Origin of the sequence: Streptomyces sp. NPDC046197, assembly GCF_040646295.1 — a bacterium.
Taxonomy (GTDB): Bacteria; Actinomycetota; Actinomycetes; order Streptomycetales; family Streptomycetaceae; genus Streptomyces.
In genome coordinates this window covers 1-111610 of sequence record NZ_JBEYZY010000021.1, presented here as the reverse complement: position 1 = coordinate 111610, position 111610 = coordinate 1, and the positions used below count along the sequence as shown (strand labels likewise).

Sequence of the window (111610 nt, the reverse complement as noted above, 5' to 3'; positions counted from 1 at the left end):
GCAAGGAGTACCTCGGCGGACTGTGCCTGATCAAGGCGGCCGACCTCGACGCGGCCCTCGACTGGGGCCGGAAGGCGAGCCTGGCCACCACCCTCCCCATCGAGGTGCGCCCCTTCCTGCACACGGCCGAGGACTGATGCCCGACGCCCACGACGTCGAGGCCGTCTTCCGCGACGAGTACGGCCGGGCGGTCTCCGTCCTCGTCCGCTTCCTCGGCGACATCGACCTCGCCGAGGAAGCGGTGCAGGACGCCTTCACCACGGCGCTGCAGAAGTGGCCGGAGAGCGGGGTGCCGCCGAGCCCGGCCGGCTGGATCATCACCACCGCCCGCAACCGGGCGATCGACCGGCTGCGCCGCGAGTCCTCGCGGGACGCCCGCCACGCCGAGGCGGCCCGGCTCCAAGCGCCCGGGCCACCGGCCGAGGAGGGACCCGTGCGCGACGACCGGCTCCGCCTGATCTTCACCTGCTGCCACCCGGCGCTCGCCCCGCAGGCCAGGGTCGCCCTCACCCTTCGCCTGCTCGGCGGCCTGACCACGGCCCAGATCGCCCGCGCCTTCCTGGTGCCCGAGCCCACGCTGGCCCAGCGCCTGGTCCGTGCCAAGGCGAAGATCCGCGACGCGGGGATCCCCTACCGGGTGCCCCGCGACGCCGACCTGCCCGACCGGCTGAACGGTGTGCTGGCCGTCCTCTACCTGATCTTCAACGAGGGCTACACGGGCTCGCCCGCCCTGTGCACCGAGGCCCTGCGCCTGGGGCGGCTGCTGTCCGAGCTCATGCCGGACGAGCCCGAGGTCGTCGGACTGCTCGCGCTGATGCTGCTCGTCGAGGCGCGGCGCCCCGCCCGCGAGGGGGCCGGGGGAGAGCTGGTGCCGCTGCCCGATCAGGACCGTACCCGGTGGGAGCACGTCCTGATCGCCGAGGGCCAGGAGCTCGTCCGCCGCTGCCTGCGCCGCAACCGGCCGGGGCCCTATCAGATCCAGGCCGCGATCAACGCAGTGCACAGTGACGCCCCGACGGCCGACGCCACCGACTGGGGGCAGATCCTGCGCCTGTACGACCAGTTGACGGCGCTCGCGCCGAGTCCGGTCGTCGCCCTCAACCGTGCGGTCGCGGTGGCCGAGGTCGAGGGACCGCGATCCGCCCTTGACCTGGTGGACGCGCTGGACCTTCCCGGCTACCGCGTCTTCCACGCGGTGCGCGCCGACCTGCTGCGCCGTCTGGGCCGCGACGGCGAGGCCGTACAGGCCTACGACGTGGCCATCGCGCTGGCGCAGAGCGGCGCGGAGCGCGCCTACCTCGAACGGCGGCGCGGCGACCTCCTGGGTGATTGCCCCGGAGTGCCTTTCTCCCGACCGGAGTTGCACCGCTCCAAGTCGCCTTTCGGCAGGGGCGGTTGACTGATCTACGCCCTTGACTGGTACATACCAATACGGTTGAGTGTGGCTCGACACCCCCCACCACGGCCGCCCCCACGCCATGTCCGGTGCCACCGGCGCGTGCGCAGAGGGCACGACTCCGTTCGCCCTGCCCGGGTGCGGCCGTGGACCGCAAAGGAGTTGATTCCGTGTCGAGGCGACACATCTCCGCCGCGCTGACCGCGCTCGTCATCGCCGCTGCGGCCCCTGTGCTGCTGCCGGCCCCGGCCGCGTCGGCCGCCTCCTGTTCGAGCTATCCGAACTGGGTGGCCGGCAAGGCGTACCGGGCCGGCGACATCGTGCGCTACACCGACGGCAAGGCGTACATCGCCGAACATGACAACCCGGGTTACGACCCCGTCATCAGCACCTGGTACTGGGACCCCTACGCCTGCGACAGCGGCCCCGGCACGCCCGCCTCCAAGTTCGTGGTGAGCGAGGCGCAGTTCAACCAGATGTTCCCCAACCGGAACTCGTTCTACACGTACAGCGGGCTCACCGCCGCCCTCGATGCGTACCCCGGCTTCGCGAACACCGGCAGCGACACCGTGAAGAAGCAGGAGGCCGCGGCCTTTCTCGCCAACGTCAGCCACGAGACCGGCGGCCTGGTGTACGTGGTCGAGCAGAACACCGCCAACTACCCGCACTACTGCGACTGGAGCCAGCCCTACGGCTGTCCGGCGGGCCAGGCGGCGTACTACGGGCGCGGCCCGATCCAGCTCAGCTGGAACTTCAACTACAAGGCTGCCGGTGACGCGCTCGGCATCGACCTGCTCAACAACCCCTGGCTGGTGCAGAACGACGCGGCGGTCGCCTGGAAGACCGGCCTGTGGTACTGGAACACCCAGTCCGGCCCCGGCACCATGACTCCGCACAACGCCATGGTGAACCAGGCCGGCTTCGGCCAGACCATCCGGAGCATCAACGGCTCCCTGGAGTGCGACGGCAGGAACCCCGCACAGGTCCAGAGCCGCGTCGACGCGTACCAGCGGTTCACTCAGATCCTCGGAGTTTCACCGGGCGGCAACCTCTACTGCTGACGTCCGACCGTGGGGCATGGTGTCATGCACCTGACCAGACGACCCAGTGAAGGGCATACCGTCATGCGCACCCCCCACGCCCTGCTCGCCACGACCGCGGCCCTGGCCGCCGCGGTCGTGGCACCCCCTCCCACCAGTGCCGCGGCCGCGGATCCGGCCGCCGGGACGTACTACGTCCAGAGCGCCACCACCGGGCTCAACGCGGCCGACCGCTCCGGCGCCGTCGAACAGCACAACCCCAAGGGCAACGAGGACCACCAGCAGTGGACGCTGAGACCGAGCGGATCCTCGTACGTCCTGGAGAGCGCCGACGCGGCGGGCAGCTGTCTCGGCCGCTCCGGTGACCAGGCGCGCACCGCCGCCTGCGCGAGTGCCGACGCGCTGTGGGACATCGCTCCGGCAGCAGCCGGCCAGTACACCCTCAAAGCCCCTGGATCCGACCGGTACCTGACGGTCGCGGCCAAGCCGTCCGGCGCGAACTACCCCGCCCAGCTGGCCATCGGCTCCGCGGGCGACCTCGCCTCCTGGTACCTCACCCCGGTCACGCCGCCCACGCACCCCATGCCGCCGGCCGGCCTGCGCACCCTGGACCAGGTCACCTTCCTCACCGCACACAACGCCTACGCCAACGGAGTCGACGGCGGCTTCGCGCCGCCCTTCGTCAACCTCGTCCCCAACCAGGTCCGCGGCATCGACCGGCAACTCGCCGACGGGGTCCGGGGATTCATGCTGGACATCCACCAGACGCCGGACGGCGCGATCCTCTGTCACAACAGCTGCACCCTGGTCAGCAAGCCGGTCGCGCTGTGGGTGGACCTCCAGCGGATGGTCGACTTCCTCAAGGCCCATCCGGACCAGTTCGTCACCGTCTTCCTGGAGGACTACGTCGACCCCGGGGTGCTGCGCGGTGAACTCGCCCGCGTCAGCGGCCTGTCGGACGTGCTCTACCGGCCCGACCGGACCGGTGTACGGCAGAACGGGTGGCCGAAACTGGCCGATCTGATCTCCGCCAACCACCGGCTGCTGATCTTCACCGACCACAGCCGCTCCGCCGACGAGGCGGCCGGCCTGACCCGCGACAGCTTCGGCGTGATGTACCAGCGCGAGTGGACGGTGGAGAACTACTGGTCGATGGGCTCGGGGCTCGGCTCATCCGACTGGTCCTGCTACAGCCGTTGGTACGACGCCAACACCACCATTCCGCTGACGCACACCGAGCCCGGCTTCCGGCCACTGTTCGTGATGAACCACTTCCGCGACGCCACCATCGCCCCGACGGCCCGGACCGACAACACCAAGCTCGCCGACCGGGCCCAGCGGTTCTGTCAGCCCGCCGCCCGCGCCAAGCCCACCTTCCTCGCGGTGGACCGCTACGACCTCGGCGACCCCGCGTCCGCCGTGGACACCCTGAACTCGTACACGTATCCGTAGCGACTGGGTGTGCCCGGCCGGGCCTGTGTGAGACCCCGCCGATGAGTCCTCGGAAGGATCACTGCGGACGGCGCGGGCACCTGGAAGCACGGCGACCTGCCCGTCAACCGGATCGGCCTCGGCGTGATGCGGCTGACGGGCGGCGCCCGTGGGGAGATGACCCGGTGCACGGGTGTACGAACACCCGGCCGTCGTCACGCACCGTCCCTTTCATAATGGGCATGCGGGTGCCGTCCTGGAGACGGCACCCGACTGACTACAATGATGTAGACGGTCTATCGAACGGTGGACGATGACGGGGTGAGGAACGTTCCCATGACCGACCCGAAGGACGAACGCCGGCCGGCCGGTGAACTCGAAGCCGGCGTCATGGGCGTGCTGTGGGCCGCCGACGGTCCGCAGACCCCTGGCCAGGTTCAGCTCGGCCTCGGCTCCGAACTCGCCCGCACCACTGTCACGACCATCCTGACCCGGCTGCACGAAAAAGGGGTGGTCGGCCGCCGTCGTCAGGGACGCGGCTACGCCTACTACCCCGTGCAGGACGCGCACGGACTCACCGCCCGCCGCATGCACTCCGAACTCGACCGGGACACCGACCGTGAGCGGGTCCTCGCCCGCTTCGTCGCGCAGCTCAGCCCCGACGACGAGCGCATCCTGCGCGACCTGCTCGAATCCGACGCGCAATGACCGCGCTCCTCCTCGTGCCCCTCCTGCTGCCGTTCGCCATGCCGGCGCTGGCCAGGCGCGCCCTGCCGCGCCTGGCACCCGTGACCGCACTGTGGGTGATCACCGTCTCCACGGCCGTACTCGCCGGCTGCGCCCTGGCCGCGCTCGGCGCCTTCATGCTCATCGGGCTGCTCAAGCTGCCCTTCGTCGCGGGGCTCGAAGAACTCGTGCGCCCCTTGCCCACCGCGTCCGACCTGGTGGTCGTACCCGCGGCGGCCCTGTCCGTCGGCGCACTCGCCGTGTGCCTGGCCACCCTGGCCCGAGCGGCCCTGCGGGAGTTCCAGGCCTTCCGCAACGCGCACACGGAGGCCGGCCGCAGGCCCGCCGCGGGCGACCTGTGCGTGGTCGACTCCCCGCACCCCGACGCGTACGCCCTGCCCGGCCGCCCGCATCGCATCGTCGTCACCACCGCCATGCTGCGCAGCCTCGACGCCGCCGAGCGTGAGGTGCTCTTCGCCCACGAGCGCGCCCACAACCACGGCGGCCACCACTACTTCCTGGCCGTGGCCGAGCTCGCCGCCCACTGTCATCCCGCGCTCCGCCCGGTACGCGGATCCATCCGGCTCGCGGCCGAGCGCGCCGCGGACGAGGCCGCGGCCACCGCGGTCGGCGACCGGCGGCTGACCGCCCGCGCCATCGCCCGCGCCGCGCTCGCCGGGCAGGAGGCCCGATCCGGGCGCCCGGAGCTGGCCGCCGCGGCCACCTCCGGTCCGGTCCCGCAGCGCGTCAAGGCGCTTCTGGCGGCCCCGCCCGTGCCGCGCCGCGCCGCTGCCTGGATCGCCGCGTTGCTGGTGGCATGCACCGTCACGTCCTGCGCCTCGTCCGCCACCGGCATGATCGACTTCCATCACCGGGTGGAGATCGCCCAGGGCGAGGAGACCCACTGAGCCGCGCACGTCGCACCGCCGACGTGAGTACGAGGTGCCCGTCGTGGTCGCCGACCGCGACGATCTCCCCCAGGTGCTCCGCACCGGCCGACGCACCGCAGAGGGCCCTCGCCCCGCCGCCCGCCGGGATCCCCAGGGACGCCGGGGCGCCAGGTCCGTCCGGGGCGTGATGGCCCGGCGTCGACGTCGTCCGGTCCCGCGTCACGCACCATCACAGCCTCGAACCACGTGGCACAGCCGCGGCCGCCCCGTCCGCCGGGGCTGACTGGCGCGCATCAGGTTTTACGTATAACCTCACCCGTCAATCGCACGTCCCGAAAGGCCCCGATGAGACGCATCGCCCTGGTCACCCTCGTCGTCGACGACTACGACGAGGCGATCCGCTTCTACACCGATGCCCTCGGCTTCCGCCTCACCGAGGACGCCCCGCGTCCGGACGGCTCCCGGTGGGTCGTCGTCGCACCCGGCGACCCGGATGCCCCCGGCACGGCTCTGCTGCTCGCCCGGGCCAAGGGCGAGGCCCAGAGCGACCGGGTCGGCGATCAGACCGGCGGGCGTGTCGGATTCTTCCTGCACACCGACGACTTCGCCCGCGACCACGCCCGTATGCGCGCCGCGGGCGTGACCTTCCTCGAAGAGCCGCGCCATGAGCCGTACGGCACGGTCGCCGTCTTCGAGGACCTGTACGGCAACCGCTGGGACCTGCTCCAGCCCGCCACCGACTGACACCCCGCCCGCCCCCCATCACCGCACCGCCTGCCGAGGAAAGCACTCCCATGACCGCGTCCGCGCCCCACATCGACACCGACACCCTCCGCCGGCTTCCCAAGGCCGTGCTGCACGACCACCTCGACGGCGGTCTGCGCCCCACCACCGTCGTCGAACTCGCGGACGCGGTCGGCCACACGCTGCCCACCACCGACCCCGACGAGCTCGCCGCCTGGTACTACGAGGCCGCCAACTCCGGCGACCTGGTCCGCTACATAGCCACCTTCGAGCACACCCTCGCCGTGATGCAGACCCGGCACGGCCTGCTGCGCACCGCCGAGGAGTACGTCCTCGACCTCGCCGCGGACGGTGTCGTCTACGGCGAGGTGCGCTACGCCCCCGAGCTGATGGTCAACGGCGGGCTGACCCTGAACGAGGTCGTCGAGACCGTCCAGGAGGGCCTCGCGGTGGGCATGGCCAAGGCGGCGGCCGCCGGCACCCCCGTGCGGGTCGGCACCCTGTTGTGCGGCATGCGGATGTTCGACCGGTCCCGTGAGATCGCCGGGCTCGCCGTGGCCTACCGTGACGCGGGCGTCGTCGGCTTCGACATCGCCGGCGCCGAGGACGGCTTCCCGCCCGCCGACCACCTGGCCGCCTTCGAGCACCTGCGCAACGAGAGCGTGCCGTTCACCATCCACGCCGGCGAGGCCCACGGACTCCCCAGCATCCACCAGGCGCTGCAGGTGTGCGGTGCCCGGCGCATCGGGCACGGCGTGCGCATCACCGACGACATCGTCGACGGCAAGCTCGGCCGCCTGGCCGGCTGGGTGCGCGACCGCCGTATCGCCCTGGAGATGTGCCCGACCTCCAACCTCCAGACGGGTGCCGCCACCTCCATCGCCGAGCATCCCATCACCGCGCTGAAGGACCTCGGCTTCCGGGTCACCCTCAACACCGACAACCGGCTGGTGTCCGGGACGACCATGACCCGCGAGATGTCCCTGCTGGTCGAGCAGGCGGGCTGGACGGTCGAGGACCTGCGCACCGTCACGGTGAACGCCCTCAAGAGCGCGTTCATCCCCTTCGACGAGCGCGCAGCCCTCATCCGGGACGTCGTCCTGCCCGGCTACGAGGCCGCGCTCTGAACCAGCCCCCTGACATAGGCGGCCTGTCCGACGTGTTGCAGAGCGTCGGACAGGACGCTGACCAGGCGCACGCCCAGCGTGACGGGTGGGTCCCAGCGCTCGTCGACGATGCGCTCCAGGTCCTTGGCGGGCAGTGACCGCAGCACCTGGAGGGTCTGTTCGTGCACGGCGTCGTAATAGCCGGTGAGCAGGTCAGCCGAGTCGACCCGCACCTTGGCGACCTCGGTGGAGCTGTGCCCGTAGCCGGTGTCGCGAGGGCTCAGGTCGAGTCCGAAGCGCTTCCCCCAGCCCTGTGCAAGCCACACCTGGTCGAGGTCGAAGGCGTCGGCCACGTGGTCGTCCTGGACTCGGGTGAGGTGCCAGACCAGCCAGGCAATGGAGTTGGCGTCGGCGGCGGGGCGGGTGCTGAGCTGCTTCGCCGGCAGGCCCTCGACGGCGGCATGGACTTCTTCCTGGATGCGGCCGAAGCCGTCGATGAGGATGTCCTTCGCATGCATACGTCCACCATCGCCCATCGCAGTCCCTCACGCGTCCGGAGTCCAGCTTCCGTGGAAGCCCAGCGGCACCCGCCCGGGCAGACGGACCCGCGCGAGGGGCTCGCCGCCGGGTGCGCGGTGTTCCGGTCCGCCGCCGCGGCACCGCGCAGCACGCTCCGCCGCGTGTGTTCCGCCATCTGCCTTGCTCCCGACCGCAGTTGTCGTGGGGACGGTCACGAGTCCGCGGTGACGCGGACGGCCGGGTCAGGAGGGCTGTGGCCCGTCCGCGGGTGGTGCCAGGCTCCCTGTCTCAAGCGGTGTCGGGGTTCTCCGCCTCCAGCAGGGTGATCAGCGCGCGGGCCGCCGGACTCGTGGCCTGGAGCGGCGGCAGCAGGGCGATGGTCTCGTACTCCACCTCATCGGTGCCCTTGAGGGGAAGCGCGGTCAGCGACGGGCGCTTGTGCCGGAAGTGGCGGGGCACGACCGCGACCCCGAGGTTCTCGTCGACCAGGTCGAGGAGGCTGTGCACGTCGTTGACCTCCAGTGCGACCGTGCGCCGGACGCCGGCAGCGGCGAAGGCGGCGTCGGTCGTGCGGCGCGGGCCCCAGTCCGGGTGGAAGTCGACGAAGACCTCGCCGCTCAGGTCCTCCGGGGTGAGCGCCGCTCCGGGTGCCGCGAGCCGGTGGTCGGGGTGGCACAGCACCGTCATCGGTTCACTGGTCAGCCCCACCGAGCGCAGCTGGTCGGTGTCCGCCTGCGTCCGGTACGCGAAGGCCAGGTCGAGCCGCCCGGCCGCGACCTCCTCCGCCAGCGCGCCCGATCCCGCCTGCCTGAGCCGGATCTCCACATCCGGATGGCGGCGGCGGAACGCGGCGAGCAGCCGTGCCACGTGCACACCCGCGATGCACTGCTCGGTCCCCAGGGCGAGCGTGCCGCGCACCACGCCCTGCACCGCGGCGACCGCTTCGTGCGCCGACCGCACCTGCGCCAGGATCCGCTCGGCCTCGCCGAGCAGTGCGCGTCCGGCCTCGGTCAGCGTGACCCGGCGGGTGGTGCGTACGAACAGCGGTGCCCGCAGTTCCCGCTCCAGTGCCCTGATCGACGCCGACAGGCCCGACTGGGAGACCATCAGCCGTTCCGCTGCCCGGGTGAAGTGCTGGTCCTCGGCGACCGCGACGAAGTGCTGGAGGTGGCGCAGTTCCATGATTGAGAAGCATATCCGCTGAATTCCATCGGATTCTTCTGTTGGACCGCTGTTCGCGGCTCGCGCGAGAGTGGGTACCGGTTCCCCGAACCGGTCACTCGTGTGCCAACCCTCTGGAGTCGCGTTGTACACCGCCCACCCCGACCGCTACGCGGACATGCCCTACCGGCGCTCCGGACGCAGCGGTCTGCAGCTCCCCGCGCTGTCGCTCGGACTGTGGCACAACTTCGGCCCCGACCGCCCGGTCGCGACCCAGCGCGCCATCCTGCGCCGCGCGTTCGACCTCGGCGTCACCCACTTCGACCTGGCCAACAACTACGGCCCGCCACCCGGTGCCGCCGAGTCCGCCCTCGGGGAGGCACTGCGGGCCGACTTCGGGCCCTACCGCGACGAGCTGGTCATCTCCACCAAGGCGGGCTACCTGATGTGGCCCGGCCCCTACGGCGAATGGGGCTCGCGCAAGTACCTGCTGTCCTCGCTGGACCAGAGCCTGCGGCGGATGGGGCTCGACCACGTCGACATCTTCTACTCGCACCGCCCCGACCCGGAGACTCCCCTGGAGGAGACGATGGGCGCCCTGCACTCGGCCGTCCAGCAGGGCAAGGCCCTCTACGTCGGCGTCTCCAACTACTCACCGGAGCAGACCCGCGAGGCCGCCCGCATCCTGGGCGAGCTGGGTACCCCGCTGCTGATCCACCAGCCGCGTTACTCCCTGCTCGACCGCCGGCCCGAGGAGCAGGGCCTCCTGGACACCCTCGACGAACTGGGGGCCGGCTCCATCGCCTACTCCCCGCTGGAGCAGGGTCTGCTCACCGCCCGCTACCTCGACGGCATCCCCGAGGACTCGCGGGCGGCGAGCGACAGCCCCTTCCTCACCTCCGACGCGGTCACCGAGGAACTGGTCGGGAAACTGCGCACCCTCGACGACGTCGCGAAGTCCCGAGGCCAGTCACTGGCCCAGATGGCGCTGGCCTGGGTCCTGCGCGGCGGCCGGGTGACCTCCGCCCTCGTCGGCGCCAGCAGCCCGCAGCAACTGGAGGACAGCGTGGCGGCGACCCGCAACCTGGACTTCGGCGCCGACGAACTGGCCCGGATCGACGCGGTCGTGCAGTCGTAGGACGTCGCACGAGGCCGCAGGAGGAGACGGCGGGGGAGCAGCGGTGGCCCCGCGAGGACACGGCCGCGACTCGCGGCCCGTGGTTCGCGCGGGCGCACCGCACCCGTCAACCGAGCCGTTCGCGCAGCCGCACGGTCACGGTGTCGCCCTCGCTCTTGCCGATCGCCCTGCGCACGTCGGCCTTGACGGGCAACTTGTGGGTGCCGTCGCCGAGGGCCATGAACGAGCTCTGAAAGGGGTGCCCGTCGACCGTTCCGCGGATCTTGACCAGCCCGCGGGTACCGAAGAACGCGGCCGACTCCGGCCAGACGACATAGGTCCAGCCGCCCTTGGCGGGGCTTGTGCGCAGTACCGCGGTGAATTCCACGTCCACTTTCCCGGCCGTACTCATGATTGCTCCTCCGCTTGCGGTGGTCTCGGCGAAACCGTCCCTGAAAGAGACCACCGCGCGCGAAGAAACTCATCGCGGGACCGGGCGTCAGGCGCCGGCGGGTACCCGGTCGAGGAACCCGAGCACGGCGCGTATCCGCCCCTCGCCGTCCAGGGTGATCACATCGGACCCGGCCACCGGTGCGGAGCCGTCCGCCTCGCTCACCAGTTCCCAGGAGAATCGGGCCACCTCGTGGTGCCCGTCCACGCGCCCGGTGAGCCGGAAGGAGAACCCCGGGAACTGCTCGTGGGCCGCGCTGATCACGGCGGCGATCCCGTCGTGGCCGCTGACCGCGGCGAGTGGGTCGGTGTAGCCGCCGTCCGGGGCCCAGGCGGCGGCCACCGCCTTCGCCAGGGCCTCCGGCTCGGTCGCGTTCCAGGCCTCGAAGTAGCGGGCGACGGCACTCTCGTAACGGTCGGTGTGCGCGGACATGGTGAATCAGCCTCCATCGAGTTGGTAGGTGCTGGTCGGAACCGGGGCCCTGGCGCTCGGCGACCCGATGCGACAACCATGCCGGGGCGCGCGGGACGGGGCGATTACCGCACGGGTAAAGCCGTACGGCAGCGGACCCGCGCGAATTCGGCCACGGCGCGCCCGGAATATGCCAGGAGAGTGGCCGGAAAGTCATGGTGACACTGTTTCAGCGGTGAACATACTCGAAAGTCAGGGGCACTTCACCGCACAGGAGCCGCACGGAGAGCGAGTCAGAGCGGCAGCCGGACGACGCGACGGGGGAGGAGCAGTGCACGACGAATTCCTGTGCCACGTCACCGCGTACGGCACGTGCGACGGCCGCCGCATCGGCGTACCGCTCGGCACCTACCGGGCGCCGACCCTGGCCCTGGCCCTGTGGTGGCTGCGCGACCGCGCCTCCTGGATCGCCGAGCGGCTCGACCCCAGTCCGGACAGCCTGCACGTCCCGTCGCACGCGCTCGTCCCGGTGCCGGAGACCGTCCCCGACGTGCCCGGTCTGCTGCGTGCCTGGTGCGCCGACGCCGCCCAACAGGAACAGGTCGCCGATGAATTGGCCGGGGGCCGGCTGGTCCGTGTGGCGGCCAGCGACGACACCACGGAGTACGAGCTCCTCGCGGAGTCCGTGGACGCCCTGCGCATGCAGCGGACCATCCCGGCGCTGGTCCTGCCGGTGGGCTGACAACCCGGACAGCGGGGCGTACGGACAGCGGGGCGTACGGACAGCGGGGTGTACGGACGGGGCAGGACAACGGGGCGCACATCTGGACGAATCGCTAGAATTCTGGCATGGCTGAGCGGCCGGTCGCGCCGACTGCACCCGAGCTCGTCCTCGAAACGGAGACGGGCTCCACGGTGATGAGCCCGAGCCGCGACTACCACCTCGGACGCGACCCGCTGAGCGACATCGTCCTCGACGACGCCCGGGTCTCCTGGCATCATGCGGTCCTGCGCCCGGAGGAGGGCCACTGGACACTCCGCGACGACGGCAGCACCAACGGCACCTACGCCGACGGCCGCCGCATCCGCGAATGGGGCGTCGGGCCGGGCAGCGTGATCCGCTTCGGCAATCCCGCCGACGGTCCGCGGGCCGTCCTCGTCGGCCCCGCCGAACCGTCCCCGGAGCGCCCCTCCGCGGTGTCCCGCCCAGGCCTGACCGGCACCTTCAGACAGCCCACCACGGTCCGTCCGCTGCCCACCCGGGCCGTCCGGGTCGGCCGCGCCGAGGACAACGACCTGGTCGTGGACGACCTCGTCGTCTCCCGCCACCACGCCGAGCTGCGGGCCCACCCGGACGGCACGTACGAGATCGTCGACCTGGGCAGCCACAACGGCACGTTCCTCGACGGACAGCCGGTCACCCGGGCCCGGATCGGCCCCGGCGACATCGTGGGCATCGGCCATTCGGCGTTCTGCCTCGTCGGCGACCAGCTGCAGGAGTACGTCGACACCGGCGAGGTCTCGCTCGACGTCCAGGACCTCACGGTCGCCGTCGACCAGGGCCGCAGGACGCTCCTGGACCACGTGTCCTTCCCGGTGGGGGAGAAGTGCCTGCTCGCCGTGGTCGGACCCAGCGGGGCCGGGAAGTCCACCCTGCTGAACGCGCTGACCGGGCAGCGGCCGGCCGACCACGGCACCGTGCTGTGCGACGGGCGCGACCTCTACCACGACTACGCGGAGCTGCGGCAGCGGATCGGCCTGGTCCCGCAGGACGACATCCTGCATGCCCAGCTGACCGTCCGCAGCGCCCTGTGCTACGCCGCCGAGCTGCGCTTCCCCGAGGACACCGCCAGGGCCGAGCGCCTGGCCCGGGTGGAGGAGGTGATGCGCGAACTCGGCCTGGAGGAGCGCGCCGAGCAGCCCGTGCACACCCTCTCGGGCGGGCAGCGCAAGCGGGTCAGCGTGGCACTGGAGTTGCTGACCAAACCGTCGCTGCTCTTCCTCGACGAGCCGACCTCAGGGCTCGACCCCGGCATGGACCGCTCCGTGATGCACATGCTGCGCGGCCTCGCCGACGACGGCCGCACCGTCGTCGTGGTCACCCACAGCGTCCTCAGCCTCGACGTCTGCGACCGGCTCCTGGTGCTCGCGCCGGGCGGCAGAATCGCCTACTACGGCCCGCCCGGGGACGCCCTCGCCTTCTTCGGCTTCACCCAGTGGCCGGAGGCGTTCGAAGCCTTCGAACGGGACGGGGAGCGGGACTGGGCGGCGGAGTACCGCGCCTCGCCGCTCCACCGGCGGTACGTCGCCGACGCGTCCGTGCAGCCCCGGTTGGCCGGGGCCGGGCCGGCCGCCCGGAGCGCGCCGCCCCGGCCCCGCAGCTGGGGCGCCCAGCTCGGCACGCTCGTCCGCCGGTACACGGCCGTGCTGAGCGCGGACCGGACCTTCCTGGCCATCATGATCGCGCTGCCGTTCGTGATGGGCGCCATGGCCCGCGCGCTGGTCGGCCCCGCACTGACCGCCGGCACCGCGATGGCCGCGCTGCTCATCCTGTGCGTCGGCGCGGTGCTGACGGGTGCTGCGAACGCGGTGCGCGAACTGGTCAAGGAGCGGGTGATCTACCAGCGGGAGCGGGCCGTGGGCCTGCCCCGGACGGCGTATCTGATGTCCAAGGTCGTCGTGCTCGGCACGATCACCGTGCTGCAGGCGGTCGTGCTGACGCTGGTCGCCCTGCTCGGCGTGAACCTCGGCGCGCCCGGCGGCCAAGGGGTTTTCCTGCCGCCCCTGGCCGAGATCACCGTCACCGTCGCCCTGCTGGCCTTCACGGCGATGACGCTCGGCCTGCTGGTGTCCGCGCTGGTGCGCAAGGAAGAGGTGACGATGCCCCTGCTGGTGCTGCTGGCCATCGTCCAGGTCGTCTTCGGCGGGGCCCTGCTGCCCCTGCACGGCGTGCCCGGCCTGGAGCAGCTGTCGTGGCTGGTGCCCTCGCGATGGGCGCTCGGTGCGATGGCGGGCACCGTGGGGCTGGCCCGGATCCTGCCCGGGAACCTCACCGCGGACCCGCTGTTCCGGCACTCGGCCGGGGTGTGGCTGACCGACATCGCCATGCTGCTGGTGCTGTCGGCCCTGTTCGGCTCTCTGGTGGCCCGGCTGCTGCGCCGGCACGAACCCGTGGTGATGAGGACGTAGGGGTGGCGCCACGATGACGAATCCCGGCTTCCGGCCCAGCCATGTCGTCCCGCCGCACGGGATGCCGGCCTGGGAGTCCCCGGACCCCAGCCGGCCCACCGCCTCGCTCGACGCCTTCCTGCCCGTCGAACTCGCGGACCGGCGCGGCGAGTGGGCACGTGTCGTGTGCGCCAACGGCTGGTCCGCCTGGGTCGACGGCCGCCGCCTGGTCGCCGTACCGCAGGACCCGCCCGCCGCCGACGGCCCGGTCGCCGCGACCACCGACCCGCGCCCGCTGATCGCCCGCGCCGAGCAGGCCCTGGCCGGGTACCGGTCCGCGGTGGAGGAACTGGCCGCCGGCGGTCTCGACGGCGAATCCTTCCGCAACCGCACTCGGGGCCTGCGGATCGGCGTCGTTCTCGACGGGGAGTCGATGTGGCTGTACGACCCCGAGCGGGGGCAGTGGGTCTACACGGACGGAACCCGGCTGACCACGTACACGGTCGACGGGGCACCCGATGCCGACGAGGCGCGTCCGTCCGGGGCGACCGGGTCCCTCGACCCGAGGAGCACCGGAGCCGTGGAGCCGAACCGCCCCGGTGCCGTTGGGGCCGCCGGGTCCGCAGCCGTGGAGCCGGGCGGCCCTGAGGGTGCCCGAGTGGCCGATCGCGGTCACGATGCCACCCGTGCCATCACGGGAAGCGGTGAGCCGTGATGTCGTACGACGCCGGTGTGGGCGAGGGGCGGCCCTCCGAGCCGGTCGGACGGCGGATCGCGGACTACCGGATCGAGCAGGAGATCGGCCGCGGCGGCATGGCCGTCGTCTTCCGTGCCCGGGACCTGCGCCTGGAGCGCACCGTGGCCCTGAAACTGCTCGCCCCGGAGCTCGCCCGCAACGACACCTTCCGCAAGCGGTTCACCCACGAGTCCCGGGTGGCCGCCGCGATCGACCACCCGCACATCGTGCCGATCTACGAAGCGGGTGAGACCGACGGCGTGCTCTACATCGCCATGCGCTACGTCGACGGCAGCGATCTGCGGCGGCTCCTCGACCAGCGGGGGCCCCTGACCGCGCCGACGACCATCAGGATCGCCGTGCAGGTCGCCTCCGCCCTCGACGCCGCGCACGACCACGGACTGGTCCACCGGGACGTGAAACCCGGCAACATCCTGGTGTCCCGGGGCACCGACAGCGACCACCCGGAGCACGTGTACCTCACCGACTTCGGCCTGACCAAGAAGTCGTTGTCCCTGACCGGCTTCACCACCGTGGGCCAACTGGTCGGCACGCTCGACTACGTGGCCCCCGAGCAGATCACCGGCCGCCCCGTCGACGCACGCTGCGACGTGTACGGCTTCGCCTGCGTCGTGTACGAGACCCTGGCGGGCCATCCGCCCTTCCGGCGCGACACGGACCTGGCCCTGCTGTGGGCCCACCAGAACGCCGAACCACCACCGCTGACCGCGGAGCGCCCCGACCTCCCCGCACCCGTCGACGAGGTGTTCGCCAGGGCGCTGGCCAAGAGCCCGGACGACCGCCACGACTCCTGCCGCGCCTTCGTCGCCGACCTGCGCCTCGCCGTCGCGGGCGGCGCGGCGGCCGAGCATCCGCCGACCCGGGTCGACCTGCGGGTCGTCACGGCAGCGGGGCCCCCGCCCGATCCGCCCGACTGGGCGGGGCCGGTGCTCGGGCCGCACCCCTGACCGGCGGTGGTGCACACGCCGTGACGGCCGGCGACGCATCGGCCGGGAGCTCTCGAACGCGGCGCCCGCAGCGAGGTCTCCGACTCGCCCGCTAGGAGGTCTCGACCTCGCCGCGCCGGTGCACACGCCGGGCCGACAACGCACCGAGGAAACCGGTGACCAGGCCCCACAGCACCGCGAGGCCCAGCGCACCCCACACCTCGGGCCGCAGCAGCAGTTCCCCGGACAGGCCGCCCCCCACGTCGCCGATGCCGAGCAGGGACAGCCCGTAGTGCGCGGAGATCCGGCCGACCAGGCAGATCATCAGCACCGTCAGCGCCAGGGCGACGGCCATGCGTACGGCGTGCTGCCAACTGCGCACGCCGGCCGGTGAGCGAGCCGCCATCAGGAACGCGACCCCGAGCAGCAGCACCGCGTCCACGACCACGAGCCACCACACCTTGCCGTCGTGCTCCGCGAGCGTGCCCAGGTTGAGTGTGGAGACGTCCGGCGTGCGCAGCACCTCGTCGAGCAGATGCGGCATGGGCAGCCCGAACGGGCCGTCGACCCGGCCGTGCCAGGTGGCGCCGAGACCGATGGTGAGGGCCGGCCAGGCCACATTCGGCATACCGAGCAGGATCACGGCGAAGGAGTCCGCCGGATGTCCGCGCGTCGCCGCCGTGACAAGGGCGACGAGGACCCCCACGACGACGCACGCGAGCAGGAGCACGACCATGGCGTACGCCGCCGGACGCACCGACTCCTGGAAGCGCAGCAACGGCGCGGGCAGCGGGGCCCCGGGTGCCACCAGCAGGGCCAGTACCAGCACACCCGCCAGCCACAGCACGCCGAAGACCACGGTCAATGGCACCTGCGTGGTGAAGCCGACCTGCGGTGCGGCGCCGAAGAGTTCTCCGATGTCGCCCAGGACGCCGTTTCCGAGATCGATGGCGAAGGTCTGGTGGGCCCCGAGGGCCAGGCCGACCAGCCCGAGCAGCCACAGCACGGCGATCCGGGCGGCCCACCCGGCCAGCTCCCGCGCACCGGCCACCGCCCGGTGCCGCAGTGGCCGCAGGAAGCCGGCGGCGACGACGAGCGCCCCGACGAGGGTGACCGACAGCGGCATGACCGTGATTCCCGCGTGCGTCTCGGCGAGGGCGCCCGCGTTCCCGGACAGCTCGACACTCCCGCCGACCGCCGTCACCACGGTCGCCGCCACCACCCGGGGAAAGGCCTGGCCCGGAAGGTCAGCGGCGCCGGCCGCCCACAGCCCCAGCGCGGCGACGACGGCCATGGCGAGCAGCCCGGCCAGTGCCGTGGCGAGAGCCTGCACCCAGCCATGGCGGGAGCCGGTCGGTGGGGAGGGGGGTGGCGCGCTCACGCTGCCACGCTAAGCAGCGCGGCAGCCGGGCGCCCGCCGGGAGGGCCGTCCGCGCCGTGCGTGCCGTCCGTGCCGTCCGTGCCGTCTGCGTCCGCTTGCGGACGGCACGGCACCGGAGCACACAATGGTGATGTTGGGGAAAGCGGCATAAATCAGGTCATATGCCGCCAGGAGCCGACGTCGGGAGAGCTCGTGAGCGTCGAACCGCCGGCCTCCGGCCGTCCCACCGGGCCGCCTTCCGGCCCTCTCTCGGGCCGGTCGTCCCCACCGCCCCCGGGGCCGCCCCCTCCGCCCACCGGCGGCGCGGGCCCGCCGGAGCGCAAAGGCCCCTGGTGGTCGTCGATACCCCGGATATCGGTGCTCGCCGCCGCCGTGGTGGTCGCCGTGGTGCTGGCCGTCGTGCTGACCAACTCCCGCGGAGGCGCCCCGGGAGAGGTCCTGCTGCAACCCGTGGGCCAACCGGGCCCGGATCCCTTCACCGCATCGACCGCGAAGGCCGGCTCCGCCCCGCTGCCCTCGCCCGTACCGAGCGAGCCGTCGCAGCCAGCGAACGCCGTGCGCAGCGTTCAGGGCGGGGAGCCGGGCCTCTACGGCGGCACCCGCAACGTCTCCAGCTGCGACGTGGAGCGGCAGATCAAGGACCTGCAGGCGGAACCGGCCAAGAACAGGGCGTTCGCATCCGTCGCCGGTGTCCGGCCCGCCGACGTTCCCGCGTATCTGCGCTCGCTCACCCCCGTACAGCTGCGGATGGACACCCGCGTCACCAACCACGGCTACCGCGACGGGGCAGCCACCGGTTACCAGGCCGTCCTGCAGGCCGGTACCGCCGTCCTCGTGGACGGCCAGGGCGTGCCCCGGGTCCGCTGTGCCTGCGGCAATCCGCTGACGCCCCCGGTCGCGCAGCGGACCGCGACCCGCTACGCCGGGCAGAAGTGGTCGGGCTACCGGCCGCAGGACGTCATATGGGTCACGCCGGCTCCCCGGGCCGTCCGTGAGTTCGTCGTCTTCGACCCGCACCACGACGACTGGTTCGCCCGGCCGCGCGGAGACACCGGCCACCGGGACCGACCGGCTCCGCCGCCGCCCCGCCCCTGGCCATTCCCCTCCGCCGGCGCGTCCATGCCCACGACGACGCCACCGTCCCGCCCGCAGCCGCCGGGCACGTCACCGACCCGCCCCCAGCCCCCTGGCACGTCGCCGTCCGGCTCGCAGTCCCCAGGTACGTCGCCGTCCGGCTCGTCGCCTCCAGGGTCCTCTCCGTCCTCGTCCTCCCCCGGGCCTTCGTCGTCGTCGGCCGGGCCTTCCCCGGGAGCCTCGTCGTCCCCGCCGGAGTCCTCCTCTTCGTCGCAGTCCTCGTCCTCCTCCCATCCCTCCCATTCGTCCTCGTCGCCCTCCTCGTCGTCCCCGTCTTCGCCGGGATCCCCAGGGTCTGCGACTTCGCCGGGCTCCTCGGCGTCATCGGCGTCATCGGCTTCACCAGCCTCGCCTGGCTCGCCTGGCTCGCCTGGCTCGCCTGGCTCGCCTGGCTCGCCTGGCTCGTCTGGCTCGTCTGGCTCGTCTGGCTCGTCTGGCTCGTCAGTTTCGTCTGCGACGTCAGCCGCACCCCCCTCCTCGGGACCTGTTTCCTCCCAGTCGGTCGGCTCTCAGCCGCCGTCCTCGGAAAGGGCCGGTTCCGGGCCGTCCTCTTCACCACCGTCCTCGGAGGCCGGCAGCGTGGAGTCGCCCGCGACGGAACCGGCGTCCTGACGCGGCCCGAGTGAGAACGGCCGACGGGGACTGCGCGGCGCGGCTCGGGGTACGAGCACAGGTGCAGTAGTGACCGGCCGGACCGGCATCCGAGAGAGAAACGCATGATCGAGCACCTGGACGGGACAGTGATACCGACTGGTTTCGACGTTCCCGTGGAACCCCTTCGGCGGGCGGCGCACTACACCGGGGAACCGGGATGCATCGCCGAGGCACGGCAGTTCGCCGCGCACTTCCTCGACCAGCTCAGGACCGAGTGGTGCGCCGAGGTCGACGGCCGGGCCGGCGAGGCGCTGCTCCTCGTGGTGAGCGAACTGGTCACCAACGCGGACCGGCACAGCAACGGGCCGTACATCCTGGAGCTGGAGGGCACCGACTCCACGGTGGCCGTATGCGTGTACGACAGCAGCGCCGCCCTGCCCCGGCGCTTCCCGCGGGACCCGCAACGCGTCGGCCGGCACGGTCTGGAGATCGTGTACGCGCTGACGGAGGAGATGAGCGTGGAACGCGTGCCGGTGGGCAAGCGGGTACGGGCCGTGGTGCAGCTCAGGCAGGGCTGAGCTCGGGCACCTCAGGGCGTCAGGCGCAGTCAGGCGCAGCCGAGCTCGCCGAGCATGCCCCGCCGAAGTTGCGTGATGATGCGCTTGATCAGGCGGGACACGTGCATCTGCGAGCAGCCGAGCCGTTCACCGATCTCGGCCTGCGTGGCCTCCTCGACGAACCGGAGATGGATGATCTGCCGGTCGCGTTCGTCGAGCTCGGCCAGGAGCGGCGCGAGGGAGTGGAAGTCCTCGACCAGCCTGATGCCGTCCTCCTCCACGCCGATGAAGTCGGCGAGCACCGCTTCGCCGCCCTCGGGGCCGTCGCCGGTGAGTGCGGCGTCCAACGATGAGGAGTTGTACCCGTTGGAGGCGATCTGTGCCTCCACCACCTCGTTCTCAGGGAGGTTCATCAGCGTGGCGAGCTCGGTGACCGTCGGATCCCGGTCCAGACGGCTGGAGAGTTCCTCGCGTGCCCTGGCGAGCTCCACGCGCAGTTCCTGGAGCCGCCGCGGCACGTGGACCGCCCAGGTCGTGTCGCGGAAGAACCGCTTGATCTCACCGACGATGTAGGGGAGCGCGAACGAGGTGAACTCCACCTCGCGCGACAGCTCGAACCGGTCGATGGCCTTGATCAGGCCGATCATCCCGGTCTGGACGATGTCCTCCATGTCGTCGCCGCGGTTGCGGAAGCGGCCGGCCGCGAACCGCACGAGCGACATGTTCATCTCAATAAGGGTGTTGCGTGCGTACTGGTACTCGTGCGTGCCCTCTGCGAGCTCCGTCAGGCGCTGGAAGAAGTGGCGGGACAGCTCCCGTGCGTCGCGCGGAGCAACCGATCGCGGGTCCACGACTCCCGGCAGTGGTTCGACGCCCGTCCGGGTCTCCACGGTCTCCTCGACCTGCGCCTCAGCCCGGATCACGGCGGTGTCCATTACCTCTCCCCACGAAAGTCACGCTTCGAGCCTGCCTCCACGGCATGGGCCCCGACCGGCACGCGCGGGGCCGACCGGGTCCGCGACCCCCAGGTACCCACGACGCGGGAATATATGCATCTCGGGACCGCCGTCCCACGCGAGCGGCGCGCGGATCCCGTCTTCGCTCGGGCAGCTTCACTCAGGGCAGAACGCCGGCCGCTTCCCCCGGCGGGCACGGCTTCTAAGCTGAGCAGGATGAGCGAACAAGCGCCGAACGACGCCCGCGTCATCCCCCTGCGCCCGCCGTCCCGCAGGCTCCAGGCCTCGCCCGCCCAGGAGACATCCCCGCCCAGGCCGTGGACCGCCCGCCCGGCCTCCGCCCGCCCTGCCGCCCCGCCTGCGCGGACCGGTCACGTCACCCCGCGCCCCGTCGCCGCGCCCGGCCGGTCGCCCGTCACTGCGAAGGAACCCCTCTGGCGCGACCTGGTCGGTGACGTCCTGCGCCGCGAACGCCTCGCGCAGGAGCGCACGCTCAAGGAGGTGGCCGAGGCGGCGCGGATCTCCATGCCGTACCTCTCGGAGATCGAGCGCGGCCGCAAGGAGGCCTCGTCGGAGGTCCTCGCGGCCGCCGCGCACGCCCTCGGCCTCGGCCTCGGCGACTTGCTGTCCCTCGCGCAGAGTGAGCTGCTCCGGTCGGCCGGCCGGACCACGAACCGCGGCCGCCGCCCGGCCGGCTCCCCGTACGACGGACTGTGCCTGGCCGCCTGACCACGCCCCGGCCGGCGCCTCAGACCGATGTCAGGCGCCGGCTCAGCACTTGATCGGCCAGCCCGTACCCCACCGCCTCCTCGGCGGTGAACACCTTGTCCCGGTCCATGTCGGCGCGCAGCGCGGCGACGTCGTGGTGGGTGTGCCGGGACAGCACCTCCTCCACCTGGGAACGGATCCGGACCATCTCCTTGGCCTGGAGGGTGAGGTCGGAGACGGTGCCCTGCCGCCCGCCGCTCGCCGGCTGTCCGAGCAGCACGCGCGCGTGCTCCAGCACGAACCGCCGCCCCGGATCCCCGCCGGCCAGCAGCACCGCGGCCGTGGACGCCGCCTGCCCCACGCAGAACGTGGAGATCGGCGACTGCACGAACGTCATCGTGTCGTAGATCGCCATGAGCGAGGTGAACGAGCCGCCGGGCGAGTTGAGGTAGATCGCGATCTCGTGCTCCGGGTTCGCCGACTCCAGATGGAGGAGTTGCGCGATGACGACGTTGGCGACGCCGTCGTCGATCTCGGTGCCGAGGAAGATGATCCGCTCGTTGAGCAGCCGGCTGAACACGTCGTAGGAGCGTTCGCCCTGCGCGGTCCGCTCGATGACGTACGGAACCGTGTACGACCCCATGTCACAGCCCCATCCGTCGGCGCGACGCGGCCGGGCGGACATCGGCGAGCGACTCCACCACCCGGTCCACCATCCCGTACTCCCTGGCCTGTTGGGCCGTGAACCAGCGGTCCCGGTCGCCGTCCCGGGAGATGGTCTCCTCGCTCTGACCGGTGTGCTCGGCGGTGATCCGCTCGATGGTCCGCTTGGTGAACTCCAGGTTCTCGGCCTGGATCTCGATGTCTGCGGTGGTCCCGCCGATCCCCGCCGACGGCTGGTGCATCATGATGCGCGCGTGGGGCAGTGCGAACCGCTTGCCGCGCGTGCCCACGGTCAGCAGGAACTGGCCCATGCTGGCGGCGAAGCCCATGGCCAGGGTCGACACGTCGTTGGGGACGAGCCGGATGGTGTCGTAGATGGCGAGCCCGGCGGTGACCGAACCGCCGGGGCTGTTGATGTACAGGCCGATGTCGGTACGCGGGTCCTCGGCCGACAGCAGGAGCAGTTGCGCGCAGACGCGGTTGGCCGACACCTCGTCGACCTGTGTGCCCAGGAAGACGATCCGCTGGGCGAGCAGCTGCGCGGCGAGATGGTCGTCGAAGCGGCTCGGCGGGGTGTCGCCCTCCTCCGCGCGGGGCGAGAGCCCGGCGAGTGCCGGCAGTGGACTCAGTGGAGTCATCGGGTCTCCTTGTCGTGGCAGGGATGCCGTCGAAACCACTGTTGACCGCGGGCCGTGCCACGATGCGGTTTCTCTGCCCGCGGCAGATTCGCCACGGGCAGAGCACGTCCGCCCAACCGCCGCCGGGGCAGGGCCGGTTCCGGGACTCAGCCCTTCTCGCGCAGTTGCCGGAAGAACGCCCGTACGTCGGCGACCAGCAGGTCCGGCTCCTCCATCGCGGCGAAGTGCCCGCCCCGGTCGAACTCCGTCCAGCGCACGATGTTCTCCGTCCGCTCCGCCCTGTGCCGCAGCGGAACCTGGATCTCGGCCGGGAAGACGGCGACCGCGGTGGGCGCGGTCGACGGCTCGGCCGGGGCGGCCGACCGGCCCGGGGCGTGGGCCCGCTCGTAGTAGAGCCGGGCGGACGAACCGGCGGTCCCGGTCAGCCAGTACAGCATCACGTTGGTCAGCAGCCGGTCGCGGTCGACGGCCTCCTCCGGCACCTCCTCGGAGTCGGTCCACTCCCGGAACTTCTCGACGATCCAGGCGAGTTGACCGACGGGCGAGTCCGTGAGCCCGTAGGCGAGGGTCTGCGGACGCGTCGCGTGCAGGATGGCGTACCCCGTGCCCTCGCGCTGCCAGGCGGCCCAGCGGCGCCAGGAGGCCAGCGTGCGCTCCCGCTCCCCGGGGCCGAGCGCCGCCAGTTCGTCGTCGGTCGGCTCGGTGGCCTGCTGCGCTCCCGGCAGCAGGTTGAGGTGGACGCCGATCACCCGGTCGGGGTGGGCACGGCCCAGTTCGCGGGAGATCACCGCGCCCCAGTCACCACCCTGCGCGCCGAACCGCTCGTAGCCGAGCCGCATCATCAGCTCGGCCCACGCGTCGGCGACCCGGCCCGCCTCCCAGCCCCGGTCCCGGGTGGGCCCGGACAGGCCGTAGCCGGGAATGCTCGGCACCACGACGTGGAACGCGTCGGCCGGGTCGCCGCCGTGCGCGGCCGGATCGGTGAGCGGCCCCACGACATCGAGGAACTCCACGACCGACCCCGGCCACCCGTGGGTGATGACCAGCGCGGTGGCGTCCGGCTCGGGGGAGCGGACATGGGCGAAGTGCACGTTCGCCCCGTCGATCGTGGTCGTGAACTGCGGCCACTCGTTCAGCCGCGCCTCGGCCGCCCGCCAGTCGTAGTCGTGCCGCCAGTACCGGACCAGCTCGCGGAGGTAGTCGCCGGGCACCCCGTAGTCCCATCCCGCGCCGGGCAGCTCGTCGGGCCAGCGGGTGCGGTCGAGGCGGTCGTACAGGTCGTCGAGGTCGCTCTGCGGGATCGTCAGGCGGAAGGGCCGGATGCCGCCGGTGGGCGATGACGTCGTCATGTCCGGGATGCTAGTCCGGGGACGGGGAACCGCTTTGCGGATCGGCCGGCGTCCGACCGATGAGTTTCGCGGCGGGCAGCGGTCGACACAGATGACCGCGTCCCACACTCCAGGAGGTACTCGTGGCCACCGAAGGATTCACCACCTGTCTCTGGTTCGACGGCCAGGCCGAGGAGGCCGCCCACCACTACGTCTCCATCTTCAAGAACTCCAGCATCGGGCGGATCGGCCGCTACACCGAGGCGGGGCCGGGCCCGGCCGGCTCCGTGATCGCCGTCGACTTCGTGGCCAACGGCCACCGGTTCGTGGCGCTCAACGGCGGCCCGCAGTTCTCGTTCAACGAGGCGATCTCCTTCCAGATCTTCTGCGAGAACCAGGAGGAGATCGACTACTACTGGACCAAGCTCACCGAGGGCGGCGGCGAGCCCGGCCCCTGCGGCTGGCTCAAGGACAAGTACGGAGTGTCCTGGCAGGTCATCCCCGACGGACTCATCGACATGATCGGCGACCCCGACGCCGAGAAGGCGGCGCGCACCACCCGGGCGATGCTCTCCATGGGCAAGCTCGACATCACCGCCCTGGAGAAGGCGTACGCGGGCGAGTAGCGGCGGCCGGCCGGGGTCAGCGGGACCGCGCCCCCTCCCGGACGACCCGGGCGATCTCCCGTGCGATGCGCAGGATGCCGGGGGAGCGGACCGGGCACGGCTTCGGGGTGGACGTCGTCGGCGCCAGACAGAAGTGCAGGTAGTCGTCGTCGCGGTGCAGGGCGGTGCGGTTCCGGCTCGGCCGGGTGCAGTCGGCGGGGTGGGCCCGCTCGTACGCCGTGCACGGCAGGTACTGCGCCCAGGTGTAGCGGGTCCCGGCCGGGCTGACCGTCCGGCCCGCGTCGGCGACCAGGTCCCCCGCGGCCGCGGCCCGCTGCGCGTAGAGGGAGTTGACCCGCCGGATCCGGTCGGGCGTGATCGGGTCCGGGCCCTGCAGCACCCAGACGATCCGCGGACGGTGGGACCCGCCGGCCGCGGCGATCTGGTCCGCGAGCCGCTTCGCGTCGGCGGCGTACCGCTGGAGATAGCCGCTGCGCGACCCGTTGTAGGTGATGCCGTCCATGCACGGTGTGAAGCCCCACGCGTTGCCCCAGAACTGCAGCACCACGAAGTCCGGGTGATGGGCCCGGACCAGGGCGGCCGCCTTGTCCGCGGGCGGGACGAGGGACCGCACGGCCGTTCCCTCCAGGTAGTCGCACAGCGTGGTCCCCGAGTACGGGGCGCTCGTGTACGTGGCGTGCAGCTCCGTGCGGAGCTGCACGCCGAGCACGTTCTGGCTCTCCATGGCCAGTGAGTCCCCGAGGTAGAGCACCCCGGGCGCCCGTACCGGGGCCCGGCCGGGCGAGGCGGCGGCCCGCTGCTGCGTGGAGGTGCCCGGCGCGCCCGCCACGGAGGGGGTCGCAGGCGCTCCGGGCCTGTCCACCGGGTCCCCGCACGCGCCGAGCAGCACACCGGCCAGCAGCACACCCACGATCCACGGCTTGCGCATACGGCAACTCCCGCCCCGGCCACCGAAACGGCTCCCCAGGCAAGCACAGCCGGGCACAGGGGGAAAGAGCCGCGTCGGCCACCGGACCCCGGGGCCTGGTCCGCCGGACAGGCCTCAGACGCGGTCGGCCGTGATCAGCAGGTACTGGAAGCTGCCGTTGCGGTAGGCGGACAGGAACGTCTCCTCGATCCCGGTGACCAGGTGGTCGGCCTGTTTGCGCAGCTCCCAGTACGGGATCGTGGCCGCGGTCAGGTCCTCCACGTGGACGGGCACCAGGCGGTGCCGGGCCATCGCCCGGAAGTACGCCGACCTCGGGTGGATGTCGCAGATGTAGTGGGCGTTGATGAGCGAGACCTCCCTGGAGGCTCGCCCGTAGGTGTCGTTGTAACAGCCGGTGATCACCACGTAGCGTCCGCCGCGGCGCAGCAGCCGGGCGTGTTCGGCGAACAGCAGGTCCAGCTCGACGTACATCGTCGACTCGTTGTTCCAGGAGGCCGCGTACGCGCCGGTCGTAAACCCGGTGTCGAGCATGTTGCGGTGGTGGTACCGCACCTTGTCGTCGATGCCCCGCTTGCGGGCCTGCGCGTTCGCGAACTCGGCCTGCTTGGCGGAGATGGTCACGCCGTCCGCGTGACAGCCGTGCATCAGGTGCGCCACGACGCTGCCGCCGCCGCGCCCGCAGCCGGCGTCGAAGACGCGGTCGGCGGGGGACAGGTGGCCGAGATGCGAGGCGAGGAGTTCGGCCTGGGCGTGTTCCAGTCGGTGCAGTTCGGCGGTCACCCGCTCCCGGCGCCGGGTTCGGTCGGGCTCGTCGAGCACGGACCGGTCGACCTCCCCGACGCCGTAGTGGTGGTGGTACAGGTCGTCGATCTTGCCGAGCTCGAGGTTGACCGGGTTCTCCTCGGCGTTCCAGTAGTCCGCGACGCGGGTCTGGTACGTGGACTGGGTCGGGACAACCGGTGCTGCCGTGGTGCGCGCGTGGGCTGTGGTCAACGATGACTCCTCGTTGGTGCGACTGACATGACGTCAGGTGTGCTGTCTCTACCAGTAGTTGGGCAGGTGGTAGCGGTGGGTGTTGGTGGCGTGCCACTCGTGGTTGCCGGCCACCCAGTCGGACAGGCCCCGGGCGTAGCGCTCGACGAGCGGTGACGTGGCGGACAGGAGGGCGGCCTCCTCCTCGAACGACTCCATGATCCGGTTGTGGATCTCGACGGACTTCAGGTAGGCGGCCTTCAGCCCGCACCGCTCGTTGGCCGCGACGACCTGGGGCAGATTGAGGTGGTCGGGGTCGTTGGCCAGTTCCTTGGTGAAGGAGTACAGGTCGTTGACGATCGTCGTGGCATTGCAGGCCAGGGCGGTGATCCGCTGGATCTCGGGGCGGGAGTGGACGATCTCGGGCAGCTCGTAGCCGTCGACGGCGTCGACGATCGACAGACAGGGACGGAAGTTGTTGAACTGCCGCATCACCAGGTACTCCCACACCCGCGGCACGTACCGGGTCTCCGCCCAGGCCGCCTCCGCCAGGTAGCCGAGGTGCAGCCGGGCGATGTCGTGCACGAACCGGCCGGTCTGGCTCGGGGTGGCGAACGCGGCGTAGTCCTTCAGGGCCCAGTGGTACGAGCGCAGCGGCCCGTCGGCCTGCATGCCCTGCCGCCAGTGCTCCTCCAGTTCAGGGGTGCCGTGGTACGGGTCGATCGCCGACTGGGCCATGATCAGCCGTCCGCCGAGGCCGCGCGGCGAGCCGCCCCGGTCCTCGCAGTAGCAGTCGTCGACGATGTTCTCGGCGAGCAGCAGCTTGCCCGCCGCGGTGAGGCGGTCCAGGTCGGCCGCGCCCGGATGCTGGAGCGCCACGGCCCGGCCGAACTGGAACCCGGCGAAGTCCCCCGTCCAGGCCTCGGGGAACAGGTCCAGGTGACGGGCCCAGACTTCCAGCCTGCGGTCGACCTCCGCGGCCTTCTCGGGGTCGGCGGGAACGGCCGGCCGGTACTTCAGGCCGGGTACGGCGCCTTCGCGCCGGGGGTTCCGCATGGTGCGGGCCAGGTTCGGGGGCCCGGGCAGCGCGAACGGGGTCGTGCTCGGCGCAGGAGCGCTCCGAGCGTGCTCGACCGTCACTCGGCGGTCCGTCCGATCTGGACGTTCTCCAGGACGCCGGCCGCGTCGGGAACCAGGACGGCCAGCGAGTAGTAGGCGGTGACCAGGTAACTGATGACCGCGGCCGTGTTGATGCCCATGAAACGCACGTTGAGGCCGGGCTGGTGCTCGTCCGGGATGCCCGTCTGGTGGAGGCCGACCACCCCCTGGTCACCCTCTCCGGTGCGCAGTGCGATGATGCTGCTGGTGTGCTGCGGTGTGACCGGGATCTTGCCGCACGGAAACAGCGGCACCCCCCGCCAGGCGGGTACCTCGTGGCCGTCGACGTTCGCGGTGCCGGGCACCAGGCCGCGCTTGTTGCACTGCCGGAAGAACGCGGCGATCGCCTTCGGGTGGGCGAGAAGGAGCTTGGTCCTGCGGCGCATGGACAGCAGCTCGTCGAGGTCGTCCGGCGTCGGCGGCCCGCTGAAGGTGCTGATGCGCTGGCCGTAGTCGGTGTTGTGCAACAGTCCGAACTCCCGGTTGTTGACCAGTTCCCACTCCTGTCGTTCGCGGATCTCCTCGACGGTCAGGCGAAGCTGCTGCTCGGTCTGGTTCATCGGGTCGTTGTAGAGGTCGGCGACCCGGCTGTGGACCCGCAGCACGGTCTGGGTGAGCGACAGCTCGTACTCGCGGGGCGCGAGTTCGTAGTCGACGAAGCCGCCGGAGAGGGTCGGTTCGCCGACGTGCCCGGCCTGCACGGGGACGTCCGCCTCGCCCTTGCGGTTCATGGGCAGCCGCTGCCGGGCCGCGTACGCCTGAAGATGGGCCGCGAGGGACGGCACGCGGTCGGTGAACTCCGTGACGACGTCCCAGGGCAGGACCAGCACCACACCCGCCGTGTCGGCCCGCACCGAGCTCAGCCAGAGGGGATCGGGCTGACCGATGGCCTCGTCGCCCATCTGGTCGCCGTCCGTGACCACACCGACGACCTCCTCCTCGCCGTACTTTCCGGTGGTGTAGCGGGTGAACCGGCCATGGGCCACCAGGTAGGTCTCCGTGACGGGTTGGCCCGCCTCGAAGAGCACCTGGCCGGCCCGGACCTCCCGCACCCGGAAGCGGGAGGCGATCTCCTTGAGCACCTCGGTGTCGGGATAGCCGCGCAGCACGGGCAGTTCGGTCAGCGTCTGGGGAATCACCCTGATGTCGTCGCCGCCGTTCTGGTCGAACTGCACCCGCCCGCGACCGACACGCAGTGTGAGGCGCCGGTTGACCCGGTAGGCACCGCCCTTGACGTCCACCCACGGCAGCATCTTCAGCAACCACCGCGAGGTGATGGCCTGCATCTGCGGCTCGGACTTCGTGGTGGTGGCGAGTTGCCGCGCCGCCCGGGTGCTGAGACTGGTGAGCTGCCCGTCGGCCGGGGCGTCGGCGGCCGGCTCGGGGGCGGGTTCGTCGGTGGCGGGACCGGTGGCGCTGTCGGGTGCGGACACATTCCCTCCCGGAACGTGAACAGAGTGAGCGGAACGGTCGGTGGGAAAACGCGCAGGTCGTGCGCAGGGACAAGCCAAACAGGCAGGAGTGACGCGAGGTACCGCGTGCGGGGGGCGGTTTCGCGCCCGTACCGGTGCAAACCCACCGAATGAGGCGCGATGTCCGAGGGAAACGAGCGCACGCCTCCGGTCACGCCCGCGTCTCCGGCGCACGGCGGCGCACATGCATCCCACCGTCCCCATACATGCGCCCCACCGGCCGCATACACCGCTCCGGCCGCCTGCCTCCCGTCCGTCGCGCGCCCGCGTCTGTCTCGCGCCGGCGTCTGTCTCGCGCCGGCGCGCGACGGTTCAGGACAGGTCGTTGACCAGTACCGCCGCCCCGTCGAAGCGCCCTGCCTTGAGGTCCTTCAGGGCCTGCTGGGCCTGTGAGAGCGGATAGGCGTGCGTGGTGGCGCGCACGCCGTACCGGGCGGCCCGGGCGAGGAACTCCCGACCGTCCTCACGGGTGTTGGAGGTGACGCTGCGCAGTTCCTTCTCGTAGAACAGGTCGGTCGCGTAGTGCAGGGGCGGGACGTCGCTGAGGTGGATACCGGCGACCGACAGCACACCCCCGCGGTCCAGGGCCCGCAGGGCGACCGGGACCAGATCGCCCACGGGGGCGAACAGGATCGCGGCGTCCAGGGGTTCCGGCGGCAGCCCGTAGGCGTCGCCCGCCGAGGCCGCGCCCAGCTCCAGGGCGAGCCGCTGCGCGGCGGCACCACGGGTCATGACGTGCACGGTGGCCCCTTCGGCCAGCGCCACCTGTGCGCACAGATGGGCGCTGCCCCCGAACCCGTACAGACCGAGCCGCCCGCCCGGTGGCAGCGACGCCCGGCGCAGCGCGCGGTAGCCGATGATGCCCGCGCACAGCAGCGGCGCGAGAGCCACGTCGTCCACCTCGCCGGGCAGCCGGTAGGCGAAGGCGGCGGGGACGGTGGTGTACTCGGCGTAGCCGCCGTCGGCGTCCCAGCCGGTGTAGCGCGAGGCCGGGCACAGGTTCTCCGCACCGCGTCGGCAGTACGCGCAGACGCCGTCGGTGTGGCGCAGCCAGGCCACGCCCACCCGGTCGCCGGGCGCGAAACCGCTCGCCGCCGGGCCGAAACCGGCGACCACGCCGACGACTTCGTGCCCGGGCGTGACGCCGGGCCGGTGCACCGGCAGGTCGCCCTCGGTGACGTGCAGATCGGTACGGCACACCCCGCAGGCCCGTACGTGCACGAGCAGCTCGTCGTCGCCCGGCACCGGGACGGGCTTTTCGAGCAGACGAAGGGGATCCTGCTCGACGGGCCCCGGGGCGGTCACCGCCCACGCCCGCATCGTGCCGTCCGTCATGCCCTGCCCCGTCCGTCCAGGGCCGCCCGGGTCCGCTCGGGTCTGCTCGGGTCCGGCCTTCGGTGTGGCTCCAGTGTGGAACAAAAGAGCCCGTTCGGCGCGCGGTCCGACCGGTGGATGGCTAGCGTGAGGATGCGGACAAGCCACCGAACGGGAGAGGGCCGCGGCCATGGCGGTAAAACCTGAGGGAACCCCCTGTTGGGCCGATGCGATGTTCGGCGACGTAGAGGGAGCCAAGCGCTTCTACTCGGACGTCCTCGGCTGGACCTTCGGCGAGTCGTCGTCGGAGTACGGCAACTACACCCAGGCCTACGCGGACGGCAAGGCGGTGGCCGCGGTCGTCCCGCCGATGCCGGGGCAGGAGGGGCACTCGCAGTGGTGCCTGTACTTCGCGTCCCCGGACGCGGCCGCCACGGCCGGCAGGATCCGCGACAACGGCGGCGAGGTTCTGATGGAGCCGATGCAGGTCGGCGAGTTCGGCACCATGTGCCTGGCCCGCGAACCCAGCGGTGCCGTCTTCGGCGTCTGGCAGGCCGGCACCCACGAGGGCTTCGAGGCCACCGCCGTGCCGGGCGCCTACTGCTGGGCCGAGGTGTTCACCCGCGAGCCGTCGCGGGCGGACGCGTTCTTCACCGCCGTGTTCGGCTACTCCGCGCAGCAGATCGAGGACGACGCGATCGACTTCCGCATCTTCAACGTCGGCGACAACGCGGTCCTCGGCCGGATGCGGATGACGGACGACTTCCCGCCCGAGGTGCCCCCGTACGTCAACGTCTACTTCACCGTCGCCGACTGCGACGAGGCCGTCGCCCGGGCGACCAAGCTCGGTGGGGTCCTGCGGTTCGGGCCGGTGAGCAGCCCCTTCGGCCGGATGGCGGCCCTCAGCGACCCGCAGGGCGCGAACTTCTCCGTGATCGACATCACGACCACCGAGGGCGAGATGCCCAAGACCAAGGACGTCTCCTAGGCGCCGCCCGGGGGCCCCGCAGGGTCGTGGCATGATCGGGGCCATGCGTGAACGTGTGGTGGCCGCGTGCGACGGGGCCTCGAAGGGCAATCCGGGTCCGGCGGGCTGGGCGTGGGTGGTGTCCGACGACTCCCTCGCCCCGGCCCGCTGGGAGGCCGGGCCGTTGGGGACGGCCACCAACAACGTCGCCGAACTCACCGCGCTGGAGCGGCTCCTGGCCGCGACGGACCCGGATGTGCCGCTCGAGGTCCGGATGGACTCGCAGTACGCGATGAAGGCCGTCACCACCTGGCTGCCCGGCTGGAAGCGCAACGGCTGGAAGACGGCCGGCGGCAAGCCGGTCGCCAACCAGGAACTGGTCGTGCGGATCGACGAGCTGCTCGACGGCCGCTCGGTCGAGTTCCGCTACGTGCCCGCTCACCAGGTCGACGGCGACCCGCTCAACGACTTCGCCGACCGCGCCGCCAGCCAGGCGGCGACCGTGCAGCAGCCCGCCGGCAGCGCCGCCGGTTCGCCGGAGCCGCCGCCGGCCCCCGCCCCGGCCGCGCCGCGCCGCCGCGCGAACGGATCGCCCAAGGTGTCGCGGCAGCGCGGCGGCGGATCGCCGTCACGCACCATCAAGGCCAAGTTCCCCGGCCGCTGCGCGTGCGGCCGCTCCTACGCGGCCGGCGAGCCCATCGCCAAGAACGACCAGGGCTGGGGCCATCCGGAGTGCCGCACGGCCGTCGGATAGACCCGAGCGGGCGGCCCGGCCGGTCACACGACCGCGCCGCGCCACCCGCCGCTCTCCAGCCCCCGGTCCTCGATGAACTTCTTGAAGCGCTCCAGGTCGCCCCTGGTCTGCCGCTTCACGAAGCCGAGCTTGTCGCCGACCGTCTCGGCGATGCCGCCCGGATGGAAGTCCATCTGGAGCATCACCTTGGTGTGGCCGTCGTCCAGGCGGTGGAAGGTGACCACCCCCGCCTGTCGTGCCTCGCCGTCGACGGTCGTCCAGGCGACCCGCTCGTCGGGGATCTGCTCGGTGATCTCCGCGTCGAACTCGCGGTGCACCCCGTTCACGTTGGTCACCCAGTGCGTCAGTGTGTCGGTGCGCTGCTCGATCCGTTCCACCCCGCTCATGAACTCGGGGAACGTCTCGAACTGCGTCCACTGGTTGTAGGCGGTGTGCACCGGGACGCCGACCTCAATGGATTCCTCGACCTGCGACACGGCTGTGTCCCTCCTTCGCCTTCGTCGGGAGTACCTCCAGTCGGGTACGCCCGGCGCGGGTACCGCGCGCCCTGGGAGGCAAACCAGGTACCGGCTCCGGATCAGTCGGTGTCGAAGGTGTAGTGGGCCGTGTGGTCGAGCATGTCCGCCGGGGTCACGTCGTTCCACGGCTTCATGGTGTCGTGCAGATCCACCACGTTCGGCGTACCGCCGGCGGGCAGGTAGCCGGAGCCCGGCTGCCGCCGCTGCCACTCGGCCCACAGCTTGTCTATGTAGGCGTGGTGCAGCCAGAACACCGGGTCGTTGGGGGAGACGCCGGTGGCCATCTGACCACCGACCCAGACGTGTACCCGGTTGTGCAGGTTGACGCCGCGCCAGCCCTCCAGGTGGTTGCGGAAGCCGTCCGAGGCGCTGTTCCAGGGAGCCATGTCGTACGTTGCCATCGCCAGCACCGACTCGACCTCCGCCCGGGTGGGCAGCTCGCGGACCCCCTCACCGAGCGAGCGGCGCAGGTAGGTGCGGCTGTCGACGCGCACGGCGATGGGCCAGTTGCCGGTGGCCGCGGCGAACGGACCGTCCATCACCCGGCCGTCCGTGCTCCGTCCCGTCCCGCCGAGGAAGTCGGGGGCCCACAGCGAGGCGCGCGCGGTGCGGTCGGTGCTCCAGTCCCAGTAGGGCAGGGCGACCGAGGAGTCCACCGACTGCAGCGCCTGCTCGAACTGGAGGAGGAATCTGCGGTGCCAGGGCAGGAACGACGGTGAACGGTGGCCCGTGCGCTCGCCGTTGTCGGTGTCGCCCATGATGAAGGCGTTGTGGGTCGTGACGAACGTGTCGTAGCGGCCGCTGCGCTTGAGCTCCAGGAGGGCGGCGACGAACCGCCGCTTCTCGTCGGCGGTCAGGGCGGCCTGGTTCTTGCGTACGGTCATGTGCGGGTGCTCCGGGTGCGCTGGCGGGGGCGGTCAGTTGGCGGGGAACGGGACGAGCTTCGCGCCCTGGAGTTCGTCGACCGCGGCACGGGCGGCGGCCCGCGGGCTCATGACCGGGTCGTAGTGGCTGACGACGCTGATCCAGGTGCCGTCCGCGTTCTGCATCACATGCAGTTCCGCGCCGTCGACGAACACCTCGTAGCTCATGTCCATGCCGTGGTGGTGACCGCTTCCGCTCGCCGGACGGCCCTGTATGCGGCGGCCCTGGTAGACCTCGTCGAACGGCTCGGGGAAACCGTGGTGGTCGTGGTGCCGCGGCTGCTCGGTGGCGGACGCGGGCGGTGCGGCGACGGTGCGGGCACCGGCGGCGGCCGCGAGCGCGGCCGTCACGGCGAGCGCGTGACGGCGGCTGAGTTCCGGCATACGGGTCCTCCGGGATGTGTGAGAGGTGGGACTCCGCATGCCTATCGGTCCGCCGGGAAGCGGGAGAAATCGCCGGGAAGTGGTTGGCTGGGATCCGGACAAGTAAGTACATCTCGTGCAAGCTTGAACGAAGGTGATCTTGCTGTGACGGGCGCGCCGAGGGCTCCGGGGGAGGGAAATCCTGCTGTCCCCCGGGGCGTTCGCGGTGCTCTTTCGCCGGGCCGCGCGTGGCGCGTGGCGCCGCTCACGCCGGGAAGCTGACGCGATCCGCGATCACCGGGGTGAGGCGGTGAGCCCCGGCCCGGTGGTGAATGTCCATTCACCCGCTAAGGTGAACGGACATTCACCACCTCTCGCGCCATCCGCTGGAGTGCCGATGGACCAGCCCGCACCGATATCCGACCCGCCCGACGCGCGTGTCGTGGGGACCCGCGCGCGGGACCGGTTCACCATCCCGGTGCTGGCCTTCTGCGGCATTCTCATGGCCGTCATGCAGACGGTGGTCGTGCCCCTGCTCCCGGACCTGCCGCGCCTGACCGGCGCCTCGCCGGCCACGGTCTCCTGGACGGTCACCGCGACCCTGTTGTCCGGCGCCGTCCTCACCCCCGTGCTCGGCCGCGCCGGTGACATGTACGGCAAGCGCCGGGTGCTGACCGCGGCGCTCGCCCTGATGACGGCGGGCTCGGTGATGTGCGCCCTGTCCTCCGACATCGGCGTGCTCATCGCCGCCCGCGCCCTGCAGGGCGCCGCGGCCTCCGTCGTTCCGCTGTCCATCAGCATCCTGCGGGACGAACTGCCCCGTGAGCGCCGGGGATCCGCGGTCGCGCTGATGAGTTCGACCGTTGGCATCGGCGCCGCACTCGGTCTGCCGCTGGCCGCCCTGGTCGTGCAGTACGCCGACTGGCACACCATGTTCTGGCTGACCAGTGCCCTCGGCGCCACGGGTGTGACGGCGGTGTGGTGGGCGGTCAGGGAGTCCCCGGTGCGGGAACCGGGCCGGTTCGACGTACTGGGCGCGCTCGGTCTGGCCGCCGGTCTGGTGTGCCTGCTGCTGGCGGTGTCCCAGGGCGGCCAGTGGGGGTGGGCCGGTCCGCGGATCGTGGGCCTGTTCCTCGCCGCGGTCGTCGTCCTGTCCCTGTGGTGGTGGCAGCAGCTGCGGGCCCGGAGGCCGCTGGTCGACCTGCGGCTGGTGTTCCGCCCGCGGGTCGGTCTGTCCCACGTGGCCGCGACTCTGACCGGATTCGCGTTCTATGCCAACTCCCTGGTGACGGCCCAGTTGGTGCAGGCGCCGAAGGCCACCGGCTACGGGCTCGGGCTGTCCATCGTCGCCACCGGTCTGTGCCTGCTGCCCGGCGGCGTCACCATGCTGCTGTTCTCGCCGCTGTCGGCCCGCATCTCGGCGGAGCGCGGACCGCGCGTGACGCTGGCGCTGGGGGCCGCGGTCATCGCGTGCGGATACGCGGTGCGCATCGCCGACAGCCGCGACCTGTGGATGATCATCCTCGGTGCCACGGTCGTGGCGACCGGGACCACGCTTGCCTACTCGGCGCTGCCCACCCTCATCCTGCGCGCCGTCCCGGCCGGGCAGACCGCCTCCGCCAACGGTGTCAACGTCCTGATGCGCACCATCGGGCAGGCCATCTCCAGCGCGGCGGTCGCCGCCGTCCTCGTCCACCACAGCAGCCCCGTCGGCGGCGCCGAGGTGCCCACGCTGCACGGCTACCTGCTGGCGTTCGCGATGGCGGGCGCCGTCGCCCTGGCCGCCTGCGCGGCAGCCCTCTCCATCCCCGGTGACCGCGCCGACGCAAACACGCCGGAGCCGCACGGGCGCACCCCGAGGGCCCGGGACCAGGCCGTGGAGGGAGCATGAGCGCCGTGAGCACTCCATCCGGCATTTCCGCCACCGCGCCCGTCGGTACCTCGGCGTCCGCGCCCGCCGGCACCTCGGCCGGCGCGGACGCCTCCCCGCCGGCACCCGCGAGGCGGGATGCCGAGGCGACCAAGGCGGCCATCCTCAGAGCCGCCCGGTACTTCCTGGCGCGGCAGGCCCACGCCGACATCACGCTCAAGGCGGTCGCCGAGCGTGCCGGAGTCAGCCCGCCGCTGATCCTGAAGTACTTCGGCACCAAGGACGCCCTCTTCGCCCGTGTCATGTCCTTCGACGACGACGCCACCGCCCTGCTGGACGCACCGCTGGACGCCCTCGGCCGCCACATGGTCCGCCACGTCCTGGACAGCCAGCGCGAGCGCGGCGCCGACCCCGTCCTGCGGATCGTGTTCGCCCCCCTGCACGGCGCGCACGGCGACGTCCTGCGCGCCAACTTCCGCGCCCAGGTCACCGAACGCCTCGCCGAGCGCCTCGCCGGAGCGGACGCCGGCCTGCGCGCGGAACTCGCCGTCGGCGCCCTGCTCGGCCTGGGCGTGATGTACGGCATCGCGCACGGCGCCCACCTGCGGGAATGCCGGGTCGACGACCTCGTGGAGCGCTACGCTCCCCTGGTGCAGGCGCAGTTGACGCCCCTGATGCCGTGACCGGAGGCGATGCGGCACCGGCCTGCGCGTTTCCGCGCGGGTGACGTGAGCCGCCCGGGATGCGGAAACGGCCCGGAGTGGTCGGTTCCGCGCCCGGCTGTGACGAGTGCCACACTGATCGCATGGACGAACGTGAATTCGGCAGGTCCGGTCAGCACGCGTCGGTCGTCGGTCTCGGCACCTGGCAACTGGGCGCCGACTGGGGTGACGTGGACGACAAGGAGGCCCTCGCCGTACTGGAGGCGGCCGCCGAGTCGGGGGTCACCTTCTTCGACACCGCCGACGTCTACGGCGACGGGCGCAGCGAGGAGACCATCGCCACCTTCCTCAGCACCCGGCCGGATCTGCACGTGCTGGTCGCCACCAAGATGGGCCGGCGCGTCGAGCAGATCCCGCAGAACTACGTCCTGGACAACTTCCGCGCCTGGAACGACCGCTCCCGGCGCAACCTGGGCGTCGACCGCATCGATCTGGTGCAGCTGCACTGCCCGCCGACCCCCGTGTACTCCTCCGACGAGGTCTTCGACGCGCTGGACACCCTCGTCGCGGAGGAACGGATCGCGGCGTACGGCGTGAGCGTGGAGACCTGCGCCGAGGCACTCACGGCGCTCGCACGGCCGAACGTGGCCTGCGTGCAGATCATCCTCAACCCGTTCCGTATGAAGCCCCTGCGCGAGGTGCTCCCCGCCGCGCGGGAGGCCGGTGTCGGCATCATCGCCCGGGTGCCACTGGCCTCCGGCCTGCTGTCGGGCAAGTACACCAAGGACACGGTCTTCCCCGCCAACGACCACCGCACCTTCAACCGGCACGGTGAGGCGTTCGACCAGGGCGAGACCTTCTCGGGCGTCGACTACGCGGCGGGCGTGGAGGCCGCCGCCGAGTTCGCCGCCCTCGCCCCCGAGGGATGGACCCCGGCCCAGCTGGCGCTGCGCTGGATCATCCAGCAGCCCGGCGTCACCACCGTCATCCCGGGTGCCCGCTCACCCGAGCAGGCCCGCGCCAACGCGGTGGCCGGCAAGCTGCCCCCGCTGGACGAGGAGCACCTCGCGGCGGTCCGGAACCTCTACGACCGCCGGATCAAGGACCAGGTCGAGGCCCGCTGGTAGCGGCCCGGAAAGCGGTGACGCAGGCTCGGGAGCGCCGAAGCCCGGGACTGGTCCGTCGGACCCCCGCCTGCCGCCGGGGCGCTCACGGCTCGAGGCGCAGTTGGCGCTCCTGCTCCTGGTCTCCGGCGGCGGCGCCCTCCTCGTGCGCCGTGAAGGCGTGGGCGAGGGTGTCAGTCGCCGTCTGCACGGCCTCCGGGGTGCCCTGGAAGGTGACGGTGACCGGCGCGGACAGGCGGCCGCCGCCCGGCCGGCTCCCGGACGCCGCACCCCTGGCCGCCTCACCGGAGAACGTGGCCGTGCGGACGGTGGCGTTCTCGTCGCGGGGGCGGTCGTCCGGCGGACCGAAGGCCCCCGCCAGGGCGTCCACGACCGCTCCCGCGTCGGCGACCGCACCGCCCTCGATCGTCACGGTGAGCTGTGTGCCGGGCATCGCCGTTACCTCCTCGACCGGGTGCCTTCCTCACGCGGTCCGTGTAACCGTCGGCCGATCACCCAAACCGCCGCTTGAACGGGCACGATTCCCGCTTCCCGGGGAACTGGTGATGACCAGGGAGCCGAGTCGTGGCACAGGGAGGGCGGCGTGACGGGCAAAGGCGACGGCGTGGACAGGCGCCGGGGACGCGACGAGTCCGAGGAGGAACGCGCGGACCGCATGTGGACCGAGCTCATCCAGGAGGTCCGGGTGGCGCAGACGGGCGTGCAGATCCTCTTCGGCTTCCTGCTCACCGTGGTGTTCCAGCCGAAGTACGACCGGCTGCCGCACGCTGACCAGGTCCTCTACATCATCACGGTCATCCTGGGAGCCTCGGCGACCGGAGCACTGATCGGCCCGGTGTCCCTGCACCGCCTGGTCGCCGGCCGCCGGGTGAAGCCGCAGACCGTGCGGTGGGCCTCCCGGCTGACCTTCGTCGGGCTCGTCCTGCTGCTCGTCACGACGACCGCCGCGCTGGTCCTGATCCTGCGCGTCGCCACGCACGGCGGCTACGTCCCCTGGCTGGCCGCGGTCGTCGTGGTCTGGTACACGCTGTGCTGGTTCGTGCTGCCCCTGTGGACCCGGCACCGGTACACGTCCCGGTGAGGCCGGGGCAGGCGTACGGCGGCTCGGTCATCGTGCGGCTCGGTCATCGTGGGGTCAGCTCCCCGCGATGACCTCCGCCAGGAAGTCGTCGACCCCGATCTCCTCCTGGCCCGGGGCCACGAGGTCGTGTGTCTCGCGCAGGAAGGCCGCGACCGCGGTGGCCCACACGAACACCACCGCGTGGTGCCGGCCGCCGTCGGGGTGGGCGTCGCCGTAGAACTCCATGCACAGCTCGTCCCACGGGCCGGTCGACACCGGGCGGAAGCGGACGTCGCCGACGCCCACCGGTCGCGACAGTCCGTCGCCGAGCATCTCCCGGTCCAGCGTCCACCGGGCGAGCACCCGGCCGTCGTGGCTGAAGACGACCGTGACGGCGAACGGGTCGTCGGCGTCGTAACTGAGGTGTGCCAGCACGGGAAAGCGGTCCGCGGCACCCGCCTGGAGCTGCACGACGAGGGTCTTGTGGACGAAGGAGTTCACGGCAGGGGCCTCCGGGATCAGGACGTAGAGCCCTCTAGTACCCCGTCCACGCTCAAGATGCTCAGGCGTTCGGGTGATTCTCCGTCCCGAGCGGCCCGGGTCCGGTCGGCGCGCCCGGTCAGTCCAGGGCGTCGTGCAGGGCGGGCAGCAGGGTTTTCACCGACCAGTCCAGGTAGGCGTCCTGCGACTCGCCGCCGATCTGCACGAGGGCGATCTCGGTGAACCCCGCCTCGGCGTAGGGGCGTACGGCCTCCACGAAGGCCTCCGGATCGTCGCCGCACGGAATCGAATCGGCGACGTCGTCCGGCGTGACGAACTGGGTGGCCGACTCGAACGCGTCCGGGTGCGGGAGCTCGGAGTTGACCTTCCAGCCACTGCCGAACCAGCGGAACTGCGCGTGCGCCCGCTTCACCGCCGCGTCGTGGTCGGGGCCGTAGCAGACCGGCAACTGGCCGATGCGCGGTTTGCCCGCGCCGCCGTGCCGGTCGAAGGCCTCCAGCAGGCCGGCCTTGGGTTCGGTGGCGATGACCAGGTCGGCGAGATGGCCCGCGAGCCTGCAGGACTGTTCACCGGAGACGGCGATGCCGATGGGCGGCGGCTCGTCCGGCAGGTCCCACAGCCGCGCCGACTCCACGTCGAAGTGGGCGCCGTGGTGGCTGACATGGCCGCCCTTGAACAGGGCGCGGATGATCCCGACGGCTTCCTCGAGCATGTCGTGGCGTACGTCGACGGCGGGCCAGCCGCCCCCGACGACGTGCTCGTTGAGGTTCTCGCCCGCGCCGAGGCCCAGCCGGAACCTGCCCTGCGACAGCAGCTGCATCGTCGCCGCCTTCTGTGCCACGACCGCCGGGTGGTAGCGGAAGGTCGGACAGGTCACGTACGTCATCAGCGGAATGCGCGAGGTGGCCTGGGCTGCGGCGCCGAGGACGGCCCACGCGTACGGCGAGTGCCCCTGGGAGCGCAGCCACGGAAAGTAGTGGTCGGAGGTCACGGAGAAGTCGAACCCGCTCTCCTCGGCCCGCACCACGTGGTCGACCAGCTCCCGGGGGCCGGCCTGCTCGGTCATCATCGTGTATCCGATTCGCACCATGACGGCCGAGTCCCCGGACGAGCTGCACGAAAACGGCGGATCACCCCGAAGCGGGCCGGAAGGACCGCAGGAAGACGTCGAGGGCCTGCCGGTTGCCGGGTGTGTCGAAGTCCGCGGCCGGGGTCGTCCAGCGCAGCGAGAAGCCGCGGTGGTCACCGAGGAGGAAGCCACGGCCGAAGGTGTGCACGCGGTCGGCCCCCGTGCCGGACAGCCACTCCATGTCGGCGGCCCTGTGTCCCTGGTAGGTCGTCGCCCGGATCTCGCCGATGCGCTGGTACCCGGTGGTCCGCTCGAGGTCCGGCTCGACGTCGTCGCGCCACACGGCGACCGGGTCCGGGCCGACGCGTTCACTGTAGGTGACGGCCAGCGTGCGGGGATCGCCGGTCGCGCCGAAGACGACCCGGTACGCCGGGGCGGCACGCGTGGTGCGCAGCCGCTTCCAGTTCGCGGGAAGGGCGACGGAGAAGCCCTCCGGGGCGTCGAGGCGGCGGAAGCCGGCCGGTAGCCCCGTCGCCGGGGCGGAGGGGGACGGAGGCGGTGTCGTGGGCGGTTTCTTGGGCGGTCGCGATGTGCCCGCACCGGTGCGGCCGGTGGCCGGGGCGGGGGAATGCTCAGCGGTACCGGACGACGGTGCCGCCCTGTCCGTATCGGAGGTCGCGGTGCCGGTGCCGGGGAGTTGGTGGGTCGCCACCAGGATGGCGACCGCGACGGTGACCACCGCGAGGGTCGTGCCCGCGACCAGGGTGCGTCTGCTCCAGGCCCGGCCGGCCCGGCAGGCAGCGGCACAGGCACCGCGCAGCCGGGGCCGGGAGGCGTTCGTCGCGAGGGTGTCCGGGTCCTCGTTGAGGACACGGGTGAGGGCCTCACGGACCACGGGGCGGGTCAGCCGCTCCCGCGAGTCCTTGCGCAGCAGTCCCTGTACGGCCTGGGTGAGCGGTCCGGCGCGCAGCGGGGAGCGCAGGGGCAGCCGGTCCACGGCCTTCATGGTGACCTCGGGCCGGCCCCGCTCGCGGAACGGCGGGCGCCCCTCGACCATGCCGTACAGGATCGCGCCGAGAGCCCACAGATCGGCCGCCGGCCCGATGCGCTCGTTGCGGGCCTGCTCGGGAGAGGCGTACGAGAACGCGGTGATCCGGGGCGCGAGCGTCGTGCCCGCCAGTCCGAAACCGCTCACCACCACACCGCCCTGATCCCGTACGAAGACCTGCCCGGGGCTGAGTTCGCCGTGGGTGACGCCCTCGGTGTGCGCCGCCTCCAGCACGTCGAGCAGGTCGAGCCCGATCCGGGCTGTCCGCACGTAGTTGAACGGGCCTTCCTGGGAGAGGAGTTCGCCGAGCGGCGTACCGTCGATCCACTCGGTGACCGTCCACAGCGTCCCCGCCTCCACGACGGCGTCGACGACCTTGGCGACCCGGCCGGGCCGCAGCAGTCCCATGGTCTCCGTGGTGCGCATGATGCGGGCGGGGATCCGGCGCGCGCCGTCCTCCGCGGCGTCGGCCGGGAGGACGGTCTGCGTCAGCAGGCGGGGGCGCTCCGCCTCGATGTCCTCGCCGTACCAGCAGACGTGGTTGGTTTCGCGGTGCACGACGTCGAGAAGCCGGTACCGCCCGGCGACCAACTCGTGTGTGGAGACGTGCCCCTTGACCATGTCATCCCTCGCTGAACCGCCGGTTCTCACCTTTCCCAGTGGTACGACGGCGAAGAGCGGGTGCGTTCAAAGGATCCGCAATCCGTCGCCTGTTCTTGCCTTTTATTCAACAGTTGCGAGCGCGTGTGCGAAGAAACCCGCTCAATGCGGTGCGGGGGATCGGAGGTCTCGCCTGCGCCCTGCCAAGCGTGCTGCTCGGGCGGCGGAACGACCTGACCGGACGGGAGCTGAGTAGTTCCGAAGTAGTTCCGTTTCCGCCCGAACCCTGCGCACACCCCTTTTCCGCCATGGAATCCGCCGACCGAATGCACCAGCTCCGACCTGTGGTAACCATCGGTAAACCCGAGCGTCGGCCGAATTCGATCCCGGCGGCACCGAAACGGCGCCTTTCCGACGGCGCCTGGGCGCAGCCCGAAGCGCTGCGCCCAGGACGCGATGCCGGCGGTCGTCGCGTCAGAGGTCGCGGCCGAGGAGGAAGTCCGGCAGCGCCCGCAACTCCGCGGCGGCCGTCGCCTCCAGTGGCACGCCGGCCAGCGCCGCCTGCGCGGCGGCGACATGCCGACGGGCCTCGGCCAGTGCCGACGCGCGGCCACCGGCCGCCTCGATCAGCCCGGCCGCCTCGGCCGCGTCACCGTCCGACTCCAGGAGTACGCCAAGGCGCCGGGCCGCCGGACCGGACGCGTCGAGCGCGGCCAGGACCGGGAACGTCTTCTTGCGTTCGCGCAGATCGGCGTGGACCGGCTTGCCCGTGACGGCCGGGTCGCCCCACAGGCCGAGGACGTCGTCCACCACCTGGAAGGCGATCCCCAGATGCCGGCCGGCCCGGTCCAGCGCCTCGGCCGTCACCGGTGGCGCCCCGCCAAGCAGGGCGCCCAGCGCGGCCGCGCAGCCCAGCAGCGCGCCGGTCTTGTGCTCCGCCATCGCCCCGTACTCCTCCGGCCGCACCCGCTCCGGCCCCGTCCAGGGCCGGGAGGAGAACAACAGGTCGTCGGCCTGTCCGCGCACCAGGTCGGCGAGCGCGGCGGAGAGCACACGCAGGCCGCCCGCCCCGCCGGGGGCCGCGGCCAGCGTCTCGACGGCCAGCGCGAACAGGGCGTCGCCCGCGAGGACGGCCGGACCGGTGCCGTACGCCTTCCACACGGTGGGGCGGCGGCGCCGCGTCGCGTCCCCGTCCATGATGTCGTCGTGCAGCAACGAGAAGGTGTGCACGAGCTCGACGGCCACCGCCGCACAGACCCCGGCCCGGCCGGGTGCCCCGGCCGCCTCGGCCCCGAGCACCGCGAGCGCCTGTCGTACGCCCTTGCCGCCCGGTGCGGCGGTGAGTGCCCCGCCGACCTCGCACCAGCCGAAGGCGTATGCGGCCATCTCACCCACCCACGGGTGCAGCCGCCCCACGGCCTCCTCGAGCGCGGGCCGCACCAACGCCCGGCAGCGGTCGAGGACTTCGGGCGTGGCGACCGCCACCGGGAACGCCGGGGGCAGCGCCGTCATCGCACGACCTCCGCGTGGCACGCCGGGCCGGCGTCGCAGGGACCGTCGTGGTCCGTCCTCGCTGCCGCGACGCCGAACTCCTCCTGCGCCCGCGCCACCATCTCCCGCGCGTGCCGCAGGCCGATACGGTCCACCGTACGGGCCAGGTCGGCCAGTTCGGAGGCGGTCTCGGCGCGGTCGCGGCCCAGCCGGGCCAGGGACTTGGCGAGGCCGAGGCGGCAGAGCGCCTCACCGCGCGGCTCGCCGATGGCGCGGAACTCCCCGAGCGCCTGCTCGTACATCTTCCTCGCCTCGGCGTACCGCCCGGCGCGGTAGAGGACGTTGCCGCGCATCTTGTGGTTGTACGCCAGCGCGCTGGAGAGGTTCATGGCCCGGCAGGCCGCCTCCGCCTCGGAGAGCAGGGCGAGGGCCCGCCCGGTGTCCCCGTCACGCACGGACACGATGTCGGCGAGCCCGCGCAGCGCCCAGGCGTGGCCGCGCCGGTCGTCGGCGCGTGCGGCTATCTCGGCGGCCTCCTCGAACATGGCGTACGCGGTGTCGTACGACCCGGTGTTGCGGTGCATCTGCGCGATGCCCTCCAGCGCCCACACCGTGTGCCGTGCCTCGCCGCGCTTGCGGGCCTCGGCCAGCAACTGCTCGTGCAGCCGGCCGACGGCCTCGTAGTCGCCCTGGATGCGACCGGTCTCGGCGAGTCCGGCCAGCGAGTAGCCGCGGACCACGATGTCCCCGCCGCGTTCGCCGAGTTCGGCCGCGAGACCGAGCAGCCGCCAGGCCAGCGCGAAGGCCCCGCGCTGGCGGGCCAGGGTGCCGCCGCTCCACAGCGCCCAGGCCATCGCGGCCGTGTCCCCGGCCTCCCGGGCGGCCCGGTAGCTCGCCTTCCAGGCCCGGTCCGCCTCCCGCACCTGGCCGAGCCGGCGGTGCGCCTCCGCCACCGCCAGGCCGGAACGCGCCGCCTCGCCCTGCCGTCCGGCCCGCTCGGCGGCGGCCAACTGCTCTCTCCCGGCGGCCAGGACGTCGGTCAGGGAGGAGTTCACGGACAGGGAGGTGAGGGCGCCCTGGTACTCCGGGGCGAATGCCTTGCCGTACATGTGCACCTTTCTATACACGGCGTGTATACATATTGTGTATAGTGCGTCGGAAATCAGCCCTGGTCCGAAGGGGTCAGGGCTCAACTGCTGTTGTCGATCAAGACGCGGGTACCGGCGACGGGGTTGCCTGTGCGGCGCACATCACTGTGCGGGGCCCAACTCCTTCAGCGCTGCTGGGATTTCTGCGGTGTCGTCTCGCTGGGCCGTACGACGACATGGCCCTCGCCCTGCAGCATCAGCTGCACGGCCTCGCCGGAGCCGCCGCGCAGCATCGAGCCCAGGGACTGCGAACGGTGCAGCGACGTCTGGAGGTGGGCCGTCCAGCCGACGACCGCGTCCGTGTCGACGTACACCGGTTGCTGCGGTGACACCGGTATCACCAGCGGGTTGCCCTCGCACACCAGGCCCAGCCGGCCGTGCCCGGTGAACACGCTGTTGAACAGGCCGCCGCCCGCGACGCCCGAACCCTTCACCGCCTTGATCCGGTACACCAGCGAAGCGTCGAAGCACAGGACGTTGCGGCCGTTGACGGTGAACTCCTCGCCGGAGTCGACCTCGACGACGAAGCAGTTCTGGGCCTCGTGCGCGAACCAGGCCTCGCCCTGTCCGCGCACGGCCATCAGGGGCAGCCCCTCTCCGGTGACCGCACGTTTGAGCATGCCGCCCACGCCCTGCCCCTTGCGCTCGAACCTCAGGTCGCCGCGGTGGGCGACCATCGAGCCCTGACGGGCGAACATCTCGCCGTTCACCGTGTACTTCAGGCACTTGGCGTTCTCGACGGACATGCCCGGCGCGGTCGCGGGCTGCACCACGTGCTGACTGGAAAAGAGATCACCCTTCATGCGGGCATCCTGGCCCGGAGCGACTCCTTCCGCCAAGATCACAGAGAGAGATCGTTCTCCATGTCGTCGGTGAACGGGATCGCGCTGCGCACCTTCGCCTGCTTGCCGCAGAACGCCGACTCCAGCGCCCGCAGCATCGTCAGGTGCACGTTGGTGTTGTTGGAGGTGTTGGCGAGCGCGGTGAGGCTGCGCCGGCCGTCCTTGCTCGTGAACGCGTAGGTGTAGTAGCCCTGGACGGCGCCCGTGTGCCCGTACACCGACACCCCGCACGACAGGTCGCGGCGGCGCAGGCCGAGGCCGTACGCCTGGGCCGTGCCGGCCGGGATCCAGCGCTCCATCTGGGCCAGCTGCGCGGCCGGCAGCAGCCGTCCGCCGAGGAGCGCGGAGAGGAAGGTGTTCAGGTCGCGCGTGCTGGAGATGAGGGCGCCGGCGCTCTGCGCCCAGGACACCGTCTGGTCGGTCGCGTCCACCAGAGCGGCGCCCGCCTGGTCCGGAGTGAGATAGCCGTGCGCGTGCCGGCCCGGGATCTTCGTGTCCGGATGGACGTAGAAGGTGTCGGCCAGCTTCAGGGGTCTGATGATGCGGTTCTGGTACTCGGTCCGCACCGAGTGGCCCGTCAGCTTCTCGACGAGCATGCCGGCGACCACGAAGTTGGTGTTGGAGTAGGCGTAGACGGCGCCGGGCGCGTGGGTGCGCGGATGCTGCAGGGAGCGGGCCACCAGCTGGCGGTAGGTGAAGACCTTGGTGCGTACGGCCTCGAAGCCGGAGACGGTCTTGGCGAACATGTCGTTGGCGTAGTCGTACAGCCCGCTGCGGTGGCTGAGGATGTGCCGGACCGTGATCCGGTTGTCGGGCAGCAGGCCCGGCAGGTAGTGGTTGACGGAGGTGTCGAGGCTCAGCCTGCCTTCGGCGGCCAGTTGCAGCAGGACGACGGCGGAGAAGGTCTTGGTGACGCTGCCGATGCGGAAGCGGTCGGCCGTGTCCATCGCGTCCGCGGTCCTGCGGTCGGCGACCCCTTCCGTGGCCCGGTAGACCGTGGCGTGGTCGTTGAAGACCGTGCGGTGGTCGTCGATGCGCGCCATCGCGCCCGGGGCCCCCTGGGTCAGTGCCATGCGCAGAACGCGGCTCAGACCCGCCGTGTCCGGCACCGGCAGCGCGGTGGACGCCGCCGGGTCCGGCCGGCGGTCCAGCGCGTGGGCCGGCCCCGCCAGGAGGGCCAGCACCAGCGATCCGAGCACCGCACCCCTGCACACCGTTCGTGAGGCCATACGTTTCCTCTCCCGTCTCCGCCCGCGCGTTGTCCGTGCGAGATCGGTCACATTTGTGCGACGCAACCATCTCGCACTCCGTCACATCTCCACAGGCGACACACAGTTGGTCGCCCTTCGATCACTGAGTGGGGTGGATTGGCAAAGGATTGCCATGAAGTGCATGGAATGCGGCATTCTTGCTTTACATGGACATGACTGATCCATAAGGGTTCCATCCGGGGCCCGACCAGCCCCCATGGCGCCCAGCCGCGCCGTGTCTCGGGGGCGGTCGTGATTCCGGCCCCCCTTTCGAACGAAGGAACCCTCAAGAGTGCGTAGACCCCACATACGCAGCGTGGCGGTCGCCGTCGCGGTGACGACGGCCGCCACGGGCCTGGCCGGCACGGCGCTGGCCGCTCCCCGCGCGGGGGCGGACCACGCCGTGGCGTCCGCCGGCACCTCCGCCACTTCCGTGGTGGATGCCGCCCGCGCCGCCGCCTTCGCCCACGCGTCGGCGACCGGCGTCACCCGGGGAGACGACCTGCGGGCCCAGGACGTGATGCTCGACCCCGAGGGTGCGCGCCACGTCCGCTTCATCCGGACCCACCAGGGCATGCCGGTCCTCGGCGGCGACCTCGTCGTCCACCTCGACCGGAACCTGACGTACACCGGCGTCACCCGTGCCGCCGGCAAGGACGTCGAGCCCGCCACCACGGACGCCAAACTGACGCCCGAGCAGGCGGAGGCCAAGGCCGCCTCCGTCGCCAAGGGTGACGCGAGCGGTGCCCAGCTCGTGGTGGACGCCCGCGACGGCGCCTCCGCCCTCGCCTACCAGGTGCGGGTGACCGGCAGCGCCACCAGCGAGGACGCCGGATCCCGCACCGTCGTCGTCGACGCCGTCACCGGCAAGGTGCGCAGCAACACGCCCGACAGCGACGAGTTCCTCTCGCCCAAGCTGCTCGACACCCTGCGCGAGCGCGGCGAGACGCTCGATCCCGCCACCGGCAACGCCCCGCTGTCCGCCCTCGGCGCGACCCCCGCGGCCGGAGCCGTCAGCTACCCGAGGACCGCCACGGGCACCGGCTCCTCCCTCTTCCTGGGTACGGTCCCGCTGACCACCACTCAGACCGCCCGCGCCGGCTTCCTGCTGAAGGACCCGAGCCGCTACGGCACGGAGACGCGGGACGCCAAGAACCAGCTGCTGGAGAACTTCGCGCGGGGTACGAAGTTCACCAGCACGACGAACAAGTGGGGCAACGGCGCGGTCTCCAGCCGCGTCAGCGCAGCCGTCGACGCGCAGTACGGCGTCACCAAGACCCTGGACTTCTACCAGAAGACCTTCGGGCGCAAGGGCATCGCCAACAACAGCAAGGGTGCCCAGGCGATGGTCCACTTCGGGAAGAAGGTCCCCAACGCGTTCTGGGACCCGACGTGCAACTGCATGCTGTACGGCGACGGTGACGGGCAGCAGTTCAAGAAGCCGCTGGTCGTCCTCGACGTCACCGGCCACGAGCTCACCCACGGCGTGGTGGACGCCACCGCCAAGCTGGAGCCCACCTACGTGGACTCCGACGGCAACCAGTACGGCGAGCCGGGGGCGCTGAACGAGTCGCTGGCCGACATCTTCGGCTCCAACGTCGAGTTCTTCGCCAACAACCCCAAGAACCCGCCGAACTACCTCCTCGGCGAGAAGCTGGGACTGGCACAGAAGTTCCTGCGCCGCCTCGACCACCCGTCGCTCGACAAGCTCGAGCACACGATTGACTACTGGTCGCCCTCGGCGTACTACACCGAGGTCCACGCCGGCTCCGGCGTCTCCTCGCACGCGTACTACCTGCTCGCCGAGGGCAGCGGCCGCAAGACGATCGGCGGCTTCACCTACGACTCGCCCACCTACCACGGGCTGACGGTGAAGGGCATCGGCCGGACCAAGGCCACGGCGATCTTCTACCGGGCGCTGACCCGCTACATGGTCTCCTCGACCGACTTCCACAGCGCGCGCATCGCGACGCTGAAGGCGGCCAAGGACCTGTACGGCGCCGGCAGCACCGAGTACAAGACGGTGGACCGGGCCTGGGCCGCGGTCAACGTCACCGCGGCCAACACCCCGGCCCCCCGGCACTGACCGCAGCCGGCCGACGGTGACCGAAGGTGCCCCGCCCTGTGCGGGGCACCTTTCACGTCCGCCTCCGGCCGCTCGGGCGCTCGGCGCCCCGTGCTCAGCCCAGTGTGTCCGCCCAGTTGGCCGGGACCCGGTCCGCCGGGCCCGGCGCCGGCTGGTCCGCCGGGTGGCTGACCGGCGGGGCGAGCTGGGGCCCGGACCCGTACAGCTCGTTCGTGTCGTAGTTCCAGAACCATTCCTCGCCCGGTTCGAAGCTGCGGATCAGCGGGTGTCCGGTGGCCCGGTAGTGCGCCGTGGCGTGCTTGGCGGGGGAGTCGTCGCAGCAGCCGATGTGGCCGCACTGCGCGCAGCGGCGCAGATGGAACCACCAGCCGCCGGCCGCGTCGCACTCGACGCACCCGGTGCCGCTGGGCGGGACGCTGGGGTCGATTCCGGTGTCGCTGGTCATGCCGGTTCCTCGGAGGTGAGCGGGATGTCGTCGGCGTCCGTGACGGTGAGCGGGAGGAGGACCTGGAAGCGGGTGTCGCCCGGCACCGACTCCACCCGGAGGGTGCCGCGGTGCTTGTTGACGACGATCCGCCAGGAGATGTCCAGCCCGAGCCCGGTGCCCCGGCCGACCGGCTTGGTGGTGAAGAAGGGGTCGAAGATGCGGTCGCGGATCTCCGGCGGCACGCCGGGGCCGGAGTCCCGGAACTCCACCAGCAGCCGGTCGTCGTGCCGTGCCGTGCGCACGGTCAGCGTGCCCTCCCCGCCGGCGCCGTTGATGGCATCGACCGCGTTGTCGATCAGGTTGGTCCACACCTGGTTGAGCTCGGCGGGGTAGGCCGGGATCCGCGGCAGCGTGCGGTCGTACTGCTTGACCACCTTGATGCGCTGCCCGATCTTGCCCGACAGCATCAGCAGCGTGCTGTCCAGGAGTTCGTGGACGTCGGCGACCTGGTAGGGGGCGCGGTCCAGCTGCGAGTACTGCTTGGCGGCCTCGACGAGGTGGGAGATGCGGGTGGTGGAGTCCCCGATCTCGTCCATCAGCAGCTCCGTCTCCACCGTGTAGTTGAGCCACCCCACGGCCCCCGGCAGGATCTCCTCGTCCACGGCCGCCGCCACCTGCTCCAGCCAGTCCACGTCGAGGCCGCCCTGCACGAACGTGGGGGCGAGCTGCCAGCCATGGTCGATGCCGTGGTCCTCCAGCCACCCGGTGAGGGCGTCCTCCCGGTCGGTGGCCTCCAGAGGAGTCAACGCCGGGGCCTTGGCGACCCGTTCGGCCGTGCGCTCCTGGATCTCGATGAGGCCCGCCAGCGCATCACGGGAGAAGGATCCCTCGGTGATGACGGCGAGCTTGTGCCGCATCTTGACCACCCGCTCCCGCAGGGCCGCGGTGGCCCGTACGGCCGCGGCCGCGGGGTTGTTGAGCTCGTGGGTGAGCCCGGCGGACAACGAGCCGAGGGCCAGCAGCCGCTCCCGCTGTCCGATCGTGGCCTGCATGCTCTTCGAGCCGAAGAAGAGCCCCTCCAGCAGGTGCACCGCCATCGGGAACCACTCCTGCATGATGCTCGCGAACGTGTCCGCGGGCAGCACGAAGAACCGCGTGGGCTCGGTGACACGCATCGAGTTGTTGTAGACCTGCCGCACCCGGTCGCCGATGTAGGCCTGCATGGCGCCCGCGTACACCCCGCGCTGGGAGGTCCGGGTGACCTCCACGTCGTCGTTGCCCACGCGCCGGGAGAGCACGACCGTCCCCTCGATCATCACGTAGAAGCAGGTCGCGGGCTCGCCCTCGGCATACACCGGACCGGGCTCGAACCTCTCCACCCGCCCCTCGGCGCACAGCCGCCCCCGCTGCTCCGGCGAGAGTTTCTCGAACAGGAACAGCGAGGCGATCTCCTGCGGGCTGCACGGCACCGGCTGCCCGCTCACGACTGCTCCAGATAACGGTGGACGAGCATCACGGCCATGGCTCCCTCTCCGACGGCGGACGCGACGCGTTTGGCGGACTCGGCGCGCGCGTCGCCCGCCACGAACACGCCGGGCACGTTGGTCTCCAGGTGGTACGGCGGCCGGTCCAGCTCCCAGCCCGCGGGCGGCCGCCCGTCGGGGGTGAGGTCGGGCCCGGCCAGGATGAACCCGCGCTCGTCCCGCAGCACCGTGCCGCCCAGCCAGTCGGTCAGCGGGGCCGCCCCGATGAACACGAACATCCACTGCGCGTCGACGAGTTCTCTCTGCCCGGTCGCCATGTCGCGCAGCGTCAGCTTCTCCAGGTGCCCGGCACCGTGCGCCGCCTCGACGACCGTGCCGGTGCGCACCGAGATGTTGTGGGTCTCGGAGATCTGCTGGATCAGGTAGTACGACATCGACGCCGACAGCGACGGGCCCCGCACCAGCAGCGTGACCGACTTGGCGCCCCGGGACAGGTACATCGCCGCCTGCCCCGCGGAGTTGGCGCCGCCGACGACGTACACGTCGTGGCCCTGGCAGGCGGGCGCCTCCGTGAGAGCCGAGCCGTAGTACACGCCGCAGCCCGTCAGGTCCTCCAGGCCGGGCGCCAGGAGCTGGCGGTAGGACACACCCGTCGCGAGGATCACGCTGTGCGCGGCGACCGCCGAGCCGTCCGAGAACCGCACGGTCCGTGCCGCGCCGTTGATCTCCAGGCCCGTCACCTCGCGCGCGGTGAGGATCTCCGCGCCGAACTTCGCCGCCTGCCGGCGCGCCCGGTCGGTCAGCTGGGCGCCCGAGACGCCGTCCGGGAAGCCGAGGTAGTTCTCGATCCGCGAGCTCTGCCCCGCCTGGCCGCCGGTCGCCGAACGTTCCACGAGTACCGTCCGCAGTCCCTCGGAGGCCCCGTACACGGCCGCGCCGAGTCCGGCCGGACCGCCGCCGATCACGACGAGGTCGTAGAAGTCGGCCGTCGGTGTCGTCGCCAGCCCCACGCGGGCCGCGAGCTCCGGCGCCTCGGGCTCGATCAGGGGAGTGCCGTCCGGCGTGACGACCAGCGGCAGCCGCTGGGCGTCCTGCCCGGCGGCCGCCAGCAGCCGCCTGCCCTCCGGCTCGTCGGCGGAGTACCAGCGGTAGGGCACCTGGTTGCGGGCCAGGAACTCCCGCACCTGCGAGGACCGAGCCGACCAGCGGTGCCCGACCACCTTGGTGCTGGGCACCGGGCGGTAGTCGCTGGTCCGCCAGGCGTCCAGCAGGTCGTCCAGTACCGGGTAGAGCTTCTCCTCGGGCGGATCCCACGGCTTGAGCAGGTAGTGGTCCAGGTCGACGACGTTGATCGCGTCGATCGCCGCGCTGGTGTCCGCGTACGCGGTCAGCAGCACCCGCCGCGCGCCCGGATACACGTCCAGGGCCTGTTCCAGGAACTCGATGCCGTTCATCAGGGGCATGCGGTAGTCGGCCAGGATCACGGCCACCAGGTCGCCGCGCAGCTTCAGCTCGCGCAGCGCGTCCAGGGCCGACTCACCGGACTCCGCGCGTACGATCCGGTACGACTCGCCGTAGCGGCGCCTGAGGTCGCGGGCGACGGCACGGGAGACCCCCGGATCGTCGTCCACGGTCATGATGACGGTCCGCGCTGCCTCCGCGGCCTGTGCCATACGTCTCCCACCCCGAGCGGTCGGATCGGCGCCACGGTGCACGTCGTCACCGCGCCGGCTCCCGCCCATCGTATGTTCGATCGTCCGGCTTCGCCGGGGTAAGCGGCAGACCCCGGGTTCAGTCCGTCCGCCGGGACCGGAGCACGCAGAACTCGTTGTGACCTGCTCCCGCTCAAAGGTCATGTGCCGGCGGCCTACTCGAAGATCGTGGAGGAACTGTGGGGAAGACTGGACGGGACGGCGACACAGGGAGGCACACGGCATGACGCGTCCGATCACGGCAGGGGTGGACGGATCGGAGGAGAGCCTGGCCGCGCTGGCGTGGGCGGGCCGGGAGGCCGTGCGCCGCGGGCTGCCGCTGCGCGTGGTGCACGCCTGGCGGTTCCAGGCGCACGACGCGTTCGACGTGGGCGAGCGGGAAACGCAGGAGCAGTGGGTGCGGGACGCGATCGCCGGCGCCGTGCGCACCCTCGTCGAGCGCCACCCGGACCTGGCCGTGACCACCGACGTCGTGGAGGACGGCGCCGCGGGCGTGCTGGTCGCCGCAGCGGCGGACGCGCAGATGCTGGTGCTCGGCTCGCGTGGCCAGGGACCGCTGGTCGGCTTCCTGCTCGGCTCCGTCGGACAGCAGGTGATCGCCGACAGCGGGCGGCCCGTCGTCCTGGTGCGCGCCGGGGACGAGCCCGCCGCGGAGGCCGGGGGCCGCGAGATCGTCGTGGGCCAGCACGGGGAACCCGAGGACAGCGCGGCGGTGCTCGGCTTCGCGTTCGAGACGGCGGCCGCCCGGGGCGCCACCGTCCGGGCCGTGCGGGCCTGGAGTCTGCCGCCGGTGTTCGCCTACAGTCCCGGCTCGCTCAGGCTGCTGGACGAGGCCGGGGGCCTGGAGCCGTACGAGAAAAAAGCGCTGGCCGCCGCGGTGCAGCCGTGGCGGGAACGCTTCCCGGACGTCCCCGTCGTCGAGCACGTCGAGCTGGGCAGCGCGGGCCAGGTGCTGCTGTCGTCGGCCGGGCACGCCCAGCTCCTGGTCGTGGGGCGCCGCGCCCACCGTACGGCGGTGGGCGCGCGGATCGGCTCGGTGGCGCACGGAATGCTGCACCACGCGACCTGCCCGGTGGCCGTCGTGCCGCACACGTGAGTCAGTCCGGCAGCGGCCGCAGCGGCTCGCGTGCCTTCGGCAGGATGCTCCTGACGTAGTCCTCGACCGCCGTGTCCAGGCCTATGTCGTGCTGCGCCCGCTCGGACAGGTACCAGCGGTGTTCGAGGAGCTGGTGGTACAGCTCGGCGGGGTCCATGGCGCCGCGCAGCTCGCGGGGCACGGCCCGCACGGTCGGCCGGAACACCTCCCGCACCCAGCGGTGGGCGAGCACCTCCGGGCGGGCGGCGAGCTGATCGTCGCCGGGCGCGTAGTCGTCCTGGGTGGCGATCCAGCTCTCCAGGTCGTTGAGCAGCCGCCGCGCCTGGTTCTCCTCCGTGTCCAGGCCGGTCAGACGCAGCAGCTGCCGCTGGTGGTGGCCGGCGTCGACGACCTTGGGCACGAACGTGACCGTGTCGCCGGTCGAGGAGTGCTCGATCTGCATCTCGGCGACGTCGAAGCCGAGGTCGTTCAGCCGCCGTATCCGGCGCTCGATGTAGTGGTACTTGCCGGCCGGGTACACGGACGTGCGGGTGAGTTCCTGCCACAGGCCCCGGTAGCGGGCGCAGATCTCGGTGCCGAACTCGATCGGGTCCACCGAGGGGTGCAGCGCACCGGAGGCCTCCAGGTCCAGCAGTTCGCCGCTGATGTTCACGCGGGCCAGATCGAGGTCGTACTCGCGCTGCCCGTTGCTCAGCCGCGGGTGCAGCTCGCCGGTCTCCGCGTCGACCAGGTATGCCGCGTAGGCGCCCGCGTCGCGCCGGAAGAGTGTGTTGGACAGCGAGCAGTCGCCCCAGGCGAACCCCGTGAGGTGCAGCCGCACCAGCAGTACGGCGAGCGCGTCCATCAGGCGGTGCATGGTGGCCGGGCGCAGCGTCGTCTCGAACATCGAGCGGTACGGCATCGAGCCGCCCAGGTGCCGGGTGATCAGCACCGGCTCCAGGGGTCCGCCGGCCCGGTCGGCGCGCCCGGTCACCACGGCCAGGGCGTCCACCGCGGGAATGCCGAGCCGGTCCAGGTCGCGCAGCAGTTCGTACTCCCGCAGCGCCGGCCGCTCGGCGAGCTCCTTGACGGCGATCACCTCGTCGCCGGCGCGGGCATAGCGCACCACGTGCCGGGAGATGCCGCGGGGGAGCGGCACGAGGTACTCCTCGGGCCACTGCTCCAGCGGCAGGTCCCACGGCAGTTCCAGCAGGAGCGCGGGGTGTTCCGGGTTCGTGGCGCTGATCTGCAAGCCCATGGAGGGAACCCTAGAGCGCGAGTTCCCGCGCCCGCTGCGCGGCCTGCTTGACGGAACCTCGGTGCACGGGCCCGTGACCGGGCAGCAGCACGTCGCCGTCGAGGGCTTCGAGAGCCTCCAGCGAGGTCAGTGCCTGGGCCCGTTCGTGGTGGAACATGTCCGGCAGCAGCTGCGGTCCCTGGATCCGCGAGGTGGGGTGGCCGCTGACCAGGGCGTCGCCGGAGATCACCACTCCGGTGTCCCGCAGGTGGAAGACGGCGTGGCCCAGGGTGTGGCCCGGCGTGTGAACGGGCACGGGCCGTCCGGGCAGATCCAGCGGGCCCTCGGCCGGGAACGGTTCGGGTGCGGCGACCGGGTGCTGCTCGGTGCCGCCGGAGCGGATCGCATGCACCACCCAGGGCAGCACGCCCGGCCGCCAGCCGTTGCGCAGCACCTGCCCGACGGACACCTGGTGCAGGAACTCCCTTCGGGCGTGCGGCACTTCGTCCTCGTGCAGGTGCACCGGAGTGCCGTAGGTGCCGCGCAGGTACTCGGCGGAGCCCAGGTGGTCGTTGTGGGCGTGGGTGATCAGCACGGCCACCACCGCCTCGGGTGAAGTGCCCACCGCGGCCAGCGAGTCCAGCAGTTGCCCGCGGTCCCCGGGATAGCCGGTGTCGATCAGTGTGGCCGCGTCCCCTTCCGTCAGGATCACCCAGTTGGTGTTGCTGCCGTGCACCAGGTAGGTGCCGTCGGCCACTTGCTGAACGTCCGCCCGCATCGATCTCCCCGCATCCACGTGGCTGCCCGACAGGGACAGCCAACCAGACGCGGCCCGGCCCGCGGAGCGCGGGGAGGTGAAGTGGCCATGAAGTCCCCCGCGACGGCCGACGTGCACACCGCTCGCGGGCAGCCGGCGCGCAGGCCGGCCGGACCGCCGCCTCAACGGACCCCGGCCGGACGGAACTGGATGCTGATCCTCGGCCCCGTGGCCCGCGCGGTCTTGGGAACGCAGTGCTCCCAGGTGCGCTGGCAGGAGCCGCCCATCACGATCAGGTCGCCGTGTCCCAGCGGCCGCCGCACCGTCGTCCCGCCGCCCCGGGCCGGCCGAAGCAGCAGGTCGCGTGGTGCGCCCACCGAGAGGATCGCGACCATCGTGTCCTCGCGTGCGCCCCGCCCGATCCGGTCGCCGTGCCAGGCGACGCTGTCCCTGCCGTCGCGGTAGTAGCACAGCCCGGCCGTGGTGAAGGGCTCGCCCAGCTCGCCGGCGTAGTGCGCGGACAGCGCCTCGCGGGCTTCGACGAGCACCGGCTGCGGCAACGGGTCGGCCGCACCGTAGTGGGCGAGCAGGCGCGGCACGGCCACGACGTTGTCGTACATCTTCCGGCGCTCCGCACGCCACGGCACCTCGGCGGCCAGCTGCTCGAACAGGGCGTCGGCACCGCTCAGCCAGCCCGGCAGCACGTCGAGCCAGGCGCCCAGGCCGAGCTCGGTGCGGTGCAGCCCGTCGAGCGGACCGAGCCGGAGTTCGTCGGTCTGGTCGAAGAGGGAGCCCTGGAGATGGTGCGCGGTCATGCGTCCAGCGTACTCCTGAATCGAAAACTTGTTCCTATTAGATATTCGTGGTCCGCAACCCCTGTTGGATACATCTGTGTATCGGATACGTTCGTGTATCGAAAGGGAGGTCGGGCATGACGGCGGAGGGTACGGCGCGGCGCGTCACGAAGCGCCGGGTGCGGACGCGGGCCAGGCTGCTCGACGCCGCGTTCGCGGTGTTCGCCGCCAAGGGATTCGGCCGGGTGTCGATCGAGGAGGTCTGCGAGGCCGCGGGCTACAGCAGGGGCGCCTTCTACTCCAACTTCGCCACCCTCGACGAGCTGTTCTTCGCGCTCTACCAGGAACGGGCGGAGCTGATCGCGGAGCAGGTCTCCGGGGCACTCGCGCTCGACGGACCGGACCTCGACGTGCACGCCGCGGTCGACCGGGTCACCGACGTGCTCCTCCTCGACCTGGAGTGGCTCCTGGTCAAGACCGACTTCCTGGTGCACGCCGCCCGCGATCCGGGCGTGGCAAGGACCCTGCTGGACCACCGGGCGCGGCTGCGCCGGGCCGTCGCGGACCGGCTGTCCCGGGCCCGGGGCCACACCGAACTTCCCGCCGTGCTGGGCGACGTGGAGGATGCCGCCCGCGCGGTCGTCGCCGCGTACGACGGAGTCACCACCCAACTGCTGCTCGACAAGGACGTCGAGGCCGCCCGCGCGTGGCTGAGGCAGCTGCTCACCGCGCTGCTCACCGACGGCGCCGGCCCCGTATGAGGAACCGAGGAAGGAAGAAGTCGCCATGGACGCGGACGTCATCGTCGTCGGAGCGGGCCTCGCGGGCCTGGTCGCCGCGCACGAGCTGACCAGCCGGGGCCGCAGGGTCGCCCTCGTCGACCAGGAGAACGCCGCCAACCTCGGCGGGCAGGCGTACTGGTCCTTCGGCGGGCTGTTCCTCGTGGACTCCCCCGAGCAGCGCCGCCTCGGCATCAAGGACTCCTTCGAACTGGCCTGGAACGACTGGCAGGGCAGCGCCCGGTTCGACCGGCTCGACGACGAGGACTCGTGGGCCGTGCGCTGGGCGCGCGCCTACGTCGAGTTCGCGGCGGGGGAGAAGCGGTCCTGGCTGGAACAGCACGGCATCACGCTGCTGCCCACGGTCGGCTGGGCCGAGCGCGGCGACCTGCGAGCCGACGGCCACGGCAACTCCGTACCGCGCTTCCACATCGCCTGGGGCACCGGCACGGGCGTAGTGGAGCCGTTCGTCGAACGCGCCGGACAGGCCGCGCGGGACGGGCTGCTCACCTTCCACCACCGCCACCGGGTGGACGAGCTCGTCATCGAGGGCGGCGCGGCGCGTGGAGTGCGCGGCACGGTCCTGGCCGCCGACGACTCCCCCCGCGCAGTGGCCTCCAGCCGTGACGCCGTCGGCGAGTTCGAACTGACCGCCCAGGCCGTGATCGTCACCAGCGGCGGCATCGGCGCCAACCACGACATCGTCCGCCGCTACTGGCCCGCGCGTCTCGGCACCCCGCCGGCGCAGATGGTCACGGGCGTCCCCGCGTACGTCGACGGCCGCATGCTCGACATCAGCGCCGAGGCGGGCGTCCGGCTGGTCAACCGCGACCGCATGTGGCACTACACCGAGGGTCTGCAGAACTGGAACCCCATCTGGCCGGGCCACGGCATCCGCATCCTGCCCGGCCCGTCCTCCATCTGGCTCGACGCCCTCGGCCGCCGCCTGCCCGACCCGTGCCTGCCCGGCTACGACACGCTCGGCACCCTCAAACACCTGCGCACCACCGAGGACATCGCGGGCCACGACCACTCCTGGTTCGTGCTGACCCGCAAGATCGTCGAGAAGGAGTTCGCGCTGTCGGGCTCCGAGCAGAACCCCGACATCACCGCCAAGGACCGCAGGGCGGTACTGCGGGACCGGCTGCTGGGCAAGGGCGCGCCCGGCCCCGTGCAGGACTTCCTGCGGCACGGCGCGGACTTCGTGATCGCGGACACCCTGGAGCGGCTCGTCGAGAAGATGAACGGGCTGACCGGCAAACCGCTCTTGGACGCCGCGGCCGTACGCCGCCAGATCGAGGCGCGCGACCTGCAGATCACCAACCCGTACAGCAAGGACACCCAGGTCCAGGGCATCCGCAACGCCCGCCGCTACATCGGCGACCGCCTCGGCCGGGTCGCCGCCCCGCACCGCATCCTCGACCCGGCGGCCGGACCGCTCATCGGCGTCAGACTGCACATCCTCACCCGCAAGACCCTCGGCGGCATCCAGACCGACCTCGACTCCCGCGCCCTCGGCGCCGACGGGCGGCCCGTCGACGGCCTCTACGCGGCCGGGGAGGTGGCCGGCTTCGGGGGCGGTGGCGTCCACGGCTACAACGCGCTGGAGGGCACCTTCCTCGGTGGCTGCCTGTTCTCGGGGCGCGCGGCGGGGCGGGCCGCGGCGGGGCAGACCGGCTGACCCGGTGCGGCATCCCGCCCTGCCCCGAGCAGCCCGCCGTTGAACAGTCCGCCGTTCCCGAAATGGGCAGTCGGATGCGGCCATGCGCAAACCGAAATAGGATGAACCGGGTAGGTAGGGGTCAGCTGTGGCGGGCGCGCCGACGCGCCGCCTCGCCCGACGGGGAAAGGTCTTCGCTCCGGGCAGGAGGGAACTGCCCGACCCGGTCGCGCCGTTCGGCATACGCGTGACACAGGCGCGAGGGCATCCCCGTGACAGCCGGCCGAGTTTCGCCGAGGCGCAGCGCGGGCAACACACGCCTGAGCGGGAGGTGCCGGCCATGCCGCACCAGCTACCAGTCACCATCCGTGCCCCCGTGGCCGCCGACCGGGTCGCGGCCGTGCGGGACGTCCTGGACGAGGCGAACGAGAAGGGGCCCTTCGGAGCGTACTTCTGCTTCCCGGACCTGGAGAACGTCCACTTCGTCCGGCTGCTCCTGGTCCCCGAGGGCCCCGGCGGCGCCGAGGGTGGCATGCCGGCCGCCGTCGTGTACATCGCCGAGGTGGACGCGCCGCAGCGCCGGCACCTCGCCGACCTCGTGCGCACCTGCGGCGACGACCTGGAGAAGGTGTTCCGCCACTGCGAGGGCTACCCCGCGGCGGACGCTCCGGCACGGGCGCGCCTGGCTTGGCTGCGGTCCCACCGCGTGCGCAGCGCGGCCTTCTACGTCAACACCGTCGGCAGGGGCAGTCGGCAGATCCTGCAGGAGGCTCAACTGCGCGAGGCGATCGAGGAGTTCCTCGACCGGCGCGGGCCCGAACTGGCGGGCGCGGCCCCGGAGCGGATCCGTGCCGCCGTCCAGGAACACGTCACAGGACGCGAGGACCTCGCCTGGGCGAGATCGGGACCGCCGGCCCCGGCTCTGTGGTGGCGCATCCGGGAGACGGCGCACCTCGTCGTGGTTCCGCTGCTCGGTCTGCTCCTGCTGCCGGTCCTGCTGATTGCGCTGCCGCTGTGGACGGTGCTGCTGAGATGGCACGAAGCCCGGGACGTGCCCGGTACCGGGTGCCCCGCCCGCGCCCACGAGCGCGAGCTCGCCGGCTACGAGGACTTCGTGGCGCAGAACCCCTTCACCGCCGTCGGCTCCGTCAAACCCGGCCCGTTCCGGCGCATCACCCTCACCGTGATCCTCTTCCTGGTGGACTACGCGGCCCGTCACTTCTTCAACCGGGGCGATCTGGCAGGCGTCAAGACCATCCACTTCGCCCGCTGGCTGTCCATCGAGGGCGGGCGCAGAGTCGTCTTCGCCAGCAACTACGACGGCAGCCTGGAAAGTTACATGGACGACTTCATCGACAAGGTCGCCTGGGGGCTGAACGCCGTCTTCAGCAACGGTCTGGGCTATCCGCGGACCCGGTGGCTCGTCGTCGGAGGCGCCGAGGACGAGCTGGCCTTCAAGCACTACCTGCGCAGCCATCAGCTGCCCACCCAGGTCTGGTACTCGGCCTACGACACCCTCACCACGCACACCGTCGGCACCAACGCCCGTATCCGCGCGGGCCTGTTCGGACCCCTCGGCCCCGCCCAGACCGAGGCCTGGCTCGCCCTGCTCTGACCTCCGAGGCCCAGGGCGGTCCGAAGACGCTCCGAGGAAGGCTCCTGGCAAGAACCCGAGGAACACCCCGAGGAAGACCCGAGGAACGCCCCGAGGAAGACCCGAGGAACACCCCGAGGAACACCCCGAGGAAGAGGTGACGCGATGGCGGCGACCGTGCAACTCGACGACGTCCAGGGCCTGGTCGTCCGCGGCTACAGCGGTCTGAAGTCCGCCTGCTTCCTGCTGCTGACGATCGCCGACCCGACTGCCGCGCGCCTCGCCCTCGGACGGCTGGCGCCACGCGTGACGAACGGCCGCCGTGCTCCCCGGGAGACCGCCGTCCACCTCGCCCTCACCTCGGACGGACTGCGACGGCTGAACCTGGAGACCCCCGACATCGAGGGCTTCTCCGGGGAGTTCGTGACGGGCATGACCGACACCGACCGCAGCCGCTTCCTCGGCGACCTGGGGGAGGAGGCGCCCGGACGCTGGAGATGGGGCGGCCCGGGCACCCCACCCGTGCACGTGCTGCTCCTGCTGTACGCCCTCGACGGCCCGGCCCTGGAGCGGCTGGAGGACGACGTGCGGCGCGACGCCCTTGCCGACGGCGGGCTCGCCGAGACCGCCCGGCTGGACACCGCCGACCTGGGCGACCACGAGCCCTTCGGCTTCCGCGACGGCATCTCGCAACCCCTCGTCGAGGGCCTGCCCAAGGCCCGGGCGGCCAGGGCCCTGCAAGGGGCTCGCGCCGCGGGCCGACAGGACGGGGCGGGCGCGGACGTGGTCAGGGCCGGCGAGTTCGTCCTGGGCTACCCCAACGAGTACGGACTGCTGACGGACCGGCCGCTGCTTCCGGCCTCGTACGACCCCGAACACCTGCTGCCCCGCGGCCCCGACGGCACGGCGGATCTCGGTCGCAACGGCACCTATCTGGTCCTGCGCCAACTCCGTCAGGACGTCGAGGGCTTCTGGAGCTATCTGGAGGACGTGACGCGCCGCCAGGACGGAAGCGGCGATCTTGCCGCCCGCGACGCGCTCGCCGCCCGTCTGGTCGGCCGCTGGCCCAGCGGCGCACCCCTGGTCCACGCCCCACTGAAGGACGACCCCGCCCTCGCCACGGACAACGACTTCGGCTACTTCGCCACGGATCCGGACGGCCTGCGCTGCCCGCTGGGCGCACACATCCGCCGCGCCCACCCCCGGGACTCGCTCGATCCGCAGCCGGGCTCGGCCAGGTCGGTGGCGATCGACCGGCGGCACCGGATCCTGCGCCGTGGCCGCGCCTACGGACCGGGATCGGCCGCAGGCGACGGCGGCGGTGAGCGCGGACTCCACTTCCTGTGCCTGAACGCCAACATCTCCCGGCAGTTCGAGTTCATCCAGCACACCTGGCTGAACAATCCGAGCTTCAACGGGCTCCACGACGGTCCCGACCCGCTCGTCGCCCCGCACCGCGACTCCCGGGCGACGTTCACCGTACAGGCGAGGCCCCTGCGCACCCGCTACCGCGACCTGCCGCAGTTCGTGTCGGTCCGCGGCGGCGCCTACTTCTTCCTTCCCGGCCTCCGGGCGCTGCGCTACCTCTGCTCCACCGGCCGGACCACGGCGGCAGCACCGGCGGGCGGTCGGCGATGAGCGCACGACGGCGGCTCAACGACGGGATCCTGGCCGGCGTCCGCCTGGAACGCCGCATCGACCCCTACGTCCGCCCGCTGCTCGACCGGGCCGTCCTGCCCCCTGTCCAGGCCCTGGTCCAGTGGTGGGTGAACGCCCGCCGCCGGGACGAACACCTCGGCCTCGCCGAAGAGCGGACCCAGCCCGGCGAACGGGCGGTCGCCGAGGCCATCGCGCGGCAGATGGCCCAGTTCGTCGAACGCGAGTACGCGCCGGGACAGGCCCAGCGGGCCGGGAACACCAAGACCTACGGAGTGGTGCATGGCGAGTACACCGTGCACGGCGGTCTGCCCGCCCACCTCCGGCACGGGGTATTCCGCCACCCCGCCACCTTCCGGGCCTGGGTCCGCTTCGCCGGGCCCGGCCCGTTGGCTCCCCCCGACCTCGACGACAACGGTGTCCTGAGCATCGGCGTCAAACTGCTCGGTGTCGACGGCCGGAAACTGCTGGACGAGGAGCCGCACAGCCAGGACTTCACCGGCATCACCACCCCCACGTTCACCACACCGAACGTGGTGGAGAACCTCAGACTCCAGCAGCACGTGTACGACGGCACACCGGTGCTCTACTTCCTCGGCCCCCGGCATCCGCACCTGTCCGACATGGTCATGCAGGCCCTGTACGCCCGAACCCACTCCAGCCCGCTCCTGGCCCGCTACTGGAGCTGTACACCCTGCCTGCTCGGTCCGGGCCAGGCCGTGCAGTACTCGCTGGTTCCCCGCGACCGGTCGCGGGGAAGCGTCCCGTGGCATCCGCCGGACGACTACCTGCGCCGGGCCCTGGTCACGGCACTGCGCGAACGCGACGTCCTCTTCGACTTCCTCGTCCAGCTCCAGACCGACGCGCACCGGATGCCGGTCGAGAACGCCTCCGTCGTCTGGCCGGAAAGGCTGTCGCCCTTCGTGCCCGTGGCCACACTGCGCCTGCCGCGCCAGGAGTTCGACGAGAAGGGCCAGTTCGCCCTCGCCGACCGGCTGTCGTTCAACCCCTGGCACGCGCTGCCCGAACACCGGCCCCTGGGCAACCAGAACCGGGCCCGCCGCACGATCTACCACCAGCTCTCCCGGCTCAGACAGTCCATGAACGGCACCCCGCGCGAGGACCCGGACCAGTACTCCTGACGGCGCAGAGGCGTCGCAGGAACGTGGCAGAAAGGCGCTCACCATGGACGTGCACACACTCGCCCGGCACAGTCTGGCCGCCATCCGGCTGGTCAACGGGACGGCGGCGCTGCTGGCTCCGCAACTGGTGGCACACCGGCTGGGGGCCTACCGCACCCAGCCGGCCCTGGCCTACGTCCTGCGCATGTTCGGCGTCCGTACCGTGGTGCTGGGCGCAGAACTGCTCGTCCTGGAGGGTGAGGAGCTCCGCAGGGCCCTGCGCGTGGGCACCTTCATCCACGCCACCGACGCCCTGTCGGCGGCCTGCGCCGGCCGGGAAGGCACCCTGCCACCAAGAACGGCCCGCGCCACCACGGCGGTGTCGACGATCAATGCCGCCCTGACTCTTCTGGCCCAGTGCCACGACGGCTGCCCGAAGGCCGTCCGACGGCGGCGGCCCTCGTGACCCACCTCTCGACCCTCGCAACCCGCGTCGAACCCTGAGGCTCCCCGCGGACCCCCACAACCGGCTGGCGGAAGGGAAACCACCATGCGCAGAACTCCCCACGGGCGCACCGGCTCCACGCCCGGCCCGCGCGACACGGCCCGGGCGGGCACCCCTGCGTGGTTCGTACGACTGCACACGTCCCTGGCGCTCGCCGCCGACCGCAGGATCGGCTGGCAGAACCTGCCCAAACCTCTCGGCCTGCTCACCCTCATCGGCCTGCGCAACAACCTGCGCCGCAATAACCTCTTCGACACCAGTGGCTACCCGGCCCGGAACCTGCCGCCCGTCGAACCGCCCGACGCCCGGCACCGGACCCAGCGCACGGCCGACGGCACCTACAACGACCTGGCCGATCCCCGCATGGGAATGGCAGGTTCACGCTTCGGCCGCAACACCCCCGAAGAGGCGAACTTCCCCGAGCCCGAGCCGGACATCCTCTCGCCCAGCCCGCGGGAGGTCAGCCGGGCCGTCCTCACCAGGCACACCTTCGTCCCCGCCGAGTCGGTCAACGCCCTCGTCGCCGCCTGGCTGCAGTTCATGATCCGGGACTGGCTGAGCCACGGACAGGGCACCATGGACCGGCCCTGGCGCATCGAGCTGACCGACGACGATCCCTGGCCCAACCCGCCGATGCTCGTCCCTCGCACGATCCCCGATCCGACCCGCCCAAACCAGGCCGACGGCCGTCCGCCGACGTTCGTCAACGTGAACTCGCACTGGTGGGACGCCTCGCAGCTGTACGGCAGCGACCTGGCCACGCAGCGGCAACTGCGCACCGGCAGCGACGGCAAGCTCAAAGTGGCCGACGGCGGCGCACTGTTCGACGACCCCGCACAGGACCCCGCGAGCGTCCCCGGCTTCTGGCTGGGGCTGGCCATGATGCACATCCTGTTCGCCAAGGAGCACAACGCCATCTGCGACCGGCTGCGCGCCGAGTATCCAGGATGGTCGGACGAAGAGCTCTTCCAGCGTGCGCGTCTGATCAACGCGGCCCTCATCGCCAAGATCCACACGGTCGAGTGGACGCCCTCCGTCATCGCGCACCCGACGACCGTCACCGCCATGCACGCCAACTGGTACGGACTGCTCGGCGAACGCGTGCACCGGCTGCTCGGCCGGGTCAGCCGCAGTGAGGTGCTCAGCGGCATCCCCGGCGGCCGCACCGACCACTTCGGCGTCCCCTACTCGCTGACCGAGGAGTTCGTGGCCGTCTACCGGATGCATCCACTGATCCCCGACGACTGGAGCTTCCGCTCCGCGGCCGACGACACGCTGCTGCAGGAGGCGGACTTCCGCGAGCTGACGGGCCGCAGCGCCTACGACGTCCTCAACAAGCACTCGCTCACCGACCTGTTCTACTCCTTCGGCACCTCGCACCCGGGTCTGGTCACCCTGCACAACTACCCCCGCTCGCTACAGCAGTTCCAGCGCCCGGACGGCATGCTGATGGATCTCGGAGCGGTCGACATCCTGCGCAGCCGCGAACTCGGCGTGCCCCGGTACAACGAGTTCCGTCGGCAGCTGCACCTCGCCCCGGCCAGGGACTTCGCCTCGCTGACCGACGACCCGGTCTGGGCGGAGGAGCTGCGCCGGCTCTACGACGACGACATCGAACGGGTCGACCTCACGGTGGGCATGTTCGCCGAGCCGCGCCCCAAGGGCTTCGCCTTCAGCGACACCGCCTTCCGCATCTTCGTCCTCATGGCGTCCCGCCGGCTCAACAGCGACCGGTTCCTGACCCGGGACTACACACCGCAGGTCTACACCCGGACCGGCCTGGACTGGATCGAGAACACCGGCATGACCGACGTGCTGCTGCGCCATCTCCCGCACCTGCGCTCGTCCCTGGGGTCCGTGGACAACGCCTTCGCGCCCTGGCGCGCCGCCGCACCGAACGGAGGGAGTTCCTGAAAGGAGGGCCTTGCTGAGGGGTCACTCCTGGAGCGCGTCGGCCAGGACGGCGGCGTGGCCGCCCTCGGGTGCCTTGGAGGCGGTCACCAGCGTCACCGTGCCCTTGCGCGCCAGTTCCTTGAGGTGATCGAGGAGTTCGGCGGGCTCGGGCTCGGAGAGCTCCTGCTCGTAACGGTGCCGGAACTCCTCGTAGGACCCCTCGCCCGCGTGGTACCAGCGGCGCAGCTCGGTGGACGGGGTGAGCCCCTTGGGCCACTCGTCGACGTGCGCGTCCTCCTTGGACACGCCGCGCGGCCACAGCCGGTCCACCAGGACCCGCACGCCGTCGTCCGGCTCGGGCGGTTCATAGATGCGGCGCACACGGACGCTCAAGGGCCTGCCCTTTCTCGGGTGCGTTCGGGACGTGTCCGGAGCCTACTGCCGCGGATGCGCAGAACTGCCCCACTCGGCCGACGGCACGACGGGACTTGACCCGAAGGAACGTCACTGAACGGTAGTCGGCGCCTACTCTGAGGGAGTTTCAGCCCCGCTCCCGAGGAGATCATGTGACGCCGTCCAGGAAGCAGGCCGTCAGACGCACCGCCGTCCTGCGGCGCGAGGCCGTGGTCACGACCGTTCCCGTCGCCGTCGCGGCCCTGCTGGCCGCCGCGGGTCCCGCGGCGGCCGGAACGACCGGCTCGTCCGGCGCCGGCGACCCCTACTTCCCGCTCGCCGGCAACGGCGGCTACCACGTCGCCCACTACGATCTGACGCTCGGCTACGACCCGCGCACCGGCCACCTCGACGGCAGGGCGGTCCTCACCGCCCGTGCCACCCAGCGGCTGACCCGTTTCGACCTCGACCTCGACGGGCTGAAGGTCACCGCTGTCACGGTCGACCGCATCCCGGCGCAGTACCGGCGCGAAGGCCAGGAACTCGTCGTCACCCCGCGCGCGGCCCTGCCCGCGGGCCGGGAATTCCGCGTCGCCGTCACCTACAACGGCACCCCCGAGCCGGTCACCGACCCCGACGGCTCGGACGACGGCTGGATCCCCACCAGCGACGGAGCCTTCGTCGCCGGGGAGCCGCAGGGCGCCATGACCTGGTTCCCGGCGAACGGCCACCCCGTGGACAAGTCGTCGTACGACTTCACGATCACCGTCCCCGACGGGACCACCGCGGTCGCCAACGGTCTCTACCTCGGCAGGCGCACCGCGGACGGCCGCACCACGTTCCGCTGGCGCCAGCCGGAGCCGATGGCCGCCTACCTGGCCACGGCCACCGTGGGGAAGTTCCAGGTCCAGCAGTACACCACTGCGGACGGCCTGAAGGTCTACAACGCGGTCGACCCCCGAGAGGCGTCCGCCGCCGCTCCCGTGCTGAAGAAGCTGCCGTCCGTGCTCGCGTGGGAGACGAAGCTGTTCGGGCCGTATCCCTTCCGGGCCGCCGGAGCGATCGTGGACCATGCCCCGAAGGTCGGGTACGCGCTGGAGACACAGACCCGTCCGTTGTACGACAAGGCGCCGGATCTGGGCATCCTCGTCCACGAGAGTGCCCACCAGTGGTTCGGCGACTCCGTGTCCCTCACCCGCTGGAAGGACATCTGGCTCAACGAGGGTTTCGCGACCTACGCCGAGTGGCTCTACTCCGAGCAGCACGGCGGCGACAGCGCCCAGGAGACGTTCGACGACCTGTACGCCCGCCCGTCGGGCGACCGGCTGTGGGCCTATCCCCCCGGTGACCCCGGCAACGGCAAGAACATCTTCGGTGCCCCCGTCTACGACCGCGGTGCGATGGCCCTGCACGAGCTGCGTACAGCCGTCGGCGACCGGGTGTTCTTCAGGATCCTGCGCGCCTGGGCCACCGGACACCGGCACGGCCACGGCACCACGGAACGGTTCGCCGCCCTGGCGCAGAAGGAGTCCGGCAAGAACCTGACCGGACTCTTCCACACCTGGCTCTTCGCCCAGGGCAAGCCCGGCAAGCCGGAGGCGCCGACGGCTTCCTGACATGTGTGCGCCATGGTCGGCCACCTGGTCACCGGTACCCCGAGCGCGCCGCTCACCGCGACCCGCCCGCAGGCAACAAAGCGGAGTGATTGATTCCGTTTGGATTCCGATTGCCACGTGCGGGTACCCCGAGCGCCTGGGGCGAGAGGGAGATCAGGACATGAGCGCTTCGGCCGACCTGCCGGTCGTGCACACGCTGGCCGGCCTGGCCGCTCTCGTCGAGCGGCACCGGGGCCTGTACGTCCGCTGGTCGCACGGCCCCGGGACCGACCTCGGCACGACCTCCAGCACCGACGAGCTCACCGGCGTACCCATGCCCGGACTGTCCGCCAACCCCCTCGACGTCGAGGAGTGGTGGGAGGACCGGTCGGTGGAGCTGTGGGTGGCGCGGCGCCTGTACGACTACGCCCATCTGCCGCACGAGAAGGGTCCCGGCGTGCGTCCCTGGGCGCTCGGCGGCCGGGAGCGCGGCCGGGGACCCGACAACGAGCCGTTGGTGGTGGACGTGGAGCCGCTGTGCTGGATCGACTCCGGCGTCATCGAGGAGGCCCGGGCCGAGGTGGCCCGCCAGGAGGCGGAGTGGGGGCCGCTGCGCCGGTCCGGTCGCTGACGGCCCCCACCGCCGCTCACCCGGAGCGGCGCCGGGCTGCGGAGCGCCGCTTCAGTGCGCGGCGCTCGTTCTCGCTCGTGCCTCCCCACACGCCGAGGGACTGCCCCGTGTCCACGGCCCACTGCAGACACTGCTCCTGCACGGGGCAGCGCCGGCAGACCGTCTTGGCCTGCTCGGTCTGCAGCAGCGCCGGACCGGTGGTGCCGATCGGGAAGAAGAGATCGGGGTCCTCGTGGCGGCACGCGGCATGCTCTCGCCAGTTGTCCATCCAAGTCACCTGCGATCGAAAGTAGTCCGAGCCCTTGCCAAAGGCGTACTCGGCATCGGGTGACCGAGGTTTCCGGCAGCGAAACAGCCGAATTGCCTGGGAATGGGAACCTTCGCAGAATCCCCACACGGTCACTGCTCGCGCAGGCCCCAGGGGGAGCCGTACTCCGTCAGCAGATCCAGGAAGGGCGGGGCGGGGAACGCCTCGGGCCCGAGAACGCCCGTGCCGGTCCACGCGCCGGTGGCCAGGAGTTCTAGGGCGACGACGGGGTTGACCGCCGTCTGCCACACCACCGCCTGGCATCCGTACTCCGCCATGGACCACTGGTTGTCGACCACGTGGTACAGGTACACCTCGCGCGGCGCCCCGTTCCGGGTGCCTCGCACCCAGGTGCCCGCGCAGGTCCTGCCGTGCATCCGCTCGCCGAGGGTCGCCGGGTCGGGCAGGCAGGCGGCGACGACGTCCCGGGGCGAGACGGCCACCGGTCCCTGGGGGCCCGGTACGGTGACGGGCTCGGTGCGGTCCAGGCCCAGCAGGTGCAGTGTCTTGAGGGTGTCGATGAACTCCCGGCCCAGCCCGTACTTGAAGGTGACGCGCCGTGCGTCGACCCAGCGCGGGACGAGCAGCACCTCCTCGTGCTCGACGTTCACGCACTCGACCGGACCGATGCCCTCCGGGAAGTCGAAGACCTCCGGCTCACTGAACGGCTCGGTGGTGAACCAGCCTCGTCCGGCCTCGTAGACCACCGGCGGATTCAGGCATTCCTCGATGGTGGTCCAGATACTGAAGGACGGCGCGAAGCCGTGGCCGTCCACCGTGAGGTCGGCTCCGTCGCGGATGCCGATCTCCTCGATCTCGTCGAAGAGTTCGTCGGCCGCGTACCGCGCGAACACGTCCGACAGGCCCGGCTCCACCCCCATGCCGACGAGCGCCAGCGCGCCCGCCTTCTCCCAGTCGGCCGCCTGGGCGAACTGCTCGTCGCCGAGCCTGACCCCGCACTCCTCGAACGGACGCTCGGGGTGCGGCCGGGACAGGGACATCGCCATGTCCAGGTAGCCGGCTCCCGCCGTGCGGGCCGCCCGGAACAGGGGCATGACGAAACGCGGATCGGTGGCGTTGAGCAGCAGGTCGCACCGGTGCCGGGCGAGCAGAGCCGCCACCGCCGCCTCGTCCCCGGCGTCGACGGACTCGGCGAGGAACCGCCGGTCGTCGCCCAGCGCCGCGACGGCGGCGTCGGCCCGGCCCCGGTCGTAGTCGGCGACGACCATCGCCTCGAAGAACGCACGCCGGGCCGCGATCCGGGTGATGGCGGTGCCCACACCGCCTGCTCCCACGAGCAGTACACGCATGGCCGAAACTCCCTCCCGGTCCGTTTCAGCCACGGACCGGTCTATGACGGTTGGAAGAGGAGGCGCGCCCTCGGCCGCCGATACAACGCCGGTCGGTGCGGTAAGGTCAATGGCGTTGGCATAAGGCCCCTGAACCGACTGTCCGGCCGGCAGGAGCCCGGTCAGTGGGAGGCGGACGTGCCGAAACCGGTGGTACCCGAGGAGAAGCGGCGCCGACGCCGTCCGACCAGGAGCGGCACCGTGCTGTCGGAGAGCCTGATCGTCGACACCGCGCTGCGCCTGCTGCGCGAACACGGCAGCGCCGGACTCACCGCCCGCAGGCTCGGCCTGGCCCTGGACTGCGACCCGAGCACCCTGTACCGCTACTTCCGCGGGATGGACGACCTGACCCTGGCCATCGGCGACGCCCTCATCGGCCGGGCCCTGCGCGGCTGGGACCCGACGGGGCAGTGGCGGGCCGACCTGCGCGCCGTCGGGCTGCGCATCCACGCCGCGTACGTCGCCCACCCGCAGGCCGCGCTGCTGACCGCCAACCGGGTGAGCGGCCGGGCCCATGAACTGGCCGCCGACGAGGCCGTCCTGGACGTGCTGCGCACGGCCGGGTTCCCGCTGCCGGACACGGTGCGGATCTACCACGCCTTCGTCGACCAGACCCTCGCCTTCGCCGCGCTGGACGCCGCCTCGCTCGCCCTGCCGAGCGCCGCCCTGCGCGCCGACGAACAGATGTGGCGCTCGACGTACGCCCGGCTGCCGCCGGCCACCCACCCCCGTATCGCCGAGGCCGCGCCCCTCCTGGCGACCCGCATGGTCACCAGCGCCTATCCGACGGCCCTGGACATGCTGCTGGACAGCGCGGCCACCCGACTCAAGGAGTTGCAGGGCCCCGTCCAGGGGCGCCGTTCGGATCAACGCGGACCGGGCTGATCCAAACGACACCCCCCGGCCGCTCACCCGCGCAGTGACTGCGCCGCCGCCGCGGTCACCGCCTCGGCGACCGTGGCCAGGACGGGGGAGTCGAGCCGCCACTGCTGCCAGTACAGGGGCACGTCGACCGACCCGTCCGCCCGGTCCGGCGCAAGCCGCACCAGGCGGCCGGCGCGCAGCAGCGGGCCGGCCTGCACCTCGGGCACCATGCCCCAGCCCAGACCGGCCGCGACGGCGTCGACGAAACCCTCCGAGGTCGGGACGTAGTGCCGTGCCGCCCCGGCGCCGCCGTGTCCGCCGCGCAGTCGGCGGACAAAGACGTCCTGGAGGTCGTCCCGTCGGTCGAAGACCACCACGGGAGCCTGCGCCAGCGCGTCCGGCAGCGGTCCGCCCAGGTGGCGCTCGGCGAAGCCCGGGCTCGCCGCAGGGACGTACCGCATCCGGCCCAGCGCCCGCACCGAGCATCCCGGCACGGCATCCGAGGACGAGGTGACCGCCGCCATGACCTGTCCCTCCCGCAGCAGCGCCGCCGTGTGGTCCTCGTCCTCGCGGCGCAGTTCGAAGCAGAGCCGTGGCTCGGCCGGCACCCGCAAGAGGGCCCCGAGGAACCAGGTCGCCAGCGAGTCGGCGTTCACGGCCACCGATACGCGGGTCGGCTCCCCGGCACTGCTCAGCCCCAGCTCGGCGGACGCGTCCCGCTCCAGCAGGGCCACCTGACGGGCGAACCGCACGATCACCTCGCCCGACTCGGTGGGCCGCACCGGCTTGGTGCGCATCAGCAGGACCCGGCCCGTGCGCTGCTCCAGTGCCTTCACCCGCTGGCTCACCGCCGACGGTGTGAGGTGCAGGGCCGCCGCCGCGGCGTCGAACGTGCCCTCGTCCACCACCGCGAGCAGCGTGCGCACCTGGTCCAGGGGAAGCTCCGTCATCACGAGCGCTAATGGTACGTAAAAATCCTTAGCTGTACGCGCAGTGATCACTTCCGTAACGTCAAGGACATGAACCACGCCCTGACCGCCGCCGCCTCCGGGTTCGGCACCGGCCTGTCCCTGATCGTCGCCATCGGCGCGCAGAACGCCTTCGTCCTGCGCCAGGGCATCCGCCGGGACGCGGTGCTCGCCGTGGTCGGCATCTGCGCCCTGTCCGACGCCGCCCTCATCGGGCTCGGCGTCGGCGGGGTCGGCGCCGTCGTGGTCGCGTGGCCGGGGGCGCTCACCGCGGTCGGGCTGATCGGTGGCGCGTTCCTGCTCTGCTACGGCGCCCTCGCCGCCCGCCGGGTGTTCCGCCCCGGCGCGGCCCTGCGTGCGGACGGCGAGGCGGCGGGCTCCCGCAGGCGCGCGGTGCTCAGCTGTCTGGCGATGACCTGGCTGAACCCGCACGTGTACCTCGACACCGTCTTCCTGCTCGGCTCCCTCGCGGCCGACCGGGGACCACTGCGCTGGACCTTCGGGCTCGGCGCCGCGCTCGCCAGCCTCTGCTGGTTCGCCGCCCTGGGCTTCGGCGCCCGGCTGCTCGGCCGCGTCCTTTCCCGGCCGTCGGCCTGGCGGATCCTGGACGCACTGATCGCCGCCACCATGGTCACTCTCGGGGCCACGCTCGTCGTCGGAGCCTGATCCCGCAGACCGCAGACCGCAGACCGCAGACCGCAGACCGCAGACCGCAGACCGCAGACCGCAGACCGCAGACCGCAGACCGCAGACCGCAGACCGCCGCCCGTTGACCGCAGACCGCCGCCCGCCTGCCGTCAGCCGTCAGCCGTCAGCCGTCAGCGGCCAGCCGCTCGCCGCCCGCCGACCCTCGCCTGTCGCCCTCCGCGTCCCGGACCGCGGCTGCGGAGCGCACAGCCTGTGCTGCGATAGTGAACCCGATCGGAAAGATGTAACCAGCAACCAGGAAGCCCGTGGACACCAGCGAGAGCACCGGCAGCAACACGGAACCGCAGACCCCGCCCGGAGACCCGGCACGGCCGGTCCGGCACGGCTGGCGCCGCTGGGCGATGGACACCCGCCCCCTGCGCCGACCCGCCTACCGCAGGCTGTGGTCCTCGACCATCGTCACCGCCGTCGGCAGCCAGCTCACGGCGGTCGCCGTGCCCAAGCAGATCTACGACATCACCGGCTCCTCGGCATGGGTCGGCTACGCCAGCCTCGCCGGCCTGCTCCCGATGGTCGCGTTCGCGCTGTGGGGCGGGGCGGTCGCCGACACCGTGGACCGCCGCAGGCTGCTGCTGATCACCAACTGCGGAATCGCCGTCACTTCGCTGCTGTTCTGGCTGCAGGCCGTGACCGGGCTCGACTCGGTCGTGGCCCTGATGGCGCTCCTGGCCGTGCAGCAGGCCTTCTTCGGCCTGAACTCCCCGGCCCGCAACGCCTCCATCGCCCGCCTGGTCCCCGAGGTGGAACTGCCCGCCGCCAACGCCCTGGGCTCCACGGTCATGCAGACCGGACTGGTGGCGGGGCCGCTGCTGGCCGGTGCCCTCATACCGGTGATCGGGTTGCCCTCGTTGTACCTGGTCGACGCCGTGGCCCTGTGCGTCACGGTCTGGGCGGTGGCGCGCCTGCCCGCGCTCCCTCCGCTGGCCGGCTCGGCGGCCCGGCGGGCCGGAGTACGCGAGATCGCCGCGGGCTTCCGCTACATCGCGCGGCACAAGGTGCTGCTGCTGTCCTTCCTCGCCGACATCATCGCCATGGTCTTCGGCATGCCCCGTGCGCTGTTCCCGCAGCTCGCCGCTCAGACCTACGCCTCCTACGGCGAAGGGCTCGCGCTCGGACTGCTGTTCGCGGCGATACCGGTCGGAGCGGTGGTCGGCGGGCTGTTCTCGGGCACCTTCTCCCGGGCGCGTCGGCACGGCCTGATGGTCATCGGCGCCGTCACGGCCTGGGGTGCGGCCGTCGCCGGGTTCGGTCTGAGGCGCAACCTGTGGATCGCGGTGGCGTTCCTGGCGGCCGCCGGAGTGGCCGACATGGTCTCGATGGTGTTCCGTGGCGCGATCCTGCTGTCCGCCGCCACCGACGAGATGCGCGGCCGTATGCAGGGCGTCTTCACGGTGGTCGTCGCGGGCGGCCCGCGCCTGGCCGACGTGCTGCACGGCACCGCGGGCTCGGCCTTCGGCCCCCGGGCCGCTGTCGTGGGCGGCGGCCTGCTCGTCGTCGCCCTGATACTGGGCCTGGCGGCGACCGTGCCGGCGCTGCGCCGCTACCGCGTCTGAGGCCGACGCCGCTTGCGCCGCGTCACAGCGCGCTGCGTGGTGGCATCGAGTAGCGCTCCAGCAGCTTGCCCCGCGTCACTTCCAGCCGGTGGGCAAGGATCTCGGCGACGGTTCGCACCAGCGACAGCCCGAGCAGCGGATCCTCGACACACAGCGCGAGGACGGCCGACGCGTCGAACTCGTAGGCGCGCACCTGGCTGAAGGCCACGGCACCGAAGTCCCACTGATACGGCGGGAACAGCCACGACCAGCCGAGCAGATCGCCGGCGCCGAGGCTCGCCACCGTCACCCGGCGCAAGGGCGTCACCTGCTGGTCCAGGTGTACGGCGCCGGAACGGATCACCCAGAACCGGTCGGCCGTGCCGCCCGCCTCGAAGATCGGCGCGTCCTCGGGGAAGGAGACCTCGTGCGCCAGCTCCATCAGGCGCTCGCGCTGTTTCTGGGGGAGGGCGGTCAGCAGTTTTATCGCTTTGGTCATGGCTTTGGGCTCCTCGCCGGCGATCGGATCCGCGCATGTACCTCAGCCCATTTCAGCCGCTGGCGGGGCGCCGGGCACCTCGGCGGACGCCACTTCCCGTCACCGGGTGCGCGTCCTCGAGCCGAACCCGGTCGGCATCGACCGGGACGGGAGAACCAAGCGGACCAGGGAATCAAGGGCGTGAAAAAGCCCTGGCTGGACGGGGGAGACCAGCCAGGGCCGTATGCGGCGATGTACGGGGGACGCTTCCGGTCGACCCCGGCACCGCTTATGGATGAACGATAAACCATCTCGAGTCGATCCGTGTAGTGGGAAGCGGGTTGGGTGACCGGTTTCACTCCGCGGTCCCACCGTCGCTCAGCGACGACCGGCGCCGGCGTCAGGTGTCCTCGGTGTGCTTGCCCGGGGTGAGGATCTCGTCCAGCACCCTGAGGACGGTCTCGTACGCCACCACCCGGAACGCCGCCTCGCGTGCCCCGTCCGGGTCGCCCCCGTCGAGGGTGTCCCGGCGGCCGCGCCACGTCCGCTCCTGCTGCACCGCGCAGGCCCGGGCGCGCTGGATGCGCCGCAGCAGTTCGTCTGAGTCCACGACATCTGTCATGCAGTTCGCGTACCCGCGCAAGCCGCTCCGATGGCCCGCGGTCCGCATGCGGGCCCGGAGGTTTGGTGTGGCGCGGACAGGTCAGGCGACCCAGGAGACCTCAGGTCGGGCGACACGCGAGACCTACGGTACGCGCACGGCGCGAGGAGGTCCGCTGGCGCAGACGCGCACCGCCGGCGCGCGGGGTCTCCGTACGGGCCCGGCTTCTTCCTCACCACCCAGGGAGACAGGAGATGTGCGAGAGGCACAGGACCACACCCACCGCCCGGTCGTCGTCCGCCGCGCCCCCGCCCGGGCAGGCCTGCTCGTGCAAACCGGCCGACGCGCGGCGGGCGGTTGCACACGCGATCATCGAACGCTGCCTTGCCACCCACGCCCGGTGCGACGCCGAGGCCGTCTCCGACGCGCAGCTCGTCGCCTCGGAACTGACCACCAACGCGATTCTGCACGGCGGCGGCGTGACGGATTTTCACGTCGACGTCGACGGGCGCGGTGTGAGCGTGTGCGTGAGCGATCGCAGCGACCGGCTGCCGGTGGCCCGACCGGCCGTGGACCGGCAGGGCCGGCGCCGGGTCGGCGGTCGCGGCTGGCCGATCGTGTGCCGGCTGGCGCGTGAGATCGAGGTGTCCGATCTGCCCTCCGGCGGCAAGTGCATCACCGCCGTGGTCCCCCTGTCCTGAGCTGCGCCGCCGTGCCTCTTCATACGCGTTCATACGCGTCTTCGTGCGCGGATCCGTGTGCGGAGCATTGCCGGGTGCAATGAATTCCGAGAAGTGGAGTTTGCTCCTCCCACTCAAGGGCAGACGGAATCTCGTGCTTCGGACCGGAGGCGCGCCAGCGGAAGCGGTATGGCTGCTGCGGGCCCTCCAGGTGGATCCGGGCACCGTTCCCCTTCCGCGGTATCCCCTGACACCACCCGTTCAGGAGCGAATCCGCATGCTCATCGATATGTCGACAGGCCGTCCCGGCGCCCCCGAGGACCAGGCTGCTCGCGTCAGGCGGCCGCACGACGACGCACCTGACACCGTGGCTCTCTTCCGACGCCTGGCCGCCCTGGAGGACGGCCCCGAACGCGACGCCGTGCGAGACGAGCTGGTGACCGCCTGGCTGCCGATGGCCCACCGCATCGCCGGGCGGTTCCGGGACCGCGGGGAGTCGGTCGAGGACCTGCGCCAGGTGGCGGCGCTGGGGCTGGTGAAGGCGATCGACCGCTTCGACCCGGACCGCGGGGCGTTCGAGAGCTACGCCGTGCCGACCATCACCGGCGAGGTCAAGCGGCACTTCCGGGACCGCATGTGGGCCCTCAGGGTGCCCCGCCGCGTACAGGAGCTGCGCAACAAGGTGCGCGTGGCGCGCCGCGAGTTGACCCAGAACCCCGGCAGCCCCGAGCCCACGGTCGCCGACATCGCCGCCCACACCGGGCTCACCGAGGAGGAGGTCGGCACCGGGATGGAGGCCCTCGACAGCTTCAGCACCCTGTCGCTGGACGCCGAACTCTCCGACGCCGACGACGGCTACAGCCTGGCGGACACCCTGGGGGCCGCGGACTCCTCGTACGACGTCGTCGTCGACCGCGAGTCCGCCAAGGAGGGACTGCGCCGGCTTCCCGAACGCGAACGCGCCATTCTCTACATGCGCTTCTTCGAGGACATGACACAGAGCCGCATCGCCGACCGACTCGGCATCTCCCAGATGCACGTCTCCCGCCTGATCAGCCGCAGCTGCGCACGGGTCCGCGACGAGGTGCTGGCCGAACGGGCGAACCGCCGCGGTGGCGGAAGCACGCCCGGCGACCGTCTGAGCCGGGGCCGGTGAAGTGCGACAGACTGCGACAGACACAGACTGCGACAGACTGCGACAGACGAGGAGAACCGGACCAGTGCTGACGCCCCACCCCGAGATCCTTCGCAGCCTCGTCGACGACTACGAGGCGGCGGCCGCCGCGCAGACCGCGGCGGCCGCCGGTCCCGCCACGGCCCCGAGCACTCGGGTACAGGACCTCGCGTACACGCTGTGCGTGTCGACCGGCACGCGTGACGTGGGCCGGGCCCTGGAGAAGGCCCGCCGCATGCTCGCTGCCACCGCACCCGAAGCCGCCCAGGCGCGCACCGCCCGCCCGGCGACCACGATGGCGGCGGGCCCGGCGACCACGATGGCGGCGGGCCCGGCGACCACGATGGCGGCCCAGGTCCGCCCGGCCGGTGTCTCCGGCGGAGCCGCCGCGGTGCACTCGGCGGCCGGCTGAGCCCGTCGCCCGTATCCGGGGGGTTCCCGGACGAGGCCGCCGTGTTCGAGAGTCGTGCCCGCGACCGTGTTCGCGAGCCGTGCCCGCGAGCCGAGTCGGCGCCTCCCGGAGGTCTCTCCGCAGGAAAGGCGAGACCGGCGCAACCCGGCCTGCCGCGCGGACGTGTCCCGAACCGCTGCCCGGACGTGCCCCGTCGGCGTCCGGGCAGCCTGCTGTGTGCCGCCCAGCACATGGCGCGTGTCCGGACCCCGGCGGGGCATCCGGATAGCGGGAGGTCGAGATGAAGACGAGCGCCGCGCCCGCTACCGGGCGCATGGAAGTCCGGCGGGTGGCGAAGGGCTCGGTGACACATGCCGCCGCCCGGGCCGGGCTGACGGCACGCGGAGTGATCTATCTGCTGGTTGGTGTACTGGCGCTGCGCGTCGCCTTCGGCGACGGGACACACCAGGCGGACCGCAGCGGCGCCGTGGCCGCACTCGCCGACGAACCGTTCGGCGCCGTGCTGCTCTGGGCGCTCGGCATCGGGCTCGTCGGCATGGCGGTGTGGCAGCTGTCCGTGGCCGCGTTCGGCGCGGCCGGGCCCGACGGCCGCAAGGCGGGGACGCGGTGCATGGCGCTCCTGCGATGTGTGTTCTACGCCTGCGTCGCCTACTCCGTCCTGTCCTTCGCCGCCGGCTCCGGCAACGGCGGCCGCTCGAGCGACCAGCAGTCCCGCGACATCACGGCCCAGGCGCTGGGTGCGCCCGCCGGACCGTGGCTGGTCGGTGCCGTCGGTGCGGGCATCGTCGTGACGGGCGCGGTGATCGTCGTACAGGCCACGCGGCGCCACTTCCACAAGGACCTCGAGCTCGGTGGGATGTCGTCCGCGACGCGCCGACTGGTCGACGTGACCGGTGTGGGCGGCGGGCTGGCGCGCGGGCTGGTGTTCGTCGCGGCCGGGGTCTTCGTGGTCCGCGCGGCCGTCGACTCCACACCGGACCGGGCGAAGGGACTGGACGACACCCTGCGCTCCTTCGCGGACACCCCGCTCGGGCCCTGGCTGCTGGTGCTGGTCGCGGCCGGGCTGGTGCTGTTCGGACTGTTCTCCTTCGCCCAGGCACGGTGGCAGAAGCTCTGACGCCGGTCGGCGTCTGAGCGGCCGTGGGCGGGGAACACGGACCGGATGAACGAAGACGAGCTTCCGCCCGACGGCCGGGCCGTGGAGGTCTACCTCGATCTGCTCCGCGTCCGGATGCCCGAAGAGGACTACGAGCTCCTGCTCACCGTGGTCGATCCGGTGCTGCGCGCGATCGACGAGCAGGGCCTGTCCACCGTCGACCTACCGCTGGACGGCGCTCAGGCCCAGGACGTGCCGCAGCAGATCCGGGACGAGGCGGCCCTGGTGATCGCCACGGCGGTCACCGGCAGGATGGACAACGAGCTGGTCGTTCTGGACATCGAGGAGACCGGCCCGGTCCGGGTGGTCACGGACGCGGCGACCGCGTCGGACCCGGCGCGCCTGACCGAGATCGCCGACATCATCCGCGACCGGCACCGGGAGACGGAGGAACTGCGCGGGATCGCCGAAGTCAGCAACCTGCCCACGGACTTCTGACCGAGCCGGCGCCGACCGCGCCGGGTCGCGGTCGGCGGGTCCGGGCCGTCACGGCCTCCGGCCGGACACCGGCGCTCCCAGCAGCCGCGCCAGACCCACCACCGCCTCGTCCAGGCGCTGCAGGTGCCGCAGCACCCGGCCGGTGATGCGTCCGTACTCCGCCGTGCCTCGCCCCTCCGGCTCCAGCAGCGAGACGATGCTCGGTCCCGTCTCGACCTCGGCGGTGGCGTGTTCGTCCACCACGTGCGCGGTGATCGCCGCGATGTTGTGCGTGATGCGGTGACACGCCTGGCGCAGCCGCGGGTCCGCGCCGATCGAGGGATGCGACGGCAGCAGCTCGGCGGCCGCGGCCAGGGAGCGCGCGTGGTAGGCGCAGGTCTCGAGGAGAGCGACCACGTACTGGGCGGTGCTGCGCCGGGACCGCAGGGGAGTGATCAGCGGGATGACCGGGTGGGTCAGCGGCTGTACGGCGGCCCGCAGGTCGGCGAGCGCCCTGTCCAGCTCCCGCGCCCTGTCGAGCAGATCGTCCGCCGGCCCGCCGCTGAGCTGGTCGACGGCGGCGTCGGTGACGTCGGTGAGCCGCTCCAGCACCGTGACGAGCAACTCGTTCGTACGACGGTCCGTGTGCATCGGAAGCACCAGCGCCGCCGCGATGATCCCGCAGGCCGCGCCGAGCGCCGTCTCCTCCACGCGCAGGACGAGCACCGCGGGGCTGTAGGTGTGCAGCAGGGTGTACAGGAGCCCGAGTGCCGCGGTGACGAAGAAGGACATCAGCGTGTACGACAGCGGCGCCGTGTAGAACATCGCGAACACGAACACCAGCACCAGTGCCATCGCCGTCCAGGTGTAGTGGCCGACCAGCCCCGCCAGGACGATGCCGGCCACCACCCCGAGCACGGTGCCCAGCAGCCGCCGGTAGCCCTTGACCAGGATCTCGCCCGTGGACGAGGTGTTGATGAACACGATCCAGCAGGTCAGCACCGCCCAGTACCAGCGCTGAGTGGAGAGGAACTCGCCGCCCGCGATGGCCAGCGCCGAGCCCACGGCGACCTGCACCGCGGCCCGCGTGGTGGGCCTTTGCAGGCCGGTGGGTGCCTGCTCCTTCGCCCGCTCCCCCTCCTCGGCGCCCTCGATCGCCGCGCTCTCGGTGTCCAGTTCCTCGCGCGAACGGGTCGTCGCCGGAGTGTCGTCGGACTCGTCCTGCGGTCCGTCCAGGGCGAGCCTGAGCCCCAGCACCGCCCGCGCCGTCTCACCGATGCCGCGGAAGACATCCTGGACGGCGGGCGGCGCCGCCGGCAGGTTCTCCTCGTCCCGGTAGCCGAGGAGCCGGTTGCGCACATGGGACAGCGCGGTGCCGGCCTCGGTACCGACCGGCCGCAGGACGAGCATCCGCAGCGCCTGCAGGTCGCGGCGCAGCATCTCGGTCACCTCGTCCCGCACCGGCAGCCGGCCGCCCGACGGCAGGGACGCGCCGGGCAGGTGCAGGGTGAGCGTGTTCGTCCGCTCGGCGCTGCGGGCGCTGAGCAGCAGCAGCCCGAGCCGTTCGGCCGCGATCTCGGCGTCCGCGATCCGCCGCTGCACCAGCCGGGCCACGGCCTCGTCGGAGGTCCCCTCCTCCAGACGCGCCTGGATCATCAGGGCCGTCTCGTGCAGCCGGGCGGTGCGCTCCCGCACCGCCTCCAGGGCCTTGTCCGCCTCGTCGGGCTCCTCGGGATCGGCGTCCAGCAACTCGATCTGCGCGGACACCAACTGGGCCAGGCGCACCCGGAAGGCCTCGCGGAGCCGTTGCAGGATGCCCGCGGGGGTCTCGTACACGACCGCGAAGCGGACCAGGGCGCTGCAGGCGAAGGCGATCGCGATGACGCCGAACAGACCCGGCAGCATCGGCACGGTGGCGCCGACGAACAGGGACATGAAGTAGGTCTGGAAGCAGATCAGCCCGAGCGCGTTGCCCCGGTCACCGAACCGGCGGCTGTAGACGGCGCAGAAGATCAGAGCGACGAAGAAGACGTCCCCGGCCACGATGCGGGAGTTGAGCAGCGCTCCCAGGGTCACGGACGCGAGCGCCACCGGCAGACCCAGGGCGAGTGTGAGGGCCTGCCGGGTGCGCTGCTTCTCCCGGATGGCGAAGGTCGCCACCATCGACGCGAGCGCCCCGGCCACCAGATGCGGCAGCGGTGCCCCCATCAGACCGAGGACGGCCAGCGTCAGGGCCATGGCGCCCGCCGTTCGTGATCCGGCGGCCAGCCTCAGCAGCCCGGGATCCCACGCCGCGACCCGATCCCTGAGCGACGCCCAGACCGACCCCTGCGCTGCCTTCACGCCGCCGAACTCTCTCCCCTCGCACGTGATGCCTTGAACGTGACGCCTTGCATCTGACGCCTTTTGAATGTGACGCCTTGAACGTGATGCCTTGAACGTGGTGATCCGCCAACCCAGCATGGCACGCCGCTGCCGGGCCGCCCGGCGGCCCGGCCGTTTCCGCCGGCACCCCGCCCGAGCGGTCACACCTTGCGGGGCTGTGGCCGTTCGATGTGCTCGCGCACCTGTTCCGGCGTCATGTAGGCGTCCGTGTACTCGAAGTCCTTCAGCTTGGCGGGCTTTCGGGCCTGGAAGCCGGTGCGCACGAAATCGTCACCGGCGACCGCGTTCAGCAGCCAATTTGTCATGACCCGGGTCTTGGCGACGTTGGTCCGCAGCGCCGCCAGATGGTAGCCCCGGGCCACTGCCTGCGCGGCCACACCGCGCAGTTCGAGGCCCAGCGGCTTGGAGACGGCGTCCTTGCCGCCGAGGTCGACGACCAGCCCCAGGTCCTTGTGCTCGTACGGTTGCAGCGGCTGGTTCCGCAGCGTCGCCACGACGTTGTCGGCGACCCGCTTGCCCTGCCGCATGGCGTGCTGTGCGGTCGGCGGGCAGACCGCGCCGTCGCCCTTGGCCAGGTCGGGCACGGCGGCGGAGTCACCGAGGGCGAACGCCCCGTCCTGGCCGGGGACCGCCATCTCCGGGCTGACCACCAGCCGCCCCTTCACCGTCTCCGCGCCCAGAGTGGAGATGAGGGGGCTCGCCACGACGCCCGCGGTCCAGATCAGGGTGTGGGTGGGCACCACCCGGCCGTCCGTGAAGGTGACCTCCTCCGGTCCGGCCTTGGCGATGGAGACACCCAGCGAGATCTCCACACCGCGTCGGCGCAGGATCTCCTGGGCACTGCGGCCGAGTTTGTCGCCCAGTTCCGGCATCAGCTTCGGCGCGATGTCGATCAGGTGCCACTTGATCAGGCCCGGGTCCAGCCGCGGATAGCGCTGGACGGCCGCGTGCGTGAGCCGCTGCAGGCAAGCGGCGGTCTCGGTGCCGGCGTAACCGCCGCCGACCACCACGAACTGCAGCCGCGAGGCCCGTTCGGCCGGGTCGTCGCTGGCGTCGGCCAGGTCGAGCTGGGTGATGACGTGGTCGCGGATGTAGGCGGCCTCGGCGAGCGTCTTCATGCCGAAGGCGTGGTCCGTCAGGCCCGGGATGTCGAACGTCCGGGTGACGCTGCCGGGAGCCAGCACGATGTAGTCGTACGGCTCGTCGACGATGTGGTCCGTGATGGTGCGGATGACGCAGACCTTGGCCTTCAGGTCCACGCCGACGGCCCCGCCCGGAATGATGCGGGTGCGGTACTTCTTGCTGCGGCGCAGGGAGATGGCGACGGACTGGGGCGTCAGGACGCCGGAGGCGACCTGGGGCAGCAGCGGCAGGTAGAGCTGGTAGGCGAACGGCGTCACCAGGGTGACGTCGGCCTCCTCGGGGGAGAGCCTGCGTTCCAGGCGGCGCACGCACTCCACTCCGGCGAAGCCTGCGCCAACCACCAGGATCCTGGGTCGTGTCACGGTGTTCATCCCTTCTGCGGCTCCAGGAGGTCTGCCTCGACGTCGTTCGCCTGCCCCTGAATCGCTGCCTTCGCACCTCATCGGTCCCACCGTGCCCTCGGCCACCCGCCGGCCGGGCCGGCCGGCAGACGCAAGGCGTCGAGCACCACCATGCCCGCCACGAGCCGTCGGCGCACCGGCTCAAGTCATCCGGCCGCCTCTGGATGCCCCCCGGGCGCGGTTCGCTACGCGGGTTCCCGAGATCGCGCAACCTATCGCGCGGACATTGGCCGGACCGGTCGCGTGCACATCGGCCCGCCCCCCGTCGGCGCGGCAGGGCGGAAGTCCGGTGCGTCGCACCAGGAGGCTCTAGAGTGCTCCGCATGGGGGAGACAGAGCCCGTATCCGGGTTTCGCAGGCAGAACATCGGCGTGGCGGACGTGCAGCGGCTGGTGGCCGCGCTGGACCAGCAGGACGCCGCCGCGGGCGTACGGCGGCTGCGCGCGTGGGTGCACGAGGCGCTCGCCGTCCGCGCCGGGGAGCGCGCGCTCGACGTCGGTTGCGGCACCGGCTCCCAGACGAGGCGGCTCGCGGACGCGGCAGGCCCGGAAGGAGACGTGCTCGGCATCGAACCCAACCCGGGGCTGCGGGCCGTCGCCGAGGAGCGGGCGGCCGCGTCCGGCAGCCCCGCCCGCTTCACGGACGGCGACGCGCTCGCCCTGGCACTGCCCGACGCGTCGGTGGACGTCGTGTGGTGCGAGCGGGTGCTCCAGCACCTGACGGAACCGGACCGCGCGGTCGCCGAGATGGCTCGGGTGCTGCGCCCCGGCGGGCGCATCGCACTGCTGGACACCGACTGGGCGACCACCATCCTGCATCCGGGCGAGCCCGACGTCATGGCCGCGTTCACCTCGGCCGCCCTCGCCGGGGCCGCCAACCCGCACTCCGGACGGCGACTCGCGGGCCAACTGGCGCAGACGGGACTGGTGATCGACGACCGGGGTTCGCAGGCACTGCTGCAGGACCACCGGTCGGTGCCCTGGCCGCTCGTGCGCATGCTGGGTGCCTCCGCCGTGCGCCGGGGACTGCTCACCGAGGAGCAGCGGGACCGCGCGTACGCAGGTCTTGAGGAGGCCGCCGGGCAGGGCGGACTGCACATGTCCGTGACGATGTTCGCCGTGATCGCCCACCGCCCGGGCTGAGCAATCGCCCACGGCCCGGGCTGAGCAATCGCCCACGGCCCGGGCTGAGCAATCACCCACCGCCCAAGGTGTGCAGGGAGCGGCGTTCCGGCACACCCCCGCTGTCTTCGTGTACACCCCGTCCTTTCGGGTAGCCCGACGTACATGACAAATGCGGTCGCCGGAGGGGACTGAGGTGGGCTGTGAACAGAGCCCCGAGCAGTGGGAACGGATTGCCCGGCAGGTGGTCGACGCGGTGGAGAGCCTGGTGGCGCTCTGGTTCTGCGCGGCCGACGAGGTCACGCCGGGGCTGCCCGCCCGTCAGTTGCTCGCCCTGAAGACCGTCCGGCACCGGCCCGAGCTCAATCTGACCGCGCTCGCCGAGCACCTCGGCATCGGCCTGCCGACGGCCAGTCGGATGTGCGACCGGCTGGAGGCCGCCGGCCTGCTGCAGCGGACGGTCCAGCCCCACAACCGGCGCGAGGTGCAGTTGGTGGTGACGGCCCATGGCCGTCGGTTGCTCACGGAGGTCACCGAGGGACGCATCCGCCGACTGGCCGACGTGTTCGAGGGGATGACCCCGGGCCAGTGCACCGCCCTCCACCGCGGTCTGGTCGCCTTCCAGCAGGCCCACGACCGCCCGCCCGGCCCTGTGCACCACCCCGCACCGCCCACGGACTGACCGCGTACCGGGACAGGACCGCGCCGGATCGCGCCGGACCGCGTCAAAGTCGCAGGCCGTCCGAGCGGGCCGGTGGCCGGCTCGTCGCCGGCTGCGCCGTGCTGTCGATGTGGCACAGCAGCAGGCAGACGTCGTCGTCGCGTTCGGAGTCGCTCAGCAGCGGGTCCAGGAGCCGGTCCGCCGAGCCGTCCAGGTCGGCGTCCAGCTGCGCCGAGTCGAACGCTCCCAGCGCCGCCGCCAGGCGCTCGATCCCCGGGTCTATTCCCTGCGCGCGCCGCTCCACCAGGCCGTCGGTGTAGAGCGCCAGCGTCGAACCGGGGGAGAGGCGGACGGTGTGGTCCCCGATCTCCTGCCGCAGCGGGATGCCCAGCATCGCGCCGGGCTTCGCGTCGAGGGTGTGCACCCGGCCGTCGGCCATGCGCAGCACGGGTGGCGGATGGCCCGCGGCGGCCCAGGTGACGGTGGGATCGTCGGGACGGAAACGCGCGATCACCGCCGTCGCGTACAGGTCGGGCTGCAGATGGTGCAGGAACACGTGCAGCCGGGTCAGCAGCTGGCCGGGGCTGCCGCCGTCGACGGCGTACGCACGCAGCGCGGTGCGCAGCTGGCTCATCATCACCGCCGCGTGCAGCCCGTGTCCGGTCACGTCCCCGATGACCGTGATCAGGCTGCCGTCGGGCTGCCGGAAGGCGTCGTACCAGTCCCCGCCGATGTTCAGCCCGTGCGTGGCCGGCAGATAGCGGGCGGCCAGGCGCAGGCCCGGCGTGGTCGGCAGATCGGTGAGCAGGGCCCGCTGGAGCGTCTCGGCGATGTCCCGGTTGTGCTCGAAGCGCCGCGCGTTGTCGATGGCGATGCTGGCACGCCGGGTCAGCTCGATCAGCATCACGGCGTCGTCCGGGTCCCAGCGCTCGCCGGGCGGCGACAGCGTCAGCACGCCCAGCGGCGCGCGCCGGGTGGGCAGCGGGATGCACAGCAGGGGCCGTGTCGGGTCGAGCGCGGAGGGCGGCTGGTCCGTGACGCCGGGCAGCCCGCCGGGATGGTCGGCGGCGTACTGCGGACGACCGGTGCGGGCCGCGAGCACTGCGGCAGCCGGATGCGGAGCGGTCCGGCGCCGGTCGTCCTCGTGGTCGAACAGCCATACGTCGACGGCGGCGGCGTACCGGGGCACCAGCAGGTCCGGCAGCCGCCGCACGATCTCGTCGTGGTTGAGCGAGGCGGTCAGCACGGCGCTGGCATCGGCCAGGAACGTCAGCCTGCGCCGGGCGTTCTCCGCCTCGGTGCGCGCCTTGCGTTCGGCGGCGAACGCTTCACGCTGGGCTCGCCCGGCGGCGTCCAGCTCGGCGTGCAGCGCCACGACGCCCTGGTTGGTCTGATGCAGCTCCTCCCGGTGGAAGGCGACCAGCTCCTCCTGCTCGGCGAGCTTCTCCAGCGTGAGCGCGGTGTCCTCGTCGGCGCCGAGCAGCGCCTCGGCCAGAGCCGCCGGGTCGTCCGGGACCTCGCCGTCCGCCGTGCCCGCGGCATCCGGACAGGAGACGGTCATCCGCCACGGCGGTTCCCCCTCGGCGTTCGTCTCCGGGACCGGGGTCACGGTGGCGTGCAGGAGCCCGCTCGCGGCGGCGGGCGGGACCACCTCCAGGGCCACGCACCAGGTCCCGCCCTTGGTGAGGCATTGCCGCAGGTGGGCGCTGAGCGAAGTGGCCAGGCGGGTGCGTTCGAGCGTGGGTACGCCGTACGCGGCGGCCAGGCGCGCCGTGGCAATACGGGCCCGCGCCGCGTCGGTGACGGTGGTGATCTGCCAAGTGCGCGTCATGGGCGGTCCGGTGGGGCGGGAGTCAGGACGGCCACGGTGGTGTCGTCCCGTACCGGGCGGGCTGAGCTACTGGCGTCACGTATGGTCACGGCGGCGGTCACGGCCGGGTCGGCCGTGAGGAGCCCGGGCGCGGAGGGCGGCACCCAACGGCTGGGCAGGCCGTCGCTGTGCAGGATCAGCAGACGGTCGGCCGCCCACGGCACCTGGTTCTCGGCCAGGGTCGTAGGCCGGTGCACCCCGACGATGCCGGGCCGGGACAGCAGGGGACGCCAGGCGTCGCCCTCGCGCAACCGCGCCCCTATGTTGCCGATGCCCGCGAACCGCAGCTGTTCGGTGCGCAGGTCCAGTTGAGCCAGGGCTACGGCCGCCCCGCGGGTGCCGCGCAGCGCCCCGTCGAGCTGCCGCAGCTGTTCGGCGGGTGTGAGGTGGGCCACGCGGTGCAGGGCCTCCACCGCCGCGGTGGAGGCGCGGGCGGCCTCTGGGCCGTGGCCCAGGCCGTCGGCCAGCAGCAGCGTCACGCGGTCCCCGGCCCTGACCCACGTCCAGGCGTCGCCCGAGTACTCCGCCCCCGCGAAGGGGACGTTGACCCCACCGGCCCGCACCGCGGCCGACTGCCGCGGCACCGCGGACCTGGTGCGGTCGGCCGCGGGGCCGACCCGGGCCAGCGCCACCGTGCCCCGGCCCGGCGCGCTGTGCACGTCGAAGTCGTCGGCGACCCGACGGCAGGTCCCGAGGCCGGCGCCCAGCGACCGGGCCGTGGAGAAGCCGTCGCGCAGTGCTTCGGCGACGTCGGCCATGCCCGGGCCGTGGTCGATCGCCGCTATCTGCACGACCCGGGCCCGCTTCGGCTCTTCCGGGAGGACCGCAGGGGGTACGACCTCGATGAGGACCTGGCCCCCCTCGGCGTGCTTGAGCAGGTTGGTGGCGAGCTCGGTCGCCACCAGCGCGACGGACGCGGTGCGGGTCTCGTCCAGCCCGGCGAGGGCGGCCGCGGCCTCCGCGGCGACCCGGGCGTCGCGCACCCGGGTCGAGTCGTGCACCGGGACGTCCCACACCCGTGCCATCAGGGCTCCTCACGCGGGTGCGGGGGACGGGCCGCCCAGGAGGTCACGGTGACGGTGGTACCGGCGCCCGGGGCGCTGTCGACCCGGAACTCGTGCACCAGGCGCCGGGCGCCGCCCAGCCCCATGCCCAGGCCGTCGCCGGAGGTGTATCCGTCGCTCAGCGCCTGCTCCAGGTCGGCGATGCCCGGCCCCTTGTCGCTGAAGGTCAGCCGCAGCCCGTGCACCCGCCCGTTGACCACGTGCACCGCCTCCATCCGGCCGCCTCCGCCGTGCACCAGCGTGTTGCGTGCCAGCTCGCTGGCCGCGGTGACCAGCTTGGTCTGGTCCACCAGGCCGAAGCCGAGCTGGGCAGCCGCCTGGCGCACGTGCTGGCGCACCCACACCAGATCCATGTCCGAACGGATCGGCAGGCACGCCTGTACACCCGCGGCAGTTTCCATCATGGGCTCCCCAAACGCGTGCCGCCGGGGCGGGATACCGGGTCCTGCCCGCCGAGGCACTGCATGGCGTCCTCGGTGCTGAGCGCGGTGCGCAGTCCGGGAAGCGTCAGGCCGAGCTCCACCATGGTGATCGCGACCGCGGGCCGCATGCCGGCCACCACGGTCTGCGCGGCCAGCAGCCTCGCCTGGGCCGCGATCTCGGCCAGGACCCGGCCCAGGAAGGAGTCGACGATCTCGACGCCGGAGACGTCGATGACCACGCCCGTGGCCCGGGTGCGGGTGATGGTCTCGCCGATGTCCTGCTGGAGTTGTTCCGCCGTACTGTCGTACAGGTCTCCCTGGAGAGTGACCAGGAGTACGTCGCCGAGCCGCAGCACCGGCACGTGTCCCGTGGTGGGCCGGGAGAAGTCGTCGATCACCGGTGCCCCACACCGCCCGGCGCCGGCCTGACGATGTCGGCGCCCAACTGGTGCAGGGCATGGGCCAGTGCGTCGGCGAGGCTCGCCCGGGTGATGACCGTGCCCAGGTCCAGGCCGAGGTGGACGATCGTCTGCGCGATGGCGGGCCGGATGCCGGAGACCACGCACTCGGCCCCCATCAACCGGGCGGCCGCGACCGTCTTCATCAGGTGCTGGGCCACGAGCGAGTCGACGGTCGGCACTCCGGTGATGTCCAGGATGGCGAAGCGGGCCTGCTGGTCGATGACCGCTTCGAGGAGGGTCTCCATCACGACCTGGCTGCGGGCGCTGTCGAGGGTCCCGATCAGCGGGACGGCCACGATGCCGTCCCACAGCTTGATGACGGGCGTGACCACCTCCATCAGTTGCAGCCGCTGGCGGTCGATGAGGTTCTGACCCTCGCTCAGGGCCGTCTCCATCACCACGAGCCGCAGGGTGCCCATCAGCACGGTCAGCGTGTTCGTGTATTCCCGGAGCAAGTCGGCGGGCGCGTCCGGAAGGTCGGCGACGAGCAGGTCCACCGCCGGTGGCCGCAGGGCGTCCACGTCGCTGGACACCTGCGAGGCGGTGCGGCCCCGTCGGGAGTGGGCGGCGCCCATCCGGGCCAACTGTTCGCGCACCACGATGAATCCGCCGGCCTCGGGGTCCGTGACCCGTTCCGATTCGGCCACTCGGGCCAGGGCGTCGACCACCGTCCTGCACGCCTCCACCGCCTCGTCCCGGGAGACGGTGAACACGGTGCGGAAGAGCGCCTCGTCGGCCCAGCGCTGGGCGATCTGCTCCCGGCGGCGGTCCAGGAAGGCCCCGACCTCCCGCGCCGCCGATCCGTACTGTCCTACCGTTTCGTGCTCCGGCACCTGCTCCACTCCTCGTCCTCATCTGCGTTGCATCGCTCCGAACCCGCTGGAGGCAACGAGACGGCGATGTGATCCTTGCCGGGCGACAACTGTAACCGCGGCCCCACCTCGTGCGACACCTCGTCTCCCCGGAGCGATCCGGTCGGGCGGCGGCCCGGCCGGCCACAGTGCCGACGCCCGTGCGAAGTTGGCACCGTCGTTCCACCGAAGGTGCCGGACCTGTGATCCGGCAACGCGGCCAGGCGGCGTCCACCACGCCGTGCGCCGATCCGACACGCATCGTCCAACACCCCTAGGAAGCCGACTGCTTGCCGAACCAGTCGAGGCAGACCACCAGCGCGTCGTCGTCCGGCTGGGGTCTGCCCCGGTGCCCGGTCAGTTCCCGCAGCACCGCCGCCGGCACCTCCGCCGCGGGGAGCAGACCGGCGGACGCGATGGCCCGGGTCAGGGCGCGCTCCCCGTACTGCTCGCCGCCGGGCGCGGCGACCGCGTAGACGCCGTCGCTGACGAAGACCAGCCGGTCGCCGGGCCGCAGCGTGAACTCCTGGGCGACGTAGTCCGTCTCCTCGAACATGCCGAGCGGAAGCTGCTGCTCGAAGGGAACGGCCGTGACGGTCCGGTCCCGCACCCGCAGCATCTGCGGGGAGCCCGCGTCGACCACCTGCATGCGGCCGGTCGACAGTTCCAGGTCCAGCATCAGCACGGACAGATAGGCCCGCCCGCGGTAGTGCGCGTAGACGGCCTGGTCGGCGAGGGCCGCCTGGTCCGCGATCGGGATCCCGGCCCGGCGCGCGTTGCGCAGCGCGTTGATGCCGAGGCTGGTCAGCAGCGAGGCCTCGATCCCCTCGCCCATGCCGTTGGTGATGTACAGCATCAGCCGGTCGGCGGAGGCGGACCAGTCGAAGTTGTCGCCGAAGATGGCGTAAGCGGGCTCCAGTTGGGCGCCGAGGGCGTACTCGGGGCCGGAACAGGAGCGGGCCGGGAGCAGTTGCCACTGCATCTCGGCCGCCAGAGTGAGGCGGTCCGCGCGGCGGGCCCGCAGATACAGGTCGGTGTCGCGTTCGGCGACGACCAGCTCGTGGCCCAACGCCCGTGCCACCTCGGCGAGTTCGGCCAGCTGCCCGGCCTCCGCGGCCGACGGCAGGGTGACCGACAGTACGCCGAGCCGGTCGCCGCGCACGGTGACCGGCAGATGGACGCGCACCCGGCCGTCCTCGTGGTCCTCCACGAACGGCTCCTGGGCGCCGAACGCCCGGCCGGCCGCGCTGCCGTGCACGGGCACGGGTTCGGCGGTGTGCGGGGAGCCGGAGACGGGCTGCAGCACGGTCAGCCCGTAGTCGGCCATGAGGCACGCGACGTCCTGCGCCTCGTACTGGCTGCACAGCACCTCGCGCAGGACGTCCACCACCTGGTGCGGAGCCGCGGAGCGCAGGGCACGCTCGGCGGCCACGAGTCTGTTCACGATGTCGGTTACGCCATTCTCTGTGTGCGGCGGTGTCACGTGCGTGCCGTAGCTGGCCCAGACCCCGCCGGTTCGTTGTGATCCGTGTCCCGGCCGCCGTCACGGCCACCGGTGAGCTGACAGCGTCGAAGAAGCCTGCGAGAGTGTGTGCGTGACGTCCTCCTACCCGCGCCCGCAGCCCCACGAGGTGGCGTGTGTGACCTCAGAGGCTGCAGAGCTGCTGGAGGTCCTGTGGGGTCGCGCTTCGACGGCGCCGGTCTCCGCCTCCCAGCTGCGGGTGCTGTTCATCCTGGAACACAACGAAGGCATCAACCTGCGTACCCTCGCCGACGCGCTGGGCTCCACGCCGCCGTCCACGAGCCGGCTGTGCGACCGGCTGGAGGCGGTGGGCTTCGTACGGCGGGAGGCCGCCGTCAGCAGCCGCCGCGAGCTCCAGCTGTACCTCAGCCGCCGGAGCCGCGCGTTCCTGACCGACCTGAGGTCCCGCCGGGAGGCCGCCGTCCAGTCCGTGCTGGAGCAGATGCCGGCGGCCAAGCGGGCCGCGCTGCTGACCGGACTCGAGGCGTTCTGTGCCGCCGCCTCGGCACAGATCCACGAGGACGACGCGTCGGACGACGCCCGTACGGCCTGACGGGCCCCCTGCCGCCACATCCCTGGTCCTTTCCGCGTGACTGCCCCGCTCACTTTGTTGCCTCGGGACTACAGTTGTCAAACGGCAACTGTTGTGCCCGCCTTCGCACCCGCCCACGCGCGCTCCCGCAGGGAGCGGACCCTCAGGCCTGCTGCTCCTCGGGCTCCTGAGGATGCTCGGGCTGCTGGAGCTGCTCGTGCTGCCGGTCGACCAGGGCGAGCGCCTCCTCGGCGCTCTCCGAAACCGGCACCGTGATGCTGACACCCGTGAGGTCCAGGATGCGCCGCACGGCCGGAGCGGGGGCGATGATGTGCACGCTCCCCGGGCGGTCGCGGACCTCCTGGTACAACCGCAGGATGATGTTCATCCCCGAGGAGTCCATGAAGGGCACGCTGGACAGGTCGAACAGGAAATGGCGCCGGCCGTGATGGAGCTGGTTGGCCAGATGGGCCTGCAACTCGGTCGCGGTGTCGACGTCCAGGTAGCCCTCGACCGTGAGCAGGGCGACGTCCTCGCGAGGCAGGGTGACCTCGACGGACAACGGGTTCTGGGCAATGGGCACGAGTACCTCCAACGAGTGCTGACGGCCAGGGGTGGTTACCCCTGTCGGCGACTTCGATGCACACCGGTTCCGATCGACGCCGTGATCAACCTCTCATCGGCGCCGACGACCGGTGAACCGTCCGAGCCGCAGGACGGCAGGGGACGTGCCGCGGACGTCGAGTCCCTGCTGTACCCACCACCTGCGGTCTTGTGGATCTCACCGCGCACCCGCGTGTACCCCCGAACGTGACCGGCATGCACCGCCGCTCGGGAACCGTCCGGCGGCGGGGCCGGTGACGCCGCGGCCGCCCGGCGGCCGAACCCGGCGGCGTGCCGCCGGAGGCAGTCAGGGCAGCGGCGTGCCACCGGTGGCGTTGAGGATCTCGGCCGTGACGCAACTCGCCCGCTGCGAGGCCAGGTACACGTACGCCGGTGCCAGCTCGGCCGGCTGGGCGGGCCTCCCGATCGGCGCCTGCTTGCCGAACTCCCGGGTGTCCGGCAGCGTCGCCGGGATCAGCGGCGTCCACACCGGTCCCGGCGCCACGGCGTTGACGCGGATCCCGTCCTTGGCCAGCATCTGCGCCAGCCCCTGGGTGAAGGTGACGATGGCGCCCTTGGTCGTGGCGTAGTCCAGCAGGTGCGGGCTCGGCTTGTAGGCCTGCACGGACGTGGTGTTGATGATCGACGAGCCCCCGCGCATGTGCGGCACGGAGAACTTGCACAGCCAGAACATGCCGTACAGGTTCGTGCGCATCACGCGGTCGAACTGCTCGGTGGAGACGGCCGTGATGCCGTCCGGCTGGGACATCTGGTACGCCGCGTTGTTGATCAGCACATCGATGCGGCCGAACTCGGCGACGGTACGGTCCACCAGCTCCCGGCACCGCCGCTCCTCGCGGATGTCGCACGCCACCGGGACCGCCTTGCGCCCGGCGTCCTCGACCAGCCGGGCGGTCTCCCGGGCCTCCTTCTCCTCCTCGGGCAGGTAGGTGAACACCACGTCCGCGCCCTCCCGTGCGAAGGCGATCGCCACGGCCCGCCCGATGCCCGAGTCGCCGCCCGTCAGCAGCGTCTTGCGATCGGTGAGCAGGCCGCAGCCCCGGTAGGACTCCTCGCCGTGGTCCGGCGGCGGATCCATCGGCCCGGTCCAGCCCGGGTGCTCCTGGTCCTGCTGCGGGAACTCCGGCCGCGGATGCTGCGCCGTCGGGTCCTGCTGACGGTCGTCGGTCATGGTGCACCTCCAAGGGAACGCCCTGCTCGGCCGGGCGTGCGCCGCCGCGTCCAGGTGCCCCGGAGCGCACGACGCACACCCGGCGAAACGGGCGGCCGGCGTGCTACGTGACCCGGATGCCCACGAGGCAGGTGTCGTCGTCCGTGTCCGACTTGCTGTACGTCAGCAGGCGGTCCAGTTGCTGGTCCAGGGTCCTGGGCGCCGTACGGACCGTGGTCAGCAGATGGGTCAGCGACTCCTCCACCGAACGGTCCCGGCGCTCGATCAGACCGTCGGTGTACATCAGCAGCGTGTCCTCCGGCGCGAGCTGCACCTCGGCCTCCTCGTAGTCGGCCTCGGGCACCGCGCCCAGCAGCATGCCCTTGACCAGGGGCAGCGGGGCCGCCTCCGCGCCGCGGACCAGCACCGGCGGCAAATGGCCGCCCCGGGCCCAGCGCAGCGTGTGCCGGTCCGGGTCGTACAGGGCGCAGACCGCGGTGGCCGTGACCGAACCGGTGAGATGGTGGGCCACGGTGTTGAGCCAGGAGAGCAGCTGGCCCGGGCCCGCGCCGGTCACCGCCAGGCCGCGCAGCGCGTTGCGCAGCACGACCATGCTGGTCGCGGCCTCGATGCCGTGCCCGGCGACGTCACCCACGCACAGCAGCACCAGCCCGGAGGGCAGCACCACGGTGTCGTACCAGTCGCCGCCGACCAGTTGTTCGGTCTCCGCCGGCCGGTAGCGCACGGCCACCTCCAGCTCGGGCACCTCCAGCGGCGCCTGCGTCGGAGGCATGATCGCGTGCTGCAGCTGCAGGGCCAGCCGGTTGCGTTCCGTGGCCTGCTGTTCGGTGTGGGCGAGCTGGTCGCGGGTGGCGGCCAGCGCGACCTCCGTCCAGTGCTGCGCCGAGATGTCCTGATAGGCCCCGCGGACGACGAGCAGCCGGCCGTCGGTGTCGAGAACCGGCTCGGCGACGACCCGGATGTGGCGGGTCACCCCGTCCGGCCGTTGCAGCCGGAAGGCCGCGGAGGCCGGCCGGCGGTGGTGCAGCAAGGTGCGCAGGAACCGGCCGATGGCCACCGCGTCGTCCGGGTGGGCGTGGGCCGGCAGCTCCTCCAGGGACAGCGGAGTGCTCGACACGGGGCGCCCGTAGAGGTGGAACAGCTGGTCGTTCCAGGTGATCTCACCCGTCAGCAGGTTCTCCTCGAAGCCACCGATGCGGCCCAGCCGCTGGGCATGCTGGAGCAGGCTCGCCAGCCGGGCCGTCTCGTCCTCGATACGCCAGATCAGGAGCACGCTGCTGCCGTGCCGGCTGATGCTGATGTCCGCGACCGCGGACAGCGACACCTGGTCGACGAGCGCGGTGAGGTGCATGCGCTGTGCCCGGAACGGCTTGCCCGTCGCGTACACCCGCTCGATGCGCTGGAACAGCTCGCTCTTCCCGGCGGTCATGGGGTAGGCCTCCAGCAGCAGCGCGCCGCTCACCATCGCGCGCGGACGGCCCGCCGGGTCGAGGAAGCGGATGTTGACGTGCTGGATGCGGAAGTCCACCAGCCGACCCGAGTCGTCGATGTGCGGCACCAGGACCAGGGCGGGGTCGTGCAGCCCGTCGGCCAGGTCCATGAGCTCGGCGGCGTCCGGCAGGACCCACGGCTGCGGATCCGGGTCGTGGGGCGGCGTGGACGTCTCCAACGTGTGCGCGCACAGCTCGGCCAGGGCCTCCACCTGGCGCACGACCTGGGGCGGTTGTGGCCCCAGCGGCCCGGGCCAGGCGATCTCCAGCACACCGTGGATCCGCCCCCAGGTGCCGGCCGGCACCGCGACGCGGCCGCCGTCCGGGTGGAGTCGGCGCCCGATGGTGGGCAGGCCGGTCTCGGCCAGCGAGGCGAACCACAGGCCGGCCCGCTCGGTCAGACCCCGCCGCGCCACGGTGGCCACCTCCGGCGGTACGTAACGCCACCGGGTGGCCTCGGCCGGTGAGAAGCCGGCGCTGCCCGCCAGGGTGAGCGAGCCGTCGGCGTCCGCCGCCCAGACCGCCACGGCCACCGCGCCGAGCGGGCGCAGCGCGTGCTCCAGCAGGGAGTCGGCGACGGCCTGGGTGTCGTCTGCGGCCAGTGCACCGCTCTCCGCGGCGCGCAGCCGTACGGCGGCCGACCCGCGCTCCGCCTCGGTCCGGCCCGCGGCCGCGGCGAGGAAGGCGTCCGTGACCTCGGAAACCCGGTCGCGGGCGGCCTGGTTGATGACCTCCACCGCGAACTCCAGCGCACTGACCTTGGCCTGCTCGGTCAGCTCCGCGAGCTGCCGGGCCGCCTGCGCCGGACCGCAGCCGAGCCGCTCGACCAGGATGCCCTTGGCGAGTTCGATCAGGGCCCGGCCCTCCGCCTCGGCGTGCGCCGCCCGCACCTCGCGATGCAGCCGGTCCACCGTGGCGGCGAGCCGGCCGACGGGCGAGGTGGGGGAGACGCCCGCCAGATCCAGGGACGGCGGATCCACCGCGGGAGTTGTCAGGCCGTCGGGGGTGGCCGTGTGTGCCGGGAACGCGAGCGGGTCCGGGCTCGGCTCGTCGCCGGGGTGCGGCCCGGCGCCGGCCGGCTCGCTCGGCTGCTCGGAGGTGCTCACGATGCGAATGCTCCTCGGCTGGATGACCCTCGGGTGCGGCAGCGGCCGCGCCCGGCCGGCCCCGCTCCGCCGGAGGGCGGGAGGGGCGCCGCCGCGCTCACGCGGACAGCCAGCGCCGGACGCAGGCGATGAGGTCGTGGGTGTCGACGGGCTTGGTGACGTAGTCGCTGGCGCCCGACGCCAGGGACTTCTCCCGGTCGCCGGGCATCGCCTTGGCGGTGACGGCGATGATCGGCAGATCGGCGTACCGGGGCACCTTGCGGATCTCCGCCGTGGCGGTGTAGCCGTCCATCTCCGGCATCATCACGTCCATCAGCACCAGCGCGACGTCCGGGTTGTCCTGCAGCGTCTCGATGCCCTTGCGCCCGTTCTCCGCGTGCAGCACCCGGAACCCGTAGAGCTCCAGGATCCCGCTGAGCGCGAAGAGGTTGCGCGCGTCGTCGTCGACGACGAGTACGGTGCGCCCGGCGAAGGAGCCGTCGACCGGCTCCGGTGCCAGGTCCTGCGGCTCTTCGCCACGGACCAGGGTGAGCACGTCTCCCGGCTCCTCGGCCGACAGGTGCAGCGCGATGCGCTCGCGCAGTTCGTCCAGGCTGGAGAGGAACTCCAGCGACCCGTCGTCCGCGTGCGACCGGAGCGCCTCGGCCCGCGCCACGTCCGGCCGCTGACCGCTGTGGACGAGCACCGGCACGCCCGCCAGCGCCGAGTCCCCTTGCAGCGCCCGCAGGAACCGGGACGCCTCACCGTCGGGCATGTCCAGGTCGAGGACGACACAGTGGCAGGGCTCGGCGGCCAGTGTGCCCGCCGCCTCCTGGGCCCCGACGGCCGTGATGACGTCCATCGCGGGCAGCGCCGCACCGTCGTCCGGGCTGTGCCGGGCCACGTCCGCCACCACGCTCTCGGCGACCAGGGTGAGCAGGCCGCGCGGCCGCTCCTCCACGACCAGCAGGCGGCGTCTGCGCTGCCCGGCCGCCACCCGCGGCCCCGCGGGGAGCTGGGCAGCCCTCGCGGCCGGGACGGATCCGGCCGGCTCCTCCTGCGCTGCCCGGCCGCCGGCGGGCAACTGCTCGAAGTCGGGACGGGCCACGGGCAGGAAGAGCGTGAAGGTGCTGCCCCGCCCAGGAGCGCTGTCCACGGTGACCGCACCCCCCAGCAGATGTGCGATCTCCCGGGTGATGGACAGACCGAGGCCGGTCCCTCCGTACTTGCGGCTCGTGGTGCCGTCGGCCTGCTGGAACGCGCCGAAGATCGTCTCCAGGTGCTGCTCCTGGATGCCGATGCCGGTGTCCTTCACCCGGAACGCCACGACGGCACCGCCCTGCACGACCGCCTGGGGCACCTCCCCGTCCGCCGCGGGCTCGATGCACAGCTCGACGCTGCCCTGCTCGGTGAACTTGACCGCGTTGGAGAGCAGGTTGCGCAGGACCTGGCGCAGCCGGGAGTCGTCGGTGAGCAGGTCCGCGGGCGCCCCGGCCGCGGTGGTCACCGCGAACTCCAGGCCCTTCTGGGTCGTCATCGGACGGAAGGTGGCCTCGACGTACTCGATGAGCTGGCGCAGCGACACCCGCTCCGGGCTGACGTCCATCTTGCCGGCCTCGACCTTCGACAGATCGAGGATGTCGTTGATCAGCTGCAGCAGGTCCGAGCCCGCGGAGTGGATGATGCCCGCGTACTCCACCTGCTTGGGAGTGAGGTTGCGCGAGGGGTTCTGCGCCAGCAACTGGGCCAGGATGAGCAGGCTGTTGAGCGGGGTGCGCAGCTCGTGGCTCATGTTCGCCAGGAACTCCGACTTGTACTTGGAGGCCAGCGACAGCTGCTGGGCACGGGCCTCCAGCTCCTGCCGTGCCTGTTCGATCTGCAGATTCTTCGCCTCGATGTCGCGGTTCTGCGCCGCCAGCAGCGACGCCTTCTCCTCCAGTTCGGCGTTGGAATGCTGCAGTTCCTCCTGCTGGGCCTGCAACTCGGCCGAACGGGCCTGCAGTTCGGCCGTCAGGCGCTGCGACTCGTCCAGCAGCTCGTCGGTGCGGGCGTTGGCCACGATGGTGTTGACGTTGACGCCGATGGAATCCCTCAGCTGCTCCAGGAAGTCCTGGTGGATGGTGGTGAAGGGGGTCACCGAAGCGAGTTCGATGACACCGAGGACCTGGTCCTCGAACAGGATCGGCAGCAGGACCAGCGCGGTCGGCACGGCCTGGCCGAGCCCGGAGGAGATGGTGACGTAACCCCGCGGCAGCTCGTCGACCGTGATGGTACGGCGGCTGCGCGCGGCCTGGCCGACCAGCGAGCGGCCGAACGAGAAGCGGGTGGGCCGCTCGTCGTCGTCCGGCCGGCCGTAGGAGCCGACGAGCCGCAGCTCGGGTCCACGCTCGCCGTCCTCGGCGAGGTAGAAGGCCCCGTACTGCGCGGACACCAGGGGCGTCAGCTCCTCCATGATCAGCTCGGCCACCATGGGCAGGTCACGGTGCCCCTGCATCAGACCGGCGATCCGCGCGAGGTTGGTCTTGAGCCAGTCCTGCTCCTGGTTGGCCCGGGTGGTCTCGCGCAGGGACCCGACCATGGAGTTGATGTTGTCCTTGAGTTCGGCGACCTCCCCGGAGGCATCCACGGTGATCGACCGGGTCAGATCCCCCTCGGCCACGGCGCTGGCGACCTCGGCGATGGCGCGCACCTGGCGGGTGAGGTTTCCGGCCAGCTCGTTGACGTTCTCCGTCAGCCGCTTCCAGGTGCCCGAGACGCCCTCCACCTCGGCCTGGCCGCCGAGGCGTCCTTCGGTGCCGACCTCGCGGGCGACGCGGGTGACCTCGTCGGCGAAGGCGGAGAGCTGGTCGACCATCGTGTTGATGGTGGTCTTGAGTTCGAGGATCTCTCCTCGCGCGTCGACGTCGATCTTCTTCGACAGGTCGCCCTTGGCCACAGCGGTCGTCACCAGCGCGATGTTGCGCACCTGGCCGGTGAGGTTGTTGGCCATCGAGTTGACGTTGTCGGTGAGGTCCTTCCAGGTGCCCGCCACGTTGGGCACATGGGCCTGGCCGCCGAGGCGTCCTTCGGTGCCGACCTCGCGGGCGACGCGGGTGACCTCGTCGGCGAAGGCCGACAGCGTGTCGACCATCGTGTTGATGACGTCGGCCAGCGCCGCGACCTCGCCGGCCGCCTCGACCGTGATCTTCCGCGACAGGTCGCCGCGGGCGACGGCGGTGGCGACCTGGGCGATGGAGCGGACCTGACCGGTCAGGTTCGACGCCATCACGTTGACGTTGTCGGTGAGGTCCTTCCAGGTCCCCGACACGCCCCGCACATGGGCCTGGCCGCCGAGGCGTCCTTCGGTGCCGACCTCGCGGGCGACGCGGGTGACCTCGTCGGCGAAGGCGGAGAGCTGGTCGACCATCGTGTTGATGGTGTTCTTCAGTTCGAGGATCTCGCCGCGGGCGTCGACGGTGATCTTCTGGGAGAGGTCGCCCTGGGCAACCGCCGTGGCGACCTGGGCGACGTTGCGGACCTGGGCGGTGAGGTTGCCCGCCATGAAGTTCACCGAGTCGGTCAGGTCCCGCCAGGTCCCCGACACGCCCCGCACATGGGCCTGGCCGCCGAGGCGTCCTTCGGTGCCGACCTCGCGGGCGACGCGGGTGACCTCGTCGGCGAAGGCGGAGAGCTGGTCGACCATCGTGTTGATGGTGTTCTTCAGTTCGAGGATCTCGCCGCGGGCGTCGACGGTGATCTTCTGGGAGAGGTCGCCCTTGGCCACCGCCGTGGTCACCTGGGCGACGTTGCGGACCTGGGCGGTGAGGTTGCCCGCCATGAAGTTCACCGAGTCGGTCAGGTCCCGCCAGACCCCCGCGACACCGGGCACCTTGGCCTGGCCGCCGAGGCGGCCTTCGGTGCCGACCTCGCGGGCGACGCGGGTGACCTCGTCGGCGAAGGCGGAGAGCTGGTCGACCATCGTGTTGACGGTCTCCTTCAGCTGCAGGATCTCGCCGCGGGCGGGCACGTCGATCTTCTGGGAGAGGTCGCCCTTGGCCACCGCCGTCGCCACCTGGGCGATGTCGCGGACCTGGGTGGTGAGGTTGCCCGCCATGGCGTTGACCGAGTCGGTCAGGTCGGCCCAAGTGCCCGACACCCCGGGCACCTCCGCCTGCCCGCCGAGCGTGCCCTCGGTGCCGACCTCGCGGGCGACACGGGTGACTTCGGAGGTGAACACGGACAACTGGTCGACCATGCCGTTGAACACGGTCGCGATGTCGCCCATCAACCCGTCGGCGTCCTCGGGCAGCCGTGTGCCGAAGTCGCCGTCCCGCACGGCCGTCAGACCGGCCAGCAGCTGTGTCAGCTCCTGGTCGCCCGGTACGGCGTCCAGGACCTCGGTCCTGTCCCTGGTCATGACTACCCTCGTCCCGCTCCCCGGGAGTCCCCGCAGGACGAGGACTCGGAACCCTCACCGGGCCACCGTGGGCCGCGATGTCGTGCGTGCATTTCCGCATGTCACGGATCTGCGCGATGAGAAAAGACGCCGCAGGCTAACCCACTGCGGCCGCTCCGGACAAAGCATCGCATCGATGTCACCCGTCCGGAAAATCACCTCCGTGCACCGCGGCATGACCTCAGGAAACGGGGGTAACCGGACGGGTTCGGGGCACCACTGTCCCGCCGTGAACAGGCCTGGCAAGAGTGGCGGTGTACGTCTGCCGTACGCTCACCCTGGCGCGAAAAGCGCTGGACCAGCACACTGCCTGCCCGGAAGACCCCCGGCCCCGGAATGCCCGTATGACCACATTGCCGCCATCACCCTTCAACCTCTCCGTCGAAACACGGCCGCCCGACGTCGTGGTGCGCATAGCCGGTGACCTCGACTTCGAGACACACGGTGACCTCCTGGACACGGTCGTCTCGCTGCTCGCCCGGCGTCATGCCGCACGACACCGGATCGGCGAGCTGCGGCTGGATTTCTCCGGACTGCAGAACATCGACTCCTCGGGCCTGTCCGCGCTGCTGCGGATCCGGCGCCGGACCGACGAGGCGGGCGTCGGACTCCGCTTGGAGGAGCGCCCGGCCGCGCTGGACCGCCTGCTCGACATGACGGGCACGCTCGAACTGCTCACCGCCCCCTGTCCGGACACCGGCGATGAGCCCCGCCCGGGGAAGGACTGAACCGCGGCGGGGCCGCACTCCGTCCCGCTCGTGCCGTCCCGCACGACAGGCCTCTTGGGACCCCCGAATGCCGCTGCGGAAGCAGGGTAGTTGCTGCTGTGGAGCCGAGGGGCCGGGACGGCCGGCCGGCTCATGACCCGTCAGCCCGGGGAGGAAGGGGCAGTGTGGCCATCGACAGAATCTGGTCGTACCCGCCGCAGGCCGGTCGCGTCGAGGGACTGGACCTGACCGGCTTCACCGTCGTCGCCTACGACGGAACGATCGGCCATGTGGACCGGGAGGCCGACCACTTCGGCATGCGGCACCTCGTCGTCGACACCGGCGTCTGGGTGTTCGGCAAGAGCGTCCTCATACCGGTCGGCGTCGTCACCGGCATCGAGCCGGGGGAGCGCAGAGTGGCCGTGGGGTGCTCCAGAGGGGAGATCAAGGCGGCGCCGCGGTTCCGGATCGACAGCGAGACCATGGATCCGGAGTATCTGCGGCGGGTGGGCGACTACTACCACCGCCTTCCGCCCCGCGAGACCACCACCGCCTGACACCATGCGCAGCAGCGGGACACACGTCCCCGTACGAGTGCCGACGACGGATCCGCGACCGCGACCGGGAGGGCGCTCCTATGCCGGAGCAACCCCTGGACCGCACGTCGCGTTCACAGTGCCGAACAGGAGGAGTGTGCCGATGGCCGACGAGCGGGACCCCCTCGTGACGTCGTCCGTCCACCGGGACGCCTTCGTCCTGCGGGTGAGCGGCGAGATCGACAGCGAGAGCGCGCCGTGCCTGGTCCGGCAACTGGACGCCGGCCTGTGCACGGGGACCGTCCGGACGATCGTCGACCTCTCCGGGACGGCGTTCGCCGATTCGGCCATCCTGCACGCTCTCCTCCAGGCCCAGCGGGCGCACCGGCAGCGCGGTCTGCTGATGGTACTGGCGGGGCCGTTCAGCACGGGCCTGGGAAGGTTGTTCGATGTGACCGGGACCGCGGGGCACTTCGTCCTCGCCGACGACGTGCACTCGGCGATGGAGGTGCCCTGGGCGGTGACCGAGCGGTGAGGAAGGACGAACGCCCGGGCGCGGACGCCCGTACCCGATGGGCCGATCTCAGGGACACGACACGCATGGACCCCATGGACGCGGCAGGCTCCGCGTTGTTCGACCGGGCAGACCGGGCAGACCGGGCAGACCGGGTACTGGACGGGGCGCCGGCCGTGGTGGCCCCGGTGACGAACGCCGCGACGGCGCGCATGTACGCGCAGTCGGTGGTGCGTGGGCAGTGGGACTCCTCCTCGCGCAGGGCACGCGAGGAGGACGTCATCGATCTGCTGCTCGTCGTCTCCGAACTCGTCACCAACGCCATCCGGCACGGCGACGGACTCGCGGGCTTCGAGGTGGTCCCCACGGACGAGGGGGTACGGCTCGCCGTGCACGACAACAGCGACGTCGTCCCCGCGGTCGCCTACGGGTCCGGCGCTCTTCCCCTCGGGCACCACGGCAGCGGGTACGGCTGGCCGCTGATCATCCGCCTGGCGCGGGAGATCGTGATCGACCGGCGCCCCGGGGGCGGCAAGACCACCAGCGTGCTGGTGCCGCTGCGGAACGCCCTGGAACCATCACCCGACGAAGGGCTGTCGGCCTAGGCCCACGCTTGCGGACGCGGCCCGGCGCTCACCAGGGCAGGAAGACGTGTACGTCCTTGCCGTGGTCGTTGGTCACCACGCTGACCTGGTCGCACAGGGTGTGCACCAGGTGCCAGCCGATCCCGCCACCGCCGCGGCTCGGATGGAACGGGCGCGGGGCGGGCGCTGTGGTGCTGGTGTCGCTCAGCGTCACGTGCACCCCGTCGAAGGTCCGGCGCATGCGCAGCTCGAACGGGCCCGGGGCATACTGCACCGCGTTCGCGGCGAGCTCCGTGACGACCAGGAGGATGTCGTCCCAGTGCTCCGGCGCCGCCGGAGGAGAGGTACGAGCCAGGTCGTCGAGGAACTCCTCCGCCGCGAGGCGCGCACCCGTCACGTGATGCAACTCACCCGTGAAGCGGGTGGTGCGCATCGGAATGCCCTCGGTAGCCAGTGTGTCGTCTCCACGCGGCTCGACTGCCATCTCGCCTTCCCGGCCCAGCGTAAAGCTGGACGTCGTCCTTGCTTTCCCTTCCGTCCCACTGTCTAGTTCCCATGGGCGTGCACCCTACGCGTCGGCAGGCAGGGGGAATGGCGGCACGCCAGGACCGCTTCAGGCGGACGCTCGGCGCACACACCCGCCGGGGTCGTGCACGGCTCCCCGGGACTCCCAGCCGCGCAGACAGCACGCGTCGTGAAGGTCCTGCCACGCGCGTGTCGCGTCGCCCGCGGCGCGCCGGCCACGGGCGCGGCCCGGACCGTGGGCGGCGCCTTCGGGGGCGCGCCGGAAGGAGCGGCACAGCCGGGCGGGCGCGGCCCGCGGCGTGTCGATCAGCGCGGTACGTCTGGCGCGCCGGTGCCCGCCGAGTACCGGCCGGTGGGACCTCCCCGCGAGCGCGGCGGCCACCAGCAGGATCAGCGCTCCCGGGGTCAGCACGGAAGCGGGCGTCAGGAGCCGGTGGCCGAGGCTCCACAGAGCCACGGCGCCGACCACGACGGCCCACGTGACACACAGGAGTTGACGGCGGCGGTGATGCGTCATGGGCGGAGCTCCTCGTACGGGTGTGCACAGGTTCTTCACTCGGATACGTCGAACAGCCGGATGTAAACCCGGCCTTCGCCCGTTTCCTGGCGCCCGCTCCCTGCCGCCCGCCGCCGCGCTCAGCCGAAGGCGGTCCAGGTCGCGCCGCCGTTCACGGTCAGCAGGACGGCGAGTATCAGCAGGTCCGCCACACCGAGCCCGAGCCCGAGCCGGGCCCGGAAGCGGCGGGGGGTGTCCCTTCGCAGGGCGATCAGGGCCAGGGCGATGGCCATCGGCCCCAGGACGAGGTTCAGGACCACCAGACCGACCAGGCCGAGGACGAAGGAGGCGACGGCCATCCCTTCGGTGTCCCGCCTGCCGGTGTTCTGCCGGGGCGGTGCTGTCAGGTGCATGGTTCAGGCCCTCCTCGCTCGCGACCTGCGTCGGCGTTCACGCACGGTGAAGACCGCCAGCCAGCCGACGACGACCGCGCCGAGGACCAGGCTGACGGGCCAGGGCAGGTAGGCCACCGAGCCGAGGACCACGGCCAGCAACAGGAGTGCGGCGACCAGGAAGAGCATCGCTCACCTCCCGTTCCGGACCAGGACGGGGACCAACGGAATCCGATGCTTCGTGAACATGGCAGGACGGGTTTCCCGCGCGCCCGACATCACGCGTGGCGCACCCGAAGTTGTCCGTAAGACGCCTGTGCGGCCGGCGGTCCGTCAACTCCCGCCTGTGCGGCCGGCGGTCCGTCAACTCCCGCCTGCGCGCCGGTGATCCGTCAACTCCCGCCTGTGCGCCGGTGATCCGTCAACTCCCGCCTGTGCGCCGGTGATCCGTCAACTCCCGCCTGCGCGGCCGGCGGTCCGTCAACTCCCGCCTGTGCGGCCGGTGATCCGTCAACTCCCGACTGCGCGCCGGTGATCCGTCAACTCCCGCCTGCGGACGGGCGATCGCCGTATCTCCTCGCGCCCCGCTCAGCGGAAGACGTTGTCCGAGTCGTCCCAGTCGGCCGCCGGGTCGTACTGCGCGGGCCGGCTCGGGGCGCGGCCGCGTGCCCGGTACATGGCGTCGATCTCGAAGGCGTAGTGCCGCACTATGGCGTCCCGGCGCAGCTTCATCGACGGCGTGAGCAGCCCGCTGGCCACGTCGAACGGCTCGGGGAGCACCCGGAAGACCCGGATGGACTCCGAGCGGGAGACGGCGCTGTTGGCCGCCGCGACCGCCCGACCGATCTCCTCGCGCAGGGCGTTCTCCTCACGGGCCTCCCGGCCCGGCGTGTCGGCCTGCAGCGCCAGGGCCGTCCGCCAGTGCGCGAGGAACTTCGGGTCCAGCGTGATCAGTGCGCCCACGCAGGGGCGGTTGTCCCCCACGACCACTGCCTGGTGGACCAGCGGATGCATCCGCAGTCGCTGCTCCAGCAGGGCCGGAGCCACGCTCTTGCCGCCGCTGGTGACGATGATGTCCTTCTTGCGCCCCGTGATCGTCAGATAGCCCTCGGCGTCCAGGTGCCCGATGTCCCCGGTGGCCAGCCAGCCGCCGCGCAGCGCGGACCGGGTCGCGGCGCCGTCGTTGACGTAGCCCTGGAACACCGACGGCCCCCGTACCAGGATCTCCCCGTCGTCGGCCACCTGGAGTTCGATGCCCGGCAGTGCCTTGCCGACGGTGCCGGACTTCTCCCGGCCGAGCGGCTGTACGGTGATCCCGCCCCCGGTCTCCGTCAGGCCGTAACCGTCGTTCACGTAGATGCCGATGCCCTCGTAGAACAGCGACAGTTCCCGGCTGAGGGGTGAGCCGCCGGAGGTCGCGCGCAGGGTTCTGCCGCCGAGCGCCCCCCGCAGCTTCCGGTACACCGTCCGCTCGTACAAGGCGCGTTGCAGTCGCAGATCGAGCCCGGGGCCCGAGCCGCGGCCCAGCCGCTGCCGTTCCAGGGCCGTGGCGAAGTCCCGCGCCGTCTGCGCCGCCCGCTCGAACAGCGCGCCCCTGCCCGACTGTTGGGCCGTGCGCAGGAAGTTCTTGTAGATCTTCTCGAAGACCGACGGCACGGCGAAGAAGTAGGTCGGCCGGAACGAGCGCAGCGCCGAGGACAGAGCCGCCTCGCTCATCTCGGGTTCGTGGCCCATCAGAACGCCGCCGCGGACGCACAGGACCTGGATCATCAGGCCGTATACGTGGGAGAAGGGCAGGAAGGCGAGGACCGACCCCTGTCCGCCCCCTGGGGGCGTGGCCGTGTGGCCCCAGCCCGCCAGCATCGTGTCGCACGGGGTGGCCAGCGCACGGTGGCTCAGCGCGCACCCCATGGCGTGCCCCGTGGTGCCGGAGGTGTAGGCGATCACCGCGGTGGCGTCCGGCAGCACGATCCGGCGCAGCGAGTCTACCGTCGTCGGCGGGATCGTGGCGCCCCGTTCCGCCAGCTGCGCCAGCGCACCGGCGTCCAGTTGCCACACGTGCCGCAGCTCGGGCAGCGTGGCGCAGACGGAGCCGACCGTCATGACGCCCTGCTCGTCCTCGACGACCACGGCGACGCAGCCGGAGTCCCGCAGGATCCACTCCACCTGGTCGCGCGAGGACGTCGGATAGACGGGCACCACCTCGGCCCCGACCGACCACAGCGCGTAGCTGAGAACCGTCCACTCGTACCTGGTGCGCGCCATGATCGCCACACGCCGGCCGGGCGAGATGCCGGACGCGACCAGTCCTCTGGCCAGATCGGCCACCTCGTCGCGCAGCTCCACGGCGGTCACCTCCTCCCAGGCGGAGGAGGAGTCGTCCGGCCGGCGCGCAAGCACCGGCAGGGTCGGCCGGAGCTCCGCCGCCTCGAAGACACTGTCGGCGAGCCCACCGGTCGGGGACGGGACGGCGGGCGGAGCGAGGGCGAAGTCGCGCATGCACTGCTCCTGGGGTGTACGGAGGGTGACTCCGCCGACGAGTACCGTTGTCGACGCTGGTCGAATGTAGCCCAGGCCGGTGCCCGGCGGTGCCCGGAACCGGCAAGTAGCCCCGTTTTGTTGATCTCGGCCCGCGCTGGGGACCCGGAGGGCATGAGTCACATCAATCCAGACCCCGATCCCGAACGAACCCCCGGGCTGGAGCCCAGCGGGAGCGTGCCACCGGGCGAGACCCCGCCCGCCGAGAGCAGCCTGCCCGAGACACTGCCCCGGACCCCTCCGCCCAAGGGCTGGGCGAAAGGGCCACTCGCCCTGATCCTCCTTCGTCGTGCTGGTCGCGGCCTTCTTCCTGGCCTACGCACTGGTCCTGACGCGCTGAGACCGGCGGCCCCGGCGGCGCCTCACCCCTGTGTGTGGCGCACGCACTCGGTGACGACGTCCCTGAGGCTGCCCGTCCGCTCCATGAGCTCCCGCTGCACCCGGGCGCCGTTGCCGCGCCGCAGCAACTCGTCCACGGCCTCGCGCGCCCGGTCGAGGTCACCCATGTCGGCGAGCGCGTCCCCGGTGTGCTCCAGCAGCGCCCGCACCACCGACTGGGCCGGCAGCCGCCGCATCGTCGCCGGATGGAGCAGCTCGCCCGACAGCCCCGCTCGCGCCGCCTGCCACGTGGCCAGCCTCAGCAGGCTCACGCTGTGGTCCACCGGCCCGGTGCCCGCCCGCCACTCGCGCGCGGCGGTCTCCACGAGCCCGCGGGCGAGCGTGGCGATCAGCCGGGCGGTCTCCGCGTGCAGGCACACGTCCGAGACCCGGATCTCCACCGTCGGATACCGCTCCGACAGACGGGCGTCGAAGTACACCATCGCCTCGTCGAGGATCACCCCCGTGGCCACCATGTCCGCGACCCGCCGGTGGTACCGCTCGGGCGACCCGAACAGCTCGGTCGGACCGGCCGACGGCCAGCGGCCCCACACCCGGCTGCGGTAGCTGTCGTAGCCGCTGTCGCTGCCCTGCCAGAAGGGCGAGTTGGCGCTGATCGCGACGAGTACCGGCAGCCAGGGGCGGACGCGGTCGACGACCGCGACACCCTCCTCGTCGGACTCCACGGCCACGTGGACGTGGCAGCCGCAGACGAGCTGCTCCCGCGTCGCTATGCCGTACTGCCCGGCCATCCACTGGTAGCGGTCGTTCATGCCGATGGAGGGGCTGACCGGCAGGGGCGAGGTGGCCAGCGCGGCCACCGTGCAGCCGATCTGCCCGGCGTGGCGGGCCGCCTCCTTACGGCAGCGGACGATCTCCTCGCCGAGCTTGGCCATGTCCGTCTGCGGATGGGTGGCGAACTCCAGCATCTGGCCGTAGAGCTCCTTCTCGAAGACGTCCTGGGCCGCGTCCACCTGCGCGGCCCGGGCGAGCACCGCGGCGGACACCGCCCTGGGCTCGCCGGTCTCCGGGTCGACCAGGAGGAGTTCCTCCTCCACTCCGACGGTCCGCACCTCTTGCCGCCTTTCCGTCCGCCTGCCGCGACACCGGTCGGTCGCCGGGTCGTACGACCCGACTGCCCCTGGACGGCTGCCGGACACCTGGGCGCGGCCGGCGGACCGGGAGCCTGCCCCGGGCGGTCCGGCTCACACGGTGTACGGCGTCAGCCAGACCGTGGCCAGGGGCGGCAGCGTGAGGCGGATGTGCCCGTCCTCGGGCTTGACGGGGTCCGAGTTGGTGACGTCGCTGCCGCCGTAGCGCGCGGCGTCGGTGTTCAGGACCTCGCACCAGGCGGTGACGTCGTCGGGCACGTCGAGGCGGTAGTCGTGGCGGACGACGGGGGAGAAGTGGGAGACCGCCAGCAGCGGGGTGCCCTCGGCGTCGAAGCGCAGGAACGCGAAGACGTTGTCGTCCGCCGCGTCCACGGCCACCCATCGGAATCCCTCGGGCCGGGTGTCGCGCTGCCACAGGGCCGCGGTGGCCCGGTAGCGCGTGTTGAGGTCACGCACCAGGTCCCGCACACCACGGTGGTCGCCCGCGGCGCAGTGACCGTCCTCGAGCAGCCACCACTCGGGGCCGTGCTCCGCGGACCATTCGGCTCCCTGGGCGAACTCCTGCCCCATGAAGAGCAGTTGCTTGCCGGGGTGCGCCCACATGAAGCCCAGGTAGGCCCGGTGGTTGGCGCGCCGCTGCCACCAGTCGCCGGGCATCTTCGACACGAGTGCCTGCTTGCCGTGCACCACCTCGTCGTGGGAGATGGGCAGGACGTAGTTCTCGCTGTAGGCGTACACCATCGAGAAGGTCATCTCGTGGTGGTGGTACTTGCGGTGAACGGGCTCGTGGCTCATGTACTGCAGCGAGTCGTGCATCCAGCCCATGTTCCACTTCAGCCCGAAGCCGAGACCGCCGCGGTCGGTCGGCGCGGTCACTCCGCCCCAGGCGGTGGACTCCTCGGCGATGGTCACCACGCCCGGTGCCCGCCGGTACACGGTGGCGTTCATCTCCTGCAGGAACGCCATCGCGTCCAGGTCCTCCCGGCCCCCGTACACGTTGGGGGTCCACTGGCCGGAGTCGCGCGAGTAGTCGAGGTAGAGCATGGAGGCCACGGCGTCCACCCGCAGGCCGTCGATGTGGAACTCCTCGCACCAGTAGACGGCGTTGGAGACGAGGAAGTTGCGCACCTCGGTGCGGGCGTAGTCGAACTCGTACGTCCCCCAGTCCGGGTGCTCGGCCCGCTGGTCGTTCCCGGGTTCGTACAGCGGGTCACCGTCGAAGCGGGCCAGCGCCCAGTCGTCCTTCGGGAAGTGGGCCGGTACCCAGTCCATGATCACACCGAGGCCGGCCCGGTGGCAGGCGTCGACGAAGTACCGGAAGTCGTCCGGGGAGCCCAGACGGGCGGTCGGGGCGTAGTAGGAGGTGACCTGGTAGCCCCAGGAGCCGCCGAAGGGGTGCTCGGCGACCGGCATCAGCTCCACGTGGGTGAAGCCCAGGTCCTTCACGTACGCCGGTAGCTGCTCGGCCAGTTCGCGGTACGTCAGCCCCGGCCGCCAGGAGGGCAGGTGGACCTCGTACACCGAGAACGGCGCCTCGTGCACCGGGACGTCCGCCCGGTGCGCCATCCACCCCTGGTCGCCCCACTCGTGGTGGGTGGCCGTCACCACGGACGCCGTCGCGGGCGGCAGCTCCGTGCGGCGCGCCATCGGGTCCGCCTTGAGGAAACGGCCGCCGTACTGCGAGGTGATCTCGAACTTGTACCGCGCCCCCTCGCCGACGCCCGGCAGGAACAGCTCCCACACGCCGGAGGCGCCGAGGGACCGCATCGGAAACGCCGTACCGTCCCAGAAGGTGAAGTCACCGGCCACCCGGACCCCGCGGGCGTTGGGCGCCCACACCGTGAACCGGGTGCCGGCCACGCCCTGGTGGGTCATCGGCTCCGCGCCGAGCGCCTTCCACAGCTGCTCGTGCCGGCCCTCCCGGATCAGGTGCAGGTCGAGCTCGCCGAGGGCGGGCAGGAAGCGGTAGGGGTCGTGGACCTCGTGCTCCTCCTGCTCGTAGGCGACCCGCAGTGTGTACGCGGGGATCGACTCCAGCGGCAGTACGGCCGAGAAGAGGCCGTCGCCCTCGGAGGCGAGCGGAGTGCGCTCGCCGTCGATCACCACGCTCACCGCGCGGGCGAAGGGACGCAGCGCCCGGAGGACGATCCCGCCGGGGACCGGGTGCGCGCCGAGCAGCGCGTGCGGGTCGTGGTGGGCGCCGGACAGAAGGCGTTCACGGTCGGCAGGGTCCAGGGGCGGGGCCGTCCCGCCGGCGCCCGAAGCGGGCGGGAGCGGGCCGGACGGCTCGGAAAGCTGGGGGTTGTCGCGCAGTACCACCGGTTCAGCCTCCTCTCACGGCGAGACGTTCGATCGCCGCCATCGGTACGGCGAGCCAGTCGGGGCGGTGCCGGGCCTCGTACAGCACTTCGTACACGGCACGGTCCGTCTCGTAGGCCCGCAGCAGGGCGTGTTTCTTACGGGGGTCCCAGCCGGCCCGCGAGGCGTAGCCGGCGCAGTAGGCCTCCCGGCAGCGGCGCGCCCACTCCGGGCGCCAGGGGCGGCGCTGGCGGGCGGCGTAGTCGAAGGAGCGCAGCATGCCCGCCACGTCCCGCACCGGCGACTCGGGGGTGCGCCGATCGGCGAGCGGGCGGGACGGCTCGCCCTCGAAGTCGATGACGAACCACTCGCGTCCGGCCCGCAGCACCTGGCCCAGGTGCAGGTCGCCGTGGATGCGCTGGGCGGACGGTCCGGCGTCGCAGCTGGCGAGCGCGGCGAAGGCGGTGCGCAGCCGGGCCGCGTAGGGCCGGAGCGCGGGCACACTGTGCGCGGCGGCCTCCAGGCGCTCGGTCATCGCCGTCGCCGTCCGTGCCACGTCCCCGTGGACACCGGTGGGGAAGGCGCCGGCCAGTGCCAGGTGCACCTCCGCCGTCGCCTGCCCCAACTCGTGTGCCTGGGCGGTGAAGTCGCCTCCGGTGGCCAGCGCGCGCAGCGCGAGCGTCCAGCCGTCGGAGGCGTCCCGCAGGAACGGCTGGAGCACGCCGAGCGTCGCCGCCTGGGGCCGGGTCGTCCGCAGCCAGGCCACCGGAGCGGGGACGCGGTGGCAGCCCTGCCGGGCGAGCGCCCACGGCACCTCCAGGTCAGGGTTGACGCCGGGCTGGATACGGCGGAAGACCTTCAGGATGAACTCGTCGCCGTACACGATCGAGGAGTTGGACTGTTCGGCGTCCAGCAGCCGGGGCACGAGCCCGCCGGGGATCGGCACGGACGGGTCCGCCTCGAAGCGCAGGGGGCCGGACGTGCCGGGGTGGCGCAGCCGCTCCAGGAGCAGCTGAGCCGAGCGCGGGTCGTACAGTGCGTCGTAGATCGCCAGTCCTGCCAGCGGCCCGTCCTCGGCCCGCCCGATGAGGGCCCGGTGCAGGCGTGGGGCCGGCTGTTCCCGTATGCCGAGCAGCAGTTGGTAGCAGTCGGCGGGCGGCGGCAGGGATGTTCCGGTGGGCGCGGGGACACCACCGTGGCCGGTGGGGACACCCGTGTGTTCGGCGTGGACCAGCAGATGCAGACAGCCCGGGAACAGCTCCGTCGTGGACAGCAGGCGCAGGTCGGTGACGGGCCGGTCCTTGCCCGCGAACCAGCGCTGGTGCGGCAGCCATTCACGCAGCAGTGAACCGAGCGAGGCCATGGGCCCGGCGAGACCCGTGGTACTCGGCTGGAGGGGTGCGGTCTTCGGCATGGTCACGCCTCCTTTCGTCGGCCACACGCTCAAACTCGTCGGCCGATCCGGGATGCGACTCGGGTGAGCCGGAACCAGTAGAAGCCGTGTCCCGCCAGGGTCAGCAGGTAGGGAAGTTCCCCGATGGCCGGAAAGCGGACCCCGCCGATCAGCTCGACCGGGTGCCGCCCGTCGTAGACGCGCAGGTCCAGCTCGGTGGGCTGGGCGAACCGGGAGAAGTTGTTCACGCAGAGCACGAGATCGTCCTTGTACTCGCGCAGGAAGGCGATGACCGCGGGGTTGGAGGACTGCAGTTCGGTGTAGGAGCCGAGGCCGAAGGCGGGGTTCTGCTTGCGGATCTCGATCATGCGCCGGGTCCAGTGCAGCAGCGA

Annotated in this window: 106 protein-coding genes and 3 pseudogenes (1 of these 109 cut by a window edge); 51 read left to right on the top strand and 58 right to left on the bottom strand. The window is 71.9% G+C overall.

What is annotated here, in order from left to right:
- From AB0A61_RS27075 to AB0A61_RS27035, 9 genes and pseudogenes are all read left to right on the top strand, one after another.
- Positions 1-137 carry the 3' portion of a YciI family protein gene (locus tag AB0A61_RS27075; RefSeq protein ID WP_361297370.1) on the top strand. The gene continues 220 nt to the left of window position 1, outside the view, so only the last 137 of its 357 coding nucleotides appear in the window; its start codon lies beyond the left edge, outside the window; its stop codon occupies positions 135-137.
- A complete protein-coding gene (locus AB0A61_RS27070) occupies positions 137-1399 on the top strand; it encodes an RNA polymerase sigma factor (RefSeq protein WP_361297367.1) in 1263 nt (420 codons plus the stop codon). The genes AB0A61_RS27075 and AB0A61_RS27070 overlap by 1 nt, the downstream gene beginning before the upstream one ends.
- Before the next feature lie 167 nt (positions 1400-1566).
- Positions 1567-2457 (top strand): glycoside hydrolase family 19 protein, encoded by an 891-nt coding sequence (locus tag AB0A61_RS27065; protein ID WP_361297364.1) that lies wholly within the window; start codon positions 1567-1569, stop codon positions 2455-2457.
- 63 nt (positions 2458-2520) lie between these two features.
- Complete coding sequence (locus AB0A61_RS27060) at positions 2521-3888, top strand: RICIN domain-containing protein (protein WP_361297361.1); 1368 nt, start codon at positions 2521-2523, stop codon at positions 3886-3888.
- Between the two features lie 57 nt (positions 3889-3945).
- A pseudogene (locus tag AB0A61_RS27055) lies at positions 3946-4035 on the top strand (aldo/keto reductase); the annotation flags it as partial.
- A gap of 168 nt (positions 4036-4203) precedes the next feature.
- Positions 4204-4575 carry a BlaI/MecI/CopY family transcriptional regulator gene (locus AB0A61_RS27050; protein WP_361297358.1) on the top strand — a complete coding sequence of 124 codons (372 nt, stop codon included), beginning with the start codon at positions 4204-4206 and terminating at the stop codon, positions 4573-4575.
- Positions 4572-5501 carry a M48 family metalloprotease gene (locus tag AB0A61_RS27045; RefSeq protein ID WP_361297355.1) on the top strand — a complete coding sequence of 310 codons (930 nt, stop codon included), beginning with the start codon at positions 4572-4574 and terminating at the stop codon, positions 5499-5501. The genes AB0A61_RS27050 and AB0A61_RS27045 overlap by 4 nt, the downstream gene beginning before the upstream one ends.
- Positions 5502-5828: 327 nt before the next feature.
- A complete protein-coding gene (locus AB0A61_RS27040) occupies positions 5829-6227 on the top strand; it encodes a VOC family protein (protein WP_361297352.1) in 399 nt (132 codons plus the stop codon).
- A gap of 50 nt (positions 6228-6277) precedes the next feature.
- Positions 6278-7354: an adenosine deaminase gene (locus AB0A61_RS27035; RefSeq protein WP_361297349.1), complete on the top strand. Its 1077-nt coding sequence runs from the start codon at positions 6278-6280 to the stop codon at positions 7352-7354.
- On the opposite strand, the gene AB0A61_RS27030 is transcribed toward AB0A61_RS27035, so the two are convergent.
- Together AB0A61_RS27030 and AB0A61_RS27025 are read right to left on the bottom strand one after the other, a co-directional pair.
- Positions 7336-7851, bottom strand: a complete 516-nt coding sequence (locus AB0A61_RS27030) for a DUF664 domain-containing protein (protein WP_361297346.1) — start codon at positions 7849-7851, stop codon at positions 7336-7338. The two genes, AB0A61_RS27035 and AB0A61_RS27030, sit on opposite strands and share 19 nt — an antisense overlap.
- Before the next feature lie 289 nt (positions 7852-8140).
- Positions 8141-9034, bottom strand: coding sequence for a LysR substrate-binding domain-containing protein (locus AB0A61_RS27025; RefSeq protein ID WP_361297343.1), 894 nt, complete (start codon positions 9032-9034; stop codon positions 8141-8143).
- A gap of 124 nt (positions 9035-9158) precedes the next feature.
- Between AB0A61_RS27025 and mgrA the strand changes: the two genes are divergently transcribed.
- Positions 9159-10151 (top strand): L-glyceraldehyde 3-phosphate reductase, encoded by a 993-nt coding sequence (gene mgrA, locus AB0A61_RS27020; protein ID WP_361297340.1) that lies wholly within the window; start codon positions 9159-9161, stop codon positions 10149-10151.
- A 106-nt stretch (positions 10152-10257) separates the two neighbouring features.
- Here mgrA and AB0A61_RS27015 read toward each other — a convergent pair whose 3' ends face one another.
- Together AB0A61_RS27015 and AB0A61_RS27010 are read right to left on the bottom strand one after the other, a co-directional pair.
- On the bottom strand, positions 10258-10542 hold the full coding sequence (locus tag AB0A61_RS27015; protein ID WP_361297338.1) for a DUF1905 domain-containing protein: 285 nt from the start codon (positions 10540-10542) through the stop codon (positions 10258-10260).
- Positions 10543-10629: 87 nt separating this feature from the next.
- Positions 10630-11013 (bottom strand): nuclear transport factor 2 family protein, encoded by a 384-nt coding sequence (locus tag AB0A61_RS27010; RefSeq protein ID WP_361297335.1) that lies wholly within the window; start codon positions 11011-11013, stop codon positions 10630-10632.
- Between the two features lie 310 nt (positions 11014-11323).
- Between AB0A61_RS27010 and AB0A61_RS27005 the strand changes: the two genes are divergently transcribed.
- The 4 genes from AB0A61_RS27005 to AB0A61_RS26990 all read left to right on the top strand — a co-directional run bounded on the left by AB0A61_RS27005 (position 11324) and on the right by AB0A61_RS26990 (position 15864).
- Positions 11324-11734: a hypothetical protein gene (locus AB0A61_RS27005; RefSeq protein WP_361297332.1), complete on the top strand. Its 411-nt coding sequence runs from the start codon at positions 11324-11326 to the stop codon at positions 11732-11734.
- 107 nt (positions 11735-11841) lie between these two features.
- Positions 11842-14181 (top strand): FHA domain-containing protein, encoded by a 2340-nt coding sequence (locus tag AB0A61_RS27000; RefSeq protein WP_361297329.1) that lies wholly within the window; start codon positions 11842-11844, stop codon positions 14179-14181.
- 13 nt (positions 14182-14194) lie between these two features.
- The gene (locus AB0A61_RS26995) at positions 14195-14875 is read left to right on the top strand and encodes a hypothetical protein (protein ID WP_361297326.1); all 681 of its coding nucleotides are present in this window, start codon (positions 14195-14197) and stop codon (positions 14873-14875) included.
- Positions 14875-15864: a serine/threonine-protein kinase gene (locus tag AB0A61_RS26990; RefSeq protein WP_361297323.1), complete on the top strand. Its 990-nt coding sequence runs from the start codon at positions 14875-14877 to the stop codon at positions 15862-15864. The genes AB0A61_RS26995 and AB0A61_RS26990 overlap by 1 nt, the downstream gene beginning before the upstream one ends.
- Positions 15865-15955: 91 nt before the next feature.
- On the opposite strand, the gene AB0A61_RS26985 is transcribed toward AB0A61_RS26990, so the two are convergent.
- Positions 15956-17137 carry a streptophobe family protein gene (locus AB0A61_RS26985; protein ID WP_361297470.1) on the bottom strand — a complete coding sequence of 394 codons (1182 nt, stop codon included), beginning with the start codon at positions 17135-17137 and terminating at the stop codon, positions 15956-15958.
- 279 nt (positions 17138-17416) lie between these two features.
- Between AB0A61_RS26985 and AB0A61_RS26980 the strand changes: the two are divergent.
- Both AB0A61_RS26980 and AB0A61_RS26975 read left to right on the top strand, forming a co-directional pair.
- Positions 17417-18571: pseudogene (locus AB0A61_RS26980) on the top strand (DUF6777 domain-containing protein); the annotation flags it as partial.
- Positions 18572-19074: 503 nt separating this feature from the next.
- The gene (locus AB0A61_RS26975; RefSeq protein ID WP_361297320.1) at positions 19075-19530 is read left to right on the top strand and encodes an ATP-binding protein; all 456 of its coding nucleotides are present in this window, start codon (positions 19075-19077) and stop codon (positions 19528-19530) included.
- Positions 19531-19559: 29 nt separating this feature from the next.
- Here the strand turns inward: AB0A61_RS26975 and AB0A61_RS26970 are convergent, their stop codons facing one another.
- Complete coding sequence (locus tag AB0A61_RS26970) at positions 19560-20444, bottom strand: RNA polymerase sigma factor SigF (RefSeq protein ID WP_361297318.1); 885 nt, start codon at positions 20442-20444, stop codon at positions 19560-19562.
- A gap of 237 nt (positions 20445-20681) precedes the next feature.
- Here AB0A61_RS26970 and AB0A61_RS26965 point away from each other — a divergent pair, with 237 nt between their 5' ends.
- On the top strand, positions 20682-21194 hold the full coding sequence (locus AB0A61_RS26965; RefSeq protein WP_361297315.1) for a helix-turn-helix transcriptional regulator: 513 nt from the start codon (positions 20682-20684) through the stop codon (positions 21192-21194).
- 19 nt (positions 21195-21213) lie between these two features.
- On the opposite strand, the gene AB0A61_RS26960 is transcribed toward AB0A61_RS26965, so the two are convergent.
- From AB0A61_RS26960 to AB0A61_RS26950, 3 genes are all read right to left on the bottom strand, one after another.
- The gene (locus tag AB0A61_RS26960; RefSeq protein WP_361297312.1) at positions 21214-21816 is read right to left on the bottom strand and encodes an ATP-dependent Clp protease proteolytic subunit; all 603 of its coding nucleotides are present in this window, start codon (positions 21814-21816) and stop codon (positions 21214-21216) included.
- A gap of 1 nt (position 21817) precedes the next feature.
- Positions 21818-22474: an ATP-dependent Clp protease proteolytic subunit gene (locus AB0A61_RS26955; protein ID WP_361297310.1), complete on the bottom strand. Its 657-nt coding sequence runs from the start codon at positions 22472-22474 to the stop codon at positions 21818-21820.
- 146 nt (positions 22475-22620) lie between these two features.
- The gene (locus AB0A61_RS26950; RefSeq protein WP_361297307.1) at positions 22621-23823 is read right to left on the bottom strand and encodes an epoxide hydrolase family protein; all 1203 of its coding nucleotides are present in this window, start codon (positions 23821-23823) and stop codon (positions 22621-22623) included.
- Positions 23824-23945: 122 nt separating this feature from the next.
- Here AB0A61_RS26950 and AB0A61_RS26945 point away from each other — a divergent pair, with 122 nt between their 5' ends.
- Complete coding sequence (locus AB0A61_RS26945) at positions 23946-24428, top strand: VOC family protein (protein ID WP_361297304.1); 483 nt, start codon at positions 23946-23948, stop codon at positions 24426-24428.
- A gap of 16 nt (positions 24429-24444) precedes the next feature.
- Here the strand turns inward: AB0A61_RS26945 and AB0A61_RS26940 are convergent, their stop codons facing one another.
- The 5 genes from AB0A61_RS26940 to AB0A61_RS26920 form a co-directional block, all read right to left on the bottom strand.
- Entirely contained in the window at positions 24445-25356 is a 912-nt protein-coding gene (locus tag AB0A61_RS26940) for an SGNH/GDSL hydrolase family protein (RefSeq protein WP_361297301.1), read from the bottom strand.
- Positions 25357-25470: 114 nt separating this feature from the next.
- A complete protein-coding gene (locus tag AB0A61_RS26935) occupies positions 25471-26349 on the bottom strand; it encodes a geranyl diphosphate 2-C-methyltransferase (protein WP_361297298.1) in 879 nt (292 codons plus the stop codon).
- Between the two features lie 48 nt (positions 26350-26397).
- The gene (locus AB0A61_RS26930; RefSeq protein WP_361297467.1) at positions 26398-27384 is read right to left on the bottom strand and encodes a family 2 encapsulin nanocompartment cargo protein terpene cyclase; all 987 of its coding nucleotides are present in this window, start codon (positions 27382-27384) and stop codon (positions 26398-26400) included.
- Positions 27385-27464: 80 nt separating this feature from the next.
- Positions 27465-28919: a family 2B encapsulin nanocompartment shell protein gene (locus tag AB0A61_RS26925; RefSeq protein WP_361297295.1), complete on the bottom strand. Its 1455-nt coding sequence runs from the start codon at positions 28917-28919 to the stop codon at positions 27465-27467.
- 351 nt (positions 28920-29270) lie between these two features.
- Complete coding sequence (locus AB0A61_RS26920; protein WP_361297464.1) at positions 29271-30278, bottom strand: zinc-binding alcohol dehydrogenase family protein; 1008 nt, start codon at positions 30276-30278, stop codon at positions 29271-29273.
- Positions 30279-30462: 184 nt separating this feature from the next.
- Between AB0A61_RS26920 and AB0A61_RS26915 the strand changes: the two genes are divergently transcribed.
- On the top strand, positions 30463-31260 hold the full coding sequence (locus tag AB0A61_RS26915) for a VOC family protein (protein ID WP_361297292.1): 798 nt from the start codon (positions 30463-30465) through the stop codon (positions 31258-31260).
- A 31-nt stretch (positions 31261-31291) separates the two neighbouring features.
- Positions 31292-31993 (top strand): ribonuclease H, encoded by a 702-nt coding sequence (locus AB0A61_RS26910; RefSeq protein WP_361297289.1) that lies wholly within the window; start codon positions 31292-31294, stop codon positions 31991-31993.
- Between the two features lie 23 nt (positions 31994-32016).
- Here AB0A61_RS26910 and AB0A61_RS26905 read toward each other — a convergent pair whose 3' ends face one another.
- The 3 genes from AB0A61_RS26905 to AB0A61_RS26895 form a co-directional block, all read right to left on the bottom strand.
- Positions 32017-32469 carry an SRPBCC family protein gene (locus tag AB0A61_RS26905; RefSeq protein ID WP_361297286.1) on the bottom strand — a complete coding sequence of 151 codons (453 nt, stop codon included), beginning with the start codon at positions 32467-32469 and terminating at the stop codon, positions 32017-32019.
- A 101-nt stretch (positions 32470-32570) separates the two neighbouring features.
- A complete protein-coding gene (locus tag AB0A61_RS26900; RefSeq protein WP_361297283.1) occupies positions 32571-33395 on the bottom strand; it encodes a tyrosinase family protein in 825 nt (274 codons plus the stop codon).
- Between the two features lie 33 nt (positions 33396-33428).
- Positions 33429-33818, bottom strand: coding sequence for a tyrosinase cofactor (locus AB0A61_RS26895; protein WP_361297281.1), 390 nt, complete (start codon positions 33816-33818; stop codon positions 33429-33431).
- Positions 33819-34194: 376 nt separating this feature from the next.
- On the opposite strand from AB0A61_RS26895, the gene AB0A61_RS26890 reads away from it, so the two are divergent.
- The 3 genes from AB0A61_RS26890 (at position 34195) to AB0A61_RS26880 (ending at position 37456) form a co-directional block, all read left to right on the top strand.
- Positions 34195-35688 carry an MFS transporter gene (locus AB0A61_RS26890; protein ID WP_361297278.1) on the top strand — a complete coding sequence of 498 codons (1494 nt, stop codon included), beginning with the start codon at positions 34195-34197 and terminating at the stop codon, positions 35686-35688.
- Positions 35685-36350: a TetR family transcriptional regulator gene (locus AB0A61_RS26885; RefSeq protein WP_361297275.1), complete on the top strand. Its 666-nt coding sequence runs from the start codon at positions 35685-35687 to the stop codon at positions 36348-36350. The genes AB0A61_RS26890 and AB0A61_RS26885 overlap by 4 nt, the downstream gene beginning before the upstream one ends.
- 122 nt (positions 36351-36472) lie before the next feature.
- On the top strand, positions 36473-37456 hold the full coding sequence (locus AB0A61_RS26880) for an aldo/keto reductase (RefSeq protein ID WP_361297272.1): 984 nt from the start codon (positions 36473-36475) through the stop codon (positions 37454-37456).
- Between the two features lie 82 nt (positions 37457-37538).
- Here the strand turns inward: AB0A61_RS26880 and AB0A61_RS26875 are convergent, their stop codons facing one another.
- Positions 37539-37886: a hypothetical protein gene (locus AB0A61_RS26875; protein WP_361297269.1), complete on the bottom strand. Its 348-nt coding sequence runs from the start codon at positions 37884-37886 to the stop codon at positions 37539-37541.
- A gap of 150 nt (positions 37887-38036) precedes the next feature.
- Here AB0A61_RS26875 and AB0A61_RS26870 point away from each other — a divergent pair, with 150 nt between their 5' ends.
- Positions 38037-38534 (top strand): DUF6328 family protein, encoded by a 498-nt coding sequence (locus tag AB0A61_RS26870; RefSeq protein ID WP_361297266.1) that lies wholly within the window; start codon positions 38037-38039, stop codon positions 38532-38534.
- Between the two features lie 54 nt (positions 38535-38588).
- Here the strand turns inward: AB0A61_RS26870 and AB0A61_RS26865 are convergent, their stop codons facing one another.
- The 7 genes from AB0A61_RS26865 to AB0A61_RS26835 form a co-directional block, all read right to left on the bottom strand.
- A complete protein-coding gene (locus AB0A61_RS26865) occupies positions 38589-39014 on the bottom strand; it encodes an SsgA family sporulation/cell division regulator (RefSeq protein ID WP_361297263.1) in 426 nt (141 codons plus the stop codon).
- Positions 39015-39132: 118 nt separating this feature from the next.
- Positions 39133-40104: an LLM class F420-dependent oxidoreductase gene (locus AB0A61_RS26860; RefSeq protein ID WP_361297260.1), complete on the bottom strand. Its 972-nt coding sequence runs from the start codon at positions 40102-40104 to the stop codon at positions 39133-39135.
- Between the two features lie 40 nt (positions 40105-40144).
- Positions 40145-41752: a serine/threonine-protein kinase gene (locus AB0A61_RS26855; RefSeq protein WP_361297257.1), complete on the bottom strand. Its 1608-nt coding sequence runs from the start codon at positions 41750-41752 to the stop codon at positions 40145-40147.
- Between the two features lie 453 nt (positions 41753-42205).
- Positions 42206-43243 (bottom strand): polyprenyl synthetase family protein, encoded by a 1038-nt coding sequence (locus AB0A61_RS26850; protein WP_361297254.1) that lies wholly within the window; start codon positions 43241-43243, stop codon positions 42206-42208.
- Positions 43240-44331 carry a tetratricopeptide repeat protein gene (locus AB0A61_RS26845; protein ID WP_361297251.1) on the bottom strand — a complete coding sequence of 364 codons (1092 nt, stop codon included), beginning with the start codon at positions 44329-44331 and terminating at the stop codon, positions 43240-43242. Before AB0A61_RS26845 ends, AB0A61_RS26850 begins: the two co-directional genes overlap by 4 nt.
- 164 nt (positions 44332-44495) lie before the next feature.
- A complete protein-coding gene (locus tag AB0A61_RS26840) occupies positions 44496-45173 on the bottom strand; it encodes an AIM24 family protein (RefSeq protein ID WP_361297248.1) in 678 nt (225 codons plus the stop codon).
- Between the two features lie 38 nt (positions 45174-45211).
- Positions 45212-46441 carry a serine hydrolase domain-containing protein gene (locus tag AB0A61_RS26835; RefSeq protein ID WP_361297245.1) on the bottom strand — a complete coding sequence of 410 codons (1230 nt, stop codon included), beginning with the start codon at positions 46439-46441 and terminating at the stop codon, positions 45212-45214.
- A gap of 313 nt (positions 46442-46754) precedes the next feature.
- Between AB0A61_RS26835 and AB0A61_RS26830 the strand changes: the two genes are divergently transcribed.
- The gene (locus tag AB0A61_RS26830; protein WP_361297242.1) at positions 46755-48548 is read left to right on the top strand and encodes a M4 family metallopeptidase; all 1794 of its coding nucleotides are present in this window, start codon (positions 46755-46757) and stop codon (positions 48546-48548) included.
- Positions 48549-48642: 94 nt separating this feature from the next.
- Here the strand turns inward: AB0A61_RS26830 and AB0A61_RS26825 are convergent, their stop codons facing one another.
- Genes AB0A61_RS26825 through AB0A61_RS26815 form a run of 3 tightly spaced genes read right to left on the bottom strand, consistent with a single transcriptional unit; the run spans position 48643 to position 52132 of the window.
- Positions 48643-48993, bottom strand: coding sequence for a UBP-type zinc finger domain-containing protein (locus AB0A61_RS26825; protein ID WP_361297239.1), 351 nt, complete (start codon positions 48991-48993; stop codon positions 48643-48645).
- Positions 48990-50459 carry an ATP-binding protein gene (locus AB0A61_RS26820; protein ID WP_361297236.1) on the bottom strand — a complete coding sequence of 490 codons (1470 nt, stop codon included), beginning with the start codon at positions 50457-50459 and terminating at the stop codon, positions 48990-48992. The genes AB0A61_RS26825 and AB0A61_RS26820 overlap by 4 nt, the downstream gene beginning before the upstream one ends.
- Positions 50456-52132 (bottom strand): FAD-dependent oxidoreductase, encoded by a 1677-nt coding sequence (locus AB0A61_RS26815; RefSeq protein ID WP_361297233.1) that lies wholly within the window; start codon positions 52130-52132, stop codon positions 50456-50458. Before AB0A61_RS26815 ends, AB0A61_RS26820 begins: the two co-directional genes overlap by 4 nt.
- A 262-nt stretch (positions 52133-52394) precedes the next feature.
- On the opposite strand from AB0A61_RS26815, the gene AB0A61_RS26810 reads away from it, so the two are divergent.
- The gene (locus AB0A61_RS26810) at positions 52395-53267 is read left to right on the top strand and encodes a universal stress protein (RefSeq protein WP_361297230.1); all 873 of its coding nucleotides are present in this window, start codon (positions 52395-52397) and stop codon (positions 53265-53267) included.
- 1 nt (position 53268) lies between these two features.
- Here the strand turns inward: AB0A61_RS26810 and AB0A61_RS26805 are convergent, their stop codons facing one another.
- From AB0A61_RS26805 to AB0A61_RS26795, 3 genes are all read right to left on the bottom strand, one after another.
- Positions 53269-54504, bottom strand: coding sequence for a DUF4032 domain-containing protein (locus AB0A61_RS26805; protein WP_361297227.1), 1236 nt, complete (start codon positions 54502-54504; stop codon positions 53269-53271).
- Positions 54505-54514: 10 nt separating this feature from the next.
- Complete coding sequence (locus AB0A61_RS26800) at positions 54515-55261, bottom strand: MBL fold metallo-hydrolase (RefSeq protein ID WP_361297225.1); 747 nt, start codon at positions 55259-55261, stop codon at positions 54515-54517.
- Positions 55262-55422: 161 nt separating this feature from the next.
- Positions 55423-56055 (bottom strand): alpha-ketoglutarate-dependent dioxygenase AlkB, encoded by a 633-nt coding sequence (locus tag AB0A61_RS26795; protein ID WP_361297222.1) that lies wholly within the window; start codon positions 56053-56055, stop codon positions 55423-55425.
- A gap of 116 nt (positions 56056-56171) precedes the next feature.
- On the opposite strand from AB0A61_RS26795, the gene AB0A61_RS26790 reads away from it, so the two are divergent.
- From AB0A61_RS26790 to AB0A61_RS26760, 7 genes are all read left to right on the top strand, one after another.
- The gene (locus tag AB0A61_RS26790; RefSeq protein ID WP_361297219.1) at positions 56172-56795 is read left to right on the top strand and encodes a TetR/AcrR family transcriptional regulator; all 624 of its coding nucleotides are present in this window, start codon (positions 56172-56174) and stop codon (positions 56793-56795) included.
- 25 nt (positions 56796-56820) lie between these two features.
- On the top strand, positions 56821-58494 hold the full coding sequence (locus tag AB0A61_RS26785) for an FAD-binding dehydrogenase (protein WP_361297216.1): 1674 nt from the start codon (positions 56821-56823) through the stop codon (positions 58492-58494).
- A gap of 319 nt (positions 58495-58813) precedes the next feature.
- Positions 58814-60088, top strand: a complete 1275-nt coding sequence (locus AB0A61_RS26780) for a hypothetical protein (RefSeq protein ID WP_361297213.1) — start codon at positions 58814-58816, stop codon at positions 60086-60088.
- A gap of 144 nt (positions 60089-60232) precedes the next feature.
- Positions 60233-61705, top strand: a complete 1473-nt coding sequence (locus AB0A61_RS26775; protein ID WP_361297210.1) for a peroxidase — start codon at positions 60233-60235, stop codon at positions 61703-61705.
- Positions 61702-62865, top strand: coding sequence for a hypothetical protein (locus tag AB0A61_RS26770; protein WP_361297207.1), 1164 nt, complete (start codon positions 61702-61704; stop codon positions 62863-62865). Before AB0A61_RS26775 ends, AB0A61_RS26770 begins: the two co-directional genes overlap by 4 nt.
- 43 nt (positions 62866-62908) lie before the next feature.
- Positions 62909-63310, top strand: a complete 402-nt coding sequence (locus AB0A61_RS26765; protein WP_361297205.1) for a hypothetical protein — start codon at positions 62909-62911, stop codon at positions 63308-63310.
- An 84-nt stretch (positions 63311-63394) separates the two neighbouring features.
- The gene (locus AB0A61_RS26760) at positions 63395-65263 is read left to right on the top strand and encodes a peroxidase family protein (RefSeq protein WP_361297202.1); all 1869 of its coding nucleotides are present in this window, start codon (positions 63395-63397) and stop codon (positions 65261-65263) included.
- A gap of 21 nt (positions 65264-65284) precedes the next feature.
- On the opposite strand, the gene AB0A61_RS26755 is transcribed toward AB0A61_RS26760, so the two are convergent.
- Positions 65285-65635, bottom strand: coding sequence for a DUF488 family protein (locus AB0A61_RS26755; protein WP_361297199.1), 351 nt, complete (start codon positions 65633-65635; stop codon positions 65285-65287).
- Between the two features lie 173 nt (positions 65636-65808).
- Between AB0A61_RS26755 and AB0A61_RS26750 the strand changes: the two genes are divergently transcribed.
- Both AB0A61_RS26750 and AB0A61_RS26745 read left to right on the top strand, forming a co-directional pair.
- A complete protein-coding gene (locus tag AB0A61_RS26750) occupies positions 65809-67251 on the top strand; it encodes a M1 family metallopeptidase (protein WP_361297196.1) in 1443 nt (480 codons plus the stop codon).
- A gap of 160 nt (positions 67252-67411) precedes the next feature.
- Complete coding sequence (locus AB0A61_RS26745; protein WP_361297193.1) at positions 67412-67861, top strand: DUF6098 family protein; 450 nt, start codon at positions 67412-67414, stop codon at positions 67859-67861.
- 16 nt (positions 67862-67877) lie between these two features.
- On the opposite strand, the gene AB0A61_RS26740 is transcribed toward AB0A61_RS26745, so the two are convergent.
- Positions 67878-68129 carry a WhiB family transcriptional regulator gene (locus tag AB0A61_RS26740; RefSeq protein WP_361297190.1) on the bottom strand — a complete coding sequence of 84 codons (252 nt, stop codon included), beginning with the start codon at positions 68127-68129 and terminating at the stop codon, positions 67878-67880.
- 131 nt (positions 68130-68260) lie between these two features.
- Positions 68261-69478 carry a saccharopine dehydrogenase C-terminal domain-containing protein gene (locus AB0A61_RS26735; RefSeq protein WP_361297187.1) on the bottom strand — a complete coding sequence of 406 codons (1218 nt, stop codon included), beginning with the start codon at positions 69476-69478 and terminating at the stop codon, positions 68261-68263.
- 177 nt (positions 69479-69655) lie between these two features.
- Between AB0A61_RS26735 and AB0A61_RS26730 the strand changes: the two genes are divergently transcribed.
- A complete protein-coding gene (locus tag AB0A61_RS26730; protein ID WP_361297184.1) occupies positions 69656-70402 on the top strand; it encodes a TetR/AcrR family transcriptional regulator in 747 nt (248 codons plus the stop codon).
- Between the two features lie 23 nt (positions 70403-70425).
- Here the strand turns inward: AB0A61_RS26730 and AB0A61_RS26725 are convergent, their stop codons facing one another.
- Positions 70426-71331 (bottom strand): LysR family transcriptional regulator ArgP, encoded by a 906-nt coding sequence (locus AB0A61_RS26725; protein ID WP_361297181.1) that lies wholly within the window; start codon positions 71329-71331, stop codon positions 70426-70428.
- A gap of 69 nt (positions 71332-71400) precedes the next feature.
- On the opposite strand from AB0A61_RS26725, the gene AB0A61_RS26720 reads away from it, so the two are divergent.
- Both AB0A61_RS26720 and AB0A61_RS26715 read left to right on the top strand, forming a co-directional pair.
- The gene (locus AB0A61_RS26720; RefSeq protein ID WP_361297178.1) at positions 71401-72015 is read left to right on the top strand and encodes a LysE/ArgO family amino acid transporter; all 615 of its coding nucleotides are present in this window, start codon (positions 71401-71403) and stop codon (positions 72013-72015) included.
- 287 nt (positions 72016-72302) lie between these two features.
- The gene (locus AB0A61_RS26715; protein WP_361297175.1) at positions 72303-73610 is read left to right on the top strand and encodes an MFS transporter; all 1308 of its coding nucleotides are present in this window, start codon (positions 72303-72305) and stop codon (positions 73608-73610) included.
- A gap of 22 nt (positions 73611-73632) precedes the next feature.
- On the opposite strand, the gene AB0A61_RS26710 is transcribed toward AB0A61_RS26715, so the two are convergent.
- Positions 73633-74088 carry a cyclic nucleotide-binding domain-containing protein gene (locus AB0A61_RS26710; protein ID WP_361297172.1) on the bottom strand — a complete coding sequence of 152 codons (456 nt, stop codon included), beginning with the start codon at positions 74086-74088 and terminating at the stop codon, positions 73633-73635.
- 379 nt (positions 74089-74467) lie between these two features.
- On the bottom strand, positions 74468-74689 hold the full coding sequence (locus AB0A61_RS26705) for a 3-deoxy-D-manno-octulosonic acid transferase (protein WP_361297169.1): 222 nt from the start codon (positions 74687-74689) through the stop codon (positions 74468-74470).
- A 233-nt stretch (positions 74690-74922) separates the two neighbouring features.
- Between AB0A61_RS26705 and AB0A61_RS26700 the strand changes: the two genes are divergently transcribed.
- From AB0A61_RS26700 to AB0A61_RS26680, 5 genes are all read left to right on the top strand, one after another.
- Entirely contained in the window at positions 74923-75369 is a 447-nt protein-coding gene (locus tag AB0A61_RS26700; RefSeq protein WP_361297166.1) for an ATP-binding protein, read from the top strand.
- Positions 75370-75625: 256 nt separating this feature from the next.
- Complete coding sequence (locus AB0A61_RS26695) at positions 75626-76504, top strand: SigB/SigF/SigG family RNA polymerase sigma factor (protein ID WP_361297163.1); 879 nt, start codon at positions 75626-75628, stop codon at positions 76502-76504.
- Positions 76505-76568: 64 nt separating this feature from the next.
- Positions 76569-76934 (top strand): DUF5133 domain-containing protein, encoded by a 366-nt coding sequence (locus AB0A61_RS26690; RefSeq protein ID WP_361297160.1) that lies wholly within the window; start codon positions 76569-76571, stop codon positions 76932-76934.
- Between the two features lie 280 nt (positions 76935-77214).
- The gene (locus AB0A61_RS26685; protein ID WP_361297157.1) at positions 77215-78051 is read left to right on the top strand and encodes a DUF1206 domain-containing protein; all 837 of its coding nucleotides are present in this window, start codon (positions 77215-77217) and stop codon (positions 78049-78051) included.
- Positions 78052-78096: 45 nt separating this feature from the next.
- Positions 78097-78528 (top strand): hypothetical protein, encoded by a 432-nt coding sequence (locus AB0A61_RS26680; protein WP_361297154.1) that lies wholly within the window; start codon positions 78097-78099, stop codon positions 78526-78528.
- A 48-nt stretch (positions 78529-78576) separates the two neighbouring features.
- Here the strand turns inward: AB0A61_RS26680 and AB0A61_RS26675 are convergent, their stop codons facing one another.
- Positions 78577-80850 (bottom strand): FUSC family protein, encoded by a 2274-nt coding sequence (locus AB0A61_RS26675; RefSeq protein WP_361297151.1) that lies wholly within the window; start codon positions 80848-80850, stop codon positions 78577-78579.
- A 182-nt stretch (positions 80851-81032) separates the two neighbouring features.
- On the bottom strand, positions 81033-82406 hold the full coding sequence (locus AB0A61_RS26670; protein WP_361297148.1) for an NAD(P)/FAD-dependent oxidoreductase: 1374 nt from the start codon (positions 82404-82406) through the stop codon (positions 81033-81035).
- A gap of 353 nt (positions 82407-82759) precedes the next feature.
- On the opposite strand from AB0A61_RS26670, the gene AB0A61_RS26665 reads away from it, so the two are divergent.
- Entirely contained in the window at positions 82760-83578 is an 819-nt protein-coding gene (locus AB0A61_RS26665; protein ID WP_361297145.1) for a methyltransferase domain-containing protein, read from the top strand.
- A 175-nt stretch (positions 83579-83753) separates the two neighbouring features.
- Positions 83754-84239, top strand: a complete 486-nt coding sequence (locus AB0A61_RS26660) for a MarR family transcriptional regulator (RefSeq protein ID WP_361297142.1) — start codon at positions 83754-83756, stop codon at positions 84237-84239.
- Positions 84240-84282: 43 nt separating this feature from the next.
- Here AB0A61_RS26660 and AB0A61_RS26655 read toward each other — a convergent pair whose 3' ends face one another.
- From AB0A61_RS26655 to AB0A61_RS26630, 6 genes are all read right to left on the bottom strand, one after another.
- The gene (locus AB0A61_RS26655) at positions 84283-86049 is read right to left on the bottom strand and encodes a SpoIIE family protein phosphatase (protein WP_361297139.1); all 1767 of its coding nucleotides are present in this window, start codon (positions 86047-86049) and stop codon (positions 84283-84285) included.
- Positions 86046-87113, bottom strand: coding sequence for an ATP-binding SpoIIE family protein phosphatase (locus AB0A61_RS26650; RefSeq protein ID WP_361297136.1), 1068 nt, complete (start codon positions 87111-87113; stop codon positions 86046-86048). Before AB0A61_RS26650 ends, AB0A61_RS26655 begins: the two co-directional genes overlap by 4 nt.
- The gene (locus AB0A61_RS26645) at positions 87113-87553 is read right to left on the bottom strand and encodes an anti-sigma regulatory factor (RefSeq protein WP_361297461.1); all 441 of its coding nucleotides are present in this window, start codon (positions 87551-87553) and stop codon (positions 87113-87115) included. Before AB0A61_RS26645 ends, AB0A61_RS26650 begins: the two co-directional genes overlap by 1 nt.
- Entirely contained in the window at positions 87553-87972 is a 420-nt protein-coding gene (locus AB0A61_RS26640) for an STAS domain-containing protein (protein ID WP_361297133.1), read from the bottom strand. Before AB0A61_RS26640 ends, AB0A61_RS26645 begins: the two co-directional genes overlap by 1 nt.
- Entirely contained in the window at positions 87969-88868 is a 900-nt protein-coding gene (locus tag AB0A61_RS26635) for an STAS domain-containing protein (protein WP_361297130.1), read from the bottom strand. The genes AB0A61_RS26640 and AB0A61_RS26635 overlap by 4 nt, the downstream gene beginning before the upstream one ends.
- A 292-nt stretch (positions 88869-89160) precedes the next feature.
- Positions 89161-90330 carry a PP2C family protein-serine/threonine phosphatase gene (locus AB0A61_RS26630; protein WP_361297127.1) on the bottom strand — a complete coding sequence of 390 codons (1170 nt, stop codon included), beginning with the start codon at positions 90328-90330 and terminating at the stop codon, positions 89161-89163.
- 196 nt (positions 90331-90526) lie between these two features.
- Between AB0A61_RS26630 and AB0A61_RS26625 the strand changes: the two genes are divergently transcribed.
- Positions 90527-90961, top strand: coding sequence for a MarR family transcriptional regulator (locus AB0A61_RS26625; RefSeq protein ID WP_361297124.1), 435 nt, complete (start codon positions 90527-90529; stop codon positions 90959-90961).
- A 142-nt stretch (positions 90962-91103) separates the two neighbouring features.
- On the opposite strand, the gene AB0A61_RS26620 is transcribed toward AB0A61_RS26625, so the two are convergent.
- From AB0A61_RS26620 to AB0A61_RS26605, 4 genes are all read right to left on the bottom strand, one after another.
- Complete coding sequence (locus AB0A61_RS26620; protein WP_361297121.1) at positions 91104-91523, bottom strand: STAS domain-containing protein; 420 nt, start codon at positions 91521-91523, stop codon at positions 91104-91106.
- Between the two features lie 327 nt (positions 91524-91850).
- Positions 91851-92735 (bottom strand): SDR family oxidoreductase, encoded by an 885-nt coding sequence (locus AB0A61_RS26615; protein ID WP_361297119.1) that lies wholly within the window; start codon positions 92733-92735, stop codon positions 91851-91853.
- A 103-nt stretch (positions 92736-92838) separates the two neighbouring features.
- Positions 92839-95205: a SpoIIE family protein phosphatase gene (locus AB0A61_RS26610; protein ID WP_361297458.1), complete on the bottom strand. Its 2367-nt coding sequence runs from the start codon at positions 95203-95205 to the stop codon at positions 92839-92841.
- A 223-nt stretch (positions 95206-95428) separates the two neighbouring features.
- Positions 95429-99706, bottom strand: coding sequence for a HAMP domain-containing protein (locus AB0A61_RS26605; protein WP_361297116.1), 4278 nt, complete (start codon positions 99704-99706; stop codon positions 95429-95431).
- A gap of 383 nt (positions 99707-100089) precedes the next feature.
- Between AB0A61_RS26605 and AB0A61_RS26600 the strand changes: the two genes are divergently transcribed.
- The 4 genes from AB0A61_RS26600 (at position 100090) to AB0A61_RS26585 (ending at position 102107) form a co-directional block, all read left to right on the top strand.
- The gene (locus AB0A61_RS26600; protein ID WP_361297113.1) at positions 100090-100473 is read left to right on the top strand and encodes an STAS domain-containing protein; all 384 of its coding nucleotides are present in this window, start codon (positions 100090-100092) and stop codon (positions 100471-100473) included.
- 164 nt (positions 100474-100637) lie between these two features.
- Positions 100638-101009, top strand: a complete 372-nt coding sequence (locus AB0A61_RS26595) for a PRC-barrel domain containing protein (RefSeq protein WP_361297110.1) — start codon at positions 100638-100640, stop codon at positions 101007-101009.
- A gap of 142 nt (positions 101010-101151) precedes the next feature.
- Positions 101152-101523 carry an STAS domain-containing protein gene (locus tag AB0A61_RS26590; RefSeq protein WP_361297107.1) on the top strand — a complete coding sequence of 124 codons (372 nt, stop codon included), beginning with the start codon at positions 101152-101154 and terminating at the stop codon, positions 101521-101523.
- A 65-nt stretch (positions 101524-101588) separates the two neighbouring features.
- A complete protein-coding gene (locus tag AB0A61_RS26585; protein ID WP_361297104.1) occupies positions 101589-102107 on the top strand; it encodes an ATP-binding protein in 519 nt (172 codons plus the stop codon).
- Positions 102108-102135: 28 nt separating this feature from the next.
- Here AB0A61_RS26585 and AB0A61_RS26580 read toward each other — a convergent pair whose 3' ends face one another.
- The 5 genes from AB0A61_RS26580 to AB0A61_RS26560 all read right to left on the bottom strand — a co-directional run bounded on the left by AB0A61_RS26580 (position 102136) and on the right by AB0A61_RS26560 (position 105998).
- Positions 102136-102570, bottom strand: a complete 435-nt coding sequence (locus AB0A61_RS26580) for an ATP-binding protein (RefSeq protein ID WP_361297101.1) — start codon at positions 102568-102570, stop codon at positions 102136-102138.
- Positions 102571-102699: 129 nt separating this feature from the next.
- The gene (locus AB0A61_RS26575; protein WP_361297099.1) at positions 102700-103128 is read right to left on the bottom strand and encodes a hypothetical protein; all 429 of its coding nucleotides are present in this window, start codon (positions 103126-103128) and stop codon (positions 102700-102702) included.
- Between the two features lie 119 nt (positions 103129-103247).
- Entirely contained in the window at positions 103248-103520 is a 273-nt protein-coding gene (locus AB0A61_RS26570; RefSeq protein ID WP_361297096.1) for a DUF4190 domain-containing protein, read from the bottom strand.
- Positions 103521-103523: 3 nt separating this feature from the next.
- A complete protein-coding gene (locus AB0A61_RS26565) occupies positions 103524-103688 on the bottom strand; it encodes a hypothetical protein (RefSeq protein ID WP_361297093.1) in 165 nt (54 codons plus the stop codon).
- 399 nt (positions 103689-104087) lie between these two features.
- Positions 104088-105998, bottom strand: coding sequence for an AMP-dependent synthetase/ligase (locus AB0A61_RS26560; RefSeq protein WP_361297090.1), 1911 nt, complete (start codon positions 105996-105998; stop codon positions 104088-104090).
- A 153-nt stretch (positions 105999-106151) separates the two neighbouring features.
- Here AB0A61_RS26560 and AB0A61_RS26555 point away from each other — a divergent pair.
- A pseudogene (locus AB0A61_RS26555) lies at positions 106152-106377 on the top strand (DUF6480 family protein).
- A 22-nt stretch (positions 106378-106399) separates the two neighbouring features.
- Here the strand turns inward: AB0A61_RS26555 and AB0A61_RS26550 are convergent.
- The 4 genes from AB0A61_RS26550 to AB0A61_RS26535 all read right to left on the bottom strand — a co-directional run.
- Positions 106400-107488 (bottom strand): glutamate--cysteine ligase, encoded by a 1089-nt coding sequence (locus AB0A61_RS26550; RefSeq protein ID WP_361297087.1) that lies wholly within the window; start codon positions 107486-107488, stop codon positions 106400-106402.
- Between the two features lie 132 nt (positions 107489-107620).
- Positions 107621-109846 (bottom strand): 1,4-alpha-glucan branching enzyme, encoded by a 2226-nt coding sequence (glgB, locus tag AB0A61_RS26545; protein ID WP_361297084.1) that lies wholly within the window; start codon positions 109844-109846, stop codon positions 107621-107623.
- A gap of 4 nt (positions 109847-109850) precedes the next feature.
- On the bottom strand, positions 109851-111239 hold the full coding sequence (locus tag AB0A61_RS26540; RefSeq protein WP_361297081.1) for a maltokinase: 1389 nt from the start codon (positions 111237-111239) through the stop codon (positions 109851-109853).
- A gap of 29 nt (positions 111240-111268) precedes the next feature.
- A partial coding sequence (locus AB0A61_RS26535; RefSeq protein WP_361297078.1) for an alpha-glucosidase C-terminal domain-containing protein occupies positions 111269-111610 on the bottom strand: 342 nt, incomplete at its 5' end.

Coding starts and splice junctions, on each gene's coding strand:
- AB0A61_RS27070 (WP_361297367.1), top strand. CDS start 137: ATGCCCGACGCCCACGACGTCGAGGCCGTCTTCCGCGACGAGTACGGC.
- AB0A61_RS27060 (WP_361297361.1), top strand. CDS start 2,521: ATGCGCACCCCCCACGCCCTGCTCGCCACGACCGCGGCCCTGGCCGCC.
- AB0A61_RS27050 (WP_361297358.1), top strand. CDS start 4,204: ATGACCGACCCGAAGGACGAACGCCGGCCGGCCGGTGAACTCGAAGCC.
- AB0A61_RS27045 (WP_361297355.1), top strand. CDS start 4,572: ATGACCGCGCTCCTCCTCGTGCCCCTCCTGCTGCCGTTCGCCATGCCG.
- AB0A61_RS27040 (WP_361297352.1), top strand. CDS start 5,829: ATGAGACGCATCGCCCTGGTCACCCTCGTCGTCGACGACTACGACGAG.
- AB0A61_RS27035 (WP_361297349.1), top strand. CDS start 6,278: ATGACCGCGTCCGCGCCCCACATCGACACCGACACCCTCCGCCGGCTT.
- AB0A61_RS27030 (WP_361297346.1), bottom strand. CDS start 7,851: ATGCATGCGAAGGACATCCTCATCGACGGCTTCGGCCGCATCCAGGAA.
- AB0A61_RS27025 (WP_361297343.1), bottom strand. CDS start 9,034: ATGGAACTGCGCCACCTCCAGCACTTCGTCGCGGTCGCCGAGGACCAG.
- AB0A61_RS27015 (WP_361297338.1), bottom strand. CDS start 10,542: ATGAGTACGGCCGGGAAAGTGGACGTGGAATTCACCGCGGTACTGCGC.
- AB0A61_RS27010 (WP_361297335.1), bottom strand. CDS start 11,013: ATGTCCGCGCACACCGACCGTTACGAGAGTGCCGTCGCCCGCTACTTC.
- AB0A61_RS27000 (WP_361297329.1), top strand. CDS start 11,842: ATGGCTGAGCGGCCGGTCGCGCCGACTGCACCCGAGCTCGTCCTCGAA.
- AB0A61_RS26995 (WP_361297326.1), top strand. CDS start 14,195: ATGACGAATCCCGGCTTCCGGCCCAGCCATGTCGTCCCGCCGCACGGG.
- AB0A61_RS26990 (WP_361297323.1), top strand. CDS start 14,875: ATGTCGTACGACGCCGGTGTGGGCGAGGGGCGGCCCTCCGAGCCGGTC.
- AB0A61_RS26985 (WP_361297470.1), bottom strand. CDS start 17,137: ATGGCCGTCGTCGCCGCGCTGGGGCTGTGGGCGGCCGGCGCCGCTGAC.
- AB0A61_RS26975 (WP_361297320.1), top strand. CDS start 19,075: ATGATCGAGCACCTGGACGGGACAGTGATACCGACTGGTTTCGACGTT.
- AB0A61_RS26970 (WP_361297318.1), bottom strand. CDS start 20,444: ATGGACACCGCCGTGATCCGGGCTGAGGCGCAGGTCGAGGAGACCGTG.
- AB0A61_RS26965 (WP_361297315.1), top strand. CDS start 20,682: ATGAGCGAACAAGCGCCGAACGACGCCCGCGTCATCCCCCTGCGCCCG.
- AB0A61_RS26960 (WP_361297312.1), bottom strand. CDS start 21,816: ATGGGGTCGTACACGGTTCCGTACGTCATCGAGCGGACCGCGCAGGGC.
- AB0A61_RS26955 (WP_361297310.1), bottom strand. CDS start 22,474: ATGACTCCACTGAGTCCACTGCCGGCACTCGCCGGGCTCTCGCCCCGC.
- AB0A61_RS26950 (WP_361297307.1), bottom strand. CDS start 23,823: ATGACGACGTCATCGCCCACCGGCGGCATCCGGCCCTTCCGCCTGACG.
- AB0A61_RS26940 (WP_361297301.1), bottom strand. CDS start 25,356: ATGCGCAAGCCGTGGATCGTGGGTGTGCTGCTGGCCGGTGTGCTGCTC.
- AB0A61_RS26930 (WP_361297467.1), bottom strand. CDS start 27,384: ATGCGGAACCCCCGGCGCGAAGGCGCCGTACCCGGCCTGAAGTACCGG.
- AB0A61_RS26920 (WP_361297464.1), bottom strand. CDS start 30,278: ATGCGGGCGTGGGCGGTGACCGCCCCGGGGCCCGTCGAGCAGGATCCC.
- AB0A61_RS26915 (WP_361297292.1), top strand. CDS start 30,463: ATGGCGGTAAAACCTGAGGGAACCCCCTGTTGGGCCGATGCGATGTTC.
- AB0A61_RS26910 (WP_361297289.1), top strand. CDS start 31,292: ATGATCGGGGCCATGCGTGAACGTGTGGTGGCCGCGTGCGACGGGGCC.
- AB0A61_RS26900 (WP_361297283.1), bottom strand. CDS start 33,395: ATGACCGTACGCAAGAACCAGGCCGCCCTGACCGCCGACGAGAAGCGG.
- AB0A61_RS26895 (WP_361297281.1), bottom strand. CDS start 33,818: ATGCCGGAACTCAGCCGCCGTCACGCGCTCGCCGTGACGGCCGCGCTC.
- AB0A61_RS26890 (WP_361297278.1), top strand. CDS start 34,195: ATGGACCAGCCCGCACCGATATCCGACCCGCCCGACGCGCGTGTCGTG.
- AB0A61_RS26885 (WP_361297275.1), top strand. CDS start 35,685: ATGAGCGCCGTGAGCACTCCATCCGGCATTTCCGCCACCGCGCCCGTC.
- AB0A61_RS26880 (WP_361297272.1), top strand. CDS start 36,473: ATGGACGAACGTGAATTCGGCAGGTCCGGTCAGCACGCGTCGGTCGTC.
- AB0A61_RS26875 (WP_361297269.1), bottom strand. CDS start 37,886: ATGCCCGGCACACAGCTCACCGTGACGATCGAGGGCGGTGCGGTCGCC.
- AB0A61_RS26860 (WP_361297260.1), bottom strand. CDS start 40,104: ATGGTGCGAATCGGATACACGATGATGACCGAGCAGGCCGGCCCCCGG.
- AB0A61_RS26855 (WP_361297257.1), bottom strand. CDS start 41,752: ATGGTCAAGGGGCACGTCTCCACACACGAGTTGGTCGCCGGGCGGTAC.
- AB0A61_RS26850 (WP_361297254.1), bottom strand. CDS start 43,243: ATGACGGCGCTGCCCCCGGCGTTCCCGGTGGCGGTCGCCACGCCCGAA.
- AB0A61_RS26845 (WP_361297251.1), bottom strand. CDS start 44,331: ATGTACGGCAAGGCATTCGCCCCGGAGTACCAGGGCGCCCTCACCTCC.
- AB0A61_RS26840 (WP_361297248.1), bottom strand. CDS start 45,173: ATGAAGGGTGATCTCTTTTCCAGTCAGCACGTGGTGCAGCCCGCGACC.
- AB0A61_RS26835 (WP_361297245.1), bottom strand. CDS start 46,441: ATGGCCTCACGAACGGTGTGCAGGGGTGCGGTGCTCGGATCGCTGGTG.
- AB0A61_RS26825 (WP_361297239.1), bottom strand. CDS start 48,993: ATGACCAGCGACACCGGAATCGACCCCAGCGTCCCGCCCAGCGGCACC.
- AB0A61_RS26815 (WP_361297233.1), bottom strand. CDS start 52,132: ATGGCACAGGCCGCGGAGGCAGCGCGGACCGTCATCATGACCGTGGAC.
- AB0A61_RS26810 (WP_361297230.1), top strand. CDS start 52,395: ATGACGCGTCCGATCACGGCAGGGGTGGACGGATCGGAGGAGAGCCTG.
- AB0A61_RS26805 (WP_361297227.1), bottom strand. CDS start 54,504: ATGGGCTTGCAGATCAGCGCCACGAACCCGGAACACCCCGCGCTCCTG.
- AB0A61_RS26800 (WP_361297225.1), bottom strand. CDS start 55,261: ATGCGGGCGGACGTTCAGCAAGTGGCCGACGGCACCTACCTGGTGCAC.
- AB0A61_RS26795 (WP_361297222.1), bottom strand. CDS start 56,055: ATGACCGCGCACCATCTCCAGGGCTCCCTCTTCGACCAGACCGACGAA.
- AB0A61_RS26790 (WP_361297219.1), top strand. CDS start 56,172: ATGACGGCGGAGGGTACGGCGCGGCGCGTCACGAAGCGCCGGGTGCGG.
- AB0A61_RS26785 (WP_361297216.1), top strand. CDS start 56,821: ATGGACGCGGACGTCATCGTCGTCGGAGCGGGCCTCGCGGGCCTGGTC.
- AB0A61_RS26780 (WP_361297213.1), top strand. CDS start 58,814: ATGCCGCACCAGCTACCAGTCACCATCCGTGCCCCCGTGGCCGCCGAC.
- AB0A61_RS26775 (WP_361297210.1), top strand. CDS start 60,233: ATGGCGGCGACCGTGCAACTCGACGACGTCCAGGGCCTGGTCGTCCGC.
- AB0A61_RS26770 (WP_361297207.1), top strand. CDS start 61,702: ATGAGCGCACGACGGCGGCTCAACGACGGGATCCTGGCCGGCGTCCGC.
- AB0A61_RS26765 (WP_361297205.1), top strand. CDS start 62,909: ATGGACGTGCACACACTCGCCCGGCACAGTCTGGCCGCCATCCGGCTG.
- AB0A61_RS26760 (WP_361297202.1), top strand. CDS start 63,395: ATGCGCAGAACTCCCCACGGGCGCACCGGCTCCACGCCCGGCCCGCGC.
- AB0A61_RS26745 (WP_361297193.1), top strand. CDS start 67,412: ATGAGCGCTTCGGCCGACCTGCCGGTCGTGCACACGCTGGCCGGCCTG.
- AB0A61_RS26740 (WP_361297190.1), bottom strand. CDS start 68,129: ATGGACAACTGGCGAGAGCATGCCGCGTGCCGCCACGAGGACCCCGAT.
- AB0A61_RS26735 (WP_361297187.1), bottom strand. CDS start 69,478: ATGCGTGTACTGCTCGTGGGAGCAGGCGGTGTGGGCACCGCCATCACC.
- AB0A61_RS26725 (WP_361297181.1), bottom strand. CDS start 71,331: ATGACGGAGCTTCCCCTGGACCAGGTGCGCACGCTGCTCGCGGTGGTG.
- AB0A61_RS26720 (WP_361297178.1), top strand. CDS start 71,401: ATGAACCACGCCCTGACCGCCGCCGCCTCCGGGTTCGGCACCGGCCTG.
- AB0A61_RS26710 (WP_361297172.1), bottom strand. CDS start 74,088: ATGACCAAAGCGATAAAACTGCTGACCGCCCTCCCCCAGAAACAGCGC.
- AB0A61_RS26705 (WP_361297169.1), bottom strand. CDS start 74,689: ATGACAGATGTCGTGGACTCAGACGAACTGCTGCGGCGCATCCAGCGC.
- AB0A61_RS26700 (WP_361297166.1), top strand. CDS start 74,923: ATGTGCGAGAGGCACAGGACCACACCCACCGCCCGGTCGTCGTCCGCC.
- AB0A61_RS26695 (WP_361297163.1), top strand. CDS start 75,626: ATGCTCATCGATATGTCGACAGGCCGTCCCGGCGCCCCCGAGGACCAG.
- AB0A61_RS26685 (WP_361297157.1), top strand. CDS start 77,215: ATGAAGACGAGCGCCGCGCCCGCTACCGGGCGCATGGAAGTCCGGCGG.
- AB0A61_RS26680 (WP_361297154.1), top strand. CDS start 78,097: ATGAACGAAGACGAGCTTCCGCCCGACGGCCGGGCCGTGGAGGTCTAC.
- AB0A61_RS26670 (WP_361297148.1), bottom strand. CDS start 82,406: ATGAACACCGTGACACGACCCAGGATCCTGGTGGTTGGCGCAGGCTTC.
- AB0A61_RS26665 (WP_361297145.1), top strand. CDS start 82,760: ATGGGGGAGACAGAGCCCGTATCCGGGTTTCGCAGGCAGAACATCGGC.
- AB0A61_RS26655 (WP_361297139.1), bottom strand. CDS start 86,049: ATGACGCGCACTTGGCAGATCACCACCGTCACCGACGCGGCGCGGGCC.
- AB0A61_RS26650 (WP_361297136.1), bottom strand. CDS start 87,113: ATGGCACGGGTGTGGGACGTCCCGGTGCACGACTCGACCCGGGTGCGC.
- AB0A61_RS26645 (WP_361297461.1), bottom strand. CDS start 87,553: ATGGAAACTGCCGCGGGTGTACAGGCGTGCCTGCCGATCCGTTCGGAC.
- AB0A61_RS26615 (WP_361297119.1), bottom strand. CDS start 92,735: ATGACCGACGACCGTCAGCAGGACCCGACGGCGCAGCATCCGCGGCCG.
- AB0A61_RS26605 (WP_361297116.1), bottom strand. CDS start 99,706: ATGACCAGGGACAGGACCGAGGTCCTGGACGCCGTACCGGGCGACCAG.
- AB0A61_RS26600 (WP_361297113.1), top strand. CDS start 100,090: ATGACCACATTGCCGCCATCACCCTTCAACCTCTCCGTCGAAACACGG.
- AB0A61_RS26590 (WP_361297107.1), top strand. CDS start 101,152: ATGGCCGACGAGCGGGACCCCCTCGTGACGTCGTCCGTCCACCGGGAC.
- AB0A61_RS26585 (WP_361297104.1), top strand. CDS start 101,589: ATGGACCCCATGGACGCGGCAGGCTCCGCGTTGTTCGACCGGGCAGAC.
- AB0A61_RS26580 (WP_361297101.1), bottom strand. CDS start 102,570: ATGGCAGTCGAGCCGCGTGGAGACGACACACTGGCTACCGAGGGCATT.
- AB0A61_RS26575 (WP_361297099.1), bottom strand. CDS start 103,128: ATGACGCATCACCGCCGCCGTCAACTCCTGTGTGTCACGTGGGCCGTC.
- AB0A61_RS26570 (WP_361297096.1), bottom strand. CDS start 103,520: ATGCACCTGACAGCACCGCCCCGGCAGAACACCGGCAGGCGGGACACC.
- AB0A61_RS26565 (WP_361297093.1), bottom strand. CDS start 103,688: ATGCTCTTCCTGGTCGCCGCACTCCTGTTGCTGGCCGTGGTCCTCGGC.
- AB0A61_RS26560 (WP_361297090.1), bottom strand. CDS start 105,998: ATGCGCGACTTCGCCCTCGCTCCGCCCGCCGTCCCGTCCCCGACCGGT.
- AB0A61_RS26540 (WP_361297081.1), bottom strand. CDS start 111,239: ATGCCGAAGACCGCACCCCTCCAGCCGAGTACCACGGGTCTCGCCGGG.